At 68.2% G+C, this 115,343-nt stretch carries 95 protein-coding genes, 2 tRNA genes and 1 pseudogene (2 of these 98 only partly in view); 78 read left to right on the plus strand and 20 right to left on the minus strand.

What is annotated here, in order from left to right; genetic code table 11:
- From ACYVKI_RS02440 to ACYVKI_RS02515, 16 genes are all read left to right on the plus strand, one after another.
- A protein-coding gene (locus ACYVKI_RS02440) for a peptide ABC transporter substrate-binding protein (RefSeq protein WP_460688752.1) crosses the window boundary here: on the plus strand, nucleotides 1–22 show its 3' portion. Its footprint begins 1,586 nt before the window's first position; the window shows 22 of its 1,608 coding nt (coding positions 1,587–1,608); its start codon lies off the left edge, out of view; the stop codon is at nucleotides 20–22.
- A gap of 211 nt (nucleotides 23–233) precedes the next feature.
- Nucleotides 234–1,934, plus strand: coding sequence for a peptide ABC transporter substrate-binding protein (locus ACYVKI_RS02445; RefSeq protein ID WP_460688753.1), 1,701 nt, complete (start codon nucleotides 234–236; stop codon nucleotides 1,932–1,934).
- Between the two features lie 66 nt (nucleotides 1,935–2,000).
- The gene (locus ACYVKI_RS02450) at nucleotides 2,001–3,587 is read left to right on the plus strand and encodes a peptide ABC transporter substrate-binding protein (RefSeq protein WP_460688754.1); all 1,587 of its coding nucleotides are present in this window, start codon (nucleotides 2,001–2,003) and stop codon (nucleotides 3,585–3,587) included.
- 128 nt (nucleotides 3,588–3,715) lie between these two features.
- Nucleotides 3,716–4,642: an ABC transporter permease gene (locus ACYVKI_RS02455; RefSeq protein WP_460688755.1), complete on the plus strand. Its 927-nt coding sequence runs from the start codon at nucleotides 3,716–3,718 to the stop codon at nucleotides 4,640–4,642.
- On the plus strand, nucleotides 4,635–5,570 hold the full coding sequence (locus ACYVKI_RS02460) for an ABC transporter permease (RefSeq protein WP_460688756.1): 936 nt from the start codon (nucleotides 4,635–4,637) through the stop codon (nucleotides 5,568–5,570). The genes ACYVKI_RS02455 and ACYVKI_RS02460 overlap by 8 nt, the downstream gene beginning before the upstream one ends.
- 11 nt (nucleotides 5,571–5,581) lie before the next feature.
- The gene (locus tag ACYVKI_RS02465; RefSeq protein ID WP_460688757.1) at nucleotides 5,582–6,634 is read left to right on the plus strand and encodes an ABC transporter ATP-binding protein; all 1,053 of its coding nucleotides are present in this window, start codon (nucleotides 5,582–5,584) and stop codon (nucleotides 6,632–6,634) included.
- The gene (locus ACYVKI_RS02470) at nucleotides 6,621–7,685 is read left to right on the plus strand and encodes an ABC transporter ATP-binding protein (protein WP_460688758.1); all 1,065 of its coding nucleotides are present in this window, start codon (nucleotides 6,621–6,623) and stop codon (nucleotides 7,683–7,685) included. The genes ACYVKI_RS02465 and ACYVKI_RS02470 overlap by 14 nt, the downstream gene beginning before the upstream one ends.
- A gap of 485 nt (nucleotides 7,686–8,170) precedes the next feature.
- Nucleotides 8,171–10,012 carry an ABC transporter substrate-binding protein gene (locus ACYVKI_RS02475; RefSeq protein WP_460688759.1) on the plus strand — a complete coding sequence of 614 codons (1,842 nt, stop codon included), beginning with the start codon at nucleotides 8,171–8,173 and terminating at the stop codon, nucleotides 10,010–10,012.
- A 130-nt stretch (nucleotides 10,013–10,142) separates the two neighbouring features.
- Complete coding sequence (locus ACYVKI_RS02480) at nucleotides 10,143–11,666, plus strand: ABC transporter permease (protein WP_460688760.1); 1,524 nt, start codon at nucleotides 10,143–10,145, stop codon at nucleotides 11,664–11,666.
- A 53-nt stretch (nucleotides 11,667–11,719) separates the two neighbouring features.
- Complete coding sequence (locus ACYVKI_RS02485; protein ID WP_460689384.1) at nucleotides 11,720–12,811, plus strand: ABC transporter permease; 1,092 nt, start codon at nucleotides 11,720–11,722, stop codon at nucleotides 12,809–12,811.
- Complete coding sequence (locus tag ACYVKI_RS02490) at nucleotides 12,808–14,499, plus strand: ABC transporter ATP-binding protein (RefSeq protein ID WP_460688761.1); 1,692 nt, start codon at nucleotides 12,808–12,810, stop codon at nucleotides 14,497–14,499. Before ACYVKI_RS02485 ends, ACYVKI_RS02490 begins: the two co-directional genes overlap by 4 nt.
- Before the next feature lie 616 nt (nucleotides 14,500–15,115).
- Nucleotides 15,116–17,062 carry a translational GTPase TypA gene (typA, locus tag ACYVKI_RS02495; RefSeq protein ID WP_460688762.1) on the plus strand — a complete coding sequence of 649 codons (1,947 nt, stop codon included), beginning with the start codon at nucleotides 15,116–15,118 and terminating at the stop codon, nucleotides 17,060–17,062.
- Nucleotides 17,062–17,604, plus strand: coding sequence for a hypothetical protein (locus tag ACYVKI_RS02500; protein ID WP_460688763.1), 543 nt, complete (start codon nucleotides 17,062–17,064; stop codon nucleotides 17,602–17,604). Before typA ends, ACYVKI_RS02500 begins: the two co-directional genes overlap by 1 nt.
- Before the next feature lie 162 nt (nucleotides 17,605–17,766).
- Nucleotides 17,767–18,087 (plus strand): ferredoxin, encoded by a 321-nt coding sequence (gene fdxA / locus ACYVKI_RS02505; protein ID WP_445507308.1) that lies wholly within the window; start codon nucleotides 17,767–17,769, stop codon nucleotides 18,085–18,087.
- 10 nt (nucleotides 18,088–18,097) lie between these two features.
- Entirely contained in the window at nucleotides 18,098–19,201 is a 1,104-nt protein-coding gene (gene dapC / locus ACYVKI_RS02510; RefSeq protein ID WP_460688764.1) for a succinyldiaminopimelate transaminase, read from the plus strand.
- A gap of 156 nt (nucleotides 19,202–19,357) precedes the next feature.
- Complete coding sequence (locus ACYVKI_RS02515; RefSeq protein WP_460688765.1) at nucleotides 19,358–20,641, plus strand: citrate synthase; 1,284 nt, start codon at nucleotides 19,358–19,360, stop codon at nucleotides 20,639–20,641.
- 237 nt (nucleotides 20,642–20,878) lie between these two features.
- On the opposite strand, the gene ACYVKI_RS02520 is transcribed toward ACYVKI_RS02515, so the two are convergent.
- Nucleotides 20,879–21,961, minus strand: a complete 1,083-nt coding sequence (locus ACYVKI_RS02520) for a hypothetical protein (protein ID WP_460688766.1) — start codon at nucleotides 21,959–21,961, stop codon at nucleotides 20,879–20,881.
- Nucleotides 21,962–22,078: 117 nt separating this feature from the next.
- Nucleotides 22,079–23,050: a 2,3,4,5-tetrahydropyridine-2,6-dicarboxylate N-succinyltransferase gene (gene dapD / locus ACYVKI_RS02525; protein WP_460688767.1), complete on the minus strand. Its 972-nt coding sequence runs from the start codon at nucleotides 23,048–23,050 to the stop codon at nucleotides 22,079–22,081.
- Between the two features lie 30 nt (nucleotides 23,051–23,080).
- Here dapD and dapE point away from each other — a divergent pair, with 30 nt between their 5' ends.
- The 6 genes from dapE (at nucleotide 23,081) to ACYVKI_RS02555 (ending at nucleotide 30,066) form a co-directional block, all read left to right on the plus strand.
- The gene (dapE, locus tag ACYVKI_RS02530; protein WP_460688768.1) at nucleotides 23,081–24,400 is read left to right on the plus strand and encodes a succinyl-diaminopimelate desuccinylase; all 1,320 of its coding nucleotides are present in this window, start codon (nucleotides 23,081–23,083) and stop codon (nucleotides 24,398–24,400) included.
- Nucleotides 24,401–24,601: 201 nt separating this feature from the next.
- Nucleotides 24,602–25,603, plus strand: coding sequence for a TAXI family TRAP transporter solute-binding subunit (locus ACYVKI_RS02535; RefSeq protein ID WP_460688769.1), 1,002 nt, complete (start codon nucleotides 24,602–24,604; stop codon nucleotides 25,601–25,603).
- Entirely contained in the window at nucleotides 25,600–27,690 is a 2,091-nt protein-coding gene (locus ACYVKI_RS02540; RefSeq protein WP_460688770.1) for a TRAP transporter permease, read from the plus strand. Before ACYVKI_RS02535 ends, ACYVKI_RS02540 begins: the two co-directional genes overlap by 4 nt.
- A 9-nt stretch (nucleotides 27,691–27,699) precedes the next feature.
- The gene (locus ACYVKI_RS02545; protein WP_460688771.1) at nucleotides 27,700–28,416 is read left to right on the plus strand and encodes an SDR family oxidoreductase; all 717 of its coding nucleotides are present in this window, start codon (nucleotides 27,700–27,702) and stop codon (nucleotides 28,414–28,416) included.
- Entirely contained in the window at nucleotides 28,413–28,916 is a 504-nt protein-coding gene (locus ACYVKI_RS02550) for a GNAT family acetyltransferase (RefSeq protein WP_460688772.1), read from the plus strand. The genes ACYVKI_RS02545 and ACYVKI_RS02550 overlap by 4 nt, the downstream gene beginning before the upstream one ends.
- Nucleotides 28,917–28,941: 25 nt before the next feature.
- Nucleotides 28,942–30,066, plus strand: coding sequence for an FAD-dependent oxidoreductase (locus ACYVKI_RS02555; RefSeq protein WP_460688773.1), 1,125 nt, complete (start codon nucleotides 28,942–28,944; stop codon nucleotides 30,064–30,066).
- A gap of 98 nt (nucleotides 30,067–30,164) precedes the next feature.
- Here ACYVKI_RS02555 and ACYVKI_RS02560 read toward each other — a convergent pair.
- Nucleotides 30,165–30,236, minus strand: a tRNA-Asn gene (locus tag ACYVKI_RS02560).
- A 135-nt stretch (nucleotides 30,237–30,371) separates the two neighbouring features.
- Here ACYVKI_RS02560 and ACYVKI_RS02565 point away from each other — a divergent pair.
- The 5 genes from ACYVKI_RS02565 (at nucleotide 30,372) to ACYVKI_RS02585 (ending at nucleotide 33,992) form a co-directional block, all read left to right on the plus strand.
- A complete protein-coding gene (locus tag ACYVKI_RS02565) occupies nucleotides 30,372–30,866 on the plus strand; it encodes an NUDIX hydrolase (RefSeq protein ID WP_460688774.1) in 495 nt (164 codons plus the stop codon).
- The gene (locus ACYVKI_RS02570) at nucleotides 30,854–31,513 is read left to right on the plus strand and encodes an LOG family protein (RefSeq protein WP_460688775.1); all 660 of its coding nucleotides are present in this window, start codon (nucleotides 30,854–30,856) and stop codon (nucleotides 31,511–31,513) included. Before ACYVKI_RS02565 ends, ACYVKI_RS02570 begins: the two co-directional genes overlap by 13 nt.
- On the plus strand, nucleotides 31,506–31,991 hold the full coding sequence (locus ACYVKI_RS02575; protein ID WP_460688776.1) for a GNAT family N-acetyltransferase: 486 nt from the start codon (nucleotides 31,506–31,508) through the stop codon (nucleotides 31,989–31,991). The genes ACYVKI_RS02570 and ACYVKI_RS02575 overlap by 8 nt, the downstream gene beginning before the upstream one ends.
- An 83-nt stretch (nucleotides 31,992–32,074) precedes the next feature.
- Nucleotides 32,075–32,950, plus strand: a complete 876-nt coding sequence (gene purU / locus ACYVKI_RS02580) for a formyltetrahydrofolate deformylase (RefSeq protein WP_460688777.1) — start codon at nucleotides 32,075–32,077, stop codon at nucleotides 32,948–32,950.
- Between the two features lie 163 nt (nucleotides 32,951–33,113).
- Nucleotides 33,114–33,992, plus strand: a complete 879-nt coding sequence (locus ACYVKI_RS02585; protein WP_460688778.1) for a siderophore-interacting protein — start codon at nucleotides 33,114–33,116, stop codon at nucleotides 33,990–33,992.
- Nucleotides 33,993–34,040: 48 nt separating this feature from the next.
- Here the strand turns inward: ACYVKI_RS02585 and ACYVKI_RS02590 are convergent, their stop codons facing one another.
- Nucleotides 34,041–34,487, minus strand: a complete 447-nt coding sequence (locus tag ACYVKI_RS02590) for a TM2 domain-containing protein (protein ID WP_460688779.1) — start codon at nucleotides 34,485–34,487, stop codon at nucleotides 34,041–34,043.
- 214 nt (nucleotides 34,488–34,701) lie between these two features.
- On the opposite strand from ACYVKI_RS02590, the gene ACYVKI_RS02595 reads away from it, so the two are divergent.
- The 4 genes from ACYVKI_RS02595 (at nucleotide 34,702) to ACYVKI_RS02610 (ending at nucleotide 37,754) form a co-directional block, all read left to right on the plus strand.
- A complete protein-coding gene (locus ACYVKI_RS02595; protein ID WP_460688780.1) occupies nucleotides 34,702–35,577 on the plus strand; it encodes a phage holin family protein in 876 nt (291 codons plus the stop codon).
- Nucleotides 35,578–35,704: 127 nt separating this feature from the next.
- Nucleotides 35,705–36,358: a CDP-alcohol phosphatidyltransferase family protein gene (locus tag ACYVKI_RS02600; protein ID WP_460688781.1), complete on the plus strand. Its 654-nt coding sequence runs from the start codon at nucleotides 35,705–35,707 to the stop codon at nucleotides 36,356–36,358.
- 26 nt (nucleotides 36,359–36,384) lie between these two features.
- Nucleotides 36,385–37,635 carry a glycosyltransferase gene (locus tag ACYVKI_RS02605; RefSeq protein ID WP_460689385.1) on the plus strand — a complete coding sequence of 417 codons (1,251 nt, stop codon included), beginning with the start codon at nucleotides 36,385–36,387 and terminating at the stop codon, nucleotides 37,633–37,635.
- A 42-nt stretch (nucleotides 37,636–37,677) separates the two neighbouring features.
- Nucleotides 37,678–37,754 (plus strand) — tRNA-Ile (locus ACYVKI_RS02610).
- Here the strand turns inward: ACYVKI_RS02610 and ACYVKI_RS02615 are convergent.
- Genes ACYVKI_RS02615 through ACYVKI_RS02630 form a run of 4 tightly spaced genes read right to left on the minus strand, consistent with a single transcriptional unit; the run spans nucleotide 37,711 to nucleotide 41,268 of the window.
- Nucleotides 37,711–38,619 (minus strand): class I SAM-dependent methyltransferase, encoded by a 909-nt coding sequence (locus ACYVKI_RS02615; protein ID WP_460689386.1) that lies wholly within the window; start codon nucleotides 38,617–38,619, stop codon nucleotides 37,711–37,713. The two genes, ACYVKI_RS02610 and ACYVKI_RS02615, sit on opposite strands and share 44 nt — an antisense overlap.
- A complete protein-coding gene (locus ACYVKI_RS02620; protein WP_460688782.1) occupies nucleotides 38,562–39,671 on the minus strand; it encodes a glycosyltransferase family 4 protein in 1,110 nt (369 codons plus the stop codon). Before ACYVKI_RS02620 ends, ACYVKI_RS02615 begins: the two co-directional genes overlap by 58 nt.
- 47 nt (nucleotides 39,672–39,718) lie before the next feature.
- Nucleotides 39,719–40,132 carry a 6-pyruvoyl trahydropterin synthase family protein gene (locus ACYVKI_RS02625; RefSeq protein ID WP_460688783.1) on the minus strand — a complete coding sequence of 138 codons (414 nt, stop codon included), beginning with the start codon at nucleotides 40,130–40,132 and terminating at the stop codon, nucleotides 39,719–39,721.
- Nucleotides 40,129–41,268: a zinc-dependent alcohol dehydrogenase gene (locus ACYVKI_RS02630; RefSeq protein WP_460688784.1), complete on the minus strand. Its 1,140-nt coding sequence runs from the start codon at nucleotides 41,266–41,268 to the stop codon at nucleotides 40,129–40,131. The genes ACYVKI_RS02625 and ACYVKI_RS02630 overlap by 4 nt, the downstream gene beginning before the upstream one ends.
- 105 nt (nucleotides 41,269–41,373) lie before the next feature.
- Between ACYVKI_RS02630 and ACYVKI_RS02635 the strand changes: the two genes are divergently transcribed.
- Together ACYVKI_RS02635 and ACYVKI_RS02640 are read left to right on the plus strand one after the other, a co-directional pair.
- A complete protein-coding gene (locus ACYVKI_RS02635; protein WP_460688785.1) occupies nucleotides 41,374–42,255 on the plus strand; it encodes a CDP-alcohol phosphatidyltransferase family protein in 882 nt (293 codons plus the stop codon).
- A 58-nt stretch (nucleotides 42,256–42,313) separates the two neighbouring features.
- A complete protein-coding gene (locus ACYVKI_RS02640; RefSeq protein WP_460688786.1) occupies nucleotides 42,314–43,426 on the plus strand; it encodes a glycosyltransferase family 4 protein in 1,113 nt (370 codons plus the stop codon).
- A gap of 178 nt (nucleotides 43,427–43,604) precedes the next feature.
- On the opposite strand, the pseudogene ACYVKI_RS02645 reads toward ACYVKI_RS02640, so the two are convergent.
- Nucleotides 43,605–44,159, minus strand: a pseudogene (locus tag ACYVKI_RS02645) (M23 family metallopeptidase); the annotation flags it as partial.
- Nucleotides 44,160–44,685: 526 nt separating this feature from the next.
- Between ACYVKI_RS02645 and rpsB the strand changes: the two are divergent.
- From rpsB to ACYVKI_RS02675, 6 genes are all read left to right on the plus strand, one after another.
- A complete protein-coding gene (rpsB, locus tag ACYVKI_RS02650) occupies nucleotides 44,686–45,579 on the plus strand; it encodes a 30S ribosomal protein S2 (RefSeq protein ID WP_460688787.1) in 894 nt (297 codons plus the stop codon).
- A gap of 139 nt (nucleotides 45,580–45,718) precedes the next feature.
- On the plus strand, nucleotides 45,719–46,561 hold the full coding sequence (gene tsf / locus ACYVKI_RS02655; protein WP_460688788.1) for a translation elongation factor Ts: 843 nt from the start codon (nucleotides 45,719–45,721) through the stop codon (nucleotides 46,559–46,561).
- A 254-nt stretch (nucleotides 46,562–46,815) separates the two neighbouring features.
- On the plus strand, nucleotides 46,816–47,583 hold the full coding sequence (gene pyrH / locus ACYVKI_RS02660; protein WP_460688789.1) for a UMP kinase: 768 nt from the start codon (nucleotides 46,816–46,818) through the stop codon (nucleotides 47,581–47,583).
- 115 nt (nucleotides 47,584–47,698) lie between these two features.
- On the plus strand, nucleotides 47,699–48,256 hold the full coding sequence (gene frr, locus ACYVKI_RS02665; protein WP_460688790.1) for a ribosome recycling factor: 558 nt from the start codon (nucleotides 47,699–47,701) through the stop codon (nucleotides 48,254–48,256).
- A gap of 6 nt (nucleotides 48,257–48,262) precedes the next feature.
- On the plus strand, nucleotides 48,263–49,147 hold the full coding sequence (locus tag ACYVKI_RS02670) for a phosphatidate cytidylyltransferase (protein WP_460688791.1): 885 nt from the start codon (nucleotides 48,263–48,265) through the stop codon (nucleotides 49,145–49,147).
- Between the two features lie 4 nt (nucleotides 49,148–49,151).
- Complete coding sequence (locus tag ACYVKI_RS02675) at nucleotides 49,152–49,712, plus strand: DivIVA domain-containing protein (protein WP_460688792.1); 561 nt, start codon at nucleotides 49,152–49,154, stop codon at nucleotides 49,710–49,712.
- A 30-nt stretch (nucleotides 49,713–49,742) separates the two neighbouring features.
- Here ACYVKI_RS02675 and ACYVKI_RS02680 read toward each other — a convergent pair whose 3' ends face one another.
- From ACYVKI_RS02680 to ACYVKI_RS02690, 3 genes are all read right to left on the minus strand, one after another.
- Nucleotides 49,743–51,185, minus strand: a complete 1,443-nt coding sequence (locus ACYVKI_RS02680; protein WP_460688793.1) for a sodium:solute symporter family protein — start codon at nucleotides 51,183–51,185, stop codon at nucleotides 49,743–49,745.
- Nucleotides 51,186–51,682: 497 nt separating this feature from the next.
- Entirely contained in the window at nucleotides 51,683–52,243 is a 561-nt protein-coding gene (locus tag ACYVKI_RS02685; RefSeq protein WP_460688794.1) for a dihydrofolate reductase family protein, read from the minus strand.
- Between the two features lie 7 nt (nucleotides 52,244–52,250).
- Nucleotides 52,251–52,601, minus strand: a complete 351-nt coding sequence (locus tag ACYVKI_RS02690) for a YciI family protein (protein WP_460688795.1) — start codon at nucleotides 52,599–52,601, stop codon at nucleotides 52,251–52,253.
- Nucleotides 52,602–52,809: 208 nt separating this feature from the next.
- Here ACYVKI_RS02690 and ACYVKI_RS02695 point away from each other — a divergent pair, with 208 nt between their 5' ends.
- Together ACYVKI_RS02695 and ACYVKI_RS02700 are read left to right on the plus strand one after the other, a co-directional pair.
- Nucleotides 52,810–53,370: a winged helix-turn-helix transcriptional regulator gene (locus ACYVKI_RS02695; RefSeq protein WP_460688796.1), complete on the plus strand. Its 561-nt coding sequence runs from the start codon at nucleotides 52,810–52,812 to the stop codon at nucleotides 53,368–53,370.
- A 171-nt stretch (nucleotides 53,371–53,541) separates the two neighbouring features.
- Nucleotides 53,542–54,027, plus strand: a complete 486-nt coding sequence (locus tag ACYVKI_RS02700; RefSeq protein ID WP_460688797.1) for an SRPBCC domain-containing protein — start codon at nucleotides 53,542–53,544, stop codon at nucleotides 54,025–54,027.
- Nucleotides 54,028–54,088: 61 nt separating this feature from the next.
- On the opposite strand, the gene ACYVKI_RS02705 is transcribed toward ACYVKI_RS02700, so the two are convergent.
- Nucleotides 54,089–55,072: a Gfo/Idh/MocA family protein gene (locus ACYVKI_RS02705; protein WP_460688798.1), complete on the minus strand. Its 984-nt coding sequence runs from the start codon at nucleotides 55,070–55,072 to the stop codon at nucleotides 54,089–54,091.
- 22 nt (nucleotides 55,073–55,094) lie between these two features.
- On the opposite strand from ACYVKI_RS02705, the gene ACYVKI_RS02710 reads away from it, so the two are divergent.
- Nucleotides 55,095–55,367, plus strand: coding sequence for a hypothetical protein (locus ACYVKI_RS02710; protein ID WP_460688799.1), 273 nt, complete (start codon nucleotides 55,095–55,097; stop codon nucleotides 55,365–55,367).
- A gap of 18 nt (nucleotides 55,368–55,385) precedes the next feature.
- Here the strand turns inward: ACYVKI_RS02710 and ACYVKI_RS02715 are convergent, their stop codons facing one another.
- Nucleotides 55,386–55,853, minus strand: a complete 468-nt coding sequence (locus tag ACYVKI_RS02715) for a GNAT family N-acetyltransferase (protein ID WP_460688800.1) — start codon at nucleotides 55,851–55,853, stop codon at nucleotides 55,386–55,388.
- A gap of 340 nt (nucleotides 55,854–56,193) precedes the next feature.
- Between ACYVKI_RS02715 and dxr the strand changes: the two genes are divergently transcribed.
- Both dxr and ACYVKI_RS02725 read left to right on the plus strand, forming a co-directional pair.
- Nucleotides 56,194–57,591 carry a 1-deoxy-D-xylulose-5-phosphate reductoisomerase gene (gene dxr / locus ACYVKI_RS02720; RefSeq protein WP_460688801.1) on the plus strand — a complete coding sequence of 466 codons (1,398 nt, stop codon included), beginning with the start codon at nucleotides 56,194–56,196 and terminating at the stop codon, nucleotides 57,589–57,591.
- Complete coding sequence (locus ACYVKI_RS02725; RefSeq protein ID WP_460688802.1) at nucleotides 57,588–59,096, plus strand: M50 family metallopeptidase; 1,509 nt, start codon at nucleotides 57,588–57,590, stop codon at nucleotides 59,094–59,096. The genes dxr and ACYVKI_RS02725 overlap by 4 nt, the downstream gene beginning before the upstream one ends.
- 22 nt (nucleotides 59,097–59,118) lie before the next feature.
- Here ACYVKI_RS02725 and ACYVKI_RS02730 read toward each other — a convergent pair whose 3' ends face one another.
- A complete protein-coding gene (locus tag ACYVKI_RS02730) occupies nucleotides 59,119–60,318 on the minus strand; it encodes an ROK family transcriptional regulator (RefSeq protein WP_460689387.1) in 1,200 nt (399 codons plus the stop codon).
- A gap of 191 nt (nucleotides 60,319–60,509) precedes the next feature.
- On the opposite strand from ACYVKI_RS02730, the gene ACYVKI_RS02735 reads away from it, so the two are divergent.
- From ACYVKI_RS02735 to ACYVKI_RS02880, 30 genes are all read left to right on the plus strand, one after another.
- Nucleotides 60,510–61,256, plus strand: coding sequence for a sugar phosphate isomerase/epimerase family protein (locus ACYVKI_RS02735; RefSeq protein ID WP_460688803.1), 747 nt, complete (start codon nucleotides 60,510–60,512; stop codon nucleotides 61,254–61,256).
- A 23-nt stretch (nucleotides 61,257–61,279) separates the two neighbouring features.
- The gene (locus tag ACYVKI_RS02740) at nucleotides 61,280–62,428 is read left to right on the plus strand and encodes a Gfo/Idh/MocA family protein (RefSeq protein ID WP_460689388.1); all 1,149 of its coding nucleotides are present in this window, start codon (nucleotides 61,280–61,282) and stop codon (nucleotides 62,426–62,428) included.
- Nucleotides 62,429–62,484: 56 nt separating this feature from the next.
- Nucleotides 62,485–63,603 carry a Gfo/Idh/MocA family protein gene (locus tag ACYVKI_RS02745; protein WP_460688804.1) on the plus strand — a complete coding sequence of 373 codons (1,119 nt, stop codon included), beginning with the start codon at nucleotides 62,485–62,487 and terminating at the stop codon, nucleotides 63,601–63,603.
- Nucleotides 63,596–64,390, plus strand: a complete 795-nt coding sequence (locus ACYVKI_RS02750) for a ThuA domain-containing protein (RefSeq protein ID WP_460688805.1) — start codon at nucleotides 63,596–63,598, stop codon at nucleotides 64,388–64,390. Before ACYVKI_RS02745 ends, ACYVKI_RS02750 begins: the two co-directional genes overlap by 8 nt.
- Nucleotides 64,391–64,410: 20 nt before the next feature.
- Nucleotides 64,411–65,508, plus strand: coding sequence for a Gfo/Idh/MocA family protein (locus ACYVKI_RS02755; protein ID WP_460688806.1), 1,098 nt, complete (start codon nucleotides 64,411–64,413; stop codon nucleotides 65,506–65,508).
- A gap of 46 nt (nucleotides 65,509–65,554) precedes the next feature.
- Nucleotides 65,555–66,574 carry a sugar phosphate isomerase/epimerase family protein gene (locus tag ACYVKI_RS02760; RefSeq protein WP_460688807.1) on the plus strand — a complete coding sequence of 340 codons (1,020 nt, stop codon included), beginning with the start codon at nucleotides 65,555–65,557 and terminating at the stop codon, nucleotides 66,572–66,574.
- Between the two features lie 247 nt (nucleotides 66,575–66,821).
- Nucleotides 66,822–67,991, plus strand: coding sequence for a flavodoxin-dependent (E)-4-hydroxy-3-methylbut-2-enyl-diphosphate synthase (gene ispG, locus ACYVKI_RS02765; protein WP_460688808.1), 1,170 nt, complete (start codon nucleotides 66,822–66,824; stop codon nucleotides 67,989–67,991).
- Between the two features lie 7 nt (nucleotides 67,992–67,998).
- Nucleotides 67,999–68,907: a GNAT family N-acetyltransferase gene (locus tag ACYVKI_RS02770; RefSeq protein WP_460688809.1), complete on the plus strand. Its 909-nt coding sequence runs from the start codon at nucleotides 67,999–68,001 to the stop codon at nucleotides 68,905–68,907.
- Nucleotides 68,908–69,019: 112 nt separating this feature from the next.
- Complete coding sequence (locus tag ACYVKI_RS02775; RefSeq protein WP_460688810.1) at nucleotides 69,020–70,090, plus strand: LacI family DNA-binding transcriptional regulator; 1,071 nt, start codon at nucleotides 69,020–69,022, stop codon at nucleotides 70,088–70,090.
- A gap of 208 nt (nucleotides 70,091–70,298) precedes the next feature.
- Nucleotides 70,299–71,627, plus strand: a complete 1,329-nt coding sequence (locus ACYVKI_RS02780) for an extracellular solute-binding protein (RefSeq protein ID WP_460688811.1) — start codon at nucleotides 70,299–70,301, stop codon at nucleotides 71,625–71,627.
- On the plus strand, nucleotides 71,624–72,577 hold the full coding sequence (locus ACYVKI_RS02785; protein WP_460688812.1) for a carbohydrate ABC transporter permease: 954 nt from the start codon (nucleotides 71,624–71,626) through the stop codon (nucleotides 72,575–72,577). Before ACYVKI_RS02780 ends, ACYVKI_RS02785 begins: the two co-directional genes overlap by 4 nt.
- Nucleotides 72,574–73,464, plus strand: a complete 891-nt coding sequence (locus tag ACYVKI_RS02790; protein WP_460688813.1) for a carbohydrate ABC transporter permease — start codon at nucleotides 72,574–72,576, stop codon at nucleotides 73,462–73,464. Before ACYVKI_RS02785 ends, ACYVKI_RS02790 begins: the two co-directional genes overlap by 4 nt.
- Nucleotides 73,465–73,528: 64 nt before the next feature.
- Nucleotides 73,529–75,079: an arabinosylfuranosidase ArfA gene (gene arfA / locus ACYVKI_RS02795; RefSeq protein WP_460688814.1), complete on the plus strand. Its 1,551-nt coding sequence runs from the start codon at nucleotides 73,529–73,531 to the stop codon at nucleotides 75,077–75,079.
- Between the two features lie 261 nt (nucleotides 75,080–75,340).
- Complete coding sequence (locus tag ACYVKI_RS02800) at nucleotides 75,341–76,297, plus strand: hypothetical protein (RefSeq protein ID WP_460688815.1); 957 nt, start codon at nucleotides 75,341–75,343, stop codon at nucleotides 76,295–76,297.
- 74 nt (nucleotides 76,298–76,371) lie between these two features.
- Nucleotides 76,372–78,177 carry a proline--tRNA ligase gene (locus ACYVKI_RS02805; RefSeq protein WP_460688816.1) on the plus strand — a complete coding sequence of 602 codons (1,806 nt, stop codon included), beginning with the start codon at nucleotides 76,372–76,374 and terminating at the stop codon, nucleotides 78,175–78,177.
- 10 nt (nucleotides 78,178–78,187) lie between these two features.
- Nucleotides 78,188–78,991 carry a TSUP family transporter gene (locus ACYVKI_RS02810; RefSeq protein WP_460688817.1) on the plus strand — a complete coding sequence of 268 codons (804 nt, stop codon included), beginning with the start codon at nucleotides 78,188–78,190 and terminating at the stop codon, nucleotides 78,989–78,991.
- 250 nt (nucleotides 78,992–79,241) lie between these two features.
- Nucleotides 79,242–80,318, plus strand: a complete 1,077-nt coding sequence (locus tag ACYVKI_RS02815) for a hypothetical protein (protein WP_460688818.1) — start codon at nucleotides 79,242–79,244, stop codon at nucleotides 80,316–80,318.
- 175 nt (nucleotides 80,319–80,493) lie between these two features.
- Nucleotides 80,494–81,045 (plus strand): ribosome maturation factor RimP, encoded by a 552-nt coding sequence (locus ACYVKI_RS02820; protein ID WP_460688819.1) that lies wholly within the window; start codon nucleotides 80,494–80,496, stop codon nucleotides 81,043–81,045.
- Nucleotides 81,046–81,141: 96 nt separating this feature from the next.
- Nucleotides 81,142–82,137 (plus strand): transcription termination factor NusA, encoded by a 996-nt coding sequence (gene nusA, locus ACYVKI_RS02825; protein WP_460688820.1) that lies wholly within the window; start codon nucleotides 81,142–81,144, stop codon nucleotides 82,135–82,137.
- A 115-nt stretch (nucleotides 82,138–82,252) separates the two neighbouring features.
- Nucleotides 82,253–82,528 carry a YlxR family protein gene (locus ACYVKI_RS02830; protein WP_460688821.1) on the plus strand — a complete coding sequence of 92 codons (276 nt, stop codon included), beginning with the start codon at nucleotides 82,253–82,255 and terminating at the stop codon, nucleotides 82,526–82,528.
- 199 nt (nucleotides 82,529–82,727) lie between these two features.
- Entirely contained in the window at nucleotides 82,728–85,610 is a 2,883-nt protein-coding gene (gene infB, locus ACYVKI_RS02835) for a translation initiation factor IF-2 (protein ID WP_460688822.1), read from the plus strand.
- 122 nt (nucleotides 85,611–85,732) lie between these two features.
- Entirely contained in the window at nucleotides 85,733–86,257 is a 525-nt protein-coding gene (gene rbfA / locus ACYVKI_RS02840) for a 30S ribosome-binding factor RbfA (protein ID WP_460688823.1), read from the plus strand.
- Between the two features lie 15 nt (nucleotides 86,258–86,272).
- Nucleotides 86,273–87,262, plus strand: coding sequence for a tRNA pseudouridine(55) synthase TruB (truB, locus tag ACYVKI_RS02845; protein ID WP_460688824.1), 990 nt, complete (start codon nucleotides 86,273–86,275; stop codon nucleotides 87,260–87,262).
- Between the two features lie 91 nt (nucleotides 87,263–87,353).
- On the plus strand, nucleotides 87,354–87,737 hold the full coding sequence (locus ACYVKI_RS02850; protein WP_460688825.1) for a hypothetical protein: 384 nt from the start codon (nucleotides 87,354–87,356) through the stop codon (nucleotides 87,735–87,737).
- A 13-nt stretch (nucleotides 87,738–87,750) separates the two neighbouring features.
- A complete protein-coding gene (locus ACYVKI_RS02855) occupies nucleotides 87,751–88,215 on the plus strand; it encodes a hypothetical protein (RefSeq protein ID WP_460688826.1) in 465 nt (154 codons plus the stop codon).
- Nucleotides 88,216–88,228: 13 nt separating this feature from the next.
- A complete protein-coding gene (locus tag ACYVKI_RS02860; protein WP_460688827.1) occupies nucleotides 88,229–89,272 on the plus strand; it encodes a bifunctional riboflavin kinase/FAD synthetase in 1,044 nt (347 codons plus the stop codon).
- 112 nt (nucleotides 89,273–89,384) lie between these two features.
- On the plus strand, nucleotides 89,385–90,281 hold the full coding sequence (locus tag ACYVKI_RS02865) for a class I SAM-dependent methyltransferase (protein ID WP_460688828.1): 897 nt from the start codon (nucleotides 89,385–89,387) through the stop codon (nucleotides 90,279–90,281).
- Between the two features lie 184 nt (nucleotides 90,282–90,465).
- Nucleotides 90,466–90,735 (plus strand): 30S ribosomal protein S15, encoded by a 270-nt coding sequence (gene rpsO / locus ACYVKI_RS02870; protein ID WP_070161073.1) that lies wholly within the window; start codon nucleotides 90,466–90,468, stop codon nucleotides 90,733–90,735.
- 300 nt (nucleotides 90,736–91,035) lie between these two features.
- Nucleotides 91,036–93,297, plus strand: coding sequence for a polyribonucleotide nucleotidyltransferase (locus ACYVKI_RS02875; RefSeq protein WP_460688829.1), 2,262 nt, complete (start codon nucleotides 91,036–91,038; stop codon nucleotides 93,295–93,297).
- 302 nt (nucleotides 93,298–93,599) lie between these two features.
- Nucleotides 93,600–94,871 carry a glutaminase gene (locus ACYVKI_RS02880; RefSeq protein WP_460688830.1) on the plus strand — a complete coding sequence of 424 codons (1,272 nt, stop codon included), beginning with the start codon at nucleotides 93,600–93,602 and terminating at the stop codon, nucleotides 94,869–94,871.
- Nucleotides 94,872–94,878: 7 nt separating this feature from the next.
- Here ACYVKI_RS02880 and ACYVKI_RS02885 read toward each other — a convergent pair whose 3' ends face one another.
- The 5 genes from ACYVKI_RS02885 to ACYVKI_RS02905 form a co-directional block, all read right to left on the minus strand.
- Nucleotides 94,879–95,511 carry an NUDIX domain-containing protein gene (locus ACYVKI_RS02885; RefSeq protein ID WP_460688831.1) on the minus strand — a complete coding sequence of 211 codons (633 nt, stop codon included), beginning with the start codon at nucleotides 95,509–95,511 and terminating at the stop codon, nucleotides 94,879–94,881.
- A gap of 68 nt (nucleotides 95,512–95,579) precedes the next feature.
- The gene (locus tag ACYVKI_RS02890; protein WP_460688832.1) at nucleotides 95,580–97,088 is read right to left on the minus strand and encodes an FAD-dependent oxidoreductase; all 1,509 of its coding nucleotides are present in this window, start codon (nucleotides 97,086–97,088) and stop codon (nucleotides 95,580–95,582) included.
- Between the two features lie 147 nt (nucleotides 97,089–97,235).
- Nucleotides 97,236–98,060, minus strand: a complete 825-nt coding sequence (locus ACYVKI_RS02895) for a hypothetical protein (RefSeq protein ID WP_460688833.1) — start codon at nucleotides 98,058–98,060, stop codon at nucleotides 97,236–97,238.
- A 45-nt stretch (nucleotides 98,061–98,105) separates the two neighbouring features.
- The gene (locus tag ACYVKI_RS02900) at nucleotides 98,106–98,843 is read right to left on the minus strand and encodes a hypothetical protein (RefSeq protein WP_460688834.1); all 738 of its coding nucleotides are present in this window, start codon (nucleotides 98,841–98,843) and stop codon (nucleotides 98,106–98,108) included.
- The gene (locus ACYVKI_RS02905; RefSeq protein ID WP_460688835.1) at nucleotides 98,840–99,412 is read right to left on the minus strand and encodes a hypothetical protein; all 573 of its coding nucleotides are present in this window, start codon (nucleotides 99,410–99,412) and stop codon (nucleotides 98,840–98,842) included. The genes ACYVKI_RS02900 and ACYVKI_RS02905 overlap by 4 nt, the downstream gene beginning before the upstream one ends.
- A gap of 240 nt (nucleotides 99,413–99,652) precedes the next feature.
- Between ACYVKI_RS02905 and ACYVKI_RS02910 the strand changes: the two genes are divergently transcribed.
- The 4 genes from ACYVKI_RS02910 to ACYVKI_RS02925 all read left to right on the plus strand — a co-directional run.
- Complete coding sequence (locus tag ACYVKI_RS02910) at nucleotides 99,653–101,443, plus strand: GmrSD restriction endonuclease domain-containing protein (protein WP_460688836.1); 1,791 nt, start codon at nucleotides 99,653–99,655, stop codon at nucleotides 101,441–101,443.
- A 138-nt stretch (nucleotides 101,444–101,581) separates the two neighbouring features.
- A complete protein-coding gene (locus ACYVKI_RS02915) occupies nucleotides 101,582–104,476 on the plus strand; it encodes a helicase-related protein (RefSeq protein ID WP_460688837.1) in 2,895 nt (964 codons plus the stop codon).
- Entirely contained in the window at nucleotides 104,476–109,140 is a 4,665-nt protein-coding gene (locus ACYVKI_RS02920) for a DNA methyltransferase (protein ID WP_460688838.1), read from the plus strand. The genes ACYVKI_RS02915 and ACYVKI_RS02920 overlap by 1 nt, the downstream gene beginning before the upstream one ends.
- Nucleotides 109,141–109,142: 2 nt before the next feature.
- A protein-coding gene (locus tag ACYVKI_RS02925; RefSeq protein ID WP_460688839.1) for a DEAD/DEAH box helicase crosses the window boundary here: on the plus strand, nucleotides 109,143–115,343 show its 5' portion. It continues 348 nt past the right edge of the window; the window shows 6,201 of its 6,549 coding nt (coding positions 1–6,201); the start codon lies at nucleotides 109,143–109,145; its stop codon lies off the right edge, out of view.

The raw sequence follows: 115,343 nt of genomic DNA on the forward strand, positions 1-115,343 counted from the left end.
GCTCGTCGTCACCGAGGACTGAGCGACTCGACTCCCACGGCAGCAGGACGCGGCCCGCACCGGTCACACCCAGGGCGGGCCGCGTCCTTCTGCCGGGACGATGTCCTGACCGCAGGCCTCGTCCGCACCTCTTCAGCCGCAGCTGATGCGGCCCGCCAGCGGCCCAACCACGCCGCCCGGCACAGCTGACCCCGACCGTCCAGGGCCACAAGCCCTGCCGGTGAAGGAGCCCGATGACGATCACTCGCCCCCGCACTCTCTCCGCCGGAGACTTCAGGATGTCCGGCCGCCCAGTCTCCGCTCTCTGCCTTGCCTCCTCTCTCCGCTCTGTCTCCGCTCGCCGCTCTGTCTCCGCCTCCGGCCCCCGCCGCTCCCTGCTGCTGGGTGCCGGGATCAGCACCGCTTTGGTGCTCAGCGCCTGCGGCGAGGGCTCTTCAGAAGCCGGCGTCTCGGACGGCGGAGAGTTCAGCGCCTACACCTGCGAGCCGCAGAGCCTCACCCCGGGCAACACCTCCGAGGTCTGCGGAGCCCGTGTTCTCGAGCAGCTCTTCACCGGGCTGACCGAGATCGACTACGACACCTTCGAGGCCGTCCCCGGCGTCGCCACCGGGTGGGAGTCCGAGGACAATGTCACCTGGACCTTCCACCTGCGCGACGACTACACCTTCCACAATGGGGAGCAGATCGACGCCCACACGTTCGTGGACACCTTCACCTGGACGGCCGACACGGAGAACGCCCAGGTCAACTCCGAGTTCTACGAGATCATCGCAGGATTCGACGACCTCGCCGAGGGCGAGACCGACGAGCTGGCCGGGGTGCGTGCTCTGGACGACCACACGCTGGAGATCGAACTCTCCGAGCCTTTCGGCCAGCTGCCGGTCCACGTGGGCCTGCTGGGCTTCTCGCCCATCCCGGAGGCCGCCTACGAGGACATGGACGCCTTCGAACAGGCCCCGATCGGCAACGGCCGGTACCAGATGGACGGCGAGTGGGTGCATGACGAACAGATCGCCGTGACCCGGAACGAGGACTGGCCTGGCAAGGTGCCGGGTCAGGCCGAGCGGATCCGGTGGACGATCTACTCGGACGTCGGCACCGCCTACATGGACGTCCAGGCCGGTGAGCTCGATCTGCTCGAGCAGGCTCCGCCGGAGCAGATCCCGCACATGGAGGCCGACTTCGGCCAGAATCAGGGCGCCTTCGAGACCGGCACCTTCACCTATCTCGGCTTCCCGCTGTACCAGGACGAGTTCCAGGACCCCGACGTCCGCCGCGCCCTGTCCCTGGCCATCGACCGTGACGCGATCGTGGAGACGATCTTCGACGGCGGCATGCAGCCGGCCCGCTCCATCGTCCCCCCGGTGCTCCCGGAGGGTCGCGGGGACGCCTGTACTGCCTGCGAGCACGACCCGGAGGCGGCCGCCGACCTCTATGAGGCGGCCGGCGGTCCCACTGAGCTGGAGATCTACTACAACTCCGGGGCCGGCCACGACGACTGGATCGAGGCCGTCTCCCACCAGTGGCAGCAGCACCTGGGGATCGAGGAGATCACTTTCCGCTCGCTGGACTTCGCCCAATACTTGGACGACCTGACCGAGGAGAACGCCGCCGGGCCCTTCCGCCTGGGATGGACCCTCTCCTCGCCGAGCGCCCAGTATGCGATGGAGCCGATCTACTCCACCGGCGCGTCGAGGAACTTCGCCGGCTACTCCAGCGAGGAGTTCGACACGCTCATCGCCGAGGCCAATGCGGCCGACGTCGAGGAGGCCGAGCCGCTCTACCACGCCGCCGAAGACGTCCTGCTCGAGGACCTTCCGGTGATCCCGCTGTGGTTCAACCAGCAGCATGTGGTCCACACCGAGCGCATCACCGACGTGGAGGTCAGCCCTCGGGGGCTTCCCCGCGTCGAGTCCATCACCGTCACTGAGTGAGAAGTCTCCGGGCGAGGGCCGCGCGCTCCCCGGGATCGCACCCTGTCGCAAGGAAGTGAGCACCAGATGAGGACACATCCCGTACCAGCTCGACTCGCCGCCGTCGGCGCCGGCACAGCTCTGCTGCTGACCGCCTGCGGCGACGCGGGAGATGAGGGCGAGCCCACCGGTGACGGTGGGACGCTGAGCATTTACAACTGCGAGCCGCAGAACCTGATGCCCGGCAACAACACGGAGAACTGCGGCTCCCGGGTCCTGGAGCAGCTCTTCACCGGCCTCACCCAGGTCGACTATGAGACCTATGAGGCCGTCCCGGCCGTGGCGGAGAGCTGGGAGACCGCGGACCAGACCACCTGGACGTTCCACCTGCGGGAGGACTTCACCTTCCACAACGGAGATCCCGTCACCGCGCAGACCTTCGTCGACACCTTCAACTGGGTCGTCGACCCGGAGAACGCGCAGGCCGGGGCCACCTTCCACGACAAGTTCCTCGGCTATGACGAGGTGGTCGCCGGCGAGGCCGAGCAGATGGAGGGCGTGCGCGCGCTCGACGAGCACACCCTCGAACTGGAGCTGGCCGAACCCTTCGGGCAGCTGCCCGTGGTGCTGACCTACACCTCGTTCTTCCCGATGCCGGAGGTCGCCTTCGATGACATGGAGACCTTCCAGAGCTCCCCGGTCGGCAACGGCCGGTATCAGATGGACGGCGAGTGGGTCCACGACGTCGAGATCGCCATGGAACGCTACGAGGACTGGCCCGGCGAGGACCAGGGCGCCCCGCAGCGCATCGAGTGGATGATCTACAACGACGTCGACACCGCCTACACCGATGTGCTCGCCGGGAACCTGGACGTCCTCGGAGAGGTCCCGCCGCACCGGATCGCCGGCATCGAGGAGGACTTCGGGCAGAACTGGTCGCAGCACGAGAGCTCCCGCTTCGTCTACATGGGCTTTCCGCTCTACCAGGACGAGTTCCAGGACGTGGACCTGCGCCACGCGCTGTCGATGGCGATCGACCGCGAGGAGATCATCGAGAGCATCTTCGACGGCTCGCAGACCGCGGCACGGTCTCTGCTGCCCCCGGTGTTGCCGCAGGGCCGTGAGGACGCCTGCGCGCACTGTGACTTCGCCCCCGACGCCGCCCGCGACCTCTATGAGGCCGCCGGCGGTCCGCAGGAGTTGACGCTGTACACCGACGCCGGCACCGGCCACGAGGAGTACGTCGAGGCCATCGGCCACCAGTGGCGGCAGAATCTCGGCATCGAGGACATCACCTACGAGTCACTGGACTTCGCCCAGTATCTGGACCTGCACGAGTCCGAGGGAGTGACCGGCCCGTACCGCCTGGGCTGGCTGCTGGCCTACCCGAGCCCGCAGTACGCCATGGAGCCGCTCTACTCGGAAGGGGCGCCGTCGAACTTCTCCGGATACGCCTCCGAGGAGTTCGACGCGCTCATCGACCGGGCCAACGCGGCCGATGTCGAGGATGCGGATGCGATCTACCAGCAGGCCGAGGACATCCTGGTGGAGGACATGCCGGTCATCCCGCTGTGGTTCCAGGACTACTTCATCGTGCACAGCGACCGCGTGTCCGACGTGGAGATGGACCTGCGCAGCTTCGTCCGGGTGGAGGATGTGACGGTGACCGACTGATCCTTCATCCCTGCCGCCCTTCGAGGATGAGCCCGGCGTCACAGGCCCCGTGCGGCCTGAGACGTCGGGCCTCCGCCTGACAGCCCTCTCTCAGAGAATTCAACACAGAGCACCCACCAAGGACACCAATGACCCGCTATATCATTCGGCGTCTGCTCCAGTTCATCCCGGTCCTGCTCATCGCGACCCTGTTGGTCTACGCGATGGTGTTCCTCATGCCGGGAGACCCGATCCGTGCACTGGCCGGCGACCGGCCGATGAGTGACGCGGTGCGGGAGACGCTTCGTGAGCAGTACAACCTCAATGATCCCTTCCTCGTCCAGTACGGCAAGTACATCTGGGGCGTCTTCACCGCCGCCGACTTCGGGACCACCTTCTCGGGACGCCCGGTGCTGGACATCATCCAGCAGCGCCTGCCGGTGACCCTCCAGCTGGCGGCGGTGGCACTGGTCATTCAGGCCGTCATCGGCGTCATCGCCGGCGCGCTGGCCGCGATCTACCGGGACCGCTTCATCGACCGCCTCGTCCAGGTCTCCACCGTGCTGGTCGTCGCGCTGCCGGTGATCGCCATCGCGTTCCTGCTGCAGCTCGTCTTCGGTCTGAATCTCGGCTGGTTCCCCATCGCCGGGGCCCGAGAAGGGCTGGTCAGCTTCATCCTGCCCGGGGTCGCCATGGCCGCCGTCTCCACGGCCATGGTGGCGCGGCTGCTGCGCGGCGAGCTCATGGACGCCCTCCATTCCGACTATGTGCGCACGGCCACGGCCAAGGGGCTGACACGCGGACGTGTGGTCGGGCGCCATGCGATGCGAAACTCACTGATCCCGGTGGTGACCTTCCTCGGCGCCGACCTGGCCACGATGATGGGCGGCTCCATCGTCGTCGAATCGATCTTCAACCTTCCGGGTCTGGGTAACCAGGTGTTCCAGTCCATCCAGGCGCAGGAGGGCACCGTCGTCGTCGGCATCGTCACGCTGTTCGTGATCTTCTTCGTCCTCGTGAACCTGGTCGTGGACCTTCTCTACGGCCTGCTCGACCCAAGGATCCGCTATGAGTGATACTGCCCTGCATACCCAAGACTCCTCCCGCGACCCCGGTCAGCAGAGCCAGAGCGAGGTCCAGGACGCGAAGAACACGGAGGAAGCCAGCCTCTGGGCGGACGCCTGGCGCACACTGCGGAAGAATCCGTGGTTCCTCGTCGCCGCCACGCTGCTGGTAGCGCTGCTCGCCATGGCGGCCTTCCCCCAGCTCTTCACGGCGACGGATCCCCGGGAGTGCCTGCTGAGCCGCAGCCGTCAGGGGCCCTCGGCCGAGCACTGGTTCGGCACCGACGTCCAGGGCTGTGACTACTACACCCGTGTCATCTACGGTGCACGGAACTCCATCGCCATCGGCTTCATCACCACGATCGGGGTGTTCGTCGTCGCGGTGGTCATGGGGCTTCTGGCCGGCTACTTCGGCCGCATGGTGGATACGGTGCTCGCCCGTCTGGCGGACATGGTCTTCGCGGTGCCCTACATCCTGGCGGCCCTGGTGTTCCTGAACTCCATCGAGGAGCGGGGCGTCACCGAGGTCTCCGGCATCCTGATCTGCTTCACCTGGCCCGTGATGATGCGTCTGATGCGTGGTTCGGTGCTTTCGGTGGCCAACACGGAGTATGTGGTGGCCGCTCGGGCGCTGGGTGCCGGCCATCTGACGATCATGCGCCGGCACATCCTGCCGAACTCTCTGGGCCCGGTGATCGGGTACGCGACGGTGTTCGTCGGCATCATCGTCGGAGCCGAGGCGACGCTGACCTATTTGGGCGTGGGCCTGCAGCTGCCTTCCATCTCGTGGGGCCTGCAGCTGCAGAACGCCCAGCCGTATCTGCAGTCGCACCCGCATCTGATCCTGTTCCCGCTGATCTTCGTCGGTGTGACCGTGTTCGCCTTCATGACACTGGGCGACGCCGTCCGTGACGCGATCGACCCCAAGGGCAAGAAGTGAGGCAGGAGAGCATGAGCACGCAACAGACACAGCCCGCCGCCGGACGCCGGGCCATCAGTGACGGCCCGCTGCTGGAGGTCAGGGACCTCCATGTCGAGTTCCGCACCAAGGCCGGGGTGGCCGAGGCCATCAACGGGCTGAACTTCACCCTCAACGCGGGAGAGACCCTGGCGATCCTGGGCGAGTCGGGTTCGGGAAAGTCGGTGACTGCCCAGACGATCATGGGCATCCTGGACATGCCCCCGGGTCACATCGCCGGCGGGGAGATCCGCTATCGCGGGGAGGATCTGCTGACCATGCCTGCCGAGAGGCGGCGGAAGCTGCGCGGCATGGACATCTCCATGATCTTCCAGGACGCGCTCTCCTCGCTGAACCCGGTGCTGCCGGTCGGTTGGCAGATCGCGGAGATGTTCCGGGTCCATCGGGGCCTGAAGCGCCGTGAGGCCCGTCAGCAGGCCATCGAGATGATGCGTCGGGTCGGCATCCCGGCCCCGGAGGAACGGGCGGGGGACTTCCCGCACCAGTTCTCCGGCGGCATGCGCCAGCGCATCATGATCGCGATGGCCATCTCGCTGGACCCGGATGTGCTGATCGCCGATGAGCCGACCACCGCTCTGGACGTCACGGTCCAGGCGCAGGTGATGCGCCTGCTGAAGGACCTGCAGGTGGAGCAGAACATGGGCCTGATCCTGATCACCCATGACCTGGGTGTGGTGGCCGATGTCGCGGACAAGATCGCGGTGATGTACGCCGGTCGTGTCATGGAGGCCTCTGACGTCTATGAGATCTACCGGCAGCCGGCACACCCCTATACCCGGGGACTGCTGCAGTCGATCCCGCGCATCGACGGGGAGGACGAGCGGCTGCAGGCCATTCCCGGCCTGCCGCCCATGCTGACCGACATGCCTCCGGGCTGTCCGTTCAGCCCGCGCTGCGAGTTCGCCACCGATCTGTGCCGCAGCGAGCGGCCGGAGCTGCGCGAGGTGACCTCGGGCCACACCTCGGCCTGTCACTATGCGGAGAAGATCTACACCCTCGAGGAGGCTCAGGATGAGTCAGTCTGACCACAGCCCTGCCGACGGTTCCGCCCCGGCGGCCGACCCCTTCGCCGACGCCGAGGTGGTGCTCGAGGTCGAGGACCTCGTCAAGCATTTCCCGCTGACCCAGGGGATCGTGTTCCAGAAGAAGATCGGTGCGGTCAAGGCGGTCGACGGCGTGAGCTTCCAGCTGCGCCGGGGCGAGACGTTGGGCATCGTCGGCGAGTCCGGATGCGGGAAGTCCACTCTGGCGAAGCTGCTGATGCGCCTAGAGGATCCCGATTCGGGGTCGGTGCGGTTCGGCGGAGAAGACTTCCTCTCAGTGCGGGGGGAGGAGCTGCGGCATCTGCGGCGGAAGATCCAGATCATCTTCCAGGACCCCTACACCTCGTTGAACCCGCGGATGTCGGTCGGTGACATCGTCGGGGAGCCTTTCCGGCTGCATCCGGAAGCGAAACCTGCCCAGGGGATCCGTCCGCGGGTCAAGGAGCTGCTGGACCGGGTGGGTCTGAATCCGGATCACATCAACCGGTACCCGCATCAGTTCTCCGGCGGACAGCGCCAGCGCATCGGCATCGCGCGGGGTCTGGCGCTGAACCCGGATGTCATCATCTGCGATGAGCCGGTCTCCGCGTTGGACGTCTCGGTCCAGGCACAGGTGATGAACCTGCTGGAGGATCTGCAGGAGGAGCTGGGGCTGTCCTACATCTTCATCGCGCATGACCTCTCGGTGGTCCGGCACATCTCGGACCGCATCGGGGTGATGTATCTGGGCCGGCTGGCAGAGCTCGGCACGGAGGAGGAGATCTACTCGGCCCCGGCGCACCCGTATACGCAGGCGCTGCTCTCAGCGGTGCCGGTCCCGGATCCCACGCGGCGTGGTCAGCGGGAGCAGATCGTGCTGCAGGGTGACCCGCCGAACCCGGCGAACCCGCCCTCGGGCTGTCGCTTCCGGACGCGGTGCTGGATGGCCACGGACCTGTGTGAGAGTCAGGTGCCGGAACTCATCCAGCGCCCGGGCGTCACGCAGCAGGCGGCGTGCCACTATGCCCGAAGCAGTACGGAGGCGGCTCTCTGAGCCGAGGCCGAGTGGGGCCCGATGGGGCGCTTCCCCCTCGGTTTCCGTAACATCGCGACATCTTGAGTCATCGTCGAAGGGCCCCGGAGTTCGCTCCGGGGCCCTTCCGTCGTGACGGCGATGTTTCGCCCTACCGCGGGACATATGTGATGACGGACACGCCCTCGGGGTCTCCCGGTGATGACCGCGGGACTCGGATGCCTGAAATGACGGGAAACCCTGAAAGGAGTCTTGAACGTCGGCGACGTACGGCGATGTTTCGGGCGTGTTGACAGTGTGGAGTTGACGGCGGGGAGTCGCGTCCTATCAGGGCTTTCGTTCAGAAATGTGACTGCAGTAACAATTCGATCACGTGTCTCGGAAGGCGCCGGGGGAGTGGTTCAACGGCCGTATTCTGGTGTGCACCTGGTCCCGGTGTCAGATGCGTCACATGATAGGTGGCGGCATTCCCCGGGAACGACTTGCACCTGTAGTGAGGAGAAGCTGTGAAGCTCAAGAAGCTCTCGAGTGCAGTGGCGGTGTTGGCGTCCGGAGCGCTGGTCATGACGGCCTGCGCTCCCGATGCCGGCAACGGCAACGGCGACGACGGCAATGGCGCGGAGAACGGAGGGGCTGAGGACCCGATCACCGCGGAAGGCCAGCAGTACACGGTCGAGCCCACGGATACCGGGAAGGCTGACCTCGGTGACGACTGGGAGACCCTCGATGACGAGATCTCGGTGTCGCTCGGCGACACTGAATTCACCAGCTACAACGGACTGACGCCGGAGACGTACAACGTCTACAACTCGACGGTCACGAACCACATCTTCGACGGCTTCGGGTACTGGGGCACGGACAATGTCTGGTATATGGATGACGAGTTCGGTTCCTATGAGGTCATCAACGAGGATCCCTGGACGGTGGAGTACACCATCAACGATGAGGTGTCCTGGTCCGACGGCACCCCGGTGACGACCGCGGACTACATCGTCGACTGGGCGTCGCAGAACCCGGCGTTCACGGATGATGAGGGATCGCCTCTGTTTAATTCGGTCTCCCACACCTATGGCGAGTTCGTTCCGGAGGGTCCGCAGGGAGACCCTGAGGGGAAGTCTTTCACCATCGAGTTCGCTGAGCCTTACGCGGACTGGGAACTGATGGTCTCCGGCACGCTGCCGGCCCACGTCATCGCTGAGCAGAGTGGCCTGGAGCTCGACGAGCTGGTCGAGGCCATTCGTGACGAAGACATGGACACGGTCGAAGAAGCCGCCGACTTCTGGAACGACGGAGATTGGTTCACCAATCCCGGAGACCTCCCGGACGAGGAACTCATCCCGAGTTCCGGGCCGTATGTGCTGGACAACTGGCAGGCGGGGGAGTCGATCACCCTCTCGGCCAACCCGGACTACTGGGGGACGCCAGCGGGTACTGAGCTTCTCGTTTTCCGGTTCGTCGACGATGGTGCTCACGTCCAAGCTCTTGAGAACGGGGACCTCAACGTCATCCGACCGCAGGCCACTGTGGACACCCGCGGCCAGCTTGAGCGGCTGGAGGGGCAGTTCGTGATGCATGAGGGCGAAGCCGCCACATGGGAGCACCTGGACTACAACTTCGCCGACAGTTCGGTCTTTTCCGACAGCCCCGAGCTGCGAGAGGCATTCGCGATGTGTGTGCCGCGGCAGCAGATCGTGGATAACCTGATCGCGCCGATCAATCCTGACGCCACCGTGCTCAATGCCCGTGAGGTGCTGACGTTCGAGGATCACTACGAGGAGATCGTCTCCGAGAGCTACGACGGTCGCTATGATGAAGTCGATCTCGAATCGGCCCGCGAGATCATCGAGAACGAGGGTGCTGAAGGTGCCGAGATCCGCATCGGCTATCAGGCACCGAACCCGCGCCGTACGGATACTGTGGCCGAGATCAAGGCATCCTGCGATGAGGCTGGTTTCGAGATCATCGACGACGGTGCCGACGACTTCTTTGCACCGGGCGGTGCACTGGAGACCGGCGACTACGAGATCGCGCTCTTCGCGTGGGCCGGTTCCGGGCAGGTCGTCTCTGGCCGCAACATCTACTCCACGGATCTGCCGCAGAACTATGGAGAGTACTCGAACGAGACCGTCGATGACTTGTGGAACCAGGTGGCGGCCGCCGAGGATGAGGAAGAGCAGCATGAACTGGTGGCGCAGATCGAGCAGGAGCTCTGGAATGACCTCCATGGCATTCCGCTCTACGTCCACCCGCAGCTGTCCGGCTCCGACGCGACCATCTACAACGTTCGTGACACAGCGTCCCAGGACCAGATCACGTGGAACGCTGAGCAGTGGCAGCGAGCAGAGTGACCTGTGCGACCTGACGCATGACTCTTGCCGCACAGGCAAGTCCAGATGACCGGTGGGATTCGGCGGCGGCAGCCGTCGCCGGATCCCACCGGCATGTCACCTGACTCGCGACAAAGGCTAGTTCTCACCCGTGCTTACCTATGCTCTGAAGCGCCTGGGCAGTTCGGCGCTCGTCCTCCTAGGATCATCTCTCCTCGTCTACATTCTCGTCATCAACTCCGGCGATCCGCTGCAGGAGCTGCGGGAGTCGAATGCAGAGAACGTCGAGTTCCTCATTCAGCAACGCATCGAGTTCATGAACCTCGATCAGCCGTGGTACTCCCGGTACTGGACGTGGCTGACCGGCGTCGCCGGTTGCGTCGTCGGTTCCTGTGACCTGGGCACCAACATGCAGGGGCAGGACGTCGGTGCCCTCGTCCAGCAGGCAGCCGGTGCCTCGCTGCGCCTCGTGTTCTTGGCGACGCTGTTCTCGATCATCATCGGTGTCCTGACAGGAATCGTCACTGCGATCCGTCAGTACTCCACTCTCGACTACGCAGTCTCCTTCATCATCTTCCTGTTCTTCTCTCTCCCGGTCTTCTGGGCTGCAGTTCTCGCCAAGGAGTGGATGGGGATCCGGTTCAACAATTGGATCGCCGATCCCTCATTCGCGTGGGTGGAGATCATCGTGGTTGCTGGCGCGGCGGCGGTCATCGTGCCGGGCATCATCGGCGGATCACTGCGACGCCGAGTCTCCACAGGTGCGGTGATGTTCGGCTTCGTCGCGCTGATCATGCCGGCATTCGATTGGCTCAACTACGCTCGGCACCCACAGCTGGGGCCACTGGTGATCACGCTCCTTGGGGTCGCCATCGCCTTCGGACTGACGGCGTTGCTCGCTGGGCTTCAGAATCGTCGAGTTCTCTACTCGGCGCTGATCGTCGTCGGCCTGGGGCTGGCCTCGTACTACGCCACCTTCTGGCTCCTGCTGGACCCTCCTGGCGGGTGGTGGACCATCATCGGCTTGTTCGCCGTGGCCGTCGCCTTGGCGGTCGGCGTCGGGCGGACGGTGGGGGGCCATGCCAAGGGGCAGGCCACGGCGGTGAGCGTGCTGACTGCGGCGCTGTACGCCGGGCTCGTGCTGCTGGATCACTTCATGCGCCATTGGCCGGGATTCCTGAGTCTGAAACCGCGCCCCATCTCGACGATCGGCTCGTCGTCGCCGAATTTCGACGGGAACTTCTGGGAGGTGTCCCTGGACCATGGGACACAGTTGCTGCTTCCCACCACATTGCTGATGGTGGTCTCCGTGGCCACCTATACGCGCTACACGCGGGCGTCAATGCTGGAATCCATCAACCAGGACTACATTCGGACGGCACGGGCCAAGGGTGTCAACGAGCGGACGGTGATCTTCAAGCACGCGTTCCGGAACTCGATGATTCCGGTCACCACGATCGTCGCCTTCGACTTCGCCGGCCTGATCGGAGGGTCCGTCATCGTCGAGCGAGTCTTCGGCTGGAGAGGCATGGGTGAGCTCTTCGCCACCGGACTCGGCAACTCCGATCCAGCACCGGTGATGGCGTTCGTCCTGGTCACCGGCGCGGCCGCGGTGCTCTTCAACCTGATCGCTGACCTGCTCTATGCAGTGCTGGACCCGAGGATTCGAGTATGAGTATGAACCGAGACCACCAGAACGAGGCATCGCAGGCGGCAGATCTTGCGGAGATGGAGGATGCTCGCCTGGCCCGGCGCGAGAAGTCGTACTCCCAAGGGCAGCTGGTTCGCCGCCGGTTCTTCGCCCACAAGCCGGCGGTCATCTCGATGATCGTGCTGCTGTCCATCATCGTGGTGGCGTTCACGTCGATCGGCCCCACCGGGGAGGGCGGATGGTGGGGGAAGAGCTTTCTCCAGACCAACCCGGTCGTCGATGGCGGTCGCCCGACGATATTCCAGGATGGCTTCCTCGGAGAGTATCCGTTCGGACAGGACAACAACGGCCGAGACTACTTCGCGCTCGTGATGCGAGGGGCGCAGCAATCCTTGATCGTCGCCTTCGGGGTCGCGCTCTCCTCCACCGTCATCGGTGTCCTGGTCGGAGCCCTTGCCGGGTACTTCCGCGGATGGGTCGAGTCCCTGCTCATGCGGCTCACGGATACGGTGATCGTCGTTCCACTGCTGGCCCTGGCGGCCGTCTTCGGCAGCTATGCACAGAACCTGCCGGGAGGGACTCTGACGCTGGCCCTTCTGTTGGGGTGCGTGACCTGGACAGGGATGGCTCGTCTGGTCCGTGCCGAGGTCCTGTCGCTGCGGGAGAAGGAGTATGTTGCCGCCGCGACAGCTATGGGCGCCCATCCAGCCCGGATCATCGTCAAGCACATGCTCCCCAACAGCGTCGGAGTGATCATCGTGAACGCGACATTCGCCATCGCCGCAGCCATCCTGCTGGAGACCTCGCTGTCCTTCCTCGGCTTTGGGATCCAGCCGCCGGAATCGTCGTTGGGTCTGCTGATCGACATGAACCAGAATGCCTTCACTACGCGACCGTGGCTGTTCTGGTTCCCTGGTCTGTTCATCATTGCGATCGCGCTGAGCGTGAACTTCATTGGTGATGGCCTTCGAGACGCGATCGATCCACGGCAGAAGCGCACGGGTGACAAGAAACCGACATTGCGCGGCGTTCTTGGATTCCGTGGAAGCGCAATGGTCCAGCAGCGTGTGGCAGCTACAAGTGATGGCGCGTCCGACGACGATTCCCCGACTGACGAGACGACAGGTCGGGGCCCCACTCCGAACCCGCAGAAGGGTGATGACCGATGAGCGCTCCCGTTCTCAGCTACAAAGACATCCGAGTCTCCTTCTCGACAGAGTTCGGCGAGGTGGATGCCGTCAAGGGGGTCAGTTTCGATATCGCGCCCGGAGAAGTCGTGGCCGTCGTCGGAGAGTCGGGGTCTGGCAAGTCGGTGACGTCCTCCACCGCGATGGGGCTGCTCCCGGACAACGCGACCATCCACGGGGAGGTCCTCCTCAATGGCCGGAATGTGATGACCATGTCGGCCGGCGAACGCCGTCGGCTTCGTGGTCAGGACATCTCCATGGTGTTTCAGGAGCCCATGACGGCGCTTAACCCCGTTCTGCGGGTCTCCGATCAGCTTGTCGAAGCGCTGCAGGTCCATGATGTGGCTTTCGGTGCCCAGGCGCTGGAGAAGGCTGTTGACCTGCTGGAGAAGGTCGGCATTCCCGACCCTCGACGGCGGATCAAGGACTATCCCCATCAGTTCTCGGGAGGCCAGCGCCAGCGCATCGTGATCGCGATGGCGATCGCCTGCGGGCCGAAAGTCATCATTGCCGACGAACCGACCACCGCGTTGGACGTCACGGTCCAGGCTGAGGTTCTGGATCTCCTGCGACGGCTGAAGAAGGAACTTGATACCGGGATCCTCCTGATCACTCACAACATGGGCGTCGTCGCCGATATGGCCGACCGTGTGGTGGTGATGCTCAACGGTGAAGTCGTCGAGACCGGCCACGTCCAGCAGGTGATGTCCAAGCCCCAGCACCCATATACCCAACGACTCCTCGACGCGATGCCGTTGTTGCGAGACCCTGAGATTCATGTCGGAGAAGCCGCGCCGGAACGTGGCACATCACATGCTGACGCACGGAGCGAAGAGACTCCCGCCCTTGAGGCCCGGGATATCGCCCTCGAGTACAAGTTCCGACGGAAGGCTACGCGAGTCGTCGAAGGCGTCTCCTTCACCGTCAACAAGGGCGAGATCATGGGGCTCGTGGGCGAATCGGGGTCCGGCAAGTCAACGGTGGCCAAGGCGGTGCTCGGCCTGCTTGACGTGGCTGAAGGGGATCTGCTGATTCGGGGGCGCAACATGCCCACCATGCCGGCCAAGGACCGTAAGGTCCTGAAGAAGGAGATCGGGGTCGTCTTTCAGGATCCGGCAGCATCTCTAGACCCGCGATTCCCGATCGGCGACATCATCGCTGAACCCATGGTGGTGCACAAAGTGGGGACGTCGAAGGAGCGGGTTCGACGAGCCGAAGAGCTGCTCGATGCGGTGCGGCTGCCTTCGGGAGTGATCAATCGATACCCCCATGAGCTCTCCGGGGGGCAGCGTCAACGCATCAGCATCGCCAGAGCACTGGTGTTGAGCCCGACCTTGCTCATCGCGGATGAGCCGACCTCGGCCTTGGACGTCTCCGTGCAAGCGGCTGTGCTGGACATGTTCAGAGAGCTGCAGGAGCAGTATGAGTTCGCCTGTCTCTTCGTCAGCCATGATCTCGCCGTCATCGACACTCTCGCGCATCACGTGCTCGTCATGCAGAACGGTCGGACTGTTGAACAGGGGCCGGTCGACCAGGTTCTGCAGTACCCCCGAGAGGATTACACGCAGCGTCTCTTGGCCGCTGCGCCTGTGCCGGACCCGGTCAACCAGACCCGACGTCGTGAGGCGCGGCAGCGTCTATTGGCAGCACAGGGGTACTCGATCGACTGATCATCGTGTGGGAGATGAGTTCGACCACTCGGTGACGGTGAGCGTCCATCTGGGGATGGCGGGGATGGTCCTGGCGTTGAGGCTTCTTCCAACACAACGCACGACTCCGTTTGAGCAGTTGACCCCTTCGCAAATGGTTGCCTAAGATAACTTCACTAACGGCTGAGGGGGCCATGGCTGGAAGGGCGACAAGAGAGAGGTCTGGACATGAAGAGTTTGCTGAAGTTTCTGGCGCCTCTGTGTGCAGTGGGGGCAGTGGCGACTGTCAGTCTGTCCGCTACAGATCAGAGTGACACGCGCGCGAACCTTTCGCACTATCAGTGTGCCTGCAGTCCGTCTGGGTCGACCAGTGGACTCACTGAGAGGTTCATCCGGTTTAACGGTGGGTGAATCGGCAGACAGAGCGAACGGCTCGGTGGGATGGGCTGCGGCCAGCGTGCCGTCTCCATTCGTGAGTGCCTGCCGGTGCTGACTGTGGGCGCCTGTGGCCCCCGGCGCAGGCGCCCGCACCGGTGTCCTGTCGAGGGCAGTACACTGGACCGGGTGCCTGCGCCGTCCTGTGCGGTGGCGCGGCGCCGAACACTCTTCTTTCTACACCGGAAGGCGCTGCCCCGACATGACCACTGCTGCCGTACGCGCACACGCAGGAACTGACGAGCGTCAGGACCTGCGCAACGTCGCGATCGTCGCCCACGTCGACCACGGCAAGACCACCCTGGTCGACGCCATGCTGCGTCAGACCAAGGCCGTCGGCGGCCACGGCGACCTCGAGGACCGGGTCATGGACTCCGGCGACCTCGAGAAGGAGAAGGGCATCACGATCCTGGCCAAGAACACCACCGTGTTCTACTCCGGGCCGTCGGCCGCCCAGCACGCCGGCGCCGATCAGGTGACCATCAACGTCATCGACACCCCCGGTCACGCCGACTTCGGCGGCGAGGTCGAGCGCGGCCTGTCCATGGTCGACGGCGTGGTGCTCCTCGTCGATGCCTCCGAGGGCCCGCTGCCGCAGACCCGCTTCGTGCTGCGCAAGGCGCTCAACGCCCAGCTGCCCGTGATCCTGGTCGTCAACAAGACGGACCGCCCGGACGCCCGCATCGACGGAGTCGTCTCCGACACGATGGACCTGCTCCTCGGCCTGGCCTCCGACGTCGCCGAAGAGGACCCGGATCTGGATCTGGACTCCGTGCTGGACGTGCCGGTGGTCTACGCCTCCGGCAAGGCCGGCCGTGCCTCCACCGTGCAGCCCGCAGATGGCGGCCTGCCGGAGAACGAGGACCTCGAGCCGCTGTTCTCCACCATCCTGGAGCACGTCCCGGCTCCCCGTTACGACGCCGACGAAGTCCTCCAGGCCCACGTCACCAACCTGGACGCGTCCCCCTTCCTGGGCCGTCTGGCGCTGCTGCGCATCTTCAACGGCACGCTGAAGAAGAACCAGCAGGTCGCCTGGGCCCGCAAGGACGGCACGACCAAGACCGTCAAGATCACTGAGCTGCTCGCCACCAAGGGGCTCGAGCGGGTCTCCACCGACGCCGCCGGTCCGGGCGAGATCGTCGCCGTCGCGGGTATCGAGGACATCATGATCGGCGAGACCCTCACCGATCTGGAGGTGCCCAAGCCGCTGCCGAACATCGTCGTCGACGACCCGGCGATCTCCATGACCGTGGGCATCAACACCTCCCCGATGGCCGGCCGGGTCAAGGGCGCGAAGGTCACCGCCCGGCAGGTCAAGGATCGTCTCGACAAGGAGCTCATCGGCAACGTCTCCATCAAGGTGCTCCCCACCGAGCGCCCGGACACCTGGGAGGTGCAGGGCCGCGGCGAGCTGGCGCTGGCCATCCTGGTGGAGCAGATGCGGCGTGAGGGCTTCGAACTCACCGTCGGCAAACCTCAGGTCGTCACCCGGGAGATCGACGGGGTGCTCCACGAGCCCATGGAGAACATGACCATCGATGCTCCCGAAGAGTTCATGGGGGCCATCACCCAGCTCATGGCCGCCCGCAAGGGCACCATGACCACGATGACGAACAACGGCACCGGCTGGATCCGTATGGAGTTCATGGTCCCCGCCCGTGGGCTCATCGGATTCCGCACCAAGTTCCTCACCGAGACCCGCGGCGCCGGCATCGCCTCCTCCTACGCGGCGGGCTTCGAGCCATGGAAGGGCGAGATCGAGTACCGCATCTCCGGCTCCCTGATCTCCGACCGCTCCGGCACGGCCACGCCGTTCGCCATGATCAACCTCCAGGAGCGCGGCACCTTCTTCATCGACCCGCAGGATGAGGTCTATGAGGGCATGGTCGTCGGCGAGAACTCGCGCAACGAGGACATGGAGGTCAACATCACCAAGGAGAAGAAGCTGACCAACATGCGTGCCGCCAGCGCAGACAGCTTCGAAGGCCTCACCCCGCCGACCAAGCTCACTCTCGAGGAGTCCCTGGAGTTCGCTCGTGAGGACGAGTGTGTGGAGGTCACCCCGGAGTCGATCCGGATCCGCAAGGTGACGCTCTCCTCCTCGGACCGCCTCAAGGAGGTCCGGAAGCGGAAGAACGCCGCCCAGTGATGCCGGCCCCCTCGCAGCACGGGGCTCCCGGCGCAGGCCCCTCCCCGTCGACCGGCCCTCAGGGGACGCCGCCGAGACGCGGCCTGCGCTCACGCCCGGTGCTGATGGGGGTCTGCTTCACCGCAGGGATCGTCATCGGCGTGCTGGGCACTGCGGTGCATGGCAACCTCTGGATGCTGGGGGAGACCCACAGCGGCGTCGTCGTTCCTTGGGGCGCCGCCGTCGCGCTGCTGCTGAGCCTGCTCGGCCAGCTGTGGGCCGGACTGCGCGCCGACTCGCTGCTCGAGCCCACTGTGATGGGGATCACCACGTTCACCGTGGTGACCATCGCCTACCTGTGGACCGGCCCGGACCAGCTGATGGTGCCCTACAGCGCCGAGGCCATGCAGCTGCTGCCCGGGCCCACGCTGGCCTCGCTGATCTGGTGGCTGGGCAGCGCCGGCATCACACTGGTCTCCATGGTGCTGGTGAAGTGGATCCTCGCCCGGGATGCGTCCCGGGCACCCGCCGCGGCACAGCGGGGTGAGGGATTCCTCATGTGACGGCCCGAACGGGGCCGAGGGACATCCTCGGCCCCGGATCGTTAGACTGGAGGCGCCGGCACCCCCTGTGCCGTGTGCACCTGAGAACAGTCGCCGGTCGCCTCGCCCACCGACCGGCAGTCCCGGGTCACCGCTCGGTGGCCAGGAGAGACAGAGGAGTCCATGACTTACATCATCGCCCTTCCCTGTGTGGACCTGAAGGACAAGGCCTGCATCGAGGAATGCCCGGTGGACTGCATCTATGAGGGCGAGCGTTCGCTCTACATCCACCCCGACGAGTGCGTGGACTGCGGCGCCTGCGAACCGGTCTGCCCCGTGGAGGCCATCTACTACGAGGATGACGTCCCGGAGGAGTGGTCCGAGTACTACCGGGCCAACGTCGAGTTCTTCGACGACGTCGGCTCCCCGGGCGGTGCGGCCAAGGTCGGCATGATCGAGAAGGACCACGAGGTCATCTCGGCGCTGCCCCCGCAGGAACACTGACCGGTCGCCCATGCTGACACTGCCCGACTACCCGTGGGACGCCATGGCTCCGTACCTGGAGCAGGCAGCCGCCCACCCCGACGGGGCCGTCAACCTCTCGATCGGCACGCCGGTGGACCCCACCCCGGAGGTCATCCGGGAGGCGCTGGCCTCCGCCGCCGACGCCCCCGGATATCCCACGACCCACGGCCGGCGTGAGCTGCGGGAGGCTGTGGCCGCGTGGTTCTCCCGACGCCGTGGTGTCCATGACGTCGCCCCTGAGGCCGTGCTGCCGACCATCGGTTCCAAGGAGCTGGTGGCCTGGCTGCCGACGTTGCTGGGTCTGGGGTCCGGCGACGTCGTGCTGCGCCCTCAGGTCGCCTACCCGACTTACGACATCGGCGCCCAGATCGCCGGGGCCACGCCGCTGGCGGTCGACGACCCCGCTGATCTGGATGAGGCGACGCTGGCGAAGGTGAAGCTGATCTGGCTGAACTCCCCGTCGAATCCGACCGGTGCGGTCACCGGGGTGGAGACGATGCGGGCAGTGGTGGAGCTGGCCCGGCGGGTGGGAGCCGTCGTCGCCTCGGATGAGTGCTATGCGGAGCTGCCCTGGGACGTCGACGAGGTCCCCTCGGTGCTCGACGCACGCGTCAGCGGGGGAGACCATGCCGGGCTGCTGGCGGTCTACTCGGTCTCCAAGCAGTCGAACCTCGCCGGGTACCGGGCGGCCTTCACCGCCGGCTGCCCGGAGCTGATCGCAGGTCTGGTCAACACCCGCAAGCACGCGGGCATGATCATGCCCGCGCCGGTGCAGGAGGCGCTGCGGGTGGCGCTGAACGACGACGTCCACGTCGCTGATCAGCGGGAGATCTATCGGCGACGCCGTGAGCTGCTGCTGCCGGCCCTGCAGGCCGCCGGGCTGCAGGTGCGGGACTCCTCCGCGGGCCTGTACCTGTGGTGCACCGACGGCGTCTCGGAGACCTGGACCCTGGTGGAGCAGATGGCCGCCCGAGGCATCGTCGTCGGCCCGGGTGTCTTCTACGGAGGGCAGGGCGCCGGGTTCATCAGAGTGGCGCTGACGGCTTCGGACGAACGGATCGCGGCGGCCGCGGCTCGGCTCGGCCGAGCCTGACGAGACCGGCGATGGGGCGCTGTCACAGCGCCCGAGGGACGGCTTGTGCGGGCCCCCTGAGGGGCTGCGCGTGGGCTGTGACACAACTGGCAACGCGACGTGACGACCAGGTAGGTTGTCAGTGTCGCGTACGAGTGTTTCTGATGAGGAGACCGCATGACTGAGCAGACAGCAGCACGCCTGAGCTATCAGGACCAGGAGCTCGAGCTACCTGTCGAACGTGCCGTCGAAGGCAACGATGGGATCGACATCGCTCCGCTGCTGAAGACCACCGGGGCCGTGACCTACGACCCCGGCTTCATGAACACCGCGAATGCGAAGTCGGCGATCACCTACATCGATGGGGACGCAGGCATTCTGCGTTACCGCGGGTACCCGATCGAGCAGCTCGCCGAGCACTCGAGTTTCCTCGAGGTCTCGTATCTGCTGATCTACGGGGAGCTTCCCTCACCGGAGCAGCTCGACGCCTTCGACAACGTCACCCGACGCCACACCCTGCTCCACGAGGAGCTCAAGGGATTCTTCGGCGGCTTCCCGCGTGACGCGCACCCGATGCCGGTGCTCTCCTCGGCGGTCTCCGCGCTGTCGACCTTCTACCAGGACTCGCTGGACCCCTTCGATGACGAGCACGTCGAGCGTTCCACCTACCGCCTGCTGGCCAAGGTGCCCACGATCGCGTCCTACGCGTACAAGAAGTCCATCGGTCAGCCGATGCTCTACCCGGACAACAACCTGAACCTGGTGGAGAACTTCCTGCGTGGCTGCTTCGGCGTGCCGGCCGAGCAGTACGAGCTGGACCCGGACCTGGTCCACGCCCTGGACACGCTGCTGATCCTGCACGCCGATCACGAGCAGAACTGCTCCACCTCCACAGTGCGCCTGGTCGGCTCCTCACAGGCGAACATGTTCGCCTCCATCTCTGCCGGCATCAACGCCTTGTTCGGCCCCGCCCACGGTGGCGCGAACGAGGCCGTGCTGAAGATGCTGCGGCAGATCCAGGCCGGTGACGTCAGCCCGGAGGCCTTCATGGAGAAGGTCAAGAACAAGGAGGACGGGGTCCGACTGATGGGCTTCGGACACCGGGTCTACAAGAACTACGACCCGCGGGCGCGCGTGGTCAAGGGCATCGCCGATGACCTCCTGGCCCGGCTCGGCGGCGATGACGAGCTCTTCGACATCGCGCAGCGTCTCGAGCAGAAGGCCCTGGAGGACGATTACTTCATCGAGCGCAAGCTCTACCCGAACGTGGACTTCTACACCGGCCTGATCTACAAGGCCATGGGCTTCCCGGAGAAGATGTTCACCGTGCTCTTCGCCCTGGGCCGTCTGCCCGGCTGGATCGCCCAGTGGCGGGAGATGATGAGGGACCCGTCCACCAAGATTGGTCGGCCCCGTCAGCTCTACGTCGGCGCCGCGGAGCGCACCTATCCCGGGGTGTGACCCGCGGCTGGCGCACCGACAGCAGAGGGTCCCGCAGCCGTGTCATCCGGCGGCGGGGCCCTCTGCTGTCTGGGCACGGGGTGCAGGGGCGCCCGTCTGGGTGATCTTGCCAGTACTGCGCCTCGAGGAGTCATTCTCCCGTACATCTCAGTCGAAGTGATGCGCATAAGTGCGGGGAGATGTGCCGGAGAGTGACTCCTCGTTCCGTCGCGCGTGCCGGTCACGGGCCGGGGCGACTCAGAAGCCGATGGTGACCGCCTCGTCGTCGACGTCGTCGGCGCGGGTCCAGCGGCCGGTGTCGCGGCTCCACTGGTGGGCTCCGGCCTGCACGGTCTGTGTGCCGTAGACGTCGGCGGTGGCCACAGCCCAGTGGGCCACGGCCCAGAGCTGTTGGGTGGAGGGCCGGGGGTGCTCGCCGTCCTCCTCAGCACCGGGCATGGTGACGGTGACGACGGCGCCACGGTCGGGTCCGCGCCCGGGGGCCTCCTCGCCCGCGGCGCCGGTCCGGTCGATCAGGATCGGACCGTACTCCTCGAGGAGAGCATCCTCACCGTCCTGGTCCGTGCCGTCCTCCTCGGCGTGGCGAGCCTCCAGGGCGTCCTGGGCCTCCTCGGGCACCTGCAGGGCGTCCTCCAGCCGCAGGGCGATCTCCTGGGCGAGGCCGTCCGGGTCCGCCGCCGGTGCGTTCTTGCGGGTCAGATGGCAGGTCATGTCCACCGGCTGCTGCCCGGTCAGCGGAGTGGCGAAGGCCCGGGCGCGCTCGGCGTGCCGGGGGTAGAAGCTCGGGTCCATCGGCCGGTCGAGCACCTCCACCACATCGGTGAGGCTCAGCTCGGGCGTCCAGGGATTCTCCTCCTCGTCCTGGGCGGACTCCAGGGAGTCGAAGAACTCCTCCACAGTGGTGGCGACCTCCGCCGGGGTCCCGTCGTCGGTCCAGTCAGGGGAGCCGCGGCGGAACAGTTCTCGGGCATCGTGCTCGGGGGTGGCTTCGAGCACCTCCAGGTCCGATTCCTGCAGGGCGATGGCCAGGGCGTCGGCGGCGGCCTCCTGCGGCAGACCCCGGTCGACCGCCACCGCGGAGATCAGGGCGGCGTTGGCGGCCTGCTCGGGGGAGAGGCTGTGTCGCTCGTCGCCCATCTGCACTTCGCAGCGGGGGTCGAGCAGAAACTCCTGCGCGTCGATGTACCGCCAGGTGCCCCAGGCCACGGCCACCAGGGCCATCACCAGCAGAGCCAGCACGGCCAGGGCCCGACGGCGTCGCTTGCGTCGGACCATGTCTCGGGTCGCCACGATGGGGCGATCGGTACGGTGTGGGTTCATGGTGGGTTCGTCATCGTCTGCTCGTCAGTCTCTGCTGCGCAGTCCGGGAGCCGCGGCTGGCCGGGTTCCCGGCACGTGCCCTGTCAGGTGCACGTGCCGGGAATCGGTCCGGGCGGGTCAGTTGGCGTGCAGAGCTGCGTTGAGCTCCACCTTCTGGCCCTTGCGGGGCACGGCCTCGAGCCGCCCGGAGACGGAGTTGCGGCGGAACAGCAGGTTGGGCACCCCGGAGAGCGCGGAGCCCCGGACGACTTCTGCCACCTCACCGTGGTCATCGAGCACCGAGACCTTGGTGCCGGCGGTGACGTAGAGCCCGGCCTCGACGACGCAGTCGTCGCCGATGGAGATCCCGACGCCGGCATTGGCGCCGAGCAGGACGCGCTCGCCCAGGGCGACGCGCTCCTTGCCGCCTCCGGAGAGGGTGCCCATGATGGAGGCGCCACCGCCGACGTCGGTGCCGTCGCCGATCACGACCCCGGCGGAGATCCGGCCCTCGACCATGGAGGTGCCCAGGGTGCCGGCGTTGAAGTTCACGAAGCCTTCGTGCATCACGGTGGTGCCCTGTGCCAGGTGGGCGCCGAGGCGGACGCGGTCGGCGTCGCCGATGCGCACTCCCACCGGAGTCACGTAGTCGACCAGGCGCGGGAACTTGTCGATGCTGAGCACGGTGACGTGTCCGCGACGGCGCAGCCGCAGGCGGGTCTCCTCGAAGCCCTCCACCGCGCAGGGGCCGAAGTTGGTCCAGACGACGTTGGTCAGGTACCCGAAGATGCCGTCGAGGTTGATCGTGTTGGGCTTGACCAGCCGGTGGGAGAGCAGGTGCAGGCGCAGCCAGACATCGGAGGTCCCTGCGGCCTCGGCGTCCAGATCAGCCTCCACCGAGACCACCTGGGTGCGGACACCCCGGTCCGCGTCCTCACCTGCGGCGTCCTCGAGGGAGGCCTGCAGGGCGGCGTCGTCGTTCTCGGACAGCGGGGCGAGCACCGGGGCGGGGAACCAGGTGTCCAGCACCGTGCCGTCGGTGGTGACGGTGGCCAGGCCGTGGCCTGACGCGAGGCGGGAGGGGGATGCAGCAGTGTCGGTCGAAGTCATGACGCCCATCTTACGGATTACAGTGGGGCCATGCCCGTCGACGAAACCTCCGCGCAGCGCCCGGCCGAGAGCGGCGCCCCCCGACCCGCACCCCTGTCCCTGGACCTCACCGCTGAGATCACCGAGCTGACCGAGCAGATCATCGCCTGCGCCTCCGTCTCGGGGGATGAAGGGCGCCTGGCCGATGCGGTCGAAGATGCCCTGCTTGGGCTGGGAGGGTTGCGGGTCCATCGCGACGGCGACACAGTCATCGCCCGCACCGACACCGGTGCCGACCAGCGCGTGGTGCTGGCTGGGCATCTGGACACTGTGCCGCTGCCCAGCGATCCGCACACCCGCGGCACACCGGGGTGCCGGGGCACCGTCCCGCCGCAGTGGGTCGCGGCAGAGACCCCGGGCGGGACCACTGGAGAAGCTCCGACCGAGGGGAGTGGAGAGGCTCCCCGTGGGGTCGCCGGGGTCTCCGGGGTCGCCGGTCCCTCAGCGGCCGCCCGGGCCGACGACGACGTCCTCTACGGCCGCGGCGCCACGGACATGAAGGGCGGCGTCGCCGTGCAGCTGAAGCTCGCCGCCGACGTCGCGACCCGTCTGCAGACTCTGACCGCCGCCCAGTCTCTGGACCGGGAGGTGACCTGGGTGTTCTACGACCATGAGGAGGTGGAAGCCTCCAAATCCGGTCTGGGTCGGGTGCTGCGGACCAGCCCGGAGCTGCTGGAGGCGGACTTCGCCGTGCTGCTGGAGCCGACCCATGGGGCTGTGGAGGGCGGATGCAACGGCACCTGTCGGCTGCGCGTGACGGTCCCCGGGGTGGCCTCCCACTCCGGTCGTGCCTGGATGGGGCGCAATGCGATCCATGCGGCCGCCCCGGTGCTCGCGGTCTTGGAGGCCTACGAGCCGCGCACTGTCGACGTTGACGGGCTCGCCTACCGGGAGGGCCTCAACGCGGTCTCCATCTCCGGGGGCATCGCCGGCAACGTCATCCCGGATGCCTGCACCGTGGAGATCAACTACCGCTTCGCTCCCGACAAGACCGAGGCACAGGCCCACGACCACGTGCGGGAGGTGCTGCGCACAGCTGGTGTCGACGACGAGCTGATCGAGGTCACCGATTCCTCTCCCGGCGCGCGTCCTGGTCTGGACCATCCGGCTGCGCAGGACTTCGTCGCGGCTGTCGCCGGCGAGCCGAAGCCCAAGTACGGGTGGACCGACGTCGCCCGGTTCTCCGCGCTGGGCGTGCCGGCGGTTAACTTCGGCCCGGGAGACCCGTTGCTGGCCCACACCGACGACGAGCACGTCACCGCCGGATCCCTGCGCGCCTGCTACGCGGCCATGCACCGCTGGTTGGGCTGAGCGCAGCCGGCCTGCAAGCCCTCTCAGGAGCGGATCGGGGGCGGTCGGCAGATGTCGGTCAGATGTGTGCCAGGTAACGATTCTGTCACCAGGGGCGTCAGGCTCCCCGTGGACGCCGACTCTCGCATAGCCTTGCTGGACGAGGTCAGAGGGGGACCCCCGTTCTGACCTGCTCGCATGACGTACATGAGGAGGACACCCATGAGGATCCGACGCACTGCCGCCGCTGTCACAGCGGCCGCAGCCATGGTCGCCCTGTCCGCCTGCGGCGACGACGCCGAGGGCAATGGCGAGGAAACCGCCGATGACGGTGACTTCGTCACCGACCTGACTTTCGGCACCGGCGGCACTGCGGGGACCTACTTCCCGCTCGGCGGTGAGCTCTCGGACATCTTCGAGGCCAACACCAGCGCCGATTCGGTCAACTATGTCGAGTCCGGTGGCTCCGCGGAGAACCTCGGCCAGATCTTCCAGGAGGAGTGGCAGCTCGGGCTGACCCAGAACGACACCGCCAACGACGGCGTCAACGGTGAGCTCGAGGGCCTCGAGGGTGAGGAGCTGGACAACATCGGCTGGATCGCGAACCTCTATCCGGAGGCGGCACACATCGTGGTCCGGGCGGACTCCGGCTTCGAGTCGGTCTCCGACCTGGAGGGCGCGACCATCGCGGTCGGCGACGCCGGCTCCGGCACTCGCGCGATCTCCGACGCGATCCTCGCCGCCCATGGCTTCGAGGAGGGCGACTACGACGCGGAGGTCACCGACTTCGGCGCCTCCACGGAGATGCTGGCCGACAACCAGATCGACGCCTCGATCTTCGTCGTCGGCACGCCGGTGGCGGGCCTGACGCAGCTGGCGGCCTCCACCGATGTGGATCTGCTGGCCCTCGACGACGCGGTCGCCGACGAGATCTCCGGTGACTCCGGCGCCGAGCCGTACGACATCTCAGCCGAGGCCTATGACTTCCTCGACGAGGATGTTCAGACCGTCTCGGTGTTCGCCGCCCTCGCGGCCTCCACATCTCAGGTGAGTGAGGACCTGGGATATGAGATCACCGAGGCTCTGTTCGAGCACGCTGACGGCATCACGCTGGACGTCGGCGACTCGATCCTGCTCGACGAGGCGCTGCTGGGCATCGGCGACGTGCCGTTGCACCCGGGCGCCGAGCGCTACTACGACGAGCAGGGCGTCGACCTGCCGTGACCGACGCACGTGGCGAGGGTCGGCGTCCGGCGGCCCAGCTGCCGGACGCCGACTCAGCCGAGTCCCGGGAGAAGGCGGAGAAGCTCCTCCGCGAACATGACACCTCCAGCCGGTTCCGCACGGATCTGGGCTGGTGGGGCTGGCTCGTGGGCGCCATCTCGGCGGTCTTCACCCTCTACCACCTCTATGCGGCGCTGGAGCGTCCGTTCAACAACTGGATGCACGGGTCGCTGCACCTGGCCGGCGCGACGTCGCTGATCTTCCTGCTCTACCCGGTGAGCAGACGGCTGCTGGAGCATCCCGTCACCGGGGTGCGGTGGAAGGACGCGCTGCTCGGGCGGGGTCCCGGGGTGCCGTGGTACGACGGTCTGCTGGCCGCCGCCGGGGTGTTCTGCAATCTCTACATCTTCGTCGAGTACGAGCGCCTCACCGGCAACGCGGTCCAGGTCCTCGGCTACTCGGACCTGGACCATGTGGTCGCCGTCGCGGGCATCCTGCTGGTGCTGGAGGCCACCCGGCGGTGTGTGGGCCTGCCGATCGTCATCATCGCCGCGCTGGCGATGGTCTATGCGATCTTCGGCAACCACAGCCCGCTGTTTCCGCACCGGGGGATGTCCGTGGAGAACTTCGCCACCAGCACGTTCCTCTCCACCGGCCAGGGCGTGTTCGGCACTCCGATCCAGGTGTCCTCGAACTTCATCTTCCTGTTCCTGTTCTTCGCCGTGGTGCTGCTGCGCACCAACATCGGCCAGTTCTTCAACGACCTGGCCTTCCGTGCGGCCGGGCGGTTCACCGGCGGGCCGGCGAAGGCGGCCATCGCCGCCTCAGGGCTGCAGGGGATGGTCTCGGGCTCCTCCGTGGCGAACACGGTCGCTTCGGGCTCCTTCACGATCCCGATCATGAAGAAGGCCGGGTTCAAACCGCATGTCTCTGCGGCGACGGAGGCCACCGCCTCCACCGGCGGGCAGATGATGCCGCCGATCATGGGTGCCGCAGCGTTCATCATGGCGCAGAACGTGCCCAATCTGGAGTACAACGATCTGATCGTCATTGCGGTGATCCCGGCGCTGCTGTACTTCCTGGGCGCCTTCCTGTCGATCCATTTCGAGGCGAAGCGGAATCAGATCCGCGGGCTGCCGATCGACGAGCTGCCCAGCATCCGGTCCCTGGTCACCCGGGCTGACCTGCTGCTGCCGCTGGCGATCATCATCGGCACGCTGCTGTCCGGGATGTCGCCGATGCGCGCGGCGCTCCTGGGCATCGCTACAGCGTTCGTGCTGAGCTTCCTCCGGTCGTCCACCCGATTGGGTCCCCGGGGGATGCTGGAGCTGCTCATCGCCGGCGCCCGAACGGCGCTTCCGGTGATCGCGGCCTGTGCGACCGCCGGCATCGTGGCCGGCACGGTGACGGCCACGGGCCTGGGCGGTCAGCTGGGCCGCGGACTGGTGGACATCGCCGGCGGCAGCTTCCTGCTGGTGCTGGTGATGGTCATGGTGGCCTGCATCGTGCTCGGCATGGGGCTGCCCACCACCGCGAACTATGTGGTCACCGCGACGGTGGCGGCACCGATCCTGTACAACAACTTCGATGTGCCGTTGATCGCGGCTCACCTGTTCGTGTTCTTCTTCGGGATACTCGCCGATATCACGCCACCAGTGTGTCTGGCGGCCTATGCGGGTGCCGGCATCGCGAATGCGAATCCGATGGCGGCCGGAGTCTCGGCCCTGCGGATCGCGATCGCTGGCTTCCTCATCCCTTATGTGTTCATCCTGCAGCCGGCGCTGCTGCTCCAGGGCAGTTGGGAGGAGCTGGTGATCGCGCTGTCCACGGTGATCATCGGCATGATCGGGGTCTCGTCGGGCTTGGCCGGGTATCTGGTGCTGCGCGGGACTCTGCCGGAGCGGTTCCTGCTGGTCGGCGGAGGCCTGGCACTGATCTATCCGGAGCTGCTGGTGTCGCTGGGCGGTCTGGTGGCCATGGGCGTGGCGGTCCTCATGCAGCTGGCGCGCCGGCGGATGGGCCGAGGTTCCGGCGTCGAAGGTTCTTCGGGCCAGGCGGCGGACACCGAGGTGCTGTCGGATCGCTAGGCTGGGGCCATGAGCGAATCGATTGCAGCAGCCACGGAACGTCCTCTCGCCCTGGTCACCGGTGCCACCCGCGGCATCGGTCGGGCGATCGCCGAGGATCTCGGTCGTACTCATCACGTGCTGGTCGGTGGCACCACCGCCGAGCGGGTCGATGAAGTGGTCGCTGAGCTGCCCTGTGCCACACCGTTCGTCGCCGACCTGACCGACGCCGAGGCGGTCGCGGCCGCCGTCGAAGGTGTTGGTCTGGAGCGACTGGACGTGCTGGTGCACTCGGCCGGGGTCGCCGGTTCCGGGGAGGTCGGCACGGCGTCGCTGGACCTGTGGCGGCACATGTTCGAGGTCAACGTCTTCGCGGTGGCGGAGCTGACCCGGCTGGCCCTGCCCGCACTGCGCACCGCCCGCGGCCAGGTCATCGCCATCAACTCCGGTTCCGGATACATCTCGCGTGCCGGGGGCGGCATCTACTCGGGCAGCAAGTTCGCCCTGCGCGCGCTGACCGACGCACTGCGTGATGAGGAGCGCGGCACCGTCCGGGTGACCTCCATCCATCCAGGCCGGGTGGACACGGATATGCAGCGAGACCTGCAGGCTCAGCTGGGCAACACGGACTATGACGGCAGCATCTACATCGCTCCGAAGTCCGTGGCCGACACCGTCCGCCTGGCCGTGGACATGCCTGAGGCGTCCATGGTCGAGGAGCTCTCCATCCGTCCGGTGCATCGATGAGTCGCTCCACTGACACCCAGCAGGCCGACACCCAGCAGGCCGACGTCGGCGTGCTGCCGCGGCACCTGGTGCCGCGCGCCACGGCTCTCTGGCATCAGGCAGGCCTCACCCGGCCCTGGAACGATCCCGACGCCGACTGCCTGCGGGCTCTGGACGGGGCGGAGTCCACAGTGCTGTGCCTGCGTCCCGTCGGGGCTGAGGACCGTGACGTGGGCCGTGACGTGGGCCGTGACGTGGACAGCCACGAGGAGCTCCTCGGCACTGTGATGGTCGGTCACGACGGGCACCGCGGCTGGGTCTACTACTTGGCGGTGCCCGCAGCCCGGCGCGGCCAGGGGCTGGGGGAGCGGCTGGTCCGGGCGGCCGAGTCCTGGCTGCGGCAGCGGGGCGTCCCGAAGCTGATGCTCATGGTGCGTCAGGAGAACGCGGCGGTCCGGGCGTTCTATGACAGGCTCGGCTACTCCGAGCAGGACGTCGTCACACTCGGCCGGTTCCTCTGAGGACCGCTCAGTGCAGGGAGAGACCATGAATGCGAGCCGCTATGTGGTGATCGGCGCCGGACTGGCCGGTGCCTCGGTGGCCTGGCGTCTGGCGCAGGCCGGACATGAGGTCACTGTGCTCGAACGGGACCGACCGGTCACCGCCCAGGGCAGCTCCCACGGGTCGGCACGGATCTTCCGCCATGCCTATCCGAATCGGCTCTACACCGACCTGGTGGTGCGAGCCGCCGCCGGGTGGCAGGAGCTCCACGAGGCCTCGGAGGTCCCGGTGCTCAGCCGCACCGGAGCGGTGGATCATGGCCAGGTGCGTCAGCCGGCCGCGCTCGCGGAGGTGCTGGCGTCCTGCGGTGTGGAGCATGAGCTGTTCTCCGCGGCGGAGGCGCGGCGGCGGTGGCCCATGTTCGCCGTCGACACCGAGGTGCTCTGGGATCCGGGAGCGGGAGTGGTGGACGCTGAGGCCGCCGTGCATGCGATGCTGCGGCTGGCGCAGCAGGCCGGTGCCCACCTGGAGACCGGGTGGGAGGTCCGTCGGGTGGAGCGGACGCGCCTCGGGCTCCGGCTGACCTCGGCTGAGGGGCGGGTCTGGGATGCTCGGGATCTCGTGGTCTGTGTCGGGGGCTGGCTGCCCCGGCTGCTCGCCGAGCTTCCCCTGCCGTCGGGCTTCCTGCCGGCGACCCATGCGTTGGAGGTCCGTCAGGAGCAGGCCTTCCACTTCCCCTACTGCGGGGGAGCGGCCGAGGCTGCGAGCTGGCCCACGTTCATCCATTCTTCTGCCGACATCACCGTCTACGGTCTGCCGGGCGGCCGTGATGCCGGGGACGCGGGGCAGAAGGTCGCGGAGTTCAACGGGGGGAAGGTCATCGACTCGGCCGCGGCTCAGGATGGGAGGGTCGAGGACGCCAACCGTCGTCGCGTGACCGGTTTCGTGACCGAGTTCCTCCCGGGAGTGGTGCCCGAGCCGTATGCGGAGACGACCTGTCTGTTCACCAACACGGCTTCTGCGGACTTCCTGATCGACCGGCATGATCGGCTGACCCTGGTCTCACCCTGTTCGGGGCACGGGGCCAAGTTCGCGCCGCTGATCGGTGAGCTCGCCCTGGCCGCGGCGACCGGTGAGGGTGAGCTTCCGCGCGAGTTCCGCGTCTTCTGAGGCGTCAGGTCTCCTGAGGTGTCCCGGTCTTCTGCCGCCGTGTGGACCGCTGACGACGAAGGCCCCGACTCGTGGCGAGTCGGGGCCTTCTCGATGAGCTCCCCCAGCTGGATTCGAACCAGCAACCCCTCGATTAACAGTCGAGTGCTCTGCCGTTGAGCTATGGAGGATTGCGACTGAAAGAGTGTAGCAGTCAATTCTCCGCCGAGGGAAATCGACCCGGCCGCGGCGGATCGACGAGCACCCGCGAGGCCTCCGGCCGCGCCCGGACCGACCCATCCTGCCGGGGCCGGAGCGCGAGTACCATGGACGCCGTGCTGACCATCGATCATTCTCAGGACGCCGCCGCGCCTGACCCAGACCTGCCCCCACAGGAGGCCATCCGCGTGAGTGCGGTGGTGGTCCGCAACTCCGAGGGACAGGTGCTCACGGTCCGGAAGAGCGGCACAGAGCGTTTCATGCTGCCTGGCGGCAAGCCCGAGCTCGGCGAGAGCCCCCTGGAGACCGCAGTGCGCGAATGTGGGGAGGAGCTCGGCGTCGAGTTCTGGCCGGAGGACCTGCGCGCGCTCGGAACCTTTGAGGCTGCCGCCGCCAACGAGCCGGGGCGGCGGGTGATCGGTGAGGTCTTCCTCCATGACGCGGCACCGGCGGCAATCGAGGCCGCGCCGTCCGCTGAGATCGCCGAGCTGCGCTGGCTGTGCCCCTCCACTGAGCCGCTGCCGCAGGACCTGGCGCCGCTGCTGTCCGACGCGATCCTGCCGGCGCTGCAGACCGAGACCGGAGTCACATGCAGGCGCTGACCATCTTCACCGGTTCCAGCCATGGCCATGACCCGGCCTACGCCGTCCAGGCACGCCACCTGGGCGCCCGTCTGGCGGGCAGGGGCATCACTGTGGTCTACGGCGGAGGGAACGTGGGGCTGATGGGGGTGCTCGCCGAAGCCGCGCTGGAAGCCGGCGGAGAGGTCCATGGGGTGATGCCTCAGGGGCTGGCCGACCGGGAGATTGCCCACCCGGGGCTGAGCCGACTGGACGTCGTCGCCGACATGCACGAGCGCAAGCGCCGCATGGCGGAGCTGGGGGACGGCTTCCTCGCCATGCCCGGCGGCGCGGGGACGCTCGAGGAGCTCTTCGAGGTCTGGACCTGGCAGCATCTGGGCATCCATGCCAAGCCGGTGGGCCTCTTCAACGTCGGGGGCTTCTGGCGGCCGCTGCTGCAGATGATCGACCACATGGTCGCCGAGGGCTTCCTCAGTTCGACGCGCCGGGATGCGCTGATCGTCGACGACACAGTTGAGACCCTGATCGCCCGTCTGGCCGCCGCAGGGCGGCAGGAGGCGGTCGACGGCGCCCGGTGGCGGGGGTCCCCGGCCGGGGTGATCGGCGATGCCGAGGTGACAGGTGATGCCGAGGTGACAGGTGATGCAGGTGTGAGGGGCGATGTCTGAGCCGCAGCACCACCTCCGCACCGGGGTGACCCCCGACGTCGACGCGCTGGCGGCACTGTACGGGGCCGTGGGCTGGACCAGCTACACCGATGACGTCACGCGACTGCATCGGGCCGTGGCGAGCTCCTACCGCGTCGCCACGGCGTGGAGCCCGTCGCCGGCTTCGGGCCCTGGTGCCGAGGCGATGCCGGGGGAGAGGGCTGAGCTGGTGGGACTGGCGCGCATCCTCAGCGACGGGGAGACGATCGCGTATCTGCAGGATCTCCTCGTCCAACCGGCTCATCGGCGTCGCGGGATCGCCGGGCAGCTGGTCCAGGCGGTGCTGGCTCCGGTGGCCCACCTCCGGCAGCAGGTGCCGCTCACCGATGCCGAGCCGGCCCAGCGCAGCTTCTATGAGTCGGTGGGCTTCACCGAGATCCGTGACGTGCCGCCGACGGGACTGCGGGCCTTCGTGCGATGGGACCCGCCGCCCGGTTGAGCGGCCATGACTGCTATCCTCTCTTCGACCCCGGGGCCTGCCGTCTGGGCCCTGCATCAGCCGTCCTCAGATCAGGAGTGAGCATGACCTCCGTCGACGCGTCCACAGACGACATCGCCCGGCTCATCATCAGCTGCCCGGACCAGCCCGGGATCGTCGCTGCCGTCTCGGACGTGATCACGGACCTGGGCGGGAACATCATCGCCCTGGACCAGTACAGCACCGGGGTGGCCGGAGGGCGGTTCTTCCAGCGCACCGTCTTCCACCTTCCGGGCCTGGCGGCGGAGCGGCCGCGCATCGAGGAGGCGGTGACGACGCGTCTGGCGGAGCGTTTCGACATGCAGTGGAGCCTCACCGACGCCGGCACGCCCAAGAGGGTGGCGATCTTCGCCTCGAAGACGGACCACTGTCTGCTGGACCTGCTCTGGCGGCATCGCCGCGGTGAGATTCCGATGGAGATCGCCATGGTCATCTCGAACCATCCGGACCTCGCCGACGATGTGCGCCCCTTCGGGATCCCGTACGTTCATATCCCTGTCGACAAGGAGGACAAGGCGGCGGCCGAGGCCAAGCACCTCGAGCTGCTCACCGGGAATGTGGATCTGATCGTGCTGGCCCGCTATATGCAGATCATCTCGGAGGACTTCCTCGAGCGGGTGGGGGTGCCGGTGATCAACATCCACCACAGCTTCCTGCCGGCGTTCATCGGTGCCGGGCCGTATCAGAAGGCCAAGGATCGCGGGGTGAAGCTGATCGGGGCCACCGCCCACTACGTGACCAAGGACCTCGACGAGGGGCCGATCATCGAACAGGACGTCATCCGGGTCTCCCATGAGGACGACGTCGCCCAGCTGACCCGCTACGGGGCCGACGTCGAGCGCGCCGTGCTGTCCCGGGCGGTGCAGTGGCACTGTGAGGACCGCGTCATCCGGAACGGGCAGACCACCATCGTCTTCTGAGGCTCATCGTCTTCTGAGACTCATCGTCTTCTGAGGCTCATCGTCTTCTGGAGACGCCGGTCCCGTGATTCGCCCATGGTCTCGTGAGGTTATTCTTCCCGATCGGGTGAGGTTCGCCTTCCTGTAGACTCCGCGGAGCAGATTCGTGGAAAGGACCCCGCCCGTGTCACTCGCAGACTCGACCCGCCCCGACCGTTCCCCGGTGCCCTCCTCGTCGGGAGGCGGGCGACGGGCGCGCGTCCAGCACCTGATGGAGGTGCAGCGGGTCGAGCGGCTCACCCCGCATCTGGTCCGCGTGGTGCTCGGCGGCGAAGGCTTCGGCGGCCTCGAGTTCAAGGACGCCACGGACCAGTACATCAAGATGCTCTTCGCGGATCCTGCGCTCGGCCTGAAGCGCCCTTTCGACCTGGAGGTCCTGCGGGAGGAGCTGCCCCTGGAACAGATGCCCGCGACTCGCACCTACACGATCCGGCACATCGACCACGCGGCCCGGCAGATATGGGTGGACATGGTCACCCACGGCCAGCAGGGACTGGCGGGGCCGTGGGCCCAGCGGGTGCAGGTCGGCGACCCGATCAGCTTCTTCGGCCCCGGCGGTGCCTACGTGCCCCGCGCCGAGGCCGACTGGCACCTGCTCGCCGGAGACGAGTCCGCTCTGCCGGCGATCGCCACGGCGCTGGAGTCCATGGAGGACGACGCCCGCGGTGTCGCCGTGATCGAAGTCGCCGGGCCCCAGGAGGAGATCGCGCTGGCCGCTCCTGAGGGGGTCGAGGTGAAGTGGCTGCCTCGTGGCGGTGATTTCACCCCGGAGCGCGCCCGGCTGGTCGAGGCGGTGGCCGATCTGACGATCCCGGTCGGTGATGTGCAGGTCTTCGTCCACGGAGAACGCGGAGAGATGAAGCGCCTGCGCCGGTTGCTGGTGGAGGAGCGGGGCCTGCCCCGGAAGGGCATGTCGCTCTCTGCCTACTGGGCGTACGGCCGGGTGGAGGATCAGTTCCAGGCGGAGAAGCGCACTCCGCTGGGCCGGATCGATCCGGAGTGAGCCGGGCCCCGGGGAGCACAGTCGAGGGGCCAGGGGCCGGGCGTGTGGTCAGGGGCCGACCGCCGTGCTGGTGCCGATGACCAGCGCAGTGATGAGGAAGCCGACCAGCACGAGCACGGTGACGGCGGCGCAGGGGCCGGCCCAGCGGCGGAATCCGTCGAGGCGGACGTCCTGGCGGTCCGACATCGTTCCGCTGAGCAGCAGGAAGAGGTCGATGATCGTCCAGGCGCCGACCACGCCCATGAAGATGAACCCCAGGTTCAGCGCGCCGGTGCTGAAGCCGACCATCGCGGTGCCGAACATCAGGGTCTTCAGCAGCCCGGTGGGGATCCGGCCCAGGTAGTAGCGCTGCGCGCCCATCGGACCCAGGAACAGCGCCAGCGACCAGGCGATGAGGAACTTCTTCTCCGAGGTCGGCTGGCTCTCGAAGGCGAGGCGATCCTCCTCGGTATAGGTGTTCGCGTAGAGGTCATCCAGATCGTGCGTCTCGCCCATAGGTCCATGGTAAGCGGGACGACGTCGGCCCTCACGCCAGCAGGCGTCAGATCCAGGGCCGACCGACGCGCCGCAGGTCACGACGACGGACGGCAGTCTCCCGCGGTGCCGGTCAGCAGGGTCGTTGGTGGTAGTTTGGGTCTCGAGAGTCTGTGCCGCACGCTGTGCTCAGGCTCACAGGCCCGACCAGTCATTTCAGGATGGAGGCGCTGTCTTGGCTCAGCAAGGAGCAGGGCACACCCGCACCGCTGCCCCCCGGCCCTCGCTGTTCGACCTGATCAAGGTCGTGCTGCGCCTGGGGCCGAAACAGATCAACGACGAGATCCAGCTGGCCATCGGCCAGATGAAGACCAAGGGCATCGCCGCCGGCATCGCCGCTGGCCTGATGGTCGTCGGACTGGTCTTCGTGACGTTCCTGGTGGTCGCGCTGATCATCGCCGCCGTCGCCGCCTTCGGCCTGATCTTCGAGCTCTGGGCGGCCGCGCTCATCGTGGCGGGCATCTTCCTGCTCATCGCGGCGCTCTTCGTGCTCATCGGTCTGCTGCGCCTGAAGAAGGCCCTGCCGCTGATGCCGGAGGACGCCATCCGCGGGCTGCGCCTGGATCTGGGTGTGGCCCAGCAGGGCAGCAGCTTCGACCCGCGGACTCTGGACCGGCAGGACGCCGAGCGTCGCCGGAAGAAGGAGGAGGCCAAGCGCGAGGCGCAGGAGCGGAAGAAGCAGGAGGCCAAGACGGCCGGGGCCGGCAGCCCGAAGAGGCCGCCCTACCGCGAGCTGCTGCGGCGGACCGCCCAGCGGCGGGACCATCTCGGCAACCTGCACGACCAGATCCTCGCCCGCAGTGACAAGGACTCTCTGAAGTCTGAGGCCCAGGGCGCCTTCTCGGGACTGACGGAGAAGATCCGCACCTCGGGGCGTGGGGGCGAGACTCCTGATCCCGGAGCCGCCGGGACGCCCTCCACGGCGAGCCGGGAGCCGGGGACCGGCCCCGGTGCGGGAGACTTCGTCGCCGCCCGGTGGAAGCCGCTGGCGGTGCTGGGCGCCTCCGCCGCAGCAGGTGCGGTGTTCCTGCGCGAGCTGACCAAACGCTGAGCCGCTGCCCGTTCGGCGCCGAGCCGTCGTCGGTGGATCCTGCGGCAGGCCGCACAACTGCACACCAACCGTCCCCGACGGCGAGAGTCGTCGGGGTTCCCGCCGAGCGAGACCAGCCGAGGACCCTGTGAGATTCATCGGTGCCGGAACCCGCGAGGGTTTCGAGTACACCCTGCACGAGACATTCTGGACCGTTCCGAATGTCATCACGATCGTGCGTTTCCTGCTGCTGCCGGTGTTCGTCTGGCTGGTGGCGGAGGGTTCCTACATGGCGGCGTTCTGGGTGCTGGCGGTGCTCAGCTCCACCGACTGGGTGGACGGATACATCGCCCGGCGCTTCGACCAGCTCAGCGTGATCGGACAATGGCTGGATCCGCTGGCCGACCGGCTCTCGCTGATGATCGTCACCTTCACCCTGGTGCTCTTCCAGGTGGCGCCGCTGTGGGTGGTGCTGGCGGTGATCATCCCGGACATGGTGCTGCTGCTGAACGCCCTGCTGCTGTTCCGCGGGTCCCCGGAGCTGAAGGTGTCGGTGCTGGGCAAGATCCGCACGGCCTGTCTGCTGATCGGGGCGCCGCTGATCCTGCTGGCGCGCACCCCGCAGCTCGACGACGCTGTGTGGGTCCTCACAGCGGAGCTCGTGCTTGCTGCGGGATGCCTCATGCACATCGCAGCGTCCATCGACTATCTTGTGAAGGCGCACGGAAAAGCGCGCCAGCTCAGACGAGAGGGCATCCGGCCCCGAGACCGCGCCCGCTGGGCAGAGGAGTCGGGCGCGTGAAGATCCCAGGAGGACACGAGCCGCACATGGTCAGGACCCCGGACACGCTGCGCATCCTCATCGCTGCGGACACCTACCCTCCGGACATCAACGGCGCGGCCGTCTTCTGCCACCGACTCGCCCGGCATATGACCAGCCTGGGCCATGAGGTCCACGTGGCCGCGGCCCGCAATGACTCGGGCCCGGACACGGTCCAGGAGGCCGACGAGGCCACCATCCACCGTTTCCGCTCCTTCCGGGCCCCTACCCACGAGTACTACCGGCTGTGTCTGCCCTGGCTCGTGGAACCGGCGATGGACCGACTGGTCGAGCAGATCAGGCCTGACGTCGTCCACGTCCAGTGCCACTACATGATCGGCAAGGCCGCCATCGAGGCGGCTGAGCGGCGCAGGATCCGCACGATCGCCACCAACCACTTCATGCCGGAGAACCTGGACCCCTTTCTGCCGTTCCCGGGCTGGTTCTGCCGGATCGTGGCGGAGAACTCCTGGCGGGACATGGGGCGGCTGATGGGCAAGGCCTCGGTGGTGACCACCCCGACTCCGCTGGCCGCGCAGACCATGCGGGAGAGGGGCGGGTTCGACCACGTGTTGCCGCTGTCCAACGGCATCGACGTCGACCACTACCAGCCGCGGCGAGGAGAGGAGATCCTCCGCCCGCAGCGCCCGACGGTGCTGTTCGTCGGCCGGCTCGCCGTGGAGAAGAACGTGGACCTGCTCATCGATGCGGTCGCGCGCACGGATCCGGCCCTGGACATCGGCCTGGAGATCATCGGCGACGGCGAGCAGCGCGACGTCCTGGCCGACCGGATCGGCCAGCACGGCCTGCAGGAGCGGGTGCGGATGCGTGGGCATGTCGACGACGAGCAGCTCCGCCGGGCCTACCTGGAGGCCGACGTGTTCTGTCAGCCCGGGACCGCGGAGCTGCAGTCCCTGGTGTCCCTGGAGGCGATGTCCGCCGGTCGCCCGGTGGTGCTGGCTGACGCGCTGGCGCTGCCGCATCTGGTGGAGCCGGGAGTCAACGGCCATCTGTTCACCCCTGGCGACGCCGATGATCTCGCGGCCACGTTGGAAGACGTCTTCACCCGTTCCGAGTCGGAACGCGCCGCGATGGGGCGACGCAGTCGAGAGATCGCCTCGCGGCACAGCATCGCCAAGACCATGGACGCCTTCGAGCAGCTCTATCGGGGTGCCGACTGGGTGGACCCCGGCCAGTACGGCAAGGCCCAGGGCTGGCGCCCTGCGGCGCGTCGTCCGCGCCCGCGCAGCACCCGGTAGGATGTCCACGGTCACCGCCCGTGCTGCGGCGCGGGTCGATCGGGGGCGTTAGCTCAGCTGGTCAGAGCAGAAGACTCATAATCTTTTGGTCGCGGGTTCAAGTCCCGCACGCCCCACCAGCACATCGAGATGGCCGATCTCGAGGCCCAGCGTGCCGTCGGCGTGCTGGGCCAGGCGCTCCTGCTGCCAGCGGCGCACCCGGGCGAGGGCGTCGCCGAGGTGTTCGGCACCTGCGTCCTCCTGCTGTTCGGTGTCCTTCTGCTGCTCCGTGCCCAGCTGCTCCTCGGCGACCTGTGCCCGGTCCTTCACCAGCTGTGCCAGCAGTGCGGTGTCCGACGGCCGGAGCCTCCAGGGCGTCTCCCACACCTGCGTCGGCAGCCCCTGATCTCGGGCGGCGTCGAGCAGGACGGGGGCGGCCTGCGGCCCGCAGCGTCCGCCGCGCTGCTGATGTCTGTTGAACGCTGCGCCGACCAACTCGTCGTCGGGGTGCGGCGGATGCGGGGTCATGGCGCCGGTGACGGTGAGCGCCACCAGCAGCGGGACCTGGTGCTCTCGTACCGCGGCCACGAGCCCGCTGATCTGTGCCGGTGTGAGCAGGTCCAGCAGCGCGGAGGCGATGACCAGGGTCCGGTCCCCGGTGGTCGCCAGCACCTCGTGGAGGTCGGCGACGTCGGCCTGGCGGGTCTGCACGGGGCCCCGGGCGCCGCGCGCGGCCAGGCGCTGGGCGGTGCTGGCCAGCAGCTCGGCATCGTGGTCCAGCAGGATCCAGCGCTCCTCGCCCTCGAGCAGCGGCAGCAGCCAGCGGCCTCCGGCTCCGGTGCCGCAGCCGACGTCGACCACTGTCTTCGGGGAGATCTCGCCGACCAGGGCGGCCACTGCGGCACGAGTGGGCTCACGGGCGGCGGCATCGGCGGCTTCGCGCAGGCTCAGCCAGTCTGCAGAGATCCGATCAGTGTCTGCCAGCGGTTCGCGGTCTGCTCCCATGAGGGAAGACTATCGGCTCGTGTTCGAGCCGCGGCGGCCCAGCGGCGGCGCAGCGCGGGATCGGTCAGCCAGGATTCCAGCAGTCGGGCCCATTCCTCCGGCCGGCCCGGGTCCGCGGTGCCTCCGGCGCCGCCGAGGGCCTCCACCGCTCCGGTGCCGCAGGACACGACCCCGGGGACGCCGTGGGCGCAGGCCTCGGTGACGACCATGCCGTAGGTCTCCGCCCAGGAGGGCAGCAGCATCAGGTCCGTGCGACGCCACAGCGTCGGCATCTGCTCCGCCGAGAGGGTGCCGAGGAGGTCGACCCTGCCGGGGAGCTGATGCTGCAGCTCGGCGACCACGTCCGCGCCGTGGGGCTGTTCGGCGCCTGCTCCGGCGAGCTGCAGCACCCAGTCATGGTCGAGCAGGCGGGAGAGTGCCTCACCCAGGAGCCGGTGGTTCTTCCGGGGGGTGAAGGAGGCCGCCATGGTGAGCCGCAGCGGAGCGGTCTCCCGCGTGGTGTCCGCCGGGTGAGTGCGCTGTGGGCGGTCCACCCCGGGGATGACGACGTCGACCTGTTCGCGCCCATGGCGGCGGTGGAGGTCCTCGGCCGCCCACCGGCTGGTGGTCACCACGTGGGGAGCCGCCCGCACGGCGCGGCCCTCTCTCGCCGGGAGACCTGTGGGCGCGTCGTCCGGGGGCGCCTCGGCGTGCTCGTGCTCGGCGGCCAGGGGCAGATGCACCAGCAGGATCTCGGCCGGTGGGGTCCCGTGGCGGTGGGCGGCTCCGCACGGAGGCGAGCCTGCGGGGCCGTCGGTGAACAGCTCGGGCATGCACCCGCCGACCAGCCCGTCCACGACCACCGGCAGCGGGCCGAGGTCGTGGCGCAGCGCCGCGAGCCCGTCATGGAGCCGACGCCGGGAGCTCTCCTCCGGATGCGGCCAGGCGCCGGGGACACGCAGCCGGTGCACGGCGGTGCCCAGGCCGTTGAGCGCGCGGATCACCCGGTCGTTGTACAGCGATCCGCCGCTGGGCCCGGTCAGATCGGGCTCGACCCAGATCAGCCCAGTCACCGGTGGGGACGGCTCCTTGTCCTCGGGGGAGCGGAGGAGACCCCGCGTCACAGGTCGAGGCGCACCGAGGCGCGGGCCCGGGGGTTCTCCTCGGCGTCGACCTCGATGGCGGTGAGGCCATGATGCTCCGGCAGCTGCTGGGCGAGCTGCTGGGCGATGTAGGCGATGATCACCTCGGTGGTGCTCAGCTTGTTCTCGAAGGCGGGGAGCTCGTCGAGGTTCTGGTGGCGCAGGGGCTCCAGCACGGTGGCGAGGAGCTCGCTGGCCGCGCCGATGTCCATGACCACGCCATGGGTGTCGAGCCCGGGGCGTTCGTAGGTGGCACGGATGTGCAGGGTGGCCCCGTGCAGCCGCTGGGCGGGGCCGAAGAACGGGGCGTCGAGGCTGTGCGCGATCATCAGGTGGTCGTCGACGGTGAGCCGGAATCGTGTCATGTGTGCCGAGTGGTGGGAGGCGGTCATGGGTGCTCCTGTCGGGTCGGGGACTCGTCGGGGTCAGCGGTACGGCGGTCGGTCCCAGGGTCGGTCCCAGGGCCGGTTCCATGGTCGATCACATGGCAGATCGTTCCGGCCCAGTCCGGGTCGGCGGCGGCGAGGGCATCCATCACCGTCGGAAGGTCCTCCAGCGGGGAGCGGCCGGTGAGCAGCCTGTCGAAACGTTCATCGAGCAGGGAGAGCGCCAATCGGAGCCGGTCCCGCCGCGTCCGGCGCAGCCGTCGCGGCTGGGCGACCTCGCCCACCTGGGAGGCGACGATCCGCAGCCGCCGGGCATGGAAGTCCGCGCCCAGCGGCACCTCAGGCTGCTGCCGGCCGTACCAGGACTGTTCGACGATCACGGCGTCATCACCGGCGACCCGCAGAGACTCCTGCAGCCCGGAGGCGGTGGCGGAGGAGTGCAGGACCACGTCGCTGCTGATGCTCGCCGCACCGGGGGCCCTGGCGCGGATCCCCAGTGACTCGATGAGCCGGCGGCGGGTCGGATCGACCTCCACCACCTCGAGACGCTCCAGCGGCACGTCGGCGGCGAGCAGAGCTGTCGCCAGGCCGATCATGCCTCCGCCGACGACGGTGATGCGGTCGCCGAGGCTGACTCCGCCCTCCCAGAGGGCGTTGAGCCCTGTCTCGGCGGCTCCGGCCAGCAGTGCCCGCTCGGGAGGGCACGCGGCGGGCAACGGGTGACAGTCCTCGGCCTCGACGATGACGTGATCGCGGTGACCGGCGAGGCAGAACACGGTGCGTCCGATCAGCGCAGTGGCCGCGTCCCCCTGACCCTGCAGGACACGGCCCACGGTGAGGTAGCCGTGGCTGACCGGATGGGGCAGCTCGCCGAGCTGATGCGGAGCACGCATCAGCGCCGCGACCTCCTCGGGCACATCGCCGCAGTGGATCAGGGTCTCAGTGCCGCGGGAGACGCCGCTGACGATCGTCTCCACCAGCACCTCACCGGTGTCGGGCTGAGGGACCGGCGCCTCGCGGATCTCACCCTGCCGGGGGCCCACCGTCCAGTACTGCCGACTGCTGTCGGCGGGCAGCGCCTGGCGCGGGGCAGGGCCAGCCTGTTCCGCGGGGGTCCGTGGGCCGCTGCTGGGTGCCTTCATGGTCGTATCCTGCCACGTCAGGCCCGATGGGGGACATGGCTGCCGCGGAGGCGCCGCGGAGCCGCCGCCGCTCTCGCGGCGTCCGGTGGCCCTATGATCGCTGTCATGGACCTTCGCGGCAGGCCGGTGCTCGGCAGCATCGCCGTCGTCATAGCTGGCGCCCTGCTGCTGGGAGCCCTGCTGGGCGCGGCAGGAGACGTGGCGGGGCTGCTGCTCGGCCGCCTCGGCGAGGATGAGGGCTCCGGCAGCCTGCTGGGTCCGGCGGAGGGGTTCCGGGCCCCCGCCGTGGCGGCGGGTGGGATCGCCTTCGTCGCCTGCCAGCTCCACGCGGTCCGCGGTGGGGGCCGATTCCGCCTCGCCGATGCGGTGACCCTGCTGCGCTGTCTGCTGCTGGGGATCTTCACCGCGGGGGTCGGCCAGATGGCCTTCGTCGGGGACAGCGTCGTCGGGGAGGGCGACGCCGTGACGAGGCTGAGCGTGCCGCTGTCGCTTCCGCTGCCTCTGCCGCTGATCCTCCTGGCCGTGCTCATCCTGCTCCTCGACGGGCTCGACGGCGCGGCGGCCCGCGCCGCGGGAGGCGAGACGCCGGCCGGAGCCCGATATGACGAGACCTCGGATGCGGTGGTGCTCCTGGTGCTGGCGGTGACGGCGGCGCTCGCGGTCGGTTGGTGGGCGATCCTGCTGGGCCTGCTGCGGCCGGCCTTCGCGCTGGGTGGCCGCCTCCGTCCGGCCTGGCGTCGGCCGTTGGAGCCCAGCCGTCGCCGCAAGATCTGCGGCGTGGCGCCGGGAATCCTCCTGCTGCTGGCGCTCGCGCCCTGGCCGGTGAGTCCGCTGGTGCCCTCCGCTGAGGCGTCCTCGGAGGCACGCACGCTGCTGGTGGCCCTGGGCCTGGTGCTGGTGACGTTCTCCTTCCTGCTGGATGTGCGGCGCCTGGAGAAGTTGGGGAAGAGACCGCCCCCGGGCTTCTATGGTCGCCTGTCGCAGTGATCCTTGGTCGGATGCGCGTGGTGCTCGGCTGCGCCGCGGTGTTGGCAGAATGACTCCTGTGCGACTCTTCTTCGACGCCCGCTACACCCGTACCCGGGTCCACGACGGCATCTCCCGGTTCTCCGCCTCGCTGGTCGAGGCCGCCGCCCCGCATGCGGACGTCACCATGCTCATCAGCGATCCTGACCAGCTTCGGATGCTCCCGTCGGACATCCCCTGGTTGCGGATCAGCCCCCCGACCTCGCCGGCCGAGCCGTGGGTGGCCCGGCAGATCAACCCGCACCGGCCCGACGTCGTCTTCTCCCCGATGCAGACCATGGGCGGCTGGGGACGGACGTATCCGCTGATCCTCACTCTGCACGACCTCATCTACTACGAGCACCGCACGCCCCCGCGGGACCTGCCCGCGCCGATCCGGACGGGATGGCGGCTCTATCACCTCAGTCCGTGGCCGCAGCGGCTCGTGCTGGACCAGGCCGACGCCGTCGTCACCGTCTCGCAGACCACCCGTGAGCTCATGCGCGCCCATCGGTTGACCCGCAGACCGATCGAAGTGATCCCCAACGCTCCTCAGCCGGTCCCCGAGCCCCGGGATCCCGCGCGTGCGCCGGAGCGCCGTCTGGTCTACATGGGATCGTTCATGGACTACAAGAACGTCGAGGGCGTCATTCGGGGGCTGGAGGGCCTGCCGGATCACAGGCTGCATCTGTGCAGCCCCATCGACGCCGGCCGTCGTGACGAGCTGCGGGCACTGGCTCCTCGGCAGGATCAGTTGGTCTTCCACGACGGCATCTCCGAGAGCGGCTACCGCGATCTGCTGCGGGAGGCGACCGCGCTGGTCACCCTGTCCCGGGCGGAGGGCTACGGCCTGCCGGTGATCGAGGCTATGTCCCATGGCACACCTGTGGTGGTGGCGGACCTGCCGATCTTCCAGGAGATCGCCGGTGAGGCTCAGCACCAGCGGGGCGCTCAGGCCGTGGACCCTGATGACCCGGCATCCTTCGCCGACGCGGTCCGCAGGCTCGCGGACCCGGTGGTGTTCGCAGCTGCGTCCCAGGCTGCCCGGGCCCGCAGCCTGGCCTATCGGTGGGAGGACTCAGCGGACCGCCTGCTGCGCGTCGCCGAGGACGTCGCCCGGCGCTGGCGACGTCGCGATGCTCCGTGGAGCTGATGCTCAGGGACGTGCTCGGCGTCGGTGGCGTGGCGCCCTGCGGCGGGGACGCCGCGTCGAGGTGCTGATCGCCCAGGGGGAGCAGCACGGACGGCTCCAGGCTCCCGACCATCAGCAACGGATTGAAGTACTCGCCGTGGAGCCTGACGCCCCAGTGCAGACAGGCGCTCGCGGGACAGTGGTGGGAGCCGTCGAGTTCTCGGACCAGCGTGCCGATCGGCTCTGCGGCGGTGACGAGGTCGCCCACCTCCAGGCCGCTGGAGACCGGTTCGAAGGAGCTCACCAGTCCGGCCCCATGAGCCACGGAGACGACCGGACGGTCGACGACCACTCCGGTGAAACTGATCACACCTGCCGCGGGGGCCAGCACGTCGGTCCCCTCGTCGGCGGCCAGGTCCACTCCCCGGTGACCGGCCGCCCAAGGATCCGGAGGCGCGGCGTAGGGCCGCAGGACATCCAGCGCGCCGAGCACCGGAGGACGCCAGGCAGCGTCCGCCACAGCCGGCTTGCCGGGGGCGGCGGCCGCTGTGGCCGCTGTGGCCGGTGCTGCCGGACCGCCGGCGTCCAGCAGCACCACCAGCAGCAGCAGGGTGAGCAGCCGGGTGAGCAGCAGCGTGCGCGGTCGCGGCGGGATGCGCAGCGGAGACGCCAGCTCGGTGATCTGCACGGTCGCAGAGCCGGACTCCTCGGGGTGCCGTGCCGCCGGTCCGGGACGTGTTCCGCTGAGCTCCATGGCCCCATCCTGAAATGCTGCCGCGGACGGTGGCACCACCTTCGGCGCTTCTGTGGAGAGGCCCGCGTGTCGGAGTCTCCGGAGCTTCTCCTGTGGAGGATCGAGCAGGTCTTCGGGGTCATCATCCTGTAGTACACTGATGGCCAGCAGTTGACGCTGACGTTCTATATCCCTGCCCACTTCTGGGCCGTGTCACGGCCTGGAGGCCAGGGCAGGTGATGATCGGCCGACGCTGACTACGCGCAGAGCTTGTCTCCTCCAGTCCGTCCTCGTCGCAGGGCGGCCGGAGGAGGGGGATCCGCTCGGTCCGCCCCGGAGACGCCTGGTTCCAGGTGCCCTGTCACGGCAGGTCCGGAGCGGTCGGATCCACGATCTCGCATCCCTGCTCCGCCAGGAGCCCCGGAGAACGGGGCAGCACGACTCGACCAACCGAAAAGAACCAGCCGGCGCTGCATGGCCGCCGCCCACATCCTTCGCGGGAACCGGGCAGCCCGTGTGTTGAAGCCCGGCACCGAAAGGATTGACCATGCCTGTCGTCACCATGCGCCAGCTCCTCGACTCCGGTGTGCACTTCGGCCACCAGACCCGTCGCTGGAACCCGAAGATGAAGCGTTACATCTTCACCGAGCGCAACGGCATCTACATCATCGATCTGCAGCAGTCGCTGTCCTACATCGACCGCGCGTTCGAGTTCATCAAGCAGACCGTCGCCCACGGCGGCTCCATCCTGTTCGTCGGCACCAAGAAGCAGGGCCAGGAAGCCATCGCCGAGCAGGCCACCCGCGTCGGCCAGCCCTACGTGAACCACCGTTGGCTGGGCGGGATGCTCACCAACTTCGCCACGGTCTCCAAGCGCGTCCAGCGCATGAAGGAGCTCGAGGAGATCGACTTCGACGACGTCGCCGGCTCCGGCCACACCAAGAAGGAGCTGCTGCTGCTCAGCCGTGAGCTGGACAAGCTGCAGGCCAACCTGGGCGGCATCCGCAACCTCACCAAGACGCCGTCGGCGGTGTGGGTCGTGGACACCAAGAAGGAGCACCTGGCCGTGGACGAGGCCCGCAAGCTGGGCATCCCGGTCATCGCCATCCTGGACACCAACTGCGACCCGGACGAGGTCGACTACCCGATCCCGGGCAACGACGACGCCATCCGCTCCGTCGACCTGCTCACCCGCGTGGTCGCCGACGCCGTCGCCGAGGGTCTCATCGCCCGCGAGGAGAAGCGCGGGGGCGGCTCCGGTGCCGCTGCCGAGCCGATGGCCGAGTGGGAGCGCGAGCTGCTGGAGCAGCACGCCGCTGAGAAGGCCGGCCAGGCCGAGGGAGAGTCCGCCGCGGCCACCGAGTCCTCCGAGCCGGCTGAGGCCGCCGCGGCTCCCGAGGCCGCCGAGGCTGCCGAGGCTTCGGCCGCAGACTCCAAGTAAGACTCTCGTCGCGCCAGCTCCTCACGCTCGCCACCTGCATGCCTGATGCTCAGGTGGCGGGCGTGAGGGCTGTGCAACGCGCATCTTCATCGATCTGATTCATCGATCCCCATCGAACCCCAATCTGGAGGACGGGACTATGGCGAACTACACCGCTGCTGACATCAAGGCCCTGCGCGAGCGCACCGGCGCCGGCATGATGGACGTCAAGAAGGCCCTGGACGAGGCCGCCGGCGACTTCGACAAAGCCATCGAGGCCATCCGCGTCAAGGGTCTCAAGGGCGCTGCGAAGCGTGAGGGCCGTTCGGCCGTCGAGGGCCTGGTGCTGGCCAAGGTCGTCGACAGCACGAAGGGCTACCTGCTCGAGGTCAACGCCGAGACCGACTTCGTCGCCAAGTCCGACAAGTTCGTCGGCCTGGCCGAGAAGGTCCTCGAAGTGGCCGTGGCCAACGACCTCGGCGACGTCGAGGCTCTGCTCGAGGCCGAGGTCGAGGGCAAGAAGGTCTCGGACTACGTCACCGAGGAGGGCGCCGCCGTGCTCGGCGAGAAGATCGTCGTCCGCCGCCTGGCCAAGGTCGAGGGCGCCTACGTCGACGCCTACCTGCACAAGACCTCCAAGGACCTCCCGGCGCAGGTCGGTGTCCTCTTCGCCGTCGACGCGGACTCCGAGGAGGCGAAGACCGCCGCTCACGACATCGCTGTCCACGCCGCCGCGATCGTGCCGCAGTTCCTCACCCGTGACGAGGTGCCGGCCGAGACCGTCGAGAACGAGCGTCGTATCGCTGAGGAGACCGCCCGGGCTGAGAACAAGCCGGAGCAGGCGCTTCCCAAGATCATCGAGGGTCGCACCAACGCGTTCTTCAAGGAGCACGTGCTGGTGGACCAGCCGTTCGCCAAGGACCCGAAGCAGACCGTCGCGCAGGTCCTCGAGGCCGCAGGCACCGGCGCGACCGCCTTCGCCCGCTTCCGCGTCGGCAGCTGATCCGCTCACCAGGAGCCCCTCATGCCGCTGGGCAGGGGTGCTCGTCTCAGGCGAAGGACATGCCTACAATGAGGCAGACCGGATGATCTGAGACATCAGGGGGTGGCCACACACGCGTTGTGGTCACCCCCTTTCCATGCCCGGATCCCGGGATCCGGGCCCCGACCCGTCTGCCACCTGCCGACCGTCATCTGCCGTCCTGCGCAACCAGTGGGCAGGTGGTGGAGCCGACCTCCGAAAGGACTCCGACGCCGATGACCACCCAGCCTGCCGTCCCCGTCTCCGCCCAGTCCACCGATCTGCAGCTCCCCGAGGGGGTCGAACGGCGTCGAGTGCTGCTGAAGCTCTCCGGGGAGGTCTTCGGCGGGGGCAGCGTCGGTGTCGATCCGGCGACCGTGCGCGGCATCGCCGAGCAGATCGCCGCCGTCGGCGCACAGGTGGAGGTCTCCGTCGTCGTCGGCGGGGGGAACTTCTTCCGCGGCGCCGAGCTCTCCAAGGCGGGCATGGACCGGGCCCGTGCTGACTATATGGGCATGCTGGGGACGGTGATGAACTGTCTGGCACTGCAGGACTTCCTGGAGCAGGCCGGGCAGCCCACCCGGGTCCAGACGGCCATCACCATGGGCCAGGTGGCCGAGTCCTATATTCCGCTGCGTGCCATCCGGCATATGGAGAAGGGCCGTGTCGTCGTCTTCGGCGCCGGCGCCGGGATGCCGTACTTCTCGACCGACACCGTGTGCGCGCAGCGGGCTCTGGAGGTCGGCGCCGACATGGTGCTCATGGCCAAGTCCGGAGTCGACGGGGTCTACACCGCGGATCCGAAGACCAACCCTGATGCGCAGAAGCTGGAACACCTGACCTACACCGATGCGCTGCGTCAGAACATCCGGGTCATGGACCAGACCGCGATGACGATGTGCAACGACAACGACCTGCCGATGCGGGTGTTCGGCATGGAGGGCGACGGCAACGTCACCCGGGCCCTGCTCGGCGAGACCCTCGGCACTCTGGTCACCTCCTGAGCCACCGATTGGCGATGATCCAGGTCAGATCACCATCTGACGGCACGGATCGCCCGCGGCAGGAGCCCTGCACCACGTAGACTGAGACGGACGTTCCCACCTCAAGGAGACCGACGTGATTGACGAGACCCTGGTCGAAGCCGAAGAGCTCATGGAGCGCGCGGTGGAGGCCACCAGTGAAGACTTCGCCACCGTGCGTACGGGCCGGGCCAACCCGGCGCTGTACTCGAAGGTGCTGGTCGACTACTACGGTTCGGCGACCCCGCTGCAGCAGCTGGCCTCCTTCAACGTTCCGGATGCCCGCACCATCCTGATCACCCCCTATGACATCTCTGCCATGCGGGAGATCGAGAAGGCCCTCTCCGACTCCGAGATCGGAGCGAACCCCTCCAATGACGGCAAGCAGATCCGCATCACGATGCCGGAGCTGACCGAGGAGCGCCGCAAGGAGTACGTGAAGCTGATCAAGTCCAAGGGCGAAGACCACAAGGTCTCGGTGCGCAATGCCCGCCGCAAGGCCAAGGACGCCATCGAGAAGGCCGTGAAGAACGGTGACGTCGGCGAGGACGACGGCGAGCGGGGCACCAAGGAGCTCGAGGGCCTGACGAAGACCTACGTGGAGCGCATCGATGACATGATCAAGCGCAAGGAATCCGAGCTCCTCGAGGTCTGAGCCCTCATGACCGGATCCGAGCGCACCGAGGAGGCTTCCGAGCCGGACAGGCCGGTGCGCACACCGCGGGCAGGACGGGACCTCCCGGCAGCGATCATCACCGGTGCCGCGCTGCTGATCCCGTCGGTGCTGGGGATCATCTTCTCTCCGCTGCTGCTGATCATGGTGGCGGTGGTCCTGCTCTCCATGGGCGTGTGGGAGGTGGCCCGAGCCCTGGAGACCCAGGGTCTGCGGCTGCCCAAGGTCCCGCTGTTCCTGGGCGCAGCGGCTATGCCCCTGTCGGCGTACTTCGGCGGTGTCGAGGCACTCACCCTGGCCCTGATGGTCACCTGTGTGGCCATCGCTGTGGCCGCCGCGGTGCTGCACGTGGAGGACCCGGGCCGATCGATCATGTCCTCGATGTTCGTGGCCTGCTGGGTGCCGTTCCTGATCTCCTTCGCGGTGCTGCTGCTCAGTCAGCCGGACGGCCAGTGGAGGCTCGCCGTGGTCGTGCTGCTGGTGGTCTCCAACGACACCTTCGGGTACATCGTGGGGGTGCTGTTCGGCAGGCATCCCATGGCACCGAAGATCAGCCCCAAGAAGTCCTGGGAAGGCTTCGCCGGATCGATGGCCGGTTCCATCCTGGTGGGCGTGCTGACCTCGTGGCTGATCTTCGACGAGTCGGTCCATATCGGCGCACTGCTGGCGGCCGCCGTCGTCGTCTCCGCCACTGCCGGAGACTTCTCCGAATCGATGGTCAAGCGTGAGCTGGGGCTGAAGGACATGTCCCATGCGTTGCCCGGCCACGGGGGAGTGATGGACCGGCTGGACTCGCTGGTCTTCGCGATGCCGACGGCGTTCTTCGTGATCGTGGCGCTCACCCGGGATTCCGGCGGAGTTCCATTAGGCTGAGACCATGGCGCACACAGAGAACGCACTGTTCACCCTGCTGGAACCGGAGGAGCAGGGCTATGACCGCGACGAGGTCGATGAGTTCATGGCCCGGGCCAGAGTCGCCTACGACTCCGGCACCGGCATGCCGCTGGTCGAGATCCGTGAGGTGAGCTTCTCCATGGGCTCCGGCGGCTACGACCCCGCGGAGGTCGACGGCGCGCTGGATCGCCTCGAGGACGCCTTCGCCGCCGCGGAGCGGGACCGCTACATCGCCCAGCACGGCGAGGACGCCTGGTACGAGCTGCTCGCGGATCGTGCCGCCCCGCTGCGGGTCCGTCTCGAACGCCCCGACGGCAAGCGGTTCCGGGAGCCGGCGCACTCGTCGGCAGTGGGCTACCGCAAGGAACAGGTCGACGAGCTCTGCCGGGCCCTGGAGCAGTACCTCGATGGGGAGAACCCGATGAGCGTGGACGAGGTCCGCACCATCGTCTTCGCCGGCGTCCACGGCTCCGACGGCTACGACGAGGCCCAGGTGGACGCCTTCCTGGACCGGATGACGGAGATCATGGCCTCCGTGGGCTGAGAGCCCTCCTGCGATCCGCGGCGCGGCTGTTCATCGGACCGGGTGTCGGCCTCGCATCGTGCATGTCTTCCGGAAACGGGTCGCGGCGGCCCCGTCGTCGGCGGCCCCGTCGTCGGCGGGCACGTCATCGGCGAGGCGCCGCGATTCGGCAGCCCAGCTCTCGGTGCGGGCCTGGGACCCCTGGGTGAGCAGCGAGCCGACCACGAGCACCACCAGGGACAGCGGGAGCCCGACCATCACGGGGTGCCAGCCCATCGGTTCCCCGGCGAACTGCCAGATCACGGTGACCACGAGCCCGGTCCACATGGAGGCGACGCCGGCAGTTCGAGTGACCCTCTTCCAGTAGAGCCCCAGCAGCACCGGCGCGAGGATCCCGGAGACGAGCATGGCCGCACCGATGATCCACAGCATCACCAGCTGCGGGATGTAGAGCGCCAGGAGCACCGCCAGCACTGAGGTGATCAGCACCGAGAGCTTCGACCACAGCAGCAGGCGGGAGGAGCTCGGGTTCTTCATCCGGGGCTTGACGATGTCGTTGACGATCGAGGAGCTGCCGGCCAGGAAGAAGGAGTCACAGGTGGAGATGACCGTGGCCAGCACAGCGATGATCATGATGGCCACCAGGGGGAACGGGAACACCTCACCGATGGCGGCGTAGTAGACCTGGGTGGGGTCGGGGATGTCCAGCTGCAGGCCCACGCGGGACATGACGCCGATGGCCACGACCACGCACACCAGCACGGTCTGGAGGACCAGAGCGCTCCAGAGGCTGCCCTTGAGGATCTTCATCGTCCGGGTGGCCCAGATGCGCTGCCACAGGTCCTGGCGGACCATCTGGTAGGCGTCGATGGTCAGCAGTGCGACGGCGGCCTGGTAGGGGGAGATGCCGAAGACGTTGAGCATCTGCTCCTCGCCCGCGGCGGCGTTGGTCTCGATGGTCTCCGAGCCTCCGGAGGCGATGATCACCGTGACGAACAGGGCGAAGATGCCGATGGTCTGGACGGTGCCGTGGACGGCGTCCTGCAGGACCACCGAGCGCAGGCCGCCGAGGATCGTCTTCAGCGTGAGCATCAGCCAGGCGATCAGGATTCCGGTGGTCAGGGAGACGTCGATGGTCAGGAAGAGGATGGTCAGGAAGAGGATGGTCGCGATGGCGACGAACTGCATCCCGGTGATGGAGCAGTAGGCGAACAGCACGCTGAGTGCGGTGGGGAGGCGAGCGGCCTCGCCGTACATCATCGCGGTGAAATCGCCCATGGTGACCATGCGGCGTGTGGAGCCCAACCGGCGCAGCGGGCCGGTCATGGCGAGGATGATCACCAGGGTCGTCGGGACCGTGACCAGCCCGAGCCAGACCTGCCCCAGCCCGTCCGTGTAGCTGTTGGTCATGAACCCGAGCAGGATCGATCCTCCGATGGCGGTTCCCACCAGGGTCAGGATCATCGGGAACATGCCGACGCTGCGGTCTGCCACGAATAGCCCTCGTAGGATTTCACCCGTCGATCGATGACGTAGGCGAATCCGGTCAGGAAGACGAAGTAGCACGCGACGATGATGGCCAGGACGTGTGTCTGACTCTCGGTGAACCTGGGCGGGTCCCTCCAGGGGCCTCAGTGACGTGGGGTGGCGCTGAGCGGTCTGTTCCAGTGTTGAGGCCGGTGTGACCGAGGTCAAATGCCTTTAGTGTATGCGAGGTATACGGCCTCCGTATATGAATTGCCTGCATCAAGAATAATCGCTTTAATCGCATATGACAGTGGCGTCCCGCAGAGGTTCGTCGGTGCTTCGGTCCAGGGGAGGGGCGCGCTGGTGAGGCCCACCTCTGCCGGTCCTTCGTGCAGGTGGGTGGCCGAGTGGAGCTGGTCGCCGGTGCGCCATTCCCTCCATCCTGCGGCAGCGGGTGTCTCGATCAGCAGGATTCTGGTGCGCGGTTCGAGCTGCTGCTGCCCCTCGCTGATGGGTGTGGGGTCTCAGTCTGTCGCCGGCCCGGCACTGCGGATCACGCGGAAGAGCTGGGTGTGCCCGGCAGCGCTCGGCTCCTGCTCCAGAGGCTGCAGATGAACCTCTTCGCAAGGGCTGCTGAGCAGCGGGGTGCCGTCGCTCAGCAGCACCGGCACGGTGTTGACCAGCACCAGGTCCACCACCTGGGCTGCGAAGCACTGGCGGGCGATGTCGGCGCCCAAGATGCTCACGATCCCGGTGGGTGCGGCGGCACGGCAGGCGGCCAGGGCGGCGTCGAGATCCGTGGCCACGGTGATGCCGGCCGGCACAGGTTCGGGCGGTCGGTGGGTCAGCAGGATCTTGGGTCCTCGCCACCGCCCCTCGAAGGCACCCTGCTGCTCGGGGTCTCCGGCGTGCGGGTCGTCGCCGTCGAAGGTGCGGCGGCCGATCAGCAGCGCCTGCAGGTTGACCAGCAGTCGCTCCACTACGGGGGCGGCTCCCATGTGGGGCCGCAGCCAGGACATGTCGCCGTCCGGTCCGGAGATCCGGCCGTCCACGGAGGCGGAAGCGGCGTAGAGGAACGTGGTCACGGGTGGCTCATCCCCTCATCACCGGGCGGATCTCGGTGGAGCCATACTCCAGATGCGGCATGCGTTCAGCGATCGCGTGGGCCTCGGCGTCGTCGGCGGCGGCGATGACGTGGACGGCGAAGATGATGCTCCGGTCCTGGGGGTCCTGCGCCTCTGCGGCGTCGTCGGCCCCCACGCCGAGACGGACGGTGTGCTCGTGGAGGGCAACGCCGTCGAGGAGGTGCCCGCTCCCTCGCAGGTCGGTGTCCAGGACTTCCCAGGCGCGCATCTCCTCGGCGAGCTCCTCGGTGCCGTCCTGCGGACCGGTCCCCGGAATGAAGCGATGGATCAGCAGGTGGGTGGCGGTGCGCTCGGTCATGATGTCCTCTCGTGGTCCTCTCGGCGGGTCCTCAGTGGTCGGTCGGCAGGCTGTCATCGGTCTGTCGCAGGGGCATCAGGGGCTCATCCGTGCCTCTCGTGGGATCTCTGATGAAACTGGTTGTGTTCTGCCTGTGGTATCAGGCACTTCACCATAACCGAGTGTAGAATGCAAGCAGTCTCGTCCGAGGAGTTCAGGAGGCCCGCCTGTGGAGGTTGAATCGACGTCTGCGCACCGTTCCGGCTGTCCCATCAATCTGTCCCTTGAAGTGCTGGGGGACGGCTGGTCGCTCATCGTGATCCGGGATGTCATCTTCGGCGATCGGCGCCACTACCGGCGCCTGCTGGAAGAATCGGAGGAGGGTATCGCCTCCAACATCCTCAGTGACCGGCTCAAGCGTCTGCTCGCCGCCGGCGTGCTGACGCGCGCGCAGGATCCCACGCATCGCCAGCGGCAGATCTACAGTCTCACCGAAGCCGGAATCCAGCTGCTGCCCGTGCTCGTCCAGCTCGGTTCCTGGGGCAGGAGACACCAGCCAGCCTCTGCGGAGCTCAGTGTCCGCGCCAGAATTCTGGAGGAGGGCGGCCCGGCGCTGTGGGAAGAGTTCATGGACGAGCTGCGCGCTCGACACCTGCCGGGCGACGCGGCGGCTGGAGCAGCAGGAGCACCTGAGGCGACGACGCCCGACCCGGGTGAGGAATCACGATCCACCCCGTCCGTGCTCGAGCGGCTCGAGGCCGCCTACCAGCAGGCCCTTGCGCGCGGATGAGGGGCGGTCCAGCGCCGCCCCGACGGTCGGCGGCCGTTCATCCCTTGACAGCGGCTGCGGTGCTGGGCTGATCTCGGGGACGGGCTGATCTCGGGGACGGGCTGGTCTCGACGAGTTCATCGGCGCGTACGTGTGAGCCCCCTGGGGCAGAGAGAGGACGGATGAGTCGTCATGGATGATCTGAGCACACAGGTCCACCGGATCTTCATCGACGCCCCCGCGGAGGAGGTCTGGGAGGCGATCACCTCGCCCGAGCTGAGCAGGAGCTACGGCTACGGCGGCAGCATCGAGGTCGAGCTGCGGCCAGGAGGCTCGTTCCGGCATCTCACCAGCCCGGCCATGCGGCAGATGGGCATGGGCGAGGTGGCGCTCCGCGGCACGGAGGCCTCCGTCGAGGCTCCGTGCCGCTTGGTGCTGGACTGGCAGGCCGCCTGGCAGGACGAGCCGCCGTTCCGCCTGAGCTATGACATCACGTCTGGGCCATCGGGGCTGACGCGGCTCGTCCTGACCCATGAGCTGCCGGAATCGCCGCACACGGCCTCGGACGTGGCCGGGCTGGGTGCGGCGGAGAGCGGCGGCGGTGGCTGGCCATGGGTGCTCTCCAGTCTGAAGACCCTGCTGGAGACCGGGCAGGCGATGACCACCGCCGGAGAGTGACCGGCCCCCTATGCCCGGCGGCCGGAGTCACGGGGTGCGGCAAGGGTGCGCGCTGCGCGGCTCAGGCCTCCCCGGGGAAGCGGAGGCCGATCTGTGCGCGCACCTCGTCCAGGGTGCCCATGATGCCCACGGAGTCATCGAGGGTCAGCACGTCGCCGTCGAAGGTTCCCTGATGGATGTAGCGTTCTGCCGCTCGTGCCTGCAGGTGCATCCCACGGCCGACGACTTCCGGGGTGAAGCGCTCCACCACCTGTCCTTCGGGAGTCGAGACGGTGAAGCTGGCCGCGGTGAACCAGATCCGGTCGATGTCGAGGCGGCCTTCGGAGCCGATGATGTGCGCGGTGTTCGGCCCGGCCCCGCGGGAGGAGGACAGTGACGTCGACAGCGTGCCGTGGGCGTGTCGCAGGATCGTGGCGACTTCGGTGTCGACGCCGGTCTCGCCGAAGCGTGCCTCGGCGGTGACCGAGGTGGGCGGGCCCAGGATGTCCCAGGCGAAGGAGATGGGGTAGACAGCGAGATCCAGCAGGGCTCCGCCGCCGAGGGCGAGGTCGTTGATCCGGTGGGCCGGATCGCGCGGCAGGCGCTGGGTGTGATCGGCGAAGAGGGCGCGCACCTCGCCGATGGCGCCGCCGTCGACCAGTTCGCGGATCCTGCTCATATGCGGCAGATGGCGAGTCCACATGGCTTCCATGACCAGGAGTCCGCGCTCGCGGGCGAGGTCACGAAGACCTTCTGCCTGGAGTCGGTTGAGGGTGAACGGCTTCTCCACCAGCGCGTGCTTGCCGTTCTCCAGGGCGAGCCGGGCGTGCTCGGCATGGAACGGGTGGGGCGTGGCCACGTAGACGATGTCGACCTCGGGGTCCTCAGCCAGGGCCCGGTAGGAGCCATGAGCGCGGGGGATGCCGTGCTGGCGGGCGAAGGTCTCCGCCGAGGCCTGGCTGCGGGAGGCGACGGCGCTGACCGTGAGTTCGGCGGTGTGCATGTCGTCGGCGAAGGCCCGGGCGATGCTTCCGGTGGCCATGATTCCCCAGCGCAGTGATGTCATGGTCGGCGAGTCTACTGCAGGAATGCGCTTGCCCGTGATGGGCGTCACTCCGCTGCTCGTCACCGCCTGCGCGCGACCGGTGTCCGCGGCGCTGATGGCCACGGTCCGGTTCGCGACCGCGCAGCCGCGGGCGCCGGATCGGAGCGAGCCGGCCGACGCCGGGCCAGCGAGGTCAGGGCTGGTGGGTCTGCGGGAGACGCTGTGGGTCTCAGCGGCGGTGTTCGCGGTGGCGGCGTTGGCGATCGTCTGCTCTGCGCTGCGGGGAGCGCGGGGCCCAGAGCGCCCGGGCGGCTGAGCGGACCGGGGTCACCGGTCAGCTGAGTTGGAGGATCTTCTCCTGGACCACCTGGGCCCGGACGTTGGAGAAGCTGGACTCCTCACCGACCTCGGAGAAGCCCAGCGACTCGAGGATCCTCAGGGTGCCGACGTTGTCCACCACCACTCGGGCACGGACCGGACGTTCCGGGAAGTCGTGCAGGAACTTCGAGACGGCCTCAGTGGTGATGCCGCGCCCCCAGAACTGCTTGTCGGTCCAGAACATGATCTCGCGGGCGTCCTCATCCTCGAAGGCGGCGATGGAGCCGATCGGCTGTCCTTGGAAGTCGATGGTGCGCACGATGGTGTCGGGAGAGTTCAGCAGCTCGCCCCAGTGGTGGTCGAAGACGCCCCGGTCCGTCGGGTTCGTCGAGGCGAATCCCGCCATGTGTGCGGCGTCGGCGTCCTGCTGGAACCGGAAGAACTGGTCCAGATCGCTCGGCTGTACTTCCCGCAGCGTGATCATCGTGTGGCTCCTCGTCGTCGGCGGCATGGCCGAAGGTGGGGACAGGTGCAGTGCGTCCAGGGTACCGGCACATCCGGGCCACACGTGCATCAGGTCTCCTTGAGGGCAGACGTGCTCTGCCGCACCGACGATGACGGATTCCCGCATATCCGGCCCCGGCCGGGATAATGGCGGCATGTCCTCCTCCGATCCTTCGCGCGAACCGAGTCCTGTCGACGCGGCTGGCCCTGTCGCCGCTGGCCCTGTCGCCGCTGGCCCTGTCGCCGCTGGCCCTGTCGCCGCTGGCCCTGTCGCCGCTGGCGGCGAGGCGGCCCCAGGAGCTGACCGCGCCGGGACCTCCGTGAGCTCCGGTGCGGTCCGTCGTGTCGTCCTGCTGGGCTCCACCGGGTCCATCGGCACGCAGGCTCTGGAGGTCATCGCCGCCAATCCCGGCCGTTTCGAGGTGGTCGGCCTGGCAGCAGGGACCCAGACGGAGCTGCTGGCCGAGCAGGTCAGAGTCACCGGGGCCCGGACGGTGGGAGTGGCCGTCGACGGCGGCACGGCGGCGAACCCGGGGAACCCTCCGCTGGCTGAGGCGCTGCGGGCCGCCGGTGTCCGGCATCCGGTGGAGATCCTCACCGGCGCGGAGGCCGCGGTGGACTGCGCGGGACAGCTGGAGGCCGACGTCGTGCTCAACGGCATGACCGGCTCCATCGGGCTGCGGCCGACCCTGGCCGCCCTGGCGTCCGGGGCCACCCTGGCGTTGGCGAACAAGGAGTCGCTGGTGGTGGGCGGCGCTCTGGTCGCGGCCGTCCAGCGTCGCCCCGGGCAGGTGGTGCCGGTGGACTCCGAGCACTCCGCGCTGGCCCAGGCGCTGTGCTCCGGGCGGCATGAGCGTGGGCTGTGCGCACCGACGGTGACGGGCCGCAGCGAGGTGCGGCGGCTGATCGTGACAGCCTCCGGCGGCCCCTTCCGCGGCTGGACGCCTCAGCAGCTGCGCGAGGTCACTCCGGCCCAGGCGCTGCGCCACCCGAACTTCGCCATGGGGCGGGTGGTGACGACCAACTCGGCCACGATGGTCAACAAAGCGCTGGAGGTCGTCGAGGCGCACCTGCTCTTCGACGTCCCCCTGGAGGACATCACCGAGGTGGTCCACCCGCAGCAGATCATCCATTCCCTGGTGGAGTTCCAGGACGGCTCGACCCTTGCCCAGGCTGGCCCGCCACGGATGTATGTGCCCATCGCACTGGGCCTGTCCTGGCCGGAGCGGCTTCCGGCGGTGGACTCCCCGCTGGACTGGATGCAGGCGATGAGCTGGGACTTCGAGCCCCTCGACGACGAGGCGTTCCCTGCCGTGCGGCTGGCCAAGCAGGCCTGTGCGGCGTCGGCGACACATATGGCGGTCTACAACGCGGCCAATGAGCAGGCGGTGGATGCCTTCCATGAGGGCCACCTGAGCTTCACCGAGATCCTTCCCACTGTGGAGCGGGTGCTGGCCGGCCACGACGGCGGAGCTGGGGCGCCCAGCCTGGAGGAGGTCCTCGATGCCGAGGTACAGGCGCGGGCGCGGGCCGACGAGCTCATCGCGGCTGTTGCAGTCTCCGTGCCTGCTGGCGGCGCCGACGGTGTGGGGCCGGCGGGAGGCTCTGAGACGACACCTGCGCAGACAGCGCAGACGGCGCAGACGGCGCAGACGGCGCAGGAGGGGCCGGCGGATCGGAACGAGGGCATGAACGAAACCATGGAGGGGCAGGCATGACGGCGCTGCTGATGACCGCCGGAATCCTGATCGTCGCGATCGGGATCATCCTGTCGATCGCGCTGCACGAGATCGGCCATCTGGTCCCGGCGAAGCTGTTCAAGGTCCGTGTCACGCAGTACATGGTCGGCTTCGGTCCCACGCTGTGGTCGAAGCACCGGGGGGAGACGGAGTACGGGGTCAAAGCCGTGCCGCTGGGCGGCTATGTGGCGATGATCGGCATGTACCCGCCGCCGCAGGAGGACTCCGCCGACTCGGCGGTTGCTGAGGCATCGGGCGAGGGCGATCCCGACGCCGGACCCACGGACCCGTATCTGCGGCAGATCGGTGCCCAGTACGGGCGGCCCGAACAGCCTGAACAGCCTGAGCGGCCCGAAGAGCCGGCGTCCGGAGCCGGGCCTCAGCAGGGCCCGGCGCGCACCGTCAGCTCCCAGTCCACCGGCCTGTTCCAACAGATGTCCTCGGAGGCCCGTGAGGTCGCGGCCGAGGAGCTGCGCCCCGGCGACGAGGAGCGCATGTTCTGCCGTCTTCCGGTCTGGAAACGCATCGTCGTGATGCTCGGCGGGCCTGCGATGAACGGACTCATCGCCCTGGTGCTCACCGCCGGGACGATCTCCTTCCACGGCACGATGGAGCCGACTCCGCAGGTCCATGAGGTCTACGAATGTGTGGTCTCTGTGGAGGCGGCTGAGGCCGGGCAGACCGAGTGCGGCGCGGACGATCCCGCCGCTCCGGCCTATGAGGCCGGGCTGCGCCCCGGTGATGAGATCGTCACCTACGGCGGACGGCAGGTCCAGGACTGGGACCAGCTGACCGCGCTGATCCGTGACTCGGCGGGATCCTCCACCTCGGTCGAGTATCTGCGGGCCGGGGAGCGGCACACCACCACCGTGACCCCGATCCTCACCGAACGTCCTGTGCTGGACGGGCTGGGACGGGCCGAGCGGGACGGTGACGGTTCGCTGGTCACCGAGCCGGTCGGGTTCATCGGCATGGGTGCCGAGCAGGAGCTCGTCCGTCAGCCGGCGTGGGAGGCCGGACCGGTGGTGTGGGAGCAGTCGAAGGCGGTGCTCGGCGTGGTGGCGAACCTGCCGGTGCGGCTCTATGACGTCGCCGTCTCCACCTTCACCGAGGCGGAGCGGGACCCGGACGGGCCGCTGAGCGTGGTCGGGGTCGGACGGATCGCCGGGGAGCTCTCGGCGCTGGATGAGGTCCCGCTGGAATCCCGGTTCGCTTCGCTGATCTCGCTGATCGCCGGGGTGAACGTGGCGTTGATGGTGTTCAACCTGATCCCGCTGCTGCCGCTGGACGGCGGGCATGTCGCCGGGGCGCTCTACGAGTCGCTGCGCCGCCGACTGGCGAAGCTGCTCGGCCGTCCGGACCCTGGTCCCTTCGACATCTCGAAGCTGCTGCCGCTGACCTATGTGGTCGCCGGGCTGCTGCTGGCCATGGGGCTGCTGCTCATCTATGCGGACATCGTCAATCCCATCCGGCTGTTCTCGTAGCGGCCGGTGCTGGGGCGTCTGCTCAGCCCGGCGTCGCCTGCGCCAGCGCATCGATCCCGGCGGGGGAGAGGGCGTGATGCAGGGCCAACAGGCTGGCCCCGATCAGCCCGGCGTCCCGGGACTGGGCGGCGGTGTGGATGTCCAGACGCTGGGTGGCCAGCGGCATCGCCCGCTGATACACCACCTCCCGGACTCCGGCGAGCAGGTGTTCGCCGGCGCCGGCCATGCGTCCTCCGACCGCGATCACCTCGGGGTTGAGGAAGCTGATGCTGGCGGCCAGGACCTCACCGAGGTCACGTCCGGCCTGACGCACAGCGTGGATCGCGTCGAGGTCGCCGGCGTCGACCAGCCGGACCACGTCCCGGCCGCTGGTGACCTCCTGGTGTCCGGCTCGGCGGAGCCTGTCGGCCAGCCGTGATCCTGAGGCCACCGCTTCCAGACAGCCTTCGTTGCCGCAGTGGCAGAAGACGCCGTCGCCGGAGCGCACGCGCACGTGCCCGATGTCTCCGGCGATGCCCTGGGCGCCACGCTGCAGGCGCCCTCCGGAGATGATGCCCGCGCCGATGCCGGTGGCGACCTTGACGAACAGGAAATGCTCCACCGGCCGGGGCAGTCGGCTGTGCTCACCCAGTGCCATGATGTTGACGTCGTTGTCCACCAGCACCGGAGCCGCCAGGTGCTGGTGGAACCAGCCGGGCACGTCGAATCCGTCCCATCCGGGCATGATCGGGGGGCGGGCAGGGCGTCCTGTCTCGAAGTGCACCGGTCCGGGCAGGCCGATGCCGACGGCCATCACGTCGTCGCGACGCCGGTCGAGGCCGGCGAGCAGCTCGTCGGTGAGCTGCCTCACTCGGGTCAGCACGGCCTCGGGGCCGGCAGCGATGTCGAGGGGCTCCTCGTGGGTGCTCAGCTGCGCGTTGAGCAGGTTCACCACCGCCAGCCGGACGTGGCTGGCGCCGAGGTCGACGGCGAGGGCCAGTCGGGCATCGGGCAGCAGCGCGACCCGGCGGGGAGGACGTCCGCCGGTGGAGGCGCCGTCGGCGGCCGGGCCGATCAGTCCCAGGTCGCTCAGGACGGCGAGCCTGTCGTTCACCGTGGAGCGGGCCAGTCCGGTCAGCGCGGCGAGTTCGGTGCGGCTCTTGGGTGTGCCGTCGCGCAGAAGCTGGAAGAGATCGCTCGCTCCCGTCCCTCCGAGGGCGGTGGTGCTTCTGGCCACGTGCATGGACACCAGTGAACCATACTTCTCACGTTGCATGACTACTCAGTGTTGATAAGTTTCATACTTATGTTGACCTCCAACAGAAGTGTGTCTACTGTGGGCAGTGGCGGTGCAGGTGATCCCCTTCACAGTCGATGGCCACGCCCGCGCAGGTGACCTTGGGGCACCTGACCGATCTGCCAGTCGCAAGGAGCATGAACACCGTGAATGATCTCTCCATCCAGCTCTACACCGTGCGGGGGAGCGTCGGAGCCGACCCCGCGTCCACCCTGGAGCGGCTGGCCGCCATCGGCTTCCGCCAGGTGGAGCCCTTCGGCCTCGTGGACTTCGCCGATCGGCTCGCCGAGCCGCTGAACCGCCTCGGCCTCGCCGCCCCCACCGCCCACGTCACGCTGGCCGGGGCTGAGCTGGACGCGGTGTTCTCCGCAGCCCGTCGGCTGGGCGTCAGCACAGTCATCGACCCGTTCATCGACCCGGCCCGCTGGACCACCCGTGACGGTGTGGAGGCCGTGGCCACCGAGCTGCGTGAGGCCTCCGCCCGTGCCGCCGACGAGGGCCTGCGGGTCGGCTACCACAACCATGCCTTCGAGCTGGAGAACCGGATCTCCGGGACCTCCGCCCTGGAGGTCTTCGCCGAGGTCGCCGGTGACGCCGTCGACCTCGAGGTGGACACCTACTGGGCGGAGGTCGGCGGCGAGTCGGCACCGGAGCTGCTGCGCCGCCTGGGCGAGCGTGTGGTGGCCATCCACGTCAAGGACGGGCCGAAGACGACGGAGAACACCGATCAGGTGGCGGTCGGTTCCGGCAGCATGCCGGTCGCTGAGATCCTCGCCGCCGCGCCGCAGGCTCTGCCGGTGGTGGAACTGGATGACTTCTCCGGCGAGATCTTCGACGCCGTCTCCGCCAGCCACGCCTATCTGACCGGCGGCTCCGCCCGATGACCACAGACCAGGAGAACCGCAAGATGAGCGAGCCCACCACCAGCAGCTCCGCGGCGCCGCAGCAGACCGTCCCCTCCGGGGGCGTCGTCGGGGTCGGCGTCGTCGGGGCTGGTGTGATCAGCGCCGAATACCTGAAGAACCTCACCTCCTTCGCGGACCTGGAGGTGAGGTTCATCGCCGACCTCGACACCGCCCGTGCCGCCGAGCAGGCGAAGGACTGGGGTGTGCAGGCCTCCGGGACCTACGACGAGCTGCTGGCCCGGGACGACATCGAGATCGTGGTCAACCTGACCATTCCGGCAGTCCATGTGGAGGTGGCGCTGCAGGCGGTGGCGGCCGGCAAGCACGTCTGGAGCGAGAAGCCCTACGCGCTGGACCGGGAGTCCGGTCGCCACCTTCAGCAGGCCGCCCAGGAGGCCGGGGTGCGGATCGCCGTCGCCCCGGACACGTTTCTGGGCGCCGGGCTGCAGACCGCGCTGCGCACGATCCGCGGTGGGGCGATCGGCACTCCGCTGACGGCGCTGACCCTCTTCCAGGTCCCGGGGCCGGAGTCCTGGCACCCCAGCCCGGAGTTTCTCTTCGCCCGCGGGGCGGGTCCGCTGTTCGACATCGGCCCCTATTACCTGACCACTCTCGTCCAGGTTTTCGGCCCGATCCGCCGGGTCGCCGCCACCGGATCCCGGGCGCGCGCCACCCGGGTGATCGGCTCGGGTCCGAAGGCGGGCACGGAGTTCCCCGTGGAGGTCCCCACGCATGTGAGCGCGCTGATCGAGTTCGAGTCCGGGGCCAGCGCACAGTCGGTCTTCAGCTTCGACTCGCAGCTTCCGCGTGCCGGCTTCGTAGAGATCGCCGGCAGTGAGGGGACCGCAGTGTTCCCCGATCCCAACATGTTCGACGGGGAGACCACGCTGCACACCGGCGGGGTGGAGCCTCAGGTGCTCCCCGCCGAGGGTTCCTTCCACACCCGCGGCACCGGGGTGGTGGAGCTGGCCCAGGCGATCCGGGGTGATCGCCGCGAGCGCGTCCCCGGGGATCTGGCCTTCCACGTGCTCGACGTCATGGTCTCGATCGCGGAGGCCGTCGAGTCCGGTCAGTTCGTCGAGGTCAGCACCACAGTGGAGACCTCCGAGCTGCTCGACGTCGACTGGGACCCCACCCGGCCCAGCGTGTGAACCGATCAGCACCCAGCATGAACCATGACGACGTGAACCCCGAGGGAAGGGACAGAGTGACGGACCGTACTGAGCAGGCAGCAGACGTGATGAGAGTCGGAGTCATCGGACTCGGGTGGGCTGGACAGCAGCACCTCGAGGGCTTCAGCCAGACTGAGGGTGTGGAGATCCTGGCCCTGGCCGGCATGGAGGACGACCTGCGGCAGACACTGGGCGAGCAGTACGCAGTGCCGCACCGGGTGCCCACCTGGGAGGAGCTCCTCGAGATCGAGTCCTTGGACGCGGTCAGCATCGCCGTGCCGACCTTCCTCCATGCGCCGATCGCGATCGCGGCCCTGGCGAAGGGGCTGCACGTGCTCTGCGAGAAGCCGTTGGCCCGTGACGCCGAGGAGGGGCAGACGATGGTCGAGGCCGCCCGGTCGGCGGGCCGGGTGCTCGACGTCGCGTTCAACCACCGTCGTCGGGGAGACATCGCTGCGCTGAAGAGCGTCATCGATGCCGGCGAGCTCGGCCGCTCCTACTATGCGAAGGCCTCGTGGCTGCGCCGCCAGGGCATCCCGCAGCTGGGAAGCTGGTTCACGAGCAAGGAGCTCTCCGGCGGTGGCCCGATGATCGACATCGGGGTCCATGTGCTGGACTACGCCCTCTACCTGCTGGGTGAGCCCAAGGCGGTCACCGTCACGGCCTCCGCCTTCGCCGAGCTCGGCACCCGCGGCAGAGGCGGGGCGAAGAACGGCTCGGTGGCCCGGGAGGACACCGCGCGGGAGTATGAGGTCGAGGACTTCTCCTCAGCATTCGTCCGGTTCGATGACGGGTCCACGTTGATCCTGGAGGCGGGATGGGCCACCTATCGCGAGTCTCAGGATCTGCTGGACTTCTCCGTGTACGGGACCGAAGGAGGAGCCCACCTGCATGTGGCCGGTGCGGCGAAGACCCCGGTGGGGGAGCTGAGGGTCTTCACCGACCAGGAGGGTGAGACAGCCGACTACGAGCTCACCGCGGAGCCCGGACGTGGGCATCGTCAGGTGGTCCAGGACTTCGTCGAGGTGGTCCGTGGGGACCGTGGCAGATGGCGTGACCATGATGGTTCACTGGCGCTGGAGAGGGCACGCATCATCGATGCCTGCTACCGGTCGGCCGCTGATCGACAGGAAGTGAGGCTCGCCGATGTCTGAGACTCGCTCCGAGACTCCGTTGCGGATCCTGGTGTGGAACGAGGGTGTCCATGAGGCCCAGGGCGAACCCGCTCACATCGGGGAGATGTACCCGGACGGGATCCACGGGGCGGTCGCTGCGGGCCTGCGGCAGCATCTGCCGGACGCGGAGATCACCACCGCCACGCTCGGCGACCTCGACCATGGGCTGACCGAAGAGCGGCTGGCCGGCACTGACGTCCTGCTGTGGTGGGGCCATGTGGCCCACGGAGAGGTGCGCGATGACATCGTCGAGCGCGTGCACCGGCATGTGTTGGAAGGAATGGGACTGCTGGTGCTGCACTCCGGGCACTTCGCCAAGATCTTCCAGCGGCTGCTGGGCACCACCTGTTCCCTGGCCTGGAGGAACGAGGGCGAGCAGGAGCTGGTCTGGACGGTGAACCCCACCCATCCCATCGCCGAAGGGATCCCGAACCCGCTGGTCATCCCCGAGCAGGAGATGTACGGAGAGTTCTTCGACGTCCCGGAGCCGGAGTCGCTGATCTTCATCAGCTCCTTCTCCGGCGGTGAGGTCTTCCGCTCCGGGCTCACCTACTGCCGAGGCCGCGGTCGGATCTTCTACTTCAGTCCCGGGGACCAGGACTACCCCGTCTACCACCAGCCGGAGATCCGCCGCGTGCTGGCCAACGGGGTGCGCTGGGCGGCGGCCCCGGGACAGCAGCGGGAGCTCCCTGACGTGAGGAACCCGCGGCGCGGCTGGTTCGAACAGACAGACCCGGAGCGCAGCGCCCCATCGGAGGGCTCGTGACGGGGCAGACAGGAGAGTCAATGCAGAGACTGAAGGCAGGCATCATCGGGGGCGGGTTCATGGCCCGCACCCATACGACGGCCGCACGTGCCGCCGGTGCCGAGGTGGTGGGCCTGGCGTCCTCCTCCCCGGAGCGCAGCGTGGCGGCGGCCGAGCCGCTGGGGGTGGACCCGGCAGCGAGCGTGGAGGAGCTGATCGCACGCAGCGATGTGGTCCATGTCTGCTCGCCCAACGCCCGACATGCCGAGCACGTGCGGGCGGCGATCCAGGCCGGGCGGCATGTGGTCTGTGAGAAGCCGCTGGCCGTCGACGCCGCCGAGGCGGCCGAACTGGTCGACCTCGCCGAGCAGGCCCAGGTGGTGGCCGCGGTGCCGTTCGTCTATCGGTTCCACCCGATGGCGCGCCAGGCGCGGGAGGAGGTCGCGGACGGCCGGCTGGGTCGGCTGCTGACCGTCCGCGGAGCCTACCTGCAGGACTGGATGCTCGACGCCGAGGAGTCCAACTGGCGGGTGGACCCGGAGATCTCCGGGCGCTCGCGGGCCTTCGGAGACATCGGCTCCCATCTGGTGGACCTGCTGGAGTTCATCGCCGGCGAGCGGATCGTGCGGCTGAACGCGGCCACCAGCATCGCCCACCCGCGGCGCGGGGGAGCCGAGGTCGTCACCGAGGATGCCGCAGCCCTGACCGTGGAGCTGGCCGGCGGCGCGCTGGGCAGCCTGATGGTCTCCCAGGTCAACGCCGGGCGGAAGAACCAGCTGACCGTCGAGCTGGCCGGCGTCGAGGGCGGCGTGTTCTTCGACCAGGAGCACCCCGATGAGCTGTGGCTGGGCCGGGCCGAGGGATCGGTGACGATCTCCCGGGATCCGGGGGTGATGGGCTCAGACGCCTCCCGGCTCTCGCTGGTGCCCTCGGGCCACCCGATGGGGTACCTGGACGCCTTCGCGGCGTTCGCCCGCGACACCTATGCACGGATCGCCGGGGGAGACCCGGCGGGCCTGCCCACCTTCGCCGACGGGGCCCGCGCGAATCGGCTCATCGATGCGGTGATGGAGTCCGCGCAGCAGGGCCACTGGGTCGACGTCGCCCCCGCCGGGACGCCGGTCGGCGCCCCGAGATGACCCCAGATCCTCGAGACCTCACCCCAGAAGGAGAACAAGGAGAACCATGAGCGCAGAGCACGCCTCCCATCCCGTCACCCTGTTCACCGGCCAGTGGGCCGACATGCCGTTCGAGGAGCTGGCGGCCCGGGCCGCCGAGTGGGGCTATGACGGACTGGAGATCGCGGCCAGCGGAGACCACCTGGATCTGCGGCGCGCTGATGAGGATGACGAGTACCTGCAGTCTCGGCGGGAGATCCTGGACCGTCACGGGCTGAAGGTCTGGGCGATCTCCCACCATCTGGGCGGCCAGGCCGTCTGTGATGACCCCATCGACTTCCGCCACCAGGCGATCCTACGTGACTACGTCTGGGGCGACGGAGACCCCGAGGGGGTGCGTCAGCGCGCCGCGGAGGACATGAAGCGCTCTGCGCGGGTGGCGCGGAAGCTGGGCGCCGACGTCGTCGTGGGGTTCACCGGATCGAAGATCTGGCAGTACGTGGCGATGTTCCCGCCCGTGCCGACCGAGGTGATCGACGCCGGCTACCAGGACTTCGCCGACCGCTGGAACCCCATCATGGATGTCTTCGACGACAACGGTGTGAAGTTCGCCCTGGAGGTCCATCCTTCGGAGATCGCCTATGACCACTGGACCACGGTGCGGACTCTGGAGGCCATCGGCCACCGCGAGGCGTTCGGGCTGAACTGGGATCCCAGCCACATGTTCTGGCAGGGCATCGACACGGTCGGGTTCATCACCGACTTCGCCGACCGGATCTACCACGTGGACTGCAAGGACACCCGACTGCGGCCGCAGACCGGGCGCAGCGGCATTCTCGGTTCGCACCTGCCCTGGGGCGACCCGCGGCGCCGCTGGGACTTCGTCTCCACCGGCCACGGGGACGTCCCGTGGGAGGACGCCTTCCGGGCGCTGGCCCACATCGGCTACTCCGGGCCGATCTCCATCGAGTGGGAGGACGCCGGCATGGACCGCCTCCACGGCGCCGCCGAAGCGGTGGAGAGGATCCGTGCGCTGCGGTGGAAGCGCCCCGAGGCCTCCTTCGACGCGGCCTTCTCCCAGCAGTAGTGGAGGTGGAGGCCCGCAGTGCGAGGCCCGTCCTGCTCGTGCGACCCCCTCCTGACGGTGAGGCCCCGCCCAGCTGGGTGAGGCATCGTCATCAGGATGGGGTCTCGTGGTGCGTTCCGGGTGAGCCTCCTCGCCGGGAGGCACCTCCCTGTGGCCCGGAGTGGGTGCGGGTCTGCCGGGCGGCGTACCATGGGAGCAGTCGGGTGACCCCCGATGTGAGAACGACGTCCATATCCCAGGAGAGTCCGTGACCGCCATCAACCTCGGCATGCCGTCCGCCCCTCCGCCCGTCCTGGCTCCGCGCCGGAAGACGCGGAACTTCCAGGTCGGCGACGTCGGCGTGGGCAGCGACCACCCGATCTCCGTGCAGTCGATGACGACCACGAAGACCCACGACATCAACGCGACCCTGCAGCAGATCGCCGAGCTGACCGCCTCGGGCTGCGACATCGTGCGTGTCGCCTGCCCGACGGACAAGGACGCCGAGGCGCTGCCGATCATCGCGAAGAAGTCGCAGATCCCGGTGATCGCGGACATCCACTTCCAGCCCAAGTACGTCTTCGCCGCCATCGAGGCCGGCTGCGGGGCGGTGCGGGTGAATCCGGGCAACATTCGGAAGTTCGATGACCGGGTCGGTGAGATCGCCCAGGCGGCCAAGGACCACGGCACGTCGCTGCGCATCGGCGTCAACGCCGGCTCCCTGGACAAGCGGCTCATGGAGAAGCACGGCAAGGCGACCCCGGAGGCGTTGGTGGAGTCCGCGGTCTGGGAGGCCTCGCTGTTCGAGGAGCACGACTTCCACGACTTCAAGATCTCGGTCAAGCACAGCGACCCGGTGATCATGGTCCAGGCCTATCAGCTGCTCGCGGAGCGGGGAGACTGGCCGCTGCACCTGGGTGTGACCGAGGCCGGCCCAGCCTTCCAGGGCACGATCAAGTCCGCGACCGCCTTCGGGGCCCTGCTTTCGCAGGGCATCGGTGACACGATCAGGGTCTCGCTGTCCGCACCCCCGGCCGAGGAGGTCAAGGTGGGCAATCAGCTGCTGGAGTCGCTGAATCTGCGGCCCCGGAAGCTGGAGATCGTCTCCTGTCCTTCCTGCGGCCGCGCGCAGGTCGACGTCTATACGCTGGCCGATGACGTCACCGCCGGGCTGGAGGGCATGGAGGTGCCGCTGCGTGTGGCGGTGATGGGCTGTGTGGTCAACGGGCCGGGGGAGGCTCGGGACGCGGATCTGGGCGTCGCCTCCGGAAATGGCAAGGGACAGATCTTCGTCAAGGGCGAGGTCATCAAGACTGTGCCGGAGGACCAGATCGTCGAGACGCTGATCGAAGAGGCCAACCGCCTCGCCGAAGAGATGGGCCTGGATTCCGATGGAGATGCTCAGGCAACGGGTGCCCCTGTGGTTTCCGTCAGCTGACACTCTGGTGGCCCGGATCGACCGCGCCACCGGTGGGGCGGTCCGTGTGCTCACGGCCGAGGACACCCCGGCGCTGCGACGCCTGATCGCCGAGGATCCGGTCTCCAACGTCTCGGTGGCCACCACGCTGGCCGCGCGCGGTGGGGCCGGGGCGGGCCGCGGACGAAACGGTGCGGTCTTCCTGGGCATCGACGACGCGGGGGAGGCGGACGGATGCCGGACGCCTGAGCAGTCGGGGTCGGGCGCGACGAGGCTGGCGGCCGCCTGCTGGGTGGGCTCGAATGTGAACCCGGTCGGAGCCGATGCCGGGCAGGCGGAGCTGTTCGGTCTGGCGCTGAGGGCGATGCGACGGCGGATCTCCTCCGTCTACGGCCCGGCCGCGGCGGTGCTGGAGCTCTATGACGCCGCCGGCTGGTGCAGTCCCCGGGATGTCCGGGAGGATCAGCCGTTGCTGACCATGGAGGGTCCCTCCTCCGTGGAGCCGCTGCCGGGAGTGCGGCCGGCCGTTCCGGAGGATCTTCCCCAGGTGGAGCCGGCCTGCGCGGCGATGTTCACCGAGGAGCTGGGGTTCTCCCCGTATGCTCAGGGGGTCTCCCAGTACCGTGAGCGGATCCGCAGCCTGATCGCGGACGGACATGCTCAGGTGCTGACGCAGCCGAGCAGCGGTGAGGTCATCTTCAAGGCTGAGTATGGGGCCGTCACCGACGACGTCGTCCAGGTCCAGGGCGTCTGGGTGCGGCCGGATCGCCGAGGCCAGGGGCTGGCGGAGCCGGGGATGTCGGCCGTCGTCGCCCACGCGCTGACGCTGGCACCGACGGTGAGCCTCTACGTCAACAGCTACAACGCCCCGGCCATCCGTGCGTACCGCCGGGTGGGATTCGAGCAGGTCGGCACCTTCGCCACCGTCCTGTTCTGAGTCAGTTGCAACTGTCTCCAGCCCTATGATGACAGGTCTCCGGAACGCAGGTGGCGTGATCATGATGCACCCGATTCAGGGGTTCCGCGTCGACGGCGTCTAGGCTGGGGTGATGGTTCCTCCCCGTTCACGTGCCACGATGAAGGACGTCGCCGCGCGGGCCGGCGTCTCTCCGAAGACCGTCTCCAATGTGCTCACCGGCGCTGTCACGGTGAGCGGGCCCACCCGGGAGCGGGTGGAGGCGGCGATGGAGGAGCTGGACTTCGTGCCCAACCTCAGCGCGCGCGGGCTGCGCAACGGGCGCACCGGCATCATCGGGGTGGCGTTGCCGGACCTGGGCACCGCGTTCTCCGCGGAGCTGACCCATACGATCGTGGAGCTCGCCCATGCGCGCGGGCTGGCCGTGCAGTTCGAAGAGACCGCAGCCGAGCCGCAGCGGGAGCAGGATCTGGTCTCCCGGGCCCGCACCCACCTGATCGACGGGCTGATCCTGAACCCGGTCCGGCTGGAGGACTCGGTCATCGAGCGGGTGGACCATCTGCCTCCGGTGGTGCTCATCGGGGAGGTGGAGCAGCATCGCACCGACCGGGTCTTCGTGGACAGTCGGACGGCTGCGCGGCAGATCACCGAGCACGTCATCTCCCAGGGTGCGACGCGTGTGGCGGCCCTCGGGGGAGCCCTGCGCGAGCAGGAGGTCAAGGCGGCCGCCGGCTTGCGCCTGCTGGGATTCCTGGACGCGCTGGAGGGAGCGGGGCTGTCAGTGGATCCTGCCCGGCAGATCGAGGTGGATCAGTGGACGATGGCCGGCGGGGCGGCCGCGATGGAGGAGCTGCTGGCCCGGCGGGTCCCCTTCGATGCGGTGGTCGCCTTCACCGACACGCTCGCGATGGGGGCTCTCCAGGCGCTGCGCCGGGCGGGCCTGGACGTGCCGCAGGACGTGCTCGTGACCGGATTCGACGACGTCGAGCACGCCTCGTTCACCGTGCCGCCGCTGACCACGGTGGCCTTCGATCGCCGAGCCTATGCCAATGCGGCCCTGGACCTGCTGGCGGCCCGCTTCGAGGCTCGGGCAGGAGGCGGCGAGGAGGCGTCGTCGCAGGCAGTGGTGATCCCGCATCGGGTGGCGGTCCGCGAGTCCACGGCGGGTCCGCCGGCGGGCCATGCGCCGGGTGGCCCCTCTTGACGAGTCGGCGGACTGCAGTACTATTGAATCGATCGTGATGCGCGCCACAGGTTGTTCTGTGGCGTGATTACATCGTTGGAACAACCAGTGTTCCTGCTGACCCTCTGTGATGGCGACATCGGCAGTCCCCGGGTCAGGTATTCCAACGATGTAACACCGGGTGGGGATCGCCAAGGCGAACCCCACGACGACCGAGGAAAGAGCACCTATGACACGACCGACTCTCAGCAGGAGGCAGCTCCTGGGCGGTGCGCTCGCCGGCATGGGGGCCGCGACCCTGACCGGGTGCGCGCCCAGTGTCGGGCCCTCCGACAGGATCACCCTGCAGTTCTGGCACCTGCTCAGCGGCGGTGACGGCATCACCATGGCGGAGCTGCTGGACACCATCAACGACGCCCAGGGCGAGTACTTCGTCCGCCCCACGGTCCTGCAGTGGGGCACGCCGTACTACACCAAGCTCGCCATGGCCGGAGCCGGCGGGCGGGCGCCGGAAGTGGCCATCATGCACTCCAGCCGGGTCCCGGGGTACGCCCCCGGCGGACTGCTGGACGTGTGGGACCAGGACCGCCTGGCTGAGCTCGGCGTCTCGCGGGAGACGTTCACCGAACCGATCTGGAACAACTCAGTGCTCGGCGGCGACCTCTACAGCGTCCCGCTGGACGCCCACCCGTTCATGATGTTCTACAACACGGACATCCTCGACGAGGCCGGAGTCCTGGAGTCGGGACAGTTCCCGCGGGTCAGCTCCCCGGAGGAGTTCCTCCAGGTCTGCCGAGAGATCGCCGGCGCCTCCCCGGGGTATGGGCTGGGCTACGGGTACATCGCCGACGGCACCCAGATGTGGCGGCTGTTCTACACTCTCTACGCCCAGCATGGAGTGGAGATGGTCTTCCCCCAGGAGGGCGAGGCGGAGATCGACGATGAGGCGGCGATCAGCTCGCTGCACCTGATGCACCAGCTCGTCGACGGCGAGATCGCCGCCCGGCAGGGCACCCAGGACGCCGCGATCGCCGAGTTCGCCGGAGGCAACTCGGGACTGTTCTTCAGCGGCGTCTGGGAGCTGCCCACCATGCGCAACGCCGGGGTCCCGCTGAACATCACCCAGTTCCCCCCGATCTTCGGCCAGGACGCGGTCTACGCAGATTCGCACGCCTTCGTCCTGCCTCATCAGTCCAGCCCGGACCCGGAGGCCCGCGACCACACCTACCAGTTCGTGGCCGCGCTGCTGCAGGAGACGGTCGACTGGGCCGGGGCCGGGCACATCCCCGCCTACACCCCGATCACCGAGGCTCGGGAGTATCAGCAGATGCAGCCGCAGGCGAACTACGCCGAGGCTGCAGAACACATCGTCTATGACCCGACCGCGTGGTTCACCGGCTCCGGGGCCAACTTCCAGTCCGACTTCGGCCAGGCCGTCCAGGGCGCCATCCAGAACGGCGAGGGCTACCAGGAGGCGGTCGACCGCCTCCGCAGCGTGGTCAACGGGATCCTGGCCCGGCCCAACCCCGTCGATCCTGAAGGGACGTGGCAGGCATGACGCAGACAGTTCAGCGCATCGCACCTCCGATCGACGACACCGCCGTCGCCGAGGCCCGGCGGGCCGCGGCCCAGCGGGCCGGCCGGAAGAACCTGCTCGTCATCGGCGGGTTCCTGGCCCCGTTCTTGGCGGCCTTCCTGATGTTCGTGGTCTGGCCGATGATCCATGGGGCCTACCTGAGCTTCACCGACCAGTCGCTGGCCGGCTCCGGGGGAAACTTCGTCGGCCTGCGCAACTACGCGGAGGCGTTCACCGACGCCACCGTGTGGGGTTCGATCCGCAACACCGTGTGGTTCACCGTGATCTCCACCATCCCGCTGGTGGTGATCGCCATGATCATGGCGCTGCTGGTCAACACCGGGCTTCCGGGCCAGTGGCTGTGGCGGCTGTCCTTCTTCATGCCGTTCCTGCTGGCCTCGACGGTCATCTCCCAGATCTGGGGGTGGATCTTCAACCCGCAGATCGGTGTGGCCAACGAGGTCCTCGGCAGGTTCGGCATCGAGCCGATCGCGTGGCTGCAGACTCCGCATCTGGATCTGGTCTCGATCACGATCGCGACCGTCTGGTGGACGGTGGGATTCAACTTCCTGCTCTATCTGGCCGCGCTGCAGAACATCCCGCAGACCCAGTATGAGGCCGCCTCGGTGGACGGTGCCGGCCCGTGGCGTCAGCTGTGGTCGATCACCATCCCGCAGCTGCTGCCGGTCACCGGCGTGGTCTTCATCCTGCAGGTCCTGGCCTCGCTGAAGCTGTTCGACCAGGCCTACCAGATGCTGGGCGGGCTCTCCTCGGACACCTCCCGGCCGATCGTCCAGTACATCTTCGAGGCCGGCTTCGTCGGGTACGAGTTCGGCTACGCAGCGGCCATCTCCTACGTGTTCTTCGCCCTGATCCTCATCGTGGGGGTTCTGCAGATGGGCGTCCTCAATCGCCGGAAGGGGCAGCGATGACAACGACGGCGACAGTCACTGGCATCACCGATATCACCCGTCACCGCAAGCCCGGTGAGCGGCCGTTCGGCCCGGCCCGGATCACGGCGTTCATCGTCCTGGCGCTGATGGCGCTGACCTGGCTGTTCCCGGTGCTGTGGGCGGTGGCGACGGCGTTCAAGACCGAGACCGACGCCGCCGCGGGCCGGCTGACCCTCGTGGGGGAGGACGGGATCACCACTGACGCGTTCGCCTCGATCCTCTCTCAGGGCAACGTCTACATCTGGGCCTGGAACAGCCTCTGGACCTCCCTGGTGATCACCGTGGTCACCGTCGGGATCTCCGCGCTGGCCGCCTACGCGTTCTCCCGGCTGGAGTTCCGCGGCCGGGCCACGCTGTTCTTCGCGGTCATCGCCTCGATCATCGTGCCTCCCCAGGTGCTGATCATCCCGCTGTACTACCAGATGCTGGCCTTCAACATGGTCGACACCTACTGGGGGCTGATCCTGCCCCAGGTGGTCATGGCGCCGATCGTGCTGATCCTGAAGAAGTTCTTCGACGCGGTGCCCATCGAGCTGGAGGACGCCGCCCGTGTGGACGGTGCCGGTCGGCTGCGGGTCTTCTGGGCGGTGGTTCTTCCGCTGTCCAAGCCGATCCTGGGAGCCGTGTCGATCTTCGTGTTCATCCAGGCCTGGAACAACTTCCTGTGGCCGTTCCTGATCATCAACGACACGCTGCTGATGACGCTGCCGGTCGGTCTGCAGACTGTGATCAGCGCCTACGGGGTCCAGTACGCCCAGGTCATGGCCCAGGCCGTGCTGGCCGCGCTGCCGCTGATCGTGGTGTTCCTCTTCTTCCAGCGGCAGATCGTCCAGGGCGTGGCCACCACCGGCTTCGGCGGCCAGTGAGCCGACGTCGGCCGTGCCGGACGCCTGTGCCGCCTCTACCCGCACATCCCCGAACAGGAGACTCATGACCACCGCACATCTGACCGTCGACCGCGCCTTCACCGTCGCGGACGTGCCCCACCGGCTCTTCGGGTCCTTCGTGGAGCACATGGGCCGGTGCGTCTACACCGGCATCTACGAACCCGGCCACCCGCAGGCCGACCAGCGCGGCTTCCGCCAGGACGTCTTGAAGCTGGTCAAGGAGCTGGGCCCCACCGTGGTCCGCTACCCGGGCGGCAACTTCGTCTCCGGCTACCTGTGGGAGGACGGCGTCGGGCCGGTGGAGGACCGGCCGGTGCGCATCGACGGCGCCTGGCACACCATCGAGACGAACGCCTTCGGTCTGCACGAGTTCGTCGACTGGGCCCGGGAGGCCGGCGTCGAGGTCATGGAGGCGGTCAACCTCGGCACCCGCGGGGTGGAGGAGGCCCGTGCCCTGGTGGAGTATGCCAACCATCCCGGCGGCACCTACTGGTCGGACCTGCGCCGGAAGAACGGCGCGGCCATCGGCACCGCCCAGGATCCCTTCGACATCACGCTGTGGTGCCTGGGCAACGAGCTCGACGGTCCCTGGCAGATCGGTCACAAGACCGCCGACGAGTACGGCCGGCTGGCCCAGGAGACCGCCAAGGCCATGAAGCTGGTGGACCCCACGCTGGAGCTGGTCGCGGTCGGCTCCTCGAACCGGGGGATGCCCACCTTCGGGTCCTGGGAGCACACGGTGCTCTCGCACGCCTATGAGGAGGTCGACTACATCTCCATGCACGCCTACTACCAGGAGCACGACGGCGACGCAGCTTCCTTCCTGGCCGAGGCCGTGGACATGGACGCCTTCATCGACGGCGTGGTCTCCACCATCGACGCCGTCAAGGCCGCCGGCAAGCACACCAAGCAGGTCGACATCTCCTTCGACGAGTGGAACGTCTGGTACCAGCGGGGCCTGGACACTGAGGACCAGCCGCATAATGTGGCCAAGGACTGGCAGCAGCACCCGCGGCTGATCGAGGACTCCTACAACGTCACCGATGCGGTGGTCGTGGGCACGCTCATGCACTCGCTGCTGCGTCATGGTGACCGAGTGCGGATCGCCAACCAGGCCCAGCTGGTCAATGTGATCGCTCCGATCCTGGCCGAGCAGGACGGCCCGGCCTGGCGGCAGTCGATCTTCTGGCCGTTCGCCCGGATCGCCGCCATGGCCCGCGGGCAGATCCTCCGCCTCGCCGTGGACGCTGACCAGGTCTCCACCGCCAAATTCGGGGACGTCGACGTCGTCGACGCCGCCGCCACCTGGGACGAGGCCTCCGGCAGGCTCTCGCTGTTCGTGGCCAACCGATCCCTGGAGGAGGCCAGCGACCTCACTCTGGACCTGCACGGGCTGGACGCCACGGCGGTGGTCTCCGCCGAGGTGCTGAGCATCCCGGAGGGCCGTGACCGCCGGGCCGCCAACGTGCTGGACGACCAGGACGCGGTCGGGCTGACGCCGCTGCGTGAGGTGGGCCTGGAGGACGGCGCACTGCGGGCGACGCTGCCGCCGCTCTCCTGGGCCGTGGTGCAGTTGGAGGTGGCCATCGCCTGAGCGCCGGGGTCGCCGTCGTCGACCATCCGCTGAGCAGGGGCCGCGTGTGAGCTTGGGCTGACACGCGGCCCCTGCGCGCGTCGGGCTCGGTGCGGGCCGCGGACCGCGCTCATACTGGGAGGTGTCGCGGCCCGGACGCCGGCACTGGAGCGCCGCCCGGGACCGGGCCCGATGACGAGACCCCCGTCGGGGCCCCGTCCGACCCCATCGGGGCCCCGTCCGCCCCCGTCCGACCCCGTCCGACCTTCGAGGAGCATCGGAATGCCGCAGCCCGTCCCCCGTCGTCGACCTGTGGCTCTGGCCCTGGCAGTGGCGGCCTGCTCAGCGCTCCTGCTGGTGGGCTGCGGTGAGGACCCGGCCATCGCCGACCGGGAACGTGGGGGCGGGCCGATCGGTGATCCCGGCGGCGAGCAGCAGCTGCGCGCCCCCGAGCCGGAGGGCAATCAGCTGCCCCATGAGCAGATGGCCGAGGCCCTTGAGGAGCATCTGCCCGGGGCGACCATCACCGACACGGATGATGTGCTGCCGGGCCTGCGTGATCTGGAGACCGAGCTGCAGCGACTGCGCGTGGACCCTCAGGAGTGCAAGCAGTACGTGGTGCAGTCGGCCAGTCCCCTGCCCGACGGGGCGCTGATGGTGCATGCCGCGGGACACGGCGGCTCCGACGCCGAGCTCCCGGAGGACCCGGGGGAGGACCCGGGGGAGGACTCGGATGCTGCTGGGCCCCGGTCGGGGGAGCGCGAGGCCACCACGTACAGCTTCGTCGACTGGGAGGCCGCTGACGCATTCCTGGTCGGCGAGCAGGACGGGGCGGAACGCTGTGAGAGCTACACCGCCTCGCGGAGGGCCGGCGGCGAGGGTGACGATCTGCCGGCCACGGAGGTCGAGCTGGAGACGGTCCCGGTGCGGACTGCGGCGGACGCGTCCCTGGGTATGGCTCAGGAGATGACCGCCGACGGGGACACCTCCCACGTGGTGGCGGTGATGCTGCGCCAGGGGTCGCAGGTGCTGCTGATCGCTGAGGCGGCTGAGGAAGAACCCGCGGACGAGGAGCGCGAGGAGCTGGTGGAGGAGCTGCAGGAGCAGGCTGCCGCCGTGCTCTCGGCGCTGACCGGCGAGGATCTCACCCTCGAGGATGAGGATGAGGATGAGGAGGACGCCGAGGACGCGGAGGATGAGGACGACGCCGAGGACGACCCGGACGAGGAGGACTCGTGAACGGCCTGTCGGGTCGGTGACCCCTAGTAGACTTCCCTCGGCAGCCGTCCCATCGATCTGGAATTGAGTGCACTGTGCCCCTGAGACTGTCGAATCTCTTCCTCCGCACCCTGCGGGACAACCCCGCCGACGCCGAGGTCGCGAGTCACCAGCTGCTGGTCCGTGCCGGCTATATCCGTCGTGCCGCCCCCGGTGTGTACTCCTGGCTGCCGCTGGGGATCACCGTGCTGCGCAAGCTGGAGGCCATCGTCCGGGAGGAGATGGACCGGATCGGCGCCCAGGAGATCCACCTGCCCGCTCTGCTGCCCAAGGAGCCCTACGAGGCCTCCGGGCGCTGGGACGACTACGGGGACAACATCTTCCGCCTGCAGGACCGCAAGGGTGCGGACTACCTGCTGGCTCCCACCCATGAGGAGCTCTTCACCCTGCTGGTGAAGGACCTCTACACCTCGTACAAGGACCTGCCGGTCTCGCTGTACCAGATCCAGACCAAGTACCGGGATGAAGCCCGCCCGCGCGCCGGACTGCTGCGCGGCCGCGAGTTCATCATGAAGGACTCCTACTCGTTCTGCCTGGAGGAGGAGGACCAGCGGGCCGCCTATGACGCCCACCGGGCGGCCTACCTGCGCATCTTCGAACGCCTCGGCCTGGACGTCGTGCCGGTGGACGCGGTCTCCGGCGCGATGGGCGGTTCCGCCAGTGAGGAGTTCCTCTTCCCCTGCGAGATCGGCGAGGACACCTTCGTGGAGTCCGACGGCGGCTACCGCGCCAACGTGGAGGCCGTCACCACGGTGCCCCCGCAGGAGATCCCCTACGAGGGCCAGCCTCCGGCGGAGGTGCACCACACGCCGGGCACCGACACCATCGAGACGCTGGTCGCCGCGGCGAACGCCGACCACCCCCGGGCGGACCGGCGGTGGACGGCGGCGGACACCTTGAAGAACGTGGTGATTGCGGTCATCATGCCTGACGGTGCACGACGGGTGGCGGTCATCGCGGTTCCCGGTGACCGCGACGTCGACCTGAAGCGTGTGGAGGCCACGGTCGGGCAGCACCTGGGTGCGGCCGGTGAGGTCACCGTGGAGGCGGCGACCGCTGAGGACCTGGAGGCGCACCCGCTGCTGGTCCGCGGCTACATCGGTCCCGGCCTGGAGCTGGAGCGTCAGGTCCTGGGAACTGAGGGTGCCACGGGCATCCCGTACCTGGTGGACCCGCGCGTGGTCCCCGGCACCAGCTGGATCACCGGCGCGAACCACCGGGACCAGCACGTCTTCGGTCTCGTCGCCGGCCGGGACTTCGTCTGGGACGGCGTCATCGAGTCTGTGGTGGTCCAGGAGGGTGATCCCGCTCCGGACGGCTCGGGGCCGCTGCGCACCCGTCGCGGGATCGAGCTGGGCCACATCTTCCACCTGGGGAAGCGGTATGCCGAGGCGCTGGGGCTGCAGGTCCTGGACGTCAACGGGAAGCTCTCCACGGTGACGATGGGATCCTACGGCTTCGGTGTGACCCGCGTGCTGGCCGCGATCGCCGAGGCGAACAACGACGAGCGGGGCCTGGTGTGGCCCGGCTCCGTGGCTCCGGCCGACGTGCATGTGGTGGCCACCGGCAAGGATCCGGCCATCGGTGAGGCCGCGGAGACCCTGGTGGCCTCCTTGGAGGTGGAGGGTGTGTCGGTGATGTTCGACGACCGCCCCAAAGTCTCTCCGGGAGTGAAGTTCTCCGACGCCGAGCTGCTGGGTGTGCCGACCATCGTGGTGGTGGGCCGCGGCCTGGCCGAGGGGACGATCGAGCTGAAGGACCGTCGCTCGGGTGAGGCCGAGCAGGTTCCGGTCGAGGAGGCTGTGACCGCGATCGTCGGACGCGTCTCCGTGCTGCGCTGACGGCTCGGCCGTGGAGGTCCTTCTCGATCAGTTCGCGGAGATCTCCCCGCTGACGATCCTGCTGCTGGTGGTGGTGGGATTCGCCGCTGGGTGGGTGGACGCCGTCGTCGGCGGCGGAGGGCTGCTGCAGCTGCCGGCCCTGCTGACAGTTCCCGGGATCACTCCGGTGCAGGCGTTGGCGACCAACAAGCTGGGCTCGATCTTCGGGACCACCACCTCGGCGATCACCTACGTCCGCCGGGTGAGGCCGAGTCTGACCACTGCCATGCCGACGGCCTTCGCCGCGCTGTGTGCCAGCTTCGGCGGGGCGATGGTGGCGGCCTGGCTTCCGGAGATGGTGATCCTGCCGCTGATCGTGCTGGCCCTGCTGGCCGTGGGCATCTTCACCGCGGTGAAGCCGAACGTCGGCCAGCTGGAGAAGCTGCGTCATGTCGGGCTGGGGCATGTGGCCCGGGCGGTGCTGATCGGGCTGCTCGTGGGGTTCTATGACGGGGTTCTGGGGCCGGGGACCGGCACGTTCCTGATCATCGGGCTGGTGACGGTGCTGGGGTACAGCTTCCTCAACGCCTCGGCCCACGCCAAGATCGTCAACGCCGCCACGAACCTCGGCGCGCTGCTGTACTTCGGTCCGGCCGGTCATGCGCTGATCGCCATCGGGCTGCTGCTGGGCGTGGCGAACATGCTCGGCGGCTACACGGGTGCGCGGATGGCGATCGCCAAGGGCTCCCGCTTCGTGCGTGTGGTGTTCCTGATCGTGGTGTTCATGCTGGTGGCGAACCTCAGCTGGGATCTGATCACCACCTGGTTCGGCTGAGCTGGCCCTCCCGGCTCACCCATACCGCCACCCCGCCCGGCTCGTCCGCACCGCCGCCCCGCCTGCTCGCCCTCGCTCGCTTTGCCCCGTCCAGATGGCTGAGCCCCGTCTTGATGGGCGGGGCTCAGCCATCTGGACGGGGTGAATGGTGCCCGCTGGTTCCTCCACAGGTCACGACGACCCGCTCGGGTCTCCACAGAACCGGCCAGGTGGGGGGAGCCCACTGGGGTGGGTGAGCCATAGTCTCCCTATGAAGACGACGACGGCGACGCACCGCCTGCCCGCGTCCCTCACCCGAGCCCGCCTGGAGCTGGACGGCAGCCATACGACAGAGCCCCTGACAGAGGCCGTCCGCCGGGGCGAGAAGCTGCGGCTGCGCCGAGGCGTCTACGTGGATCCGGCCGTGTGGTGCGGCGCGTATCCGTGGGATCGCCATCTCCTCGCAGCTGCCGCCCAGGGCCTGTGGCATCCGACCAGCGTGTTCTGTCGGGAGACGGCGCTGGCTCTGCATGGGGTTCAGCAGCTGCGTACGCCGTCAGACGTCCACGTGAGGACCTCACGGCGGCAGCAGGTCGGTCGTCATCGGGGCGCGCCGCTCGTCGGGCGCGCCCCGAGCGCCGTCGTCGAGCGGATTCTCGCCCAGCATGTCGGTCCGGAGGGACGGGCGCTGTCTCACCGGGACCTCATCGGTGTCGGGACCAGGCGTGTGCTTACGCCAGAGCCGCTCCCGGGCAGCTGCGAGATCCCGGTGGACCACACCGCGGAACGGGTGCGTGTGGAGGTGCTCGAGGCCGCCGTGGCGGACACGGTGCCTCGTGCGGGACTGGACGAGGCGGTGGTGACGTTGGACGCCGTGCGCGCCGGCCGGCACGGTCAGCGCGCCCCCATGGTTCGAGAGGATTTCGTCCCGTGGGAGAGTCTCTTGCCCTCCGCGCGTGCGTCCCGTCGCTGGGAGCGTGCCTGGGCGCTGTCGGACCCGCGAGCCGAATCGGTGGGGGAGTCGCTGTCCCGTGTGCGCATGGTGGAGGAAGGTCTTCTCCTGCCTGAGCTGCAGGCGGAGTTCGACCTGCCGCGGGGAGGCCGGGCACGGGTGGACTTCTGGTGGCCGACTCTCGGGCTGGTCGGTGAGTTCGACGGAAAGATGAAGTACACCCGGGCGAGGAGGCTCAGCGGTCTCGACGCCGCTGAGGTGGTCTTCGACGAGAAGGTCCGGGAGGACCAGCTCCGATCGCTGGGTCTGGGAGTCGTCCGGTGGTGCTGGCCGGAGGCGTGGCAGGAACACGTCCTGGGCAGGATCCTCCGAGCGGCGGGCGTCCCGCCGGAGTGATGGCGTCGCGCCTGCTCCCACCCCGGCCTGATGGGAGAGCCTCGCCCATGTGGGCGGGGTGTGACAATCATGACGGGGCGGAGACGTGTGCACGCCCCTGTCGGAGGAGGGCGTGGTCGTCCTGCACCGATACAATCGAGGCGCACCAGAACCCGATCGCCGGAGGTACGCCCCCATGGCAGCCCCACGCCGCCCCCGTGAGGACGAGAAGGCCCGCGACCCCCGCGCCTCGGCGCTGGTCCCGGTCATCGAACCGACAGTCACCGCCCACGGTCTGCACCTGGAGGAGGTGGAGCTGATCAGCGGCGCCACGTCCACGCTGCGGGTGGTGGTGGACTACGCCTCCGGCACCGACCAGGTGGATCTGGACACCGTCGCCGGCCTCTCCGAGGCGCTCTCGGCGGTGCTGGACAGCCAGGAGGCGCTCGACGACGTCGACTCCTACGACCTCGAGGTCTCCACCCCGGGTGCGACCCGTCCGCTGACCGAGCCTCGGCACTTCGCGCGCAACGTCGGCCGTCTGCTGGAGATCGAGCGGACCGAGGAGCCGCCGCTGGTGGCACGGCTGAAAGAGGTCACCGACGACGGCGTGGTGGTCGCCGAGCAGCGGCCCGCGCCGAAGAAGGGAATGCCGGTCAAGTACGGCGAGCCGGTCGAGATCCGCTTCGATGCGATTCGGAGTTCCCGAGTGCAGGTAGAGTTTTCTCCCACGGAGTCATCTCACTGAGCGAGCGGACCGGGCGGAGTCATCGGCCGCGGACGAGCGACGGAGTACGGAGCGAGCGGACCGCCCCTGCGGGGCGCGGGCGAACTGGAGGAACAAGTGGATATCGATATGAGCGCCCTGCGCATGCTCGTCAAAGAGCGTGACATTCCCCTCGAGAAGCTGATACCGGCCATCGAGCAGGCACTCGTGCTGGCATACCACAAGTCCCCGGGGGCTCTGAAGCACGCCCGTGCCGAGATCGACCAGTCCACCGGCCACGTGACCATCTGGGCCAAGGAGTTCGGCGAGGACGGCGGTGTGCTGGGCGAGTTCGACGACACCCCGAAGAACTTCGGGAGGATCGCCGCGTCCACGGCGCGGCAGGTCATCATGCAGCGCATCCGTGATGCCGAGGACGATCAGGTGCTCGGTGAGTTCAAGGGCCGTGAGGGCGAGCTGATCTCCGGGATCGTCCAGCAGGGACGGAACCCGAACATGGTGCAGGTGGACCTGGGCACGGTCGAGGCGGTCCTGCCGCCGCAGGAGCACGTCCCCGGGGAGCTCTACACCCACGGGTCGCGTCTGCGTGCCTATGTGGTGGACGTCCATCGGGGTCTCAAGGGTCCCTCGATCACCCTGTCTCGGTCTCACCCCGGGTTGGTGAAGAAGCTCTTCGAGCACGAGGTCCCGGAGATCGCCGACGGCACAGTGGAGATCACCGCCGTCGCCCGGGAGGCCGGGCACCGGACCAAGATCGCGGTGCGCAGCGAGCAGTCGGGCATCAACGCGAAGGGCGCCTGCATCGGGTCGATGGGCTCCCGTGTGCGTGCGGTGATGACCGAGCTCAACGACGAGAAGATCGACATCATCGACCACAGCGACGATTCCGCAGAGTTCATCGCGCATTCGCTGTCCCCGTCAAAGGTCTCCTCGGTGACCATCGTGGATGAGAACGCCCGCTCGGCCCGCGTGGTCGTGCCGGATCATCAGCTCTCCCTGGCGATCGGCAAGGAGGGGCAGAACGCCAGGCTGGCCGCCAAGCTGACCGGCTGGCGCATCGACATCATCTCGGATGCCGCACTGGCCGGGGAAGCATCCGCCTCCGAAGGATGAACGGACGCACCTGCGTCGGAACGATTCTTCTGTGACCACGTCGAGGGGGTAGACTGTCATGGTCCCTGTCCGGACCTGCGTCGGCTGTCGCCGACGGGTTGAGCAGGGAGACGTCGTGAGACTCGCGCTGGCGCCTGAGGCAGCGGAGCCCGACGCCGACCGGTCGCCCGGGCGGCGTGAGCAGGCTCCTCAGCCCCGTCACGTGGTGGTCGACGCCGTGCGCCGGATGCCCGGTCGCGGAGCGTGGATCCACCCGTCGCCGGAGTGCTTCGAGGCGGCGGTGCGGCGGAAGGCCTTCAATCGGGCGTTCCGTCGTCCGGTCAGCGTCGAGTCCCTGAGCTTCGACCATGTCGAGGCCGCCGCCGTGCGGTCCCGGCGTCGAGGCTGTTGATGTCCCAGCACACACCAGATGAAAGCGGGTTGGAAAGAGATGGACACCCGATGAGCACCGACGGATGAGTGCCCAGTGAAGACATCCCTGAGTGACTCCGTCATGAACCTCAGAAAATTCGACGGCTCCGTCCGGTGATCCGCTGACATCAGCCCCGCTGATCTCGGCGGGGCATCGTGCGGGCCAGACTAGGAGAAATGTGGCCAAGGCCCGCGTACATGAGCTCGCCAAAGAGCTCGGCATCACATCGAAGGAAGCTCTTGCGAAGCTGCAGGAGATGGGCGAGTTCGTGAAGTCGCCGTCCTCCACCGTGGAACCCCCGGTGGCGAAGAAGCTCCGCTCGGCGTTCCCGAACGCCAAGAAGGACTCCGGCGACTCCGCGAAGAAGAACGCCTCCAAGAACTCCGCTCCGAAGCCCGGCGGAGGCTCCGCGCCGACCCCTGGTGCGGTCAAGCCCGGCCCCAAGCCGGCGCAGAAGCCGACCGAGCAGAAGCCGACCGAGCAGAAGTCTGCCCCGCAGCAGGCTCCTCAGGCCGAGGCGCCGAAGTCTGCCGCCGAGCAGTCGGACCAGGGCGGCTCCTCCGCCCCTGCGTCAGGCTCCCCGGCCGCTGGCGTTCCCAAGCCGGGCGCGGAGAAGCCTGCTGCGCCCAAGCCGGGTGCGGAGAAGCCCGCGGCGCCCAAGCCGGGCGCCCCGAAGCCCGGAGAGAGCGCTCCGAAATCGGGCGGCTCCCGTTCGGGTCCGCGTCCGGGCAACAACCCCTTCGCCCCCAAGCAGGGCATGGAGTCCTCTGAGCGTCCGGCCCCTCGGCCCGGCGGCTCCGGTGGCCCGCGCCCTGGTCCTCGTCCGGGCCCCCGCCCGGGCAACAACCCGTTCTCCACCCAGCAGGGCATGCGCACCGAGCGCGGCGGCGGTCCCCGTCCCGGGGGCGGCGGTCGTGGTCGGCAGGGTGCTGCACCCTCGCAGGGTGGTCCCCGGCCCGGCGGTCCGCGTCCGGAGCAGGGCGGCGGTGCTCGTCCGAAGCCGTCCATGATGCCCGGTCAGTCGACCACCCCCGGTCCCGGCGGGCGTCCTGGTGGCGGCCCCGGCCGCCCCGGAGCTCCGGCCGGTGGTCCGCCGCGTGGTCGCGGTGGACGTGGCCGTGGCGGCACGGCCGGTGCCTTCGGGCGCGGCGGTCCGTCCCGTTCGAAGTCGCGGAAGTCGAAGCGCGCCAAGCGCCAGGAGATGGAGCAGCGGCAGACCCGGGAGATCGGGGGTGTGCGCGTCCCCAAGGGTGACGGCACCACGATCCTGCGGCTGCGGCGCGGCTCCTCCCTGGCCGACTTCGCCGAGAAGATCAACGCCGAGCCGGCCGCGCTGGTCACGGTGCTGATGAAGCTCGGTGAGATGGCCACCGCCAACCAGTCCCTGGATGAGGAGACCTTCCAGCTGCTCGGTGAGGAGCTGGGCTACAAGGTCCAGATCGTCTCGCCCGAGGACGAGGACCGGGAGCTGCTGCAGTCCTTCGACATCAACCTGGCCGAAGAGGCCGCCGGGGAGGAGGAGGATGACCTCGAAGCCCGTCCGGCGGTCGTGACGGTCATGGGTCACGTCGACCACGGTAAGACCCGCCTGCTCGACGCCGTGCGGAACTCCAAGGTGACCGAAGGTGAGGCCGGCGGCATCACCCAGCACATCGGTGCCTACCAGGTCCACGTGGAGCACGACGGCCGCGAGCGTGGCCTGACCTTCATCGACACTCCGGGCCACGAGGCGTTCACCGCCATGCGTGCCCGTGGTGCCAAGGTCACCGACATCGCTGTGCTGGTGGTCGCCGCCGACGACGGCGTCATGCCGCAGACGGTGGAGGCGCTGAACCACGCGAAGGCCGCCGGTGTGCCGGTCGTGGTGGCGGTCAACAAGATGGACAAGGAGGGTGCGTCCCCGGACAAGATCCGTGGTCAGCTCACCGAGTATGACCTGATTCCGGAGGAGTACGGCGGCGAGACGATGTTCGTCGACATCTCCGCGATCCAGGGTCAGAACATCGACCAGCTGCTGGAGGCGGTCCTGCTGACCGCCGACGCGGCCCTGGAGCTGACTGCCAACCCGGACAAGGAGGCTCGCGGCGTCGCCATCGAGGCCCATCTGGACAAGGGCCGTGGTCCCGTGGCCACCGTCCTGGTGCAGTCCGGGACGTTGAAGGTCGGTGACAACATGGTCGCCGGCACCGCCTTCGGGCGTGTGCGTGCGATGTTCGACGAGAACGGCACGGCGGTCGAAGAGGCTGTGCCCTCCCGTCCGGTGCAGGTGCTGGGTCTGTCCGCCGTGCCGCGCGCCGGTGACAGCTTCCTGGTCACTCCGGATGACCGGACGGCCCGGCAGATCGCCGAGAAGCGTGAGGCCGTGGAGCGCAATGCGATGCTGGCGAAGCGTCGCAAGCGGGTGAGCCTGGAGAACTTCGACCAGGTGGTCGCCGAGGGCAAGATCGACACGCTGAACCTGATCCTCAAGGGTGACGTCTCCGGTGCTGTCGAGGCGCTGGAGGATGCTCTGCTGGGCATCGACGTCGGCGATGACGTGCAGCTGCGGGTCATCCACCGCGGCGTCGGCGCGATCACGCAGAACGACGTCAACCTGGCCACGGTGGATGACGCGGTGATCGTCGGCTTCAACGTGCGGCCTGCCGAGCGGGTCCAGGACCTGGCGGACCGTGAGGGCGTGGACATGCGCTTCTACTCGGTCATCTACGCCGCCATCGATGACATCGAGGCTGCGCTGAAGGGCATGCTGAAGCCGGAGTACGAGGAGGTGCAGCTGGGCAGCGCGGAGGTTCGCGAGGTCTTCCGCTCCTCGAAGTTCGGCAACATCGCCGGTTCGATCGTCCGGTCAGGGATCATCCGCCGCAACGCCAAGGCGCGTCTGGTGCGCGACGGCAACGTGGTGGCGGACAACCTGGCCATCGAGTCGCTGCGCCGCTACAAGGACGACGCCACCGAGGTCCGCGACGGCTTCGAGTGTGGTATCGGCCTGGGGTCGTTCAACGACATCAACACCGGCGACATCATCGAGACCTGGGAGATGCGCGAGATCCCGCGCGTCTGAGTCTTATGTCGCTGTGACACCTCCGGGGACCGTGCCGTCGTGGTGCGGTCCCCGGAGGTGTCCCTGCCTGGCCTGGGCTGTTCTAGGCTGGGATCACCTGTCGACTTTTCGAGGAGGCCATCATGGCTGATCCAGCACGTGCCGCGCGGCTCGCCCAGCGCATCAAGGTGATCGTGGCCGAGGCGCTGCGCCGCCGGGTCAAGGATGAGCGCGCTGAGCTCATCACCGTCACCGATGCCCGGGTCACCAACGACCTGCAGCATTCCACGGTCTACTACACCGTCATGGGTGACGACGACGCCCGCCGTGGCGCCGAGGAGGTGCTCGCCTCCCACCAGGGGGTGCTGCGCCATGAGTTGGGCCGGCAGCTGACCATCCGGCTCACCCCGACTCTGGAGTTCGTCGCCGACGAGATCCCGGAGTCGGCCGCGCATCTGGAGGACCTGCTGCGCAAGGCGCGGGAGCAGGATGAGAAGGTCGCGGCCCTGCGCGAGCAGGCCGCTCCGGCCGGCGGCGAGGACCCGTATCGGTCGTTGGGGGAGGGTTCGGAGGAGCCTGCGCAGGGTGAGCCCGAGCGTGCCGACTCTGAGCGTGCCGACTCCGAGGGCGCTGCGTCCGACGGGACCAGTTCCGCTGACGGGCGCTGAGGGGCCGGCACACCTATGGGCAAGAAGCAGCGCGCCGAGGAGATCGCGGTCGGTTCCGGCCTGGTGCTGGTGGACAAGCCGGCCGGGTGGACCAGCCATGACGTCGTCGGGCGGATCCGCCGTCTGGCGGGGACCCGCAAAGTGGGGCACGCCGGCACCCTGGACCCCATGGCCACGGGGGTGCTCGTGGTCGGGATCAATCGAGCCACCCGGCTGCTGACCCATGTCGTCGGGGTCTCCAAGACCTATACGGCGACCATCCGGCTGGGGCAGTCGACCACCACCGACGATGCCGAGGGTGAGCTCGTGGAGACGCGGTTCGCCAATGCGGTGACCGCCGAGCGGCTGCAGTCCGAGGTGGACCGGCTCACCGGGTCGATCCAGCAGGTGCCGGCGACGGTCTCGGCGATCAAGGTCGATGGTCGTCGGGCCTATGACCGGGCTCGTCAGGGCGAGGACGTCCAGCTGGCAGCCCGGCCGGTGACGGTGCACCGTTTCGTGGTGTGTCAGGTCCGGCGGGTCGACGGCGGCAGGATCGTCGACGTCGACGTCGAGGTGGACGTCTCCTCGGGCACCTATGTGCGCGCACTGGCGCGTGACCTGGGGGAGGCCCTGGAGGTCGGCGGGCATCTGACCGCGCTGCGCCGCACTGCCGTGGGGCCCTATCGGATCGAGAACGCGCTGACGCTGGACCAGCTGGCCGAGGATTTCGGCTATGTGGGGCTGGCGGAGGCGGCGGCCTCGATCTTCGCCCGGCGCGAGCTGAGCGCTGAGGAGGCGCAGAATCTGGGGCATGGGCGGCGGATCACCGCCTCGGGAACGGGTGCCGCGGGGCAGGAGGACCGCCTCACCGCGGCCTTCGGTCCTGACGGTGAGCTGGTGGCCCTGGTCAAGGATGTGCCGGCGAAGCGGGACGCCTCGGCCTCCGGCGACGCCGCCCGGGCGGCCGCCGCTGAGGAGGTCGCCTTCCAGGCGAAGCCGGAACTGGTCTTCGCCCCGCAGTGAGCGGTGTCACCGGCCTGGTGCTCCGCCGCGGAGCGCTCTACAGCTGGTAGAGGTTTAGAATCGTGCAGGACCGCCCGGCAGGAGGAGACGCATGACCCTGATGTTCGTCATCGGCGCGGTCGTGTGCGCGGCCTCCACGCTGATCTGCTGGGTGATGACCGCGCTGCGCCGCCATCCCGCCGACTCGTCGATCCTCAGCCTGGCCGGCGTCGAGCTCTACCTGGTGGCCTACGGCATCTACGCGGCCGTGCGTCAGCTGGGCTTCGAGGCGAGCATCACCGGCGAGGGCTGGGAGTTCTGGGGCTATGTGTTCACCGCGCTGCTGCTGCCGGTGGGCGTGTTCGTCTGGGCGATGATCGACAGGACCCGTTGGTCGAACCTGGTGATGAGCTTCGTCGGTCTGGTGGTCTTCGTGATGGTCTATCGCATGGAAGTCATCTGGTGGGGGAGCGCGACCGCCCCCTGCGCCTGCTGAGTGAGGAGGGTCGATGACACCGTCGCACCGGAGGCCGGAGGCCCCCACCCCCCGCAACCGTGGGGTGGGGATGCTGATCATCACCGCCTATGGGATCTTCGCGGTCTCGGCCACCGCCCGGGCGCTGTATCAGATCCTGGTCCACTTCGAGGCCGCGCCGGTGGCGTATTCGTTGAGCGCCTTCGCCGCGCTGGTCTATGTCTTCGCCACGCTGGCTCTGGCCCGGTCGTCGACGGCGGCCTGGCGGGCGGCGCTGGTGGCGGTGCTGATCGAGATGGTCGGGGTGCTGGCCGTGGGGGCCTGGACGTTCCTGGATCCGGAGCTGTTCGATGAGGCCACGGTGTGGTCACACTTCGGGCAGGGGTACGGCTTCGTCCCGCTGGTGCTGCCGTTCGTGGGACTGTACTGGCTGTGGCGTCACCGACCCGCGAAGAGTCTGCGGGGCGGAACGGGGTCGGAGATGACGGGTGTCGGCTGATCGGTGCCCCATAATGGGTAGCGGCAATGATGCCGTCGCACCACCTGCAGATCCGAGGAGACACGTGCACTACTGGAACGGCCTGGATGAGGTTCCCACCGACCTCGGTCCGACAGCGGTCACCATCGGCAATTTCGACGGTGTCCACCTGGGGCACCAGGAGGTCCTGCGGCAGTTGGCGGTCGCGGCCGTGGAGTACGACGCCGCCGCCGTCGCAATCTCCTTCGACCCGCACCCGGCGCAGGTGCACCGGCCTGAGTCGTGCCCGGAGATGCTCACCGGGGTGCAGGAGAAGATCAATCGGCTGGCGACCACGGGGATCGATGCGCTGCTGATGATGCGGTATTCACTTCAGCTGGCTGCGCTGACTCCGGAGGAGTTCGTGGTGCGCTGCTTCGTCGAGGGGCTGAACGCCCGGGTGGTGGTGATCGGCCATGATGTGCGGTTCGGCCGGGGCAATGCCGGTTCCTTCGAGACGATGGTCGAGCTGGGGCACAGGTATGGTTTCGCCGTGGTCGGGGTGGATGACTTCGGGGTGGACCGGCGCTGCTCGTCGACGTGGGTGCGGGAGGCGTTGGCCTCCGGCGACGTCGTCGCGGCCCGTGAGGTGCTGGGGCGGCCGCATGCGGTGCTGGGTGAGGTGGTCCATGGGGCCGCCCGGGGTCGGGAGCTGGGTTTCCCGACCGCGAATCTGGGTCAGGACTCAGAAGGCATGATCCCGGCCGACGGTGTCTATGCCGGTTGGCTCACCGATGGTCTCGGGAGGCGTTGGCCTGCGGCGATCTCCGTGGGGTCGAATCCCACCTTCGATGGGATGCAGCGGGTGGTGGAGTCCTTCGTGATCGGCCGTCCGAAGGAGAAGGTCGAAGACTTCGATCTCTACGGCCAGCAGGTCCGGGTGGAGTTCATCGACCGGGTGCGCGGGATGGTGGCCTTCGAGGGCATCCCGGAGCTGATTCGGCAGATGGAGGAGGACGTGGTGCGCGTCAAGCAGGCCCTGGGCACTGACGATCCGGAGCATCTGGACGCCTGGCCGATTCCGGCCGTGGAGGGCTGAGCCGGTGGGCCCGGCCGCCGCGGCAGCGGGCGGGGTGCCCGGTGGTTCGCCTCGCGGTGGTTCGCCGCACGGTGGATCGCCGAACCGGCCGCGGCTGAAGTCCGGACATCAGGTGATCATCGCGGATCCGGGGCGACGGCGGTTGCTGGCCGATGCCTACGCGGAGGGGATGGATCTGGCCGCCGCCCGGGAGTATGACGCGCTGCGCCCGCGGTATCCGCAGCTCGCGGTGGAGAAGATCGTGAGTGCTGCGGAGGACGCTGGCGAGGACACTGGCGAGGACACTGGCGAGGACACTGACGAGGACACTGACGAGGGTGCTGCGGATCGTGGTGTGGCCGGGGAGCGGACTGCGGTCCGGATCGCAGATCTGGGCGCGGGCACCGGGATCCTGACCCGGCAGCTGCTCGACGCCGACCCGCAGCGGGTGAGCCTGGTGCACGCGGTGGAGCCCAGCCGCACGATGACCCGGGTGCTCGAGGAGACGGTGGATGACGGAGGCGCTGCCGCATCGCGGCTGCAGATCCACCTGAGCACTGCGGAGGACACCGGGCTGCCTGCGGCCACAGTCGACGTCGTGGTGGCGGCTCAGGCCTGGCATTGGTTCGAGGTGGCCGGGGTGCAGCGTGAGGCCCACCGGATCCTCGCCCCGGGTGGGGCGCTGGCGGTGATCTCCAATCATCTGGACACTGCGGATCCCTGGGTGCATCGGTTGACGCGCATCATGCGGGCCGGGGATGTGCATCGGCCCGGCTGGAGCCCGCCGCTGAATCCGCGGCTCTTCAGCGCGCCGCGCCCTGAGGAGCTCACCTGGTCGCGGCGGCTCACCGCCGATGAGCTGCGCCAGCTGGCGACGACGATGAGCTCTTGGCTCAGTGCAGGGGAGGAGGAGCGGGGCCGTCGTCGGGCGAACCTGGACTGGTACCTGGAGGAGCACACCGGCCTGGCCGGCGACGACGTCGTCGAGCTGCCGTATCTGACCGTGCTGCACACGGCCGCGCGGCGCTGAGTCGGCCTGATTCGTCCGCCTGATCCGTCGGGCTGATTCGTCGGGGAGGCTCCTGCTGGGGTAAAGTGGGGCAGTCGTCGTACGCGACGAGCACGCCATGCTGCAGTCCGCGGTGGCTGGCGCTCGAAGGCGGTGAGCCGTCGTCGGGACATTGTTCGCGGCACATGCATCAAGGAGCAATTCCATGGCTTTGGATCCCGCTGTCAAGCAGGAGATCATCAAGGAGTACGCGACTCACGAGGGCGACACCGGTTCGCCTGAGGTTCAGGTCGCCGTGCTGACCCGTCGGATCAGCGACCTCACCGAGCACCTGAAGTCGCACAAGCAGGACCACCACACGCGTCGTGGCCTGATGATCCTGGTGGGTCGCCGTCGTCGTCTGCTGAAGTACCTGCAGAACAACGACATCGAGCGGTACCGTGCGCTGATCAAGCGCCTCGGCATCCGCCGCTGAGTGCCCCAGGGCACCAGGCAAGGCGTGCAGACGCTGATACCAAGCTGATGGAACAGGTGGCTCCACACGCGGTCGAATGACCGTGGGAGTCACCTGTTCTGTATGCGAGACTATGAAGGACAGGCACGCTGGTGCGGGCATGGATCCCATGTGTTCCGGTCCTCGGTAGTGGCCTCCGGGAGCCGCGCGTGATGCGCAGGCGGCCCGTGGGCTTCGATCGAAGGCCGTCATATGGTCTGATTCATCTCCTCTCACTGGCGCCCGTGCCTGGCTATCGACAACAGAGAGGAGACACCTGCCATGCAGGGTCCCGAGGTTCACTATGCCGAGGCCGTGATCGACAACGGTCGGTTCGGCACTCGTACCATCAACTTTGAGACCGGGCGGCTGGCCAAGCAGGCCGCCGGCTCGACTCTGGTCACCCTCGATGAGGAGACCACCATCCTGTCGGCCACCACGGTCGGCAAGTCCCCCCGTGAGGGCTTTGACTTCTTCCCGCTCACCGTGGACGTCGAGGAGCGGATGTACGCCGCCGGACGCATCCCCGGTTCGTTCTTCCGCCGTGAGGGCCGCCCGACGACGGACGCGATCCTGGCCTGCCGGCTGATCGACCGTCCGCTGCGCCCGGCCTTCACCAAGGGCATCCGCAACGAGGTCCAGGTCGTCGAGACCATCCTGGCGATGAACCCGGACGACCTCTACGACGTGGTGGCCATCAACGCCGCTTCCGCCTCCACCCAGCTCTCCGGTCTGCCGTTCTCCGGCCCGATCGGCGGTGTGCGTGTGGCCCTGATCCACGACTCCGAGGGTCCCCAGTGGGTGGCCTTCCCCAAGCACTCCCAGCTGGAGCACGCCGTGTTCAACATGGTCGTGGCCGGCCGTGTGGTCGGTGACGACATCGCCGTGATGATGGTCGAGGCCGAGGCCTCCGACAACTCCTGGAAGCTCATCAAGGAGCAGGGCAGGACCGCTCCGACCGAGGACATCGTCGCCGAGGGCCTCGAGGCCGCCAAGCCGTTCATCAAGGTCCTCTGCGAGGCGCAGGCCGACCTGGCCGCCCGTGCGGCCAAGGCGCCGGTCGAGGTGCCGACCTTCGTGGACTACCAGGACGACGTCTTCGAGGCCGTGAAGGCCGCCGCCGAGGAGCGCCTGACGAACATCTACCAGATCGCGGACAAGCAGGACCGCGACGCCGCCGACGCCGAGCTGAAGGCCGAGCTGGTCGAGCAGCTCGCCGGCGAGGGCCAGCAGTTCGAGGGCCGTGGCGGAGAGGTCGGCAAGGCCCTCGGCGCGGTGACCAAGCAGGTCATCCGTCAGCGCATCCTGCGCGACCAGTTCCGCATCGACGGCCGTGGCCTGACGGACATCCGTCAGCTCACCGCCGAGGTGGAGGTGCTGCCGCGGGTGCACGGTTCGGCGATCTTCGAGCGCGGGGAGACCCAGATCATGGGTGTCACCACGCTGAACATGCTGAAGATGGAGCAGTCCATCGACAGCCTGTCGCCGGAGACCAAGAAGCGCTACATGCACAACTACAACTTCCCGCCGTACTCCACCGGGGAGACCGGTCGAGTGGGAAGCCCGAAGCGCCGCGAGATCGGCCACGGTGCGCTCGCCGAGCGGGCGATCGTGCCGGTGCTGCCCTCGCGTGAGGAGTTCCCCTACGCGATCCGTCAGGTCTCTGAGGCGCTGGGCTCCAACGGCTCCACCTCGATGGGCTCGGTCTGCGCCTCGACGCTGTCGCTGCTCAACGCCGGTGTGCCGCTGAAGGCCCCCGTGGCCGGCATCGCCATGGGTCTGGTCTCCGACGAGGTCGACGGCGAGACCCGCTACGCGGCGCTGACCGACATCCTCGGTGTGGAGGACGCCTTCGGTGACATGGACTTCAAGGTCGCCGGCACCGAGGAGTTCGTCACCGCGATCCAGCTGGACACCAAGCTCGACGGCATCCCCGCCGCGGTGCTGGGTGCCGCCCTGAAGCAGGCCCGTGAGGCTCGGCTGCACATCCTGAGCGTCATCAACGCCGCCATCGACGCGCCGGACGAGATGTCCGAGTTCGCGCCGCGCATCATCTCGGTGATGGTCCCGGTGGACAAGATCGGTGAGGTCATCGGCCCGAAGGGCAAGATGATCAACCAGATCCAGGAGGACACCGGCACCGACATCTCCGTGGAGGACGACGGCACCGTGCTGATCGGCGCCACCAATGGGGAGGCCGCCGAGGCCGCACGCGGCGCGATCAACGCGATCGCCAACCCGCAGGTCCCCGAGGTCGGTGAGCGGTACCTGGGCACGGTGGTGAAGCTGACCACCTTCGGTGCGTTCATCTCGCTGACCCCGGGCAAGGACGGGCTGCTGCACATCTCCGAGCTGCGCAAGCTCAACGACGGCAAGCGCGTCGACGACGTCGAGGACGTCGTGGGTGTGGGCCAGAAGCTGCAGGTCGAGATCACCAAGATCGACGACCGTGGCAAGCTGTCCCTGGCCCCGGTGGTGGACGAGGACGACGGCTCCGCTGAGGACAAGGAGTCCGTCAACCAGGTGCTCGTCGACTCCGAGTGAGTCTGCAGTGCCGGCGCCAGCACTGAGCTGGCAGCGGCGCTGAGCTGGCAGCAGCACTGAGCTGGCGCTGATGTCAGCACCGACCACGGCCGGTGGCTGTTCCCTTCACGGGGGCGGCCGCCGGCCGTCGTCGTGTCACAGGCCAGATGCCGGGATGGGCGGCCACTCGATGTGGGTTGCCCGGGGTGCGGCATCGGATGATGATGGGGTCACCCCGCAGGCCAGCCTGAGCTCTGCTGCGTGGGCCCCCTGTCGGTCGGGCGCACCTGGCCGTCGTCACCTCGATCCCTGGGAGAACATCGATGCGCTCACCGATTCTGGACTACCTGGACACCCTGATCGCCGAGACCGACCACATTGTGGGCGGTGCACCGGCCGACTACATCCCCGAGTTGGCCGCTGCCGACCCGGACACGGTCGCCGTGGCCCTGTGCACCGTCAACGGCACCGTCTATGCCAGCGGGGATGCTGAGCATCACTTCAGCATCCAGTCCATGTCCAAGCCGTTCGCCTACGCGCTGGCGATCGAGGACCACGGGCTGGAGGGGATCCGCGAGAAGATCGGCGTGGAGCCCAGCGGGGAGGCCTTCAACGAGCTCTCCCTGGACCCGGAGTCGGGCAGGCCGCGGAATCCGATGATCAATGCCGGGGCGATCGCCACCCATGCGCTGATCGGCTCGGGCCGCCAGTCAGGCCTGGACAGGGTCCTGGAGTTCTTCGGTCGGCTGACCGGCCGGGACGTCGAGCTCGACCAGGCGGTGGCGGAATCTGAGCTGGCCACCGCGGATCGGAACCTGGGCTTGGCGTATCTGCTGCATGCGGCCGGGCAGCTGGCGGGGGACCCGCAGGAGTCGGTGACGGGGTACATCCGGCAGTGCGCGGCCTCCGTGACGGTCTCGGACCTGGCGCTCATGGCGGCGACGCTGGCCAACGGCGGCATCCAGCCGCGCACGGGGGAGCGGCTGCTGTGCCGGGAGAGCACCCGGCAGCTGCTCAGTGTGATGGCCACCTGTGGGATGTATGACGCCGCTGGAGACTGGCTGACCAGCGTGGGCATCCCGGCCAAGTCCGGGGTGGCCGGCGGCATCATCGGTGTGCTGCCGGGGCAGGTGGGCGTGGCGGTCTTCTCCCCACGGCTGGACGGACACGGCAACAGCGTGCGCGGTGTGGAGCTGATGCAGCGGCTCTCCGACGATCTGGGCCTGCACCTGATGGAGGCGAGCCGCCCGGCCCGGTCGGCCCTGCGGGAGACCCTGCGCGTCGCCTTGGAGGACCAGCCGGCGACCGTCTACGTACTGCAGGGGGACCTGGTGCTCAGCAGCATCGAGGCGTTGGTCCATGAGCTCATCCAGTCCCCGCCGACCACCGAGGTGGTCGTGTTCGACATGAGCCGGGTCGACGAGGTGCTTCCGGTGGCCCGAAGGACCTCCTCGGAGATGGCCGCAAAGCTGCTGGACGAGGGGCACCGCATTGTGATCGTGGACCCGGAGTCCACCATCGAGGACTTCACCGACAGCCGCGGCCGGGGAATCGAACGCTGGAGCCCGGAGCGGCTGGGCTCAGCGCTGGGCTGAGCGGCGGCTACGGCGCGATGCCTCGGGGCTGATCCTCCCAGGGTGCCCGGGCGTCCCGAAGCTGACCTCCGCCGGTGCGCACCGCGTGCAGCGCCAGCAGGCCGACGACGGCCGACGGGTTGTGGATCTGCCCGGACATGATGGCCGCGACCGCCTCGTCCAGCGGCACCCAGGTGGGCACGATCTCGGCCTCCTCACCGTCTCGGGTGTGTCGGTCGGCCTCGGGCACCTCGCTGAGCCCCTCAGCCAGGTAGACGCGGATCGCTTCGCTGGAGGCGCCCGGGCTGGAGTAGAAGTCCACCAGGGTGTGCCAGGTCTCGGCGCGCAGATCGGCCTCTTCGAGGAGCTCCCGCTGGGCGGTCTCCAGCATGGGCTCGCCCTCGACGTCGAGGAGCCCGGCGGGCACCTCCCACAGGTGCATGCGCACCGGGTGCCGGTACTGGCGGATCAGCAGCACCCGGTCCTGCTCGTCCACCGGCAGCACGGCCACCGCGCCCAGGTGCTTCAGGTATGAACGGTGCAGGGTCTGCTGGTGCTCGCCGAAGCGGAACTCGTCCTCCACCAGGGCGAACAGGCGGGCGTCGTGGTGGAGGCGCGAGGAGTCGACGGGCTTGTCCTCGGGGGTGTCGCGGAGATCCATGGTCTCACCCTAACGGTCACCGCGGGCCCGGCCGGGGACCTGGTGGGAGGGGGGCCGGGATGTGGCGCTCAGCCGTCGTCGCGGGGCCGGGAGAGGTCGTGCAGCGCCGGGCCCTCCAGGCGGGTGCCGTCCGGGGCGAAGCGGGAGGCATGCAGCGGGCAGTCCCAGGAGAGCTCGGCGTCGTTCCAGCGCAGGATCCCGCCCATATGCGGGCATACCGCTGAGACCGCGCAGGTGGTGCCCTCCACGGTGGAGACCCCCAGCGGCCTGCCGTGCCGCTGTCCCACCACGCCCTCGCCCTCAGCCGGAGCCTCATGCGGCAGGGAGGTCAGCTCGGCGGAGGCCCATCCGGTGGCCATCTGCGCCCCCACCAGCACGTTGTCCTTGATCCCGGTGGCGACGTCGGCGGCACTGGTGGTGTGCGCGTTCAGGGTCTCCGCCCAGCGGGGCATGTGGTCATGGATCTCGGCCGTGATCGCCAGGGCCGCGGCCACCGCGTTGGTCATGCCCCATTTGGCGTAGCCGGTGGCGGAGAGGACTCGATCCTCACTGTGGGGCAGGGCGCCGACCAGAGGAATCTGGTGGATGCTGCGGTAGTCCTGGGCGGACCACGTGTGGGTGCGCCGCGCGCCGGGGTAGTGCTGCTGCACCCAGGTGTCCAGGTCCTCGACGGCGGTGGCGGGCGAGTCCACGCGTCCCACAGGGTGATCGTTGCCGCCGACCAACAGCAGCTCCTCGCCGTCACCGGTGGGCACGCTGCGCAGCGTACGGTCGGGGGAGTCGACGGTCAGGTGCATGCCCTGCGGGGGTGTGAGGCCGGAGGGCAGGCGATAGGTGGAGGCGTAGGACCGGTGGGCCGAGACAGTGGCGAAATGCCCGCCGCGATCCAGCACCGGCACCCCGGTGGCGAGCACCAGGTGGTAGGTGTGGACCTGCCCGGCGCTGGTCTCCACGGTCAGGTAGTCCTCTTCACGGGGGCCGAGCCCGGTGACACGGGATCCCTCCACGATGAGCCCGTCCCGGTCCAGCAGCTCCTCGGCCAGGACCGCCAGTACGTCCATGGGGCTGATCTGCGCCTGGTCAGCCAGGCTGATCGCCCCGGTGATGTCGAAGGGCAGGTCTGTGGGTTCGGCCCAGTCGACGTCGAGCTCGGCGGCATGCGCCGCGGCGAGCTCCGCACGGAGGGTGGCCACGCCGTCGTCGGTGGTGGCCAGGGTGAATGCGTCCCGGCGCTGGTAGGGGACGTCATGTTCGTCCAGGTGGCGCAGCAGCCAGGCCTGGCCCTCCTGGTTGGCCTCCACATAGGCACGCAGCACCGCATCCGACTGGTGCTCGCGAATGCGGGAGAGCGTGCTGCCCTGCAGCAGGGAGACCTTGCCGGTGGTGTTCCCGGTGGCCAGAGCCCCGACGCGGCGCGCCTCCAGCACGGCGACGTCCTTGCCGGCCCGAGCCAGCAGCACCGCAGTGGTCAGCCCGGTCAGCCCGGCGCCGGCGACGACGACGTCGTGCCATTCGTACGGGCCCTTCGAGCCGGACGTGCGGATGGCGGGGGAGGCGTCGAGCCAGTGAGAGCGCATGATGTCCTCCGCGGGGATGGGATGCAGGGCCGGTGCGGTGACCTGCTGCCCATCCTGGTGCGGCGAAGTCGGTCAGTCCAGGGTGGACGGCGAGGGCCGTCCACGCGCCAACCCCCGGGTCATGGCCGGGGAAAGCCCCAGTAGGTGTCACCCCGACGTCGGCAGCACCACCGTGTCCGAATCCCACCCATCCTCGTCGAAGACCTCCAGGTGCAGCTCCCCGCCAAGCTCGGCGCCGGGGAAAGAGGCGACGTAGTGGCTCATCGAGTCCGGTGCCAGGTTCCATGCGCCCCAATCGCCGTCGGACTGGGACTGGCGCCCTGAGGGGCCGCGGTAGCTGGCCAACGGCATCTGCAGGCGTGCGTCGCCAGTGTGCAGCTCGTAGGCCACCAGCAGGTGGGTGTCGTTCGCGTTGAGGTAGGCGGCGACGAACTCGACGCTGGAACCGCCCAGGGTCTCCACCCTCTCCCCGGAACCGACGATCAGCCGGTCCGCGATCTCCCGGCCCTCGATGAGGAAACTGTAGATCTGGCCGTCCTGTCCGGTGAACTCGGTATAGGCCGTGCAGCTGGTCTCGCCGTCGTAGGTGGCGCAGGCTTCGTAACCGTCCTTCACGTCGCCGGTCTCACCGCGTTCTTCTGTGAATCCGGCGTCGATGTTCGCCTCCTGCAGGTGCGTGAAGTAGGTCAGGTAGTCAGCAGCTGGTGAGTGCGGCACCACCAGGTCGGCGGCGTCCCGCAGGGCGCTGGGCGTGCTGGCCGCGATGGCCTCGACGAACTCGTGCAGCTGATCCTCGCTCGGCAGGTCTGGGTCATCCTCCGGCTCAGGCTCCTCTGTGGAGTCGTCGGCGGCAGCAGCAGGCTCGGTGGGCTCCGGCGCCGCTTCGCTGACGGTGGGCGAGTCTCCGGTGCCGCACCCGGTCAGGGCCAGCAGGGCGATGAGGGCGGCGGGTGCGTATCGGTGCGTGGTCATGGGTGTCTCCTCAGTAGATGTGAGCGGGTGGTGCAGGGGCAGGTGTCAGGGGCTTTCGGCGTCGCGCCGGAGCTGTTCGAACTCGTCCTGGAGGACCTCGACCATCCCTTCGGCGGCACGAAGATCTTCCCGGTAGTCGAATCCGCCGTAGGAGCCGGTAGCGAGTTCGTCCTGCCTGAGCTGGAGCAGTTTGAGCACAGTGCGGCGGTAGCGGCCCATCTCCCGGGTGACCATCGCGTGGTCCGGATGAGCGGAGCCCTGCAGGATGTGCTGCTGGTCGCGGTGGTGCTGGCTGAAGCGGGCGACGGCGTCGAGGACCTTCTCCTGCTGGACGCCTGTGAACTCCGGGCGTTCGCGGACCATGAGCTCGATGTTGCGCAGGGCCTGCTCCACATCGGGCTCGTGGCGGCGAAGGTGAGCGCGCCACGTGCCGGCGGCGCGTGGCTTCGGGTTTGGACGTGCCTTCGGGGTCTGCTTCGGGGTGCTGGGCTCGGGGGAGTGGATCGCTGGGGGATGGGTCTCATCGGATTCCATCTGCGGCGGTTCGTCAGGCCCTCGCATGATGGCAGTGACGATTCCGGCGATGATCAGTGAGCTGAAGAATGAGGCCACCGCGGTGCCGAGCAGCGAGAGCACCACCCCGCCGAAGCCGTGGAAGCCGATGTGGTGCCCGATGAGACCCAGGAAGACGAGCATCAGCACCGGGAACAGCAGAACGAAGGAGCAGGACCCGGCGATGTCGTCCGAGCCGGTGGACGGGTCTGGGCGTGGTTCGACCGTCATCGGTGGTGCCTTTCGTCCTGAGCTGGCCAGGCGGTGACGTCCTGGACCGGCCCGTCGCGCAGGCCGCTGGTCGGCGCGGTGGAGCTCGCGACGTCGGCCGGTTCAGCTGGCGACGACGGTGTGGCACCGGAGGCGCTGGGCCGGTCCCAGAGGCTGAGCACCCGGTCGCCGAGCAGTCCGAGACCTAGCAGCAGCGCGAGAGTGACCAGTCCCTGGGTCAGGGCGAGATGATCTGCGGCCTGCTCGATCTGGATCCCCAGCAGGTCAGTGGTGTGCCAGCCGTTGACCACCGATTGCTGGGGTGCCCCGGTGGCGCTGCCCTCGTTGAGCTGCTGGCGCAGATCTGCCGCTGAGAGCTCCTCGGCCCACTGCTCGGAGCCGCCCTGCAGGGCCGCTCCGGCAGAGGCCACGAAGACCATGATCATGCTCAGGCCGATCGCGGCCAGCCAGAGCGTGCGCAGGATCTTCATGCTCGGGGCGCCGGCCGATCGGGTTTTCGGCGCGCCGTCGTCCGCGTCTTCAGACGTGACGATGATCTCGTCGTCATGGGTGTCTGGATACGTCTTCATGTCTCCTCCTGCAATGCGAGTGATGTGAGGTGACACTACGCCGGACCTCTGACATTTCTGGCACACCCTTTCGTGTATCGAAAGTGTGTTCGATCAAGCAGTGGGGATGGAAATGTTTAGATCGTGTCAGGGGTGCGGGATAGGCTTTTCAGGACATATTCAGGTTCCCCGCAGAGGGCGGCCCCGTGGTGCTGGCCCCATCATCATCGGGCGTGAGTCGAGAGTGCAGGTGCAGTGAGGATGCCGAAATACTCGGTGCGGCAGGACCAGGTGCAGACATTGCTGTCCTGGGTGAAGAGCGGTGAGATCGCGATCCCTGAGATGCAGCGTCCCTTCGTCTGGTCCTCGAAGAAGGTCCGCGACCTGCTCGACTCGCTCTACAACGGATATCCGGTCGGGTACCTGATCACGTGGCAGAGCCAGGACGTGGGGCTCAAGGATGGGACCACCTCAGGGTTCCGCCAGATTCTGATCGATGGGCAGCAGCGCATCACGGCGATGACCGCAGCATTGGTGGGTCAGGAGGTCGTCGACAAGGATTACTCCCGAAAGCGCATCAAGATCGCCTTCAATCCACAGACCGAAGAGTTCGAGACGCTGACTCCAGTACTGAATCGGGACAAGGCGTGGCTCTCCGATGTCTCGGAGTTCATGAATGCCGGCTCCACGTTTCGTGCGATCTCCACATATCTCAAGGACAACGAGGAGGCGGACGCCGACAAGGTCGAGGAGGCCTTCGAGCGTCTGGCGGGGATTCAGAATGCCCAGGTCGGCATCATCACGCTGGCCGCCGAGCTGGACATCAACACGGTCACGGAGATCTTCATCCGCATCAACTCGAAGGGTGTGCCGCTGTCCAGCGCCGACTTCGCGATGAGTAAGATCGCCAGTCACGGCGAGCACGGTTCCAACCTGCGCAAGCTGATCGACTATTTCTGTCACCTGCTCAGGCATCCGAACATCTATGACGACATCGTCGCCAATGACCGTCGGTTCGCTGAATCCGGGCTCCTGGACAAGGTCGCCTGGGTGCGCAGGGACGCTCCGGAGCTGTATGAGCTCGACTACACGGACATCATCCGTGTGGCCGCGATGCGTGGTTTCGGGCGTGGAAAGATGGCCTCCCTCGTGAGCCTGTTGTCAGGCCGGGATTTTGAGACGCGCTCCTTCAGCGAAGATCTGGCGGTCCGTTCCTTCGACAAGCTCGAATCGGTGCTGAGGGAGATCGTCAATGAGCACAACTTCACGCAGTTCATCCTCATCATCAAGTCCGCTGGTTTCACGCAGGACAAGCTGCTCAGCTCGAACAATGCCCTGAACTTCGCGTACGCGTTGTATCTGCGCCTCAGGGCCGAGGGTGACCTGCCGCACGGCAAGATCCAGAGCATCGTGCGGCGATGGTTCGTGATGTCGATGCTGACCGGCCGTCACTCGGGCTCCTTCGAGAGTCAGTTCGAACAGGACATCCGCCGAATCGACGAGGCCGGAGTCGAGGCGACGCTGGCGGCCATCGAGAACGGTCAGCTGACAGATGGGTTCTGGAGGGTGGAGCTGCCGTCGCAGCTGAAGACCACCAGCACCCGCAGTCCGTACCTCTCTGTGTTCTGGGCCGCCCAGATCCAGCGCCAGGCGCGAGGATTCCTGTCTCGTCACATCACCGTGGGACAGATGATGGACGACGGCGGGGACATTCACCATCTGGTGCCGAAGAACTATCTCATCCAGGCCGGTGTGCGTGACCCCTCTCAGTACAACCAGATCGCGAACTTTGCGATGACAGAGACACCGGTCAACATCAGCATTCGTGACGCCGCCCCCGCTGAGTATCTGGCCCGCGTGGAAGAGCAGATCTCTTCGGGTGATGTCCAGCTTGGCGAGATCCGGACTGCGGAGGAGCTGGGTGCCACCTTCGAGGAGAACGCCGTTCCAGCGTCGTTGAGGACGACGACGGCGGAGACGTACTTCGAGTTCCTGGACCAGCGCCGCGCCATGATGGCGGAGTACATCCGCACCTACTACGAGAGTCTGTGAGGAGCGGCCTGGCCGCGCACGGAGCAAAGATGAGGTGTGAATCAGCATTGACCCGAGAAGGATTTCATGGCACCCATTCCCGGCGCAGTACGGTGATTCAGAATCTCCAGGTCAACGGAGCAGCGTGAGGACTACAGCGTGACAGTGCACACAACAGAGCCGCCGCAGGAGCTCAACGTCGCTCCCGGGTCAGTGGTCCGGGTCCGGGACGAGGACTGGCTGGTCACCCAGACGGCGGCCACCAGCTCCGGCACGGTGGTGCGGGTTCAGGGGCTCAGTGAGCTGGTCCGAGACACCGAGGCGGCCTTCTATTCTGACCTTGATGAGATCACGGTGGTGGATCCCCGGCGGACTCGGGTCACCGCGGACGACTCCGCCACGTACCGCCGGTCGCGCCTTTTCTTGGAGACCACCTTGCGCAAGACGCCGGTGCCGGCCACCAGCAACAGCCTGACGGTCAGCCCCAGCATGCTCTCCCGGCCGCTGAGCTATCAGCACATGGCGGTCTCCCAGGCCCTGGATCCGCGCAACGTTCGCCCGCGCATCCTGATCGCTGACGCGGTGGGGTTGGGCAAGACGCTGGAGATCGGGATGATCCTCGCGGAGCTGGTGGCTCGGGGCCGGGGTGAGAACATCCTGGTGGTCACGCCGCGGCACGTGCTGGAGCAGATGCAGCATGAGCTGTGGTGCCGCTTCGCCCTTCCGTTCGTGCGCCTGGACTCGGTGGGAATCCAGCGGGTCCGGCAGACCATCCCCGCCACCCGGAACCCGTTCACCTATTTCAAGCGGGCGATCATCTCCCTGGACACCTTGAAGACACCGAGGTATCGGGAGCACCTGAAGAAGCGCCGCTGGGACGCGGTGGTCATCGATGAGTCCCATAATCTGACCAACACGGGCACCTTGAACAACGAGCTGGCCCGGCTGCTGGCGCCGCGCACGGACGCGCTGATCCTGGCCAGCGCCACTCCGCACAACGGCCGCATGGAGTCCTTCGCGGAGCTGATGCGTCTGCTGGACCCCACCGTGGTCAGCCCGCAGGGCGAGATCGATGAGGAGGCGGCCCGGCAGCTGATCGTGCGCCGGCACCGGTACAGCACCGAGGTGGCCCAGGAAGTGGGCGCCGATTGGGCGGAGCGGGCGGAGCCGCAGAACCTGCTGGTCCCGGCCAGCCCGGCGGAGGACGCCGTGGCCCGGGAGCTCTCCCGGACGTGGCTCTACAGCGACGACGGCGGCCCCTCCAGCAATCGGCTGTTCGGCTGGACGCTGGCCAAGGCGTTCCTCTCGAGCCCAGCCGCCCTGATCGAGACGATCTCGGAGCGGTTGAAGCCGGCACGGCAGGCGGGCCCCACGGAGCGCGAGGCGCTGGAGCGGCTGCTGGGGCTCGGCCGGGAGGCCGAGCAGGGCGCCTCGGCGAAGTTCCAGGCGCTGGTGGAGCACCTGAAGGACATCGGGGTGGGCCGGGGCAAGCCCACCCGTGCGGTGGTGTTCGCGGAGCGGGTGGCCACGTTGAAGCATCTGCAGGCGGAGCTGCCGAAGGCCCTGGGACTCAAGCCTCAGCAGATCGGACTGCTGCACGGCGGGCTCTCGGATGTGGAGCAGCAGGAGATCGTGGAGCAGTTCAAGCGGGGACAGTCGGAGCTGCGGGTCCTGGTCACCGGCGACGTCGCCTCGGAGGGTGTGAACCTGCACGCCGAGTGCCACCACCTGGTCCACTTCGACATCCCCTGGAGCCTGATCCGCATCGAGCAGCGCAACGGCCGCATCGACCGTTTCGGTCAGAAGCACTCGCCGCAGATCACCACGCTGATGCTGGACCCCAGCGATGACGACTTCGCCGGAGACGTCCGGGTCTTCACCTCGCTGATCCAGAAGGAGCACGAGGCGCACAAGCTCTTCAGTGACGTCGCCTCCCTGATGGGGAAGAACTCGGTGGAGGCCGAGGAGCGGACCATCCGGGACGCGCTTGCCGCCCGGCAGGAGGTGGATGAGGTCATCCCCGACGCAGGCTCGCTGACCTTGGACTCCCTGGAAGCGCTGCTCGCCGGGGCCGACGGCGCCGAGGCGAACCCTGCAGACCACACGGCCACGAACTCCGGCTCCGCTCCTACACCACCGATGAGCACCACCGAGGGCGGCACCGGCTCCCGGTCGGCGGTGTCGCTCGATCCACCGGTGCGGCTCTACCCCTCCGAGCTGGAGTTCCTGGAGGAGGCGCTCGTGGAGGCCTTCGGGGACCCGCGCCAGAAGGTGGACTGGGAGGTGGACCCCCGGTACAGCATCGCCACGCTGAAGCCTCCGGTGGATCTCCGACGCCGGCTGAGGCACCTGCCGCAGGACTACCTGAAGGAGCGTCAGGTCACCGAGCGGCTGCGGTTGGCCACCACTCCGCAGGCGGGGGAGCGGTCGTTGCATGCTGCCCGGGCCTCTGAGGACTCCAATTGGCCGGCGGCCCACTACCTGGGGCCGCTGCATCCGATCCTGGACTGGGCCAGTGACCGTGCCCTGGCCTCGATCAGCCGCAACGAGGTCCTGGCCGTCCGCGGTGACGTGGAGGACCCGACCTTCCTCATCCTGGGCACCATCACCAATCGCCGCGGCCAGGTCCTGAACCGCACCTTCATGAGCATCACCCACGGGTTCGCCACGCCGATCCCTGACCTGGCGGAATTCTTCACTGAGGTCGGTTTCCACGCCCAGGCTCCTAACCCGGGGCCGGTGTCCACAGCCGCTCTGCAGCAGGAGCTGCCTCAGGCGGTGGAGAGCGCGGAGCGGCACCTGACGATGATGCGCAGCCACCTGGCTGAAGGCGCGACGGCGCGCCTGGAGCAGTGGATGGCCCGCGCCGAACGGTGGACCCACGACTCTGGCGCGCTGATCCAGCGCGCCGAGGTCCAGAAGCGTCGTGACCGGGTCGAGGAGGAGCGGCGTCTGGCCGAGGACATGCGCCCGGATCAGCAGCTGGTCCGCCCTCTGCTGGTCATCACACCGCGGGAGACCCCCGTACAGTCCCACCTCGAGGAGGAAGCCTGATGCCCTCGTATGAGTCGATCGTGCTGGTCGAGGACTGGATCAGCGAGCACTACTTCACCGCTGAGGGGAAAGGCACCACCTTTCAGAAACAGGTGGAGACGCTGCGGAAGTCCTGGGACCGGGAGGCCAAGGAGGGACGCATCACGGTGCTGTCCCGGTTCACGCGGGAGCGCGGAGCTCTGCTGGAGGTCCTCGTCAGCCTCGGCGAGGTCGCCTCAGAGACCGAGCACCGTGACGCCGCGGCCCTGACCGCCGGGTCGATTCTCCGCGAGATCCTGGGCCTGCCGGGAGACCGGGAGGAGCTTGTGCTGGAACGTGGCAGCTCTGACCTCACGGTCTCCGGTGCGCGGATCGGCGGATCGCCGGAGGTGCTGTGGCTGGACGCTTCGCCGGCCGCCGGCGCGGAGGCAGGGCTGACGGACACCCACCTGGTGGGCACCAACTCTGTGGACGGTAAGCCGCGGCAGGACCAGCCGGTGGCGAAGCTGCTCTCCGAGCTCTACCTGGCCGACCCTTCCCCGAAGTACATCGTGGTCTCCGCAGGCCAGCACCTGTACCTGACCGAACGTGAGCGCTGGCCGGAGGGGCGGTATCTGGCTGCGGACGTGCAGCTGATCGCGGACCGGCAGGAGACCCGCAAGTACGGGGAGGTGGACCGTTTCCTGGCGATCTTCGGCCGGGAGTCTCTGTTGCCGGATGCCGACGGCGCCATCTGGTGGGACGCCCGGTTGGACGAGTCTCGCCAGCACGCGGTGGGTGTCTCCCAGGATCTGCGTGAGGGGATCCGGGAGTCGATCGAGATCATCGCCAATGACGTCCTGGACCGTCGGCGGGACCAGGGACTGCCGGTGCAGGACGTGGACGGGCAGGTGCTGGCGCGGCAGTCGCTGCGCTTCCTGTACCGGATCCTGTTCCTGCTCTATGCGGAGGCCTCCCCGGAGCTGGGGGTGCTGCCCAAGGGGGTGGGGGAGTACGACGCGGGCTATGGCCTGGAGCGGCTCCGTGAGCTGGCCATCACGGACCTGCCGAGCCACCGGTCCCAGCGCGGTGTGCACCTCTACGAGTCTCTGCATCTGCTGTTCCAGCTGGTCAACGGGGACCACCCGTCCCAGAGGGGCGCAACCAGCAACGACGACGGCGGCTCGTGTGAGTCCGGCTCGGGTGAGTCCGGCGAGCTCCAGGAGACCGATGAGGGGCTGACCTTTGAGCCGTTGAAGGCGGATCTCTTCGACCCGGCGGCCACCGCCCTGATCGATGAGGTCAGGCTCAGCAATGTGGAGCTGCAGAAGGTGCTGCAGCGGCTGCTGCTGAGCCGCGCGGGCAGCAAGGGAGAGCGGGGATTCATCTCCTACGCCAACCTCGGCATCAACCAGCTGGGTGCGGTCTATGAGGGCCTGATGTCCTACACCGGGTTCATCGCACAGGAGGACCTCCGAGAGGTCGCGAAGAACGGCGACGCGGAGAAGGGCTCCTGGGTGGTCTCCCTGGAGCGAGCCGAGGACATCGAGCCCAAGCACTTCGTGACCCGTCTGGATGAGGAGACCGGGGTGAAGGAAGCGGTGGTGCACCGGCAGGGCACCTTCGTGTTCCGGTTGGCCGGGCGGGAGCGTCAGCAGTCGGCCTCCTACTACACTCCGGAGGTCCTCACCCGCTTTGTGGTGTCCCAGGCGCTCCAGGAGCTGCTGGATGAGGACACTCCGGCGGACGAGATTCTGGAGCTTTCCGTCTGCGAGCCCGCGCTCGGGTCCGGGGCGTTCGCCATCGAGGCGGTCCGCCAGCTGGCCGAGGAGTACCTGACCCGGAAGCAGAAGGAGCGGGGTGAAGAGATCCCCGCAGAGGAGTATCCGCAGGAGCTGCAGAAGGTCAAGGCACAGATCGCTCTGCACCAGGTCCACGGGGTGGACCTCAATGACACCGCCGTGGAGCTCGCCGAGGTCTCCCTGTGGCTGGAGACCATGCAGCCGGGCCTGCAGGCGCCCTGGTTCGGGCTACGTCTCAAGCGTGGCAACTCGCTGATCGGCGCACGCCGCGCCACCTATTCCACCGCTCAGGTCAAGGCGAAGAAGCACCTCTCCGAGGAGCCTCAGGCGCATCCGCTCACGGGCTTGGTGGAGGCGCTGGATGCCGACCGTCAGGACCAGGCGGTCTCAGGGCGGATCCACCACTTCCTGCTCCCCGGGGAAGGGTGGGGTGCGGCCGCTGACGCCAAGGAAGTCAAGGACCTGGCCGGTGAGCGCCAGAAGGAGCTCAAGGCCTGGGCCAAAAGCACCCGGAAGGCCTTGACTGGTCCGCAGGTGACGCGTCTGCACGGGCTTGCGGTCCGGGTGGAGACCTTGTGGGGCATCGTGGTCCGCCGTCTGCAGATCGCGGAATCGCAGGCCCGCCGACACATCGACTACTGGCCCCATGAGCGGTCTCCCGAGGTGACCACCGTCAGCCGGGAGGAGATCGAACAGGCGCTCGCCGACCCGGCCGGGGCCTACCGGCGGCTCAAGCGGGTCATGGACGCCTGGAACGCACTCTGGTTCTGGCCGCTCACGGAAGATGACGTCCAGCCGCCCACCGTGGACGAGTGGCTGGACGCGCTGGAAGGTCTGCTCGGCCTGCGGGGGAAGGAATCCCGGACCGTCGGACAGCGCACCTTCCTGGGCGCGGCCGACTGGGAAGAGCTCAACGCCTACGAGGAGCTGGACCTGGGCCTGGCCACCGCCGCCTCGCCCGAGCGGATCGAGGCCCGCCACCCGTGGCTCGCAGTCTGCGACCGCATCGCTGCCCAGCAGGGGTTCTTCCACTGGGAGCTGGAGTTCGCCCCGGTCTTCGGACGCGGTGGGTTCGACTTGCAGGTCGGAAACCCGCCCTGGGTGCGTCCCCGCTCTGATGAGAAGGCACTCCTGGCCGAGCACGATCCGTGGTGGCAACTGACGGAGAAGCCCACGCAGGCGCAGGTCCGGGAGAAGCGCGCGGCCACCCTGGAGCAGGAGAGCCGCCGAACCCGGTTCATCGACGACGCCGTCCCCACGGCTGTCCTCGCCGATGTGCTGGGCTCCACGTCGCGTTTCGTCGTACTTGAGGGGTTGCAGCCAGATCTGTATCGCGCGTTCATGGTGCAGACATGGCGACATGTCTCGGTGAGGGGCGTCGTGTCCCTGATCCACCCGGAATCCCATTTCACCGAGAAGAAGGCCCAGAGCCTGCGAGGAGAGACGTACAGGCGGCTCAGGCGTCACTGGCAGTTCATCAATGAGCTGCACCTCTTCGAGATTCACAACCTTGTCACGTATGGTGTGCACGTCTACGGCTCCCGGCAGGATGAAGCTGCGTTCACGATGGCGGCCTCCCTGTATCACCCGGATACCGTGGAGCGGTCCTTCGCCCATGAGGGCGGTACTGAGGTGCCCGGCCTCAAGGACGGCGAGGGCCGGTGGGATACGCGTCCGCATCCGGAGCGCATCATCCAGGTGACGATGGAGACGCTCAACGTCTGGGCGCAGATCCTGGATGAGCCGGGGACCTCGCCGTGGCACGCTCGCATGGTGTATCCCGTCAACAGGGCCAGCATGAGCGTGCTGGAGAAGCTGAGCCGTGCGCCACGGGTCCGGGAGCTGGGCATGCAGTACTCAAGCGGCTGGCACGAGACAGCCGACCGGAAACGGGGCTACTTCGAGGTGGGTTCGCGGATCAATGACTCGTGGAAGGACGTCATTCTCCAGGGACCGCATTTCACCGTCGCGACACCGTTCGCCAAGCAGCCGAACCCGACGATGAGAAGCAACAAAGACTGGACCGAACTGGACCTCGAAGCGTTGCCAGCGGACTTCATCCCCCGCACCAGTTACCAGCCCCACCGCTCCGCGGACGTCGACTACGACGCCGACTACGGCAGCTGGGAACTGCCCGATGGGACGAAGACTCCTGTCCGGGACCACTATCGGATCGCATGGCGCAGGATGGCCTCGACAACGGGTATGAGGACTCTCTTTCCCACGGTGTTCCCGCCGCATGCGGCCCATGTCCATCCCGTCTATTCTGCGGGGCCGTGCGCCTCGGGAGATCAACTGTTGGGGCAAGTCGGACTGCTGGCAGGCATCCCGTCTGACTTCTTCGTGAAGGTCTCGGGGTCTGCTGAGATCCAATTCTCGTTGTTCGGGCACCTTGCACAATGGCGACCTGAATTGTCGACCGCTGACGAGATCGTCCACCGCGCGGCCCGCCTCACCTGCCTCACCGAGGCCTATGCACCGCTGTGGTACGAGGTCATGGACACGCCGTGGACGCCGGAGTCGCCCGCCCGCGTGGCGGCCGAGCGGCGTCAGCTGCTGGTGGAACTCGACGCCCTGGCGGCGTTGAGTCTCGGCCTCACCGCGGACGAACTCTGCATCATCTACCGCACCCAGTTCCCAGTGCTGCGCGGATACGAACAGACGGACCTCTATGACGCCAATGGTCGCAAGGTGCCGCAGGAGATGGCCAAGCTCTACCGCAAGAGCGGCGAAGACGGCATGGCGGCAGAGGACCTGCGCTGGACGCATCCGCAGTCGGCGGTGGAGTACACGTTCGAGTTCCCCTTCCGGAGCTTCGACCGGGAAGAGGACATGCGGGCGGCCTACGCGCGGTTCTCCGCCATGATCGACCGTGACGGCCAAATCCTCGAGACGGAGGTGTGAGCATGGCGGAGCTGCTGCCCACCTGGCAGGCCGGGGACCTGGTCGAGCGCATCGAGCGGTACCTGACCACCACGTTCGCGCTCTCTGACACCTCCGCGCGGGAGTCCGTGCGCCGCTTCCTGCGGGACCCCGAGTCCGGCATGTTCAAAGGTCCCTACGTCCGCCTCCGCCTGCCGTTCGAAGCGGCCCAGCACGGCTGGGAGGACTCCCTGGACTTCTACGGGGCCGACTTCCCGCCCTACGGGCACCAGGCGCGTGCCTTCGAACGCCTCACCTCCAAGGGCGGAGACGGTCAGCTGTTCCGCCGTCCCGAACCCACGCTGGTCACCACCGGCACTGGCTCAGGGAAGACGGAGTCCTTCCTGTACCCGATCTTGGACCATGTGCTGCGCGCCCAACGGTCCGGCATCACGGGCATCAAGGCGCTCATCCTCTACCCGATGAACGCCCTGGCCAATGATCAGGCCAGCCGCCTGGCACAGCTCATCATGGAGCACCCGGAGCTGCAGGGGGTGCGTGCCGCCCTCTACACCGGGCAGACCAGCAGCACCCGCAGCCGGGTCACCGCTGACGGGCTCATCAATGACCGTCACGAGATCCGCAAGAACCCGCCGGACATCCTGCTGACCAACTACAAGATGCTGGACATGCTCCTGCTCCGGCACGAGGACGCCGGGCTGTGGAAGGACTCCGCCACCAGCCTGCAGTACCTGGTACTGGACGAGTTCCACACCTATGACGGTGCCCAGGGCACCGACGTCGCCATGTTGCTGCGCCGGCTCGGCCACACGCTGAAGTCCCACTGGCCGCAGGACCTGGAGAACCACATCCACGGCCCCACGGAGCAGGACCGAGCCCGGCCCCTGGGACACATCACGCCGGTCGCCACCTCCGCCACTCTCGGGGGCGCCGGGGGAGCGGACACCATGCTCGAGTTCGCCGAGACGATCTTCGGTGAAGAGCTGACCCCCGAGGCGCTCATCACCGAGACCCGCAAGGAGTTCACCACGTGGCAGGAAGACAGCACACCACCGGCCACGGAACCCCGCGAGGTCGACGAGCTGCCGCAGGTCATCGCCGAGACCAACGAGGCCGTGAGGAAGGACTCGTCCCACCACGCGGTGATCTCCGCAGCGCTGTCAGCGCTGTTCCACAGCCCACCGAGCGCGCCCGTTCCCGCTGATGAGCTGCTGGCCGCCCTGCGGCACCACCCCTTCACCCAGGCGCTGGTGGAGCACAGCCAGCAGGCGGCGTCGCTCCGGGACGTGGCCTCCGGCCTGTTTCCTCGCCTGCCGGGTACCGCTTCCCTGGATGACGCCACCGAGTTCCTCAGCCACCTCATCGCCCTGTACTCCCATGCCCGGGCCGTCTGTGGCCGGGACGCACTCACCGTGGAGACGCATCTCTGGGTGAGGGAGCTGAGCCGGATCGACGCCGCCGTCGACGTCGTCACCTCCTTCCGTTGGAGCGACGACGGCACCACCGATGTCGAGGCCGAATCTGCTATGGGCGAGGACCTGCAGAAGCTGCACCTGCCCGCCATCTACTGCCGGCACTGCGGCAAGAGCGGATGGGGTGCGAAGGCCGCCCCTGAGGACGGGCACATCATCACCGAGAGCGATGAGATCCGCCAGGCCTCGCTCCACCAGGACTCCAGCTTCCGGGCGCTCATGAACGCCGTGCGCGAGGCCGACGATGCGACACAGCAGAGCCTCTCCCCGGCCGAGACCCGGCAGACCGGCCTGCGCTACCTCCACACCGTCCACCACACGCTGCAGACCGACCCACCAGGCGAACAGGACGAGGACTTCCAACGCGGCTACATCGTCCCGGTCAAGCTCCACGTCTCCCAGGAGGCAGGAGACCTCTCCCGGGACGACACCTGTCCGGTCTGCCTCACCCCGGACGCCATCCGCTTCGTCGGAAGCGCGATCGCCACACTCACCTCAGTGGCGGTCACCAACCTCTTCGGCTCCGAGGATCTGGACGCCCAGGAGAAGAAGGCCCTGATCTTCACCGACTCCGTGCAGGACGCCGCCCACCGGGCCGGATTCATCCAGGCACGGGCGCACACCTTCACCCTGCGCTCCGCGCTGCGCAGGGCCTTCGGTGAGGGCAAGGCGTCCGGAGAAGGCCGAGGGCAGGAGATGACCCTCAGTCAACTGGTGGACCGGACCATGATGACCCCACCCGGACTCGAGGAGACCGCCCGGCGCTACCGGCTGCTGCCCCCAGACCTGGCCGACCGCCCAGGCTTCCGTGAGTTCTGGGAGCCTCGGGCCACACCCCGACAGCGCCAGCAGGCCGAGACCCGCGTAAAACGGCGCCTGCTGTTCGACGCCTCCCTGGAACTTGGACTCCAGGCACGACTGGGCCGCACCCTGGAGCTCACCGGCACCGTCGTCGCCGAGGTCGACGCCGGCAGCCGGGCCTCGCTGCTCACCGCCGCCCAGCGCGCCTGGGACGCCAAGCTGCACGTGCTGCCGGACATCGGACTGCCCACCGAGCAGCGCTACCTGAACTGGGTGCGCGGCGTGCTGGTCCGCATCCGGCTGCAGGGCGGCATCGACCACCCCTGGCTGGAGTCCTACATCCGGCACGACGGCGCCCGGTACCACGTGTGGGGCGGCCGGCGTCGGCATGAAGGTATGCCCGCCTTCCCGGACAACCGCCCCGCGCCGGCCTTCCCGGTGATCGGCCCCAGCAACACCGAACGTGGGTTGGACCCGGTCACCTCGGCAGGCAGCTGGTACACCACCTGGACCCACCGGACTCTGGGAGTCAGCAGGGAGGACGCCAGCCGGCTGGCCCGCGAACTGTTCGAAGAGCTCGCCCGCACCGGGGTGCTGCAGATCCACACCACCGAACCCGGGGCACGGGCCTACTCCCTGCACCCGGACCGGATCGTGTTGGCCACCCCCACTGATGAGGATCTCGCCGCCGGGCGGCTCAGCCTGCGCTGCGAGGTCTGCGAATCCCAGAGCTTCGGCACCGCCGACGTCGTCGACCAGCTCGCCGACGCCCCCTGCCTGCAGAGCACCTGCACCGGCACCATCCGTCCCGCCGCGATCCCCGGGGATGACTTCTACCGCAGCATGTATGAGAACCCGTCGGCGCGCCGCATCGTCGCCCGGGAGCACACGTCCTTGTTGGAGGACAAACTGCGCCTGGAGTACGAAGACGCCTTCCGGAGCTCCGAGGACCACCCGGACGCCCCCAACGTGCTGGTGGCCACCCCCACCCTGGAGATGGGCATCGATATCGGCGACCTCTCCTGTGTGGTCCTGGCGTCCATGCCCCGCACTGTGGCCAGCTATGTCCAACGCGTCGGGCGGGCCGGACGCCTGACCGGCAACTCCCTGGTGCTCGCCTTCGCCCGAGGGCGCGGCGAACACCTGCCCAAGCTCTACGACCCGCTCTCGGTGATCAACGGCGAAGTCCGGGCGCCGTCGACCTATCTGCAGGCCGACGAGATCCTCACCCGGCAGTACGCCGCCTTCCTCGCCGACCACCTGGCCCGAGACCCGCAGGCGCCCCACCCCGCCACGGTGAAGCAGGCCCTCGGCTCCACTGAGCCGGACTCGTACCTGGGGCAGCTCCAGGCCCTGTCCGAGACCCGGGGCGCGGAGCTCGTGGAGGAGTTCATCGCTCAGTTCGGCGAGCACCTGGACGAGAACAGCTGCCAGCGGCTGCGTCGATGGTCCGCGGAGGACCTCACCGGGGTCCTGCAGGAGGCCCACCGCCGGTGGACCCAGGACCAGGAAGACCTGCAGCGCCGCATCGCGGACGTGGAGCGCGCCGTCGCTGAACTGGACAGGGACCACGACCGGGCCTCTAAGGACTACCCGGACCCAGAGCATCCCAAAGTTCAGGAGGCTCTGCGGAACCTGCGGTCGGCCAAGTCCCAGCTGAAGCGGCTCTACCACGAGGCCGGGGAGGAGCGCCGCGACTATTGGCTCTCCGCACTTGAGCACCACGGGGTGTTCCCCAACTACACCCTCATCGGGGACGCCGTGACCTTGGAGGTCGGCATCTCCTGGAGGGACGAGGAGACCCAGCAGTTCGTCGCCGCCAGCGAGACCTTCAGCCGAGCCTCCGGGGTAGCCCTGCAGGAGCTCGCCCCCGGCACACGCTTCTACGCTCAGGGGATGGAGATCGCCATCGACGCGGTCGAGCTCGGGCCCGATGCCCGAGAGATCCAGGACTGGCAGATCTGCCCTGCCTGCGGATGGCGCAAGGCGGTGGAACGGATCTCCGAGGATCCGGTGAAGCACCGCGGCACGGTGACCACCTGCCCGCGGTGCCGGGATGCCGGCATCGCCGACATCGGGCAGATCCGTTCGGTGGTCAAGCTGAGCAAGGTCAGCGCCGAGGTCCGCCGGGACGAGGCCGTCATCTCGGACAGCCGCGATGAACGGCAGCGCACCATGTTCGCCGTCCTCGGCACCGCCGACATCGACGTCTCCGGTTCCCAGTCTTGGTTCGTGAAGAACACCGGGCTGGGCGTGCGGCACCTCCGCTCAGTGGACCTGACCTGGTACAACCTGGGTCGGCAGGGACGCGGCGGCACCCAGCTGCGCATCGCCGGCCACGAGATCGCCGCACCCCTGTTCCCACTGTGCACCTACTGCGGACAGCAGGACACCCACGCCCGGGAGAACCACGCCCAGGACCACCGGTTCTGGTGCCGCCACCGCACCAGCCAACAGGAGCACACCCGACAGGTGATCCTCGCCCGGACACTGACCACCCAAGGGGTCTGCCTGACGCTCCCGGTGGCGGCCACCGCCGCTGACGAGTTCGCCGTGCCCACGCTCAAGGCCGCCCTGCTGATGGGGCTGCACCAGCACCTCGGCGGCACCCCCGGAGCCCTGGGCGTGATGAGCGTGCCCGACCCCTCCGCCGGGGAGGGGCAGGACGCGCTGCTGCTGCATGACACCGTGCCCGGCGGCACCGGCTACCTCTCCATATTCCTTGACCCGGAGAAGGTCCACGGCGCGCTCGTCGCGGCCTGGAAGACCGTCCGGGCCTGCCCCTGCCGAGACGAGGGACGCCGCTCCTGCCACCGGTGTCTGCTGCCGTTCGCCGACTACGGGCACGAGGACAGCGTCTCCACTGTGGCCGCCGAGAGGCTCCTGACACTGATGCTCGGCCTCGGCGGGAAGGAGGCTGGTGGAGCCGAGCCTCAGGGGACGGAGGAGCCCTCGGTGGCGTCCTGGCAGATCCAGGAGGAGATCGAGGCCGACACCTCCGGGGAATCACACCTCGAGATCGCCTTCCGCACCGCGCTGAAGCAGCGGCTGGAGGCCATCAACGCGCGCGTGGAGCCCAGGCCCGGCCCCACCGGGGAGGTCCTGGACATCGTCATGCCGGACAACCGACGTCGGTGGAAGCTCGAACCGCAGGTCGACGTCGCCGGCAGCCGGCCCGACTTCCTGCTCTCCGCCGACGACCCGAACCTTCCCACCGTCGCTGTGTTCACCGACGGCCGTGCCTACCACGCCGACCCCGCCCACAACCGGGTCGGCGATGACGCCGTCAAGCGGCACCGGATCCGCGACGTCGGCACCCGACGTCATATTCCGTGGGCTGTGACGGCAGAGGATGTGGAACGGTTCCACCGCGGAGCTGACAGCACCCCCGACGACGGCGGTGCCGGAGACTGGATCAGTGACCGAGCCCTGGGCATGTTCATGCAGCACCACAGCCTCGACGCGTCGATCACCCGAGCCCTGCACGCGGGTTCCATGGAGCTGCTGTGGTGCTGGATGCTCCACCCTGAGCTGGAGGCGTGGGAGAAGGTCGCCGACGTCGCCCCGGCTCTGGCGATGACCAGTCTGACCAAGGACGTCCCTCCAGAGGTCACGGGTGCAGAGAGCCTCGGACGCGGGGCGCAGGAGGCGCTGTCGACGCACCTGCGTCGGGGCCCAGGAGACGAGCCGGCTGCGGCCTGGTGGCGGCGGCACGACGAGCACCTCCAACTCGTTACCGCTGGAGACCCCACCAGCAGGAAGCCGGGCGCCCTCCGCACCGTGCTGCTCCTGCAGGACGATGACGACGCCCTCCACAGTCCTGCCTACGCGCAGTCCTGGCGGCGGTGGCTGTTCTGGAGCAACCTCATCGCGTTCCGTGAGACCACCGACCATGCGGTCGTGGCGACGAGTTCACACATCTCCTCGATCCTCGACGAACGTCTGCCGGCT

This window comes from Nesterenkonia suensis, from assembly GCF_054782935.1.

Coding starts and splice junctions, on each gene's coding strand:
- ACYVKI_RS02500 (WP_460688763.1), top strand. CDS start 17,062: ATGCCGGCCCCCTCGCAGCACGGGGCTCCCGGCGCAGGCCCCTCCCCG.
- ACYVKI_RS02880 (WP_460688830.1), top strand. CDS start 93,600: ATGCGCTCACCGATTCTGGACTACCTGGACACCCTGATCGCCGAGACC.
- ACYVKI_RS02490 (WP_460688761.1), top strand. CDS start 12,808: ATGAGCGCTCCCGTTCTCAGCTACAAAGACATCCGAGTCTCCTTCTCG.
- tsf (WP_460688788.1), top strand. CDS start 45,719: ATGGCGAACTACACCGCTGCTGACATCAAGGCCCTGCGCGAGCGCACC.
- typA (WP_460688762.1), top strand. CDS start 15,116: ATGACCACTGCTGCCGTACGCGCACACGCAGGAACTGACGAGCGTCAG.
- ACYVKI_RS02635 (WP_460688785.1), top strand. CDS start 41,374: ATGGACCTTCGCGGCAGGCCGGTGCTCGGCAGCATCGCCGTCGTCATA.
- ACYVKI_RS02735 (WP_460688803.1), top strand. CDS start 60,510: ATGAACACCGTGAATGATCTCTCCATCCAGCTCTACACCGTGCGGGGG.
- ACYVKI_RS02885 (WP_460688831.1), bottom strand. CDS start 95,511: ATGGATCTCCGCGACACCCCCGAGGACAAGCCCGTCGACTCCTCGCGC.
- ACYVKI_RS02670 (WP_460688791.1), top strand. CDS start 48,263: ATGACCGGATCCGAGCGCACCGAGGAGGCTTCCGAGCCGGACAGGCCG.
- rpsB (WP_460688787.1), top strand. CDS start 44,686: ATGCCTGTCGTCACCATGCGCCAGCTCCTCGACTCCGGTGTGCACTTC.
- arfA (WP_460688814.1), top strand. CDS start 73,529: ATGACCACCGCACATCTGACCGTCGACCGCGCCTTCACCGTCGCGGAC.
- ACYVKI_RS02460 (WP_460688756.1), top strand. CDS start 4,635: ATGAGTGATACTGCCCTGCATACCCAAGACTCCTCCCGCGACCCCGGT.
- ACYVKI_RS02730 (WP_460689387.1), bottom strand. CDS start 60,318: ATGCACGTGGCCAGAAGCACCACCGCCCTCGGAGGGACGGGAGCGAGC.
- ACYVKI_RS02630 (WP_460688784.1), bottom strand. CDS start 41,268: ATGAAGGCACCCAGCAGCGGCCCACGGACCCCCGCGGAACAGGCTGGC.
- ACYVKI_RS02760 (WP_460688807.1), top strand. CDS start 65,555: ATGAGCGCAGAGCACGCCTCCCATCCCGTCACCCTGTTCACCGGCCAG.
- truB (WP_460688824.1), top strand. CDS start 86,273: ATGGGCAAGAAGCAGCGCGCCGAGGAGATCGCGGTCGGTTCCGGCCTG.
- ACYVKI_RS02565 (WP_460688774.1), top strand. CDS start 30,372: ATGGACGCCGTGCTGACCATCGATCATTCTCAGGACGCCGCCGCGCCT.
- ACYVKI_RS02725 (WP_460688802.1), top strand. CDS start 57,588: ATGACGGCGCTGCTGATGACCGCCGGAATCCTGATCGTCGCGATCGGG.
- ACYVKI_RS02450 (WP_460688754.1), top strand. CDS start 2,001: ATGAGGACACATCCCGTACCAGCTCGACTCGCCGCCGTCGGCGCCGGC.
- ACYVKI_RS02785 (WP_460688812.1), top strand. CDS start 71,624: ATGACGCAGACAGTTCAGCGCATCGCACCTCCGATCGACGACACCGCC.
- ACYVKI_RS02775 (WP_460688810.1), top strand. CDS start 69,020: ATGGTTCCTCCCCGTTCACGTGCCACGATGAAGGACGTCGCCGCGCGG.
- ACYVKI_RS02485 (WP_460689384.1), top strand. CDS start 11,720: ATGGAGGATGCTCGCCTGGCCCGGCGCGAGAAGTCGTACTCCCAAGGG.
- ACYVKI_RS02615 (WP_460689386.1), bottom strand. CDS start 38,619: ATGGGAGCAGACCGCGAACCGCTGGCAGACACTGATCGGATCTCTGCA.
- ACYVKI_RS02710 (WP_460688799.1), top strand. CDS start 55,095: ATGCGCTTGCCCGTGATGGGCGTCACTCCGCTGCTCGTCACCGCCTGC.
- ACYVKI_RS02875 (WP_460688829.1), top strand. CDS start 91,036: ATGCAGGGTCCCGAGGTTCACTATGCCGAGGCCGTGATCGACAACGGT.
- ACYVKI_RS02465 (WP_460688757.1), top strand. CDS start 5,582: ATGAGCACGCAACAGACACAGCCCGCCGCCGGACGCCGGGCCATCAGT.
- ACYVKI_RS02755 (WP_460688806.1), top strand. CDS start 64,411: ATGCAGAGACTGAAGGCAGGCATCATCGGGGGCGGGTTCATGGCCCGC.
- rbfA (WP_460688823.1), top strand. CDS start 85,733: ATGGCTGATCCAGCACGTGCCGCGCGGCTCGCCCAGCGCATCAAGGTG.
- ACYVKI_RS02820 (WP_460688819.1), top strand. CDS start 80,494: ATGGCAGCCCCACGCCGCCCCCGTGAGGACGAGAAGGCCCGCGACCCC.
- ACYVKI_RS02515 (WP_460688765.1), top strand. CDS start 19,358: ATGACTGAGCAGACAGCAGCACGCCTGAGCTATCAGGACCAGGAGCTC.
- ACYVKI_RS02920 (WP_460688838.1), top strand. CDS start 104,476: ATGCCCTCGTATGAGTCGATCGTGCTGGTCGAGGACTGGATCAGCGAG.
- pyrH (WP_460688789.1), top strand. CDS start 46,816: ATGACCACCCAGCCTGCCGTCCCCGTCTCCGCCCAGTCCACCGATCTG.
- ACYVKI_RS02520 (WP_460688766.1), bottom strand. CDS start 21,961: ATGAACCCACACCGTACCGATCGCCCCATCGTGGCGACCCGAGACATG.
- ACYVKI_RS02555 (WP_460688773.1), top strand. CDS start 28,942: ATGAATGCGAGCCGCTATGTGGTGATCGGCGCCGGACTGGCCGGTGCC.
- ACYVKI_RS02675 (WP_460688792.1), top strand. CDS start 49,152: ATGGCGCACACAGAGAACGCACTGTTCACCCTGCTGGAACCGGAGGAG.
- ACYVKI_RS02455 (WP_460688755.1), top strand. CDS start 3,716: ATGACCCGCTATATCATTCGGCGTCTGCTCCAGTTCATCCCGGTCCTG.
- dapC (WP_460688764.1), top strand. CDS start 18,098: ATGCTGACACTGCCCGACTACCCGTGGGACGCCATGGCTCCGTACCTG.
- ACYVKI_RS02545 (WP_460688771.1), top strand. CDS start 27,700: ATGAGCGAATCGATTGCAGCAGCCACGGAACGTCCTCTCGCCCTGGTC.
- ACYVKI_RS02900 (WP_460688834.1), bottom strand. CDS start 98,843: ATGACGGTCGAACCACGCCCAGACCCGTCCACCGGCTCGGACGACATC.
- ACYVKI_RS02860 (WP_460688827.1), top strand. CDS start 88,229: ATGGGTAGCGGCAATGATGCCGTCGCACCACCTGCAGATCCGAGGAGA.
- ACYVKI_RS02850 (WP_460688825.1), top strand. CDS start 87,354: ATGACCCTGATGTTCGTCATCGGCGCGGTCGTGTGCGCGGCCTCCACG.
- ACYVKI_RS02750 (WP_460688805.1), top strand. CDS start 63,596: ATGTCTGAGACTCGCTCCGAGACTCCGTTGCGGATCCTGGTGTGGAAC.
- ACYVKI_RS02700 (WP_460688797.1), top strand. CDS start 53,542: ATGGATGATCTGAGCACACAGGTCCACCGGATCTTCATCGACGCCCCC.
- rpsO (WP_070161073.1), top strand. CDS start 90,466: ATGGCTTTGGATCCCGCTGTCAAGCAGGAGATCATCAAGGAGTACGCG.
- ACYVKI_RS02705 (WP_460688798.1), bottom strand. CDS start 55,072: ATGACATCACTGCGCTGGGGAATCATGGCCACCGGAAGCATCGCCCGG.
- ACYVKI_RS02815 (WP_460688818.1), top strand. CDS start 79,242: ATGAAGACGACGACGGCGACGCACCGCCTGCCCGCGTCCCTCACCCGA.
- ACYVKI_RS02550 (WP_460688772.1), top strand. CDS start 28,413: ATGAGTCGCTCCACTGACACCCAGCAGGCCGACACCCAGCAGGCCGAC.
- ACYVKI_RS02855 (WP_460688826.1), top strand. CDS start 87,751: ATGACACCGTCGCACCGGAGGCCGGAGGCCCCCACCCCCCGCAACCGT.
- ACYVKI_RS02800 (WP_460688815.1), top strand. CDS start 75,341: ATGCCGCAGCCCGTCCCCCGTCGTCGACCTGTGGCTCTGGCCCTGGCA.
- ACYVKI_RS02625 (WP_460688783.1), bottom strand. CDS start 40,132: ATGACCGCCTCCCACCACTCGGCACACATGACACGATTCCGGCTCACC.
- ACYVKI_RS02790 (WP_460688813.1), top strand. CDS start 72,574: ATGACAACGACGGCGACAGTCACTGGCATCACCGATATCACCCGTCAC.
- ACYVKI_RS02715 (WP_460688800.1), bottom strand. CDS start 55,853: ATGATCACGCTGCGGGAAGTACAGCCGAGCGATCTGGACCAGTTCTTC.
- ACYVKI_RS02575 (WP_460688776.1), top strand. CDS start 31,506: ATGTCTGAGCCGCAGCACCACCTCCGCACCGGGGTGACCCCCGACGTC.
- ACYVKI_RS02590 (WP_460688779.1), bottom strand. CDS start 34,487: ATGGGCGAGACGCACGATCTGGATGACCTCTACGCGAACACCTATACC.
- ACYVKI_RS02740 (WP_460689388.1), top strand. CDS start 61,280: ATGAGCGAGCCCACCACCAGCAGCTCCGCGGCGCCGCAGCAGACCGTC.
- ACYVKI_RS02690 (WP_460688795.1), bottom strand. CDS start 52,601: ATGACCGAGCGCACCGCCACCCACCTGCTGATCCATCGCTTCATTCCG.
- ACYVKI_RS02535 (WP_460688769.1), top strand. CDS start 24,602: ATGAGGATCCGACGCACTGCCGCCGCTGTCACAGCGGCCGCAGCCATG.
- ACYVKI_RS02890 (WP_460688832.1), bottom strand. CDS start 97,088: ATGCGCTCTCACTGGCTCGACGCCTCCCCCGCCATCCGCACGTCCGGC.
- purU (WP_460688777.1), top strand. CDS start 32,075: ATGACCTCCGTCGACGCGTCCACAGACGACATCGCCCGGCTCATCATC.
- dapE (WP_460688768.1), top strand. CDS start 23,081: ATGCCCGTCGACGAAACCTCCGCGCAGCGCCCGGCCGAGAGCGGCGCC.
- dapD (WP_460688767.1), bottom strand. CDS start 23,050: ATGACTTCGACCGACACTGCTGCATCCCCCTCCCGCCTCGCGTCAGGC.
- ACYVKI_RS02895 (WP_460688833.1), bottom strand. CDS start 98,060: ATGACCACGCACCGATACGCACCCGCCGCCCTCATCGCCCTGCTGGCC.
- ACYVKI_RS02910 (WP_460688836.1), top strand. CDS start 99,653: ATGCCGAAATACTCGGTGCGGCAGGACCAGGTGCAGACATTGCTGTCC.
- ACYVKI_RS02470 (WP_460688758.1), top strand. CDS start 6,621: ATGAGTCAGTCTGACCACAGCCCTGCCGACGGTTCCGCCCCGGCGGCC.
- ACYVKI_RS02905 (WP_460688835.1), bottom strand. CDS start 99,412: ATGAAGACGTATCCAGACACCCATGACGACGAGATCATCGTCACGTCT.
- ACYVKI_RS02570 (WP_460688775.1), top strand. CDS start 30,854: ATGCAGGCGCTGACCATCTTCACCGGTTCCAGCCATGGCCATGACCCG.
- ACYVKI_RS02780 (WP_460688811.1), top strand. CDS start 70,299: ATGACACGACCGACTCTCAGCAGGAGGCAGCTCCTGGGCGGTGCGCTC.
- ACYVKI_RS02445 (WP_460688753.1), top strand. CDS start 234: ATGACGATCACTCGCCCCCGCACTCTCTCCGCCGGAGACTTCAGGATG.
- ACYVKI_RS02605 (WP_460689385.1), top strand. CDS start 36,385: ATGGTCAGGACCCCGGACACGCTGCGCATCCTCATCGCTGCGGACACC.
- fdxA (WP_445507308.1), top strand. CDS start 17,767: ATGACTTACATCATCGCCCTTCCCTGTGTGGACCTGAAGGACAAGGCC.